96 protein-coding genes and 1 pseudogene are annotated in these 107002 nt (G+C 49.9%); 23 read left to right on the top strand and 74 right to left on the bottom strand.

Annotated features, from left to right (window positions below):
- Positions 1 to 270: 270 nt before the first annotated feature.
- The 3 genes from E2980_RS13145 to E2980_RS24235 form a co-directional block, all read right to left on the bottom strand.
- Positions 271 to 1032 carry a hypothetical protein gene (locus E2980_RS13145; RefSeq protein WP_135152640.1) on the bottom strand — a complete coding sequence of 254 codons (762 nt, stop codon included), beginning with the start codon at positions 1030 to 1032 and terminating at the stop codon, positions 271 to 273.
- A gap of 137 nt (positions 1033 to 1169) precedes the next feature.
- Positions 1170 to 1535 carry a hypothetical protein gene (locus tag E2980_RS13150; protein WP_135152641.1) on the bottom strand — a complete coding sequence of 122 codons (366 nt, stop codon included), beginning with the start codon at positions 1533 to 1535 and terminating at the stop codon, positions 1170 to 1172.
- 101 nt (positions 1536 to 1636) lie between these two features.
- Complete coding sequence (locus tag E2980_RS24235) at positions 1637 to 1777, bottom strand: hypothetical protein (RefSeq protein WP_205699971.1); 141 nt, start codon at positions 1775 to 1777, stop codon at positions 1637 to 1639.
- A 143-nt stretch (positions 1778 to 1920) separates the two neighbouring features.
- Between E2980_RS24235 and E2980_RS13155 the strand changes: the two genes are divergently transcribed.
- Both E2980_RS13155 and E2980_RS13160 read left to right on the top strand, forming a co-directional pair.
- Positions 1921 to 3573: an SWIM zinc finger family protein gene (locus tag E2980_RS13155; protein WP_135152642.1), complete on the top strand. Its 1653-nt coding sequence runs from the start codon at positions 1921 to 1923 to the stop codon at positions 3571 to 3573.
- Positions 3570 to 6530: a DEAD/DEAH box helicase gene (locus E2980_RS13160; RefSeq protein WP_135152643.1), complete on the top strand. Its 2961-nt coding sequence runs from the start codon at positions 3570 to 3572 to the stop codon at positions 6528 to 6530. The genes E2980_RS13155 and E2980_RS13160 overlap by 4 nt, the downstream gene beginning before the upstream one ends.
- 159 nt (positions 6531 to 6689) lie before the next feature.
- Here E2980_RS13160 and E2980_RS13165 read toward each other — a convergent pair whose 3' ends face one another.
- Both E2980_RS13165 and E2980_RS13170 read right to left on the bottom strand, forming a co-directional pair.
- Positions 6690 to 6890: a hypothetical protein gene (locus E2980_RS13165; RefSeq protein ID WP_135152644.1), complete on the bottom strand. Its 201-nt coding sequence runs from the start codon at positions 6888 to 6890 to the stop codon at positions 6690 to 6692.
- A gap of 138 nt (positions 6891 to 7028) precedes the next feature.
- Positions 7029 to 7364, bottom strand: coding sequence for a LytTR family DNA-binding domain-containing protein (locus tag E2980_RS13170; protein WP_135152645.1), 336 nt, complete (start codon positions 7362 to 7364; stop codon positions 7029 to 7031).
- A 211-nt stretch (positions 7365 to 7575) separates the two neighbouring features.
- Between E2980_RS13170 and E2980_RS13175 the strand changes: the two genes are divergently transcribed.
- Entirely contained in the window at positions 7576 to 7935 is a 360-nt protein-coding gene (locus E2980_RS13175; RefSeq protein WP_135152646.1) for a helix-turn-helix domain-containing protein, read from the top strand.
- Between the two features lie 23 nt (positions 7936 to 7958).
- Here the strand turns inward: E2980_RS13175 and E2980_RS13180 are convergent, their stop codons facing one another.
- Positions 7959 to 8627 (bottom strand): hypothetical protein, encoded by a 669-nt coding sequence (locus E2980_RS13180; protein WP_135152647.1) that lies wholly within the window; start codon positions 8625 to 8627, stop codon positions 7959 to 7961.
- Positions 8628 to 8658: 31 nt separating this feature from the next.
- Positions 8659 to 9390 carry a ZIP family metal transporter gene (locus E2980_RS13185; protein ID WP_135152648.1) on the bottom strand — a complete coding sequence of 244 codons (732 nt, stop codon included), beginning with the start codon at positions 9388 to 9390 and terminating at the stop codon, positions 8659 to 8661.
- 251 nt (positions 9391 to 9641) lie between these two features.
- On the opposite strand from E2980_RS13185, the gene E2980_RS13190 reads away from it, so the two are divergent.
- The gene (locus tag E2980_RS13190; RefSeq protein ID WP_135152649.1) at positions 9642 to 10289 is read left to right on the top strand and encodes a transcriptional regulator; all 648 of its coding nucleotides are present in this window, start codon (positions 9642 to 9644) and stop codon (positions 10287 to 10289) included.
- Positions 10290 to 11150: 861 nt separating this feature from the next.
- Positions 11151 to 11336 (top strand): DUF2524 domain-containing protein, encoded by a 186-nt coding sequence (locus E2980_RS13195; RefSeq protein ID WP_135152650.1) that lies wholly within the window; start codon positions 11151 to 11153, stop codon positions 11334 to 11336.
- 53 nt (positions 11337 to 11389) lie between these two features.
- On the opposite strand, the gene E2980_RS13200 is transcribed toward E2980_RS13195, so the two are convergent.
- Positions 11390 to 12733, bottom strand: a complete 1344-nt coding sequence (locus E2980_RS13200) for a cytochrome P450 (RefSeq protein ID WP_135152651.1) — start codon at positions 12731 to 12733, stop codon at positions 11390 to 11392.
- A gap of 177 nt (positions 12734 to 12910) precedes the next feature.
- On the opposite strand from E2980_RS13200, the gene E2980_RS13205 reads away from it, so the two are divergent.
- Positions 12911 to 14038 (top strand): transglutaminase domain-containing protein, encoded by a 1128-nt coding sequence (locus E2980_RS13205; RefSeq protein WP_135152652.1) that lies wholly within the window; start codon positions 12911 to 12913, stop codon positions 14036 to 14038.
- Between the two features lie 5 nt (positions 14039 to 14043).
- On the opposite strand, the gene ku is transcribed toward E2980_RS13205, so the two are convergent.
- The 6 genes from ku to E2980_RS13235 all read right to left on the bottom strand — a co-directional run bounded on the left by ku (position 14044) and on the right by E2980_RS13235 (position 20268).
- Positions 14044 to 14877, bottom strand: coding sequence for a non-homologous end joining protein Ku (gene ku / locus E2980_RS13210; protein ID WP_135152653.1), 834 nt, complete (start codon positions 14875 to 14877; stop codon positions 14044 to 14046).
- Positions 14878 to 15273: 396 nt separating this feature from the next.
- A complete protein-coding gene (locus E2980_RS13215) occupies positions 15274 to 16128 on the bottom strand; it encodes an NAD(P)H-binding protein (protein WP_135152654.1) in 855 nt (284 codons plus the stop codon).
- A gap of 27 nt (positions 16129 to 16155) precedes the next feature.
- Positions 16156 to 17628: a multicopper oxidase family protein gene (locus tag E2980_RS13220; RefSeq protein WP_135152655.1), complete on the bottom strand. Its 1473-nt coding sequence runs from the start codon at positions 17626 to 17628 to the stop codon at positions 16156 to 16158.
- A gap of 40 nt (positions 17629 to 17668) precedes the next feature.
- Positions 17669 to 19090: a DHA2 family efflux MFS transporter permease subunit gene (locus tag E2980_RS13225; RefSeq protein WP_135152656.1), complete on the bottom strand. Its 1422-nt coding sequence runs from the start codon at positions 19088 to 19090 to the stop codon at positions 17669 to 17671.
- An 80-nt stretch (positions 19091 to 19170) separates the two neighbouring features.
- Positions 19171 to 19698, bottom strand: coding sequence for a TetR/AcrR family transcriptional regulator (locus E2980_RS13230; RefSeq protein ID WP_135152657.1), 528 nt, complete (start codon positions 19696 to 19698; stop codon positions 19171 to 19173).
- A gap of 204 nt (positions 19699 to 19902) precedes the next feature.
- Positions 19903 to 20268 (bottom strand): TfoX/Sxy family protein, encoded by a 366-nt coding sequence (locus E2980_RS13235; RefSeq protein WP_135152658.1) that lies wholly within the window; start codon positions 20266 to 20268, stop codon positions 19903 to 19905.
- A 133-nt stretch (positions 20269 to 20401) separates the two neighbouring features.
- On the opposite strand from E2980_RS13235, the gene E2980_RS13240 reads away from it, so the two are divergent.
- From E2980_RS13240 to E2980_RS13255, 4 genes are read left to right on the top strand one after another with little or no spacing between them, the layout of a single operon-like run.
- Positions 20402 to 20731: an ArsR/SmtB family transcription factor gene (locus E2980_RS13240; protein WP_135152659.1), complete on the top strand. Its 330-nt coding sequence runs from the start codon at positions 20402 to 20404 to the stop codon at positions 20729 to 20731.
- Positions 20709 to 21179: an SRPBCC family protein gene (locus tag E2980_RS13245; RefSeq protein WP_135152660.1), complete on the top strand. Its 471-nt coding sequence runs from the start codon at positions 20709 to 20711 to the stop codon at positions 21177 to 21179. The genes E2980_RS13240 and E2980_RS13245 overlap by 23 nt, the downstream gene beginning before the upstream one ends.
- Before the next feature lie 39 nt (positions 21180 to 21218).
- Positions 21219 to 21398: a hypothetical protein gene (locus tag E2980_RS13250; RefSeq protein WP_135152661.1), complete on the top strand. Its 180-nt coding sequence runs from the start codon at positions 21219 to 21221 to the stop codon at positions 21396 to 21398.
- Between the two features lie 2 nt (positions 21399 to 21400).
- The gene (locus E2980_RS13255; RefSeq protein ID WP_135152662.1) at positions 21401 to 21790 is read left to right on the top strand and encodes an SRPBCC family protein; all 390 of its coding nucleotides are present in this window, start codon (positions 21401 to 21403) and stop codon (positions 21788 to 21790) included.
- 48 nt (positions 21791 to 21838) lie between these two features.
- Here E2980_RS13255 and E2980_RS13260 read toward each other — a convergent pair whose 3' ends face one another.
- Entirely contained in the window at positions 21839 to 22066 is a 228-nt protein-coding gene (locus E2980_RS13260) for a hypothetical protein (RefSeq protein WP_135152663.1), read from the bottom strand.
- 94 nt (positions 22067 to 22160) lie between these two features.
- Between E2980_RS13260 and udk the strand changes: the two genes are divergently transcribed.
- Positions 22161 to 22796, top strand: a complete 636-nt coding sequence (gene udk / locus E2980_RS13265; protein WP_135152664.1) for a uridine kinase — start codon at positions 22161 to 22163, stop codon at positions 22794 to 22796.
- Between the two features lie 65 nt (positions 22797 to 22861).
- Here the strand turns inward: udk and E2980_RS13270 are convergent, their stop codons facing one another.
- From E2980_RS13270 to iolD, 11 genes are all read right to left on the bottom strand, one after another.
- On the bottom strand, positions 22862 to 23074 hold the full coding sequence (locus tag E2980_RS13270) for a cold-shock protein (protein WP_135152720.1): 213 nt from the start codon (positions 23072 to 23074) through the stop codon (positions 22862 to 22864).
- A gap of 81 nt (positions 23075 to 23155) precedes the next feature.
- Positions 23156 to 23356, bottom strand: a complete 201-nt coding sequence (locus E2980_RS13275) for a cold-shock protein (RefSeq protein WP_135152665.1) — start codon at positions 23354 to 23356, stop codon at positions 23156 to 23158.
- Between the two features lie 203 nt (positions 23357 to 23559).
- On the bottom strand, positions 23560 to 24099 hold the full coding sequence (locus E2980_RS13280; protein ID WP_135152666.1) for an HAD family hydrolase: 540 nt from the start codon (positions 24097 to 24099) through the stop codon (positions 23560 to 23562).
- Positions 24096 to 26486 carry a glycoside hydrolase family 95 protein gene (locus E2980_RS13285; RefSeq protein ID WP_135152667.1) on the bottom strand — a complete coding sequence of 797 codons (2391 nt, stop codon included), beginning with the start codon at positions 26484 to 26486 and terminating at the stop codon, positions 24096 to 24098. The genes E2980_RS13280 and E2980_RS13285 overlap by 4 nt, the downstream gene beginning before the upstream one ends.
- 21 nt (positions 26487 to 26507) lie before the next feature.
- The gene (locus E2980_RS13290) at positions 26508 to 27518 is read right to left on the bottom strand and encodes a LacI family DNA-binding transcriptional regulator (protein WP_135152668.1); all 1011 of its coding nucleotides are present in this window, start codon (positions 27516 to 27518) and stop codon (positions 26508 to 26510) included.
- Positions 27515 to 28321, bottom strand: a complete 807-nt coding sequence (iolB, locus tag E2980_RS13295; protein WP_135152669.1) for a 5-deoxy-glucuronate isomerase — start codon at positions 28319 to 28321, stop codon at positions 27515 to 27517. Before iolB ends, E2980_RS13290 begins: the two co-directional genes overlap by 4 nt.
- 5 nt (positions 28322 to 28326) lie before the next feature.
- A complete protein-coding gene (iolG, locus tag E2980_RS13300; protein WP_135152670.1) occupies positions 28327 to 29358 on the bottom strand; it encodes an inositol 2-dehydrogenase in 1032 nt (343 codons plus the stop codon).
- A 62-nt stretch (positions 29359 to 29420) separates the two neighbouring features.
- Positions 29421 to 30866 carry a CoA-acylating methylmalonate-semialdehyde dehydrogenase gene (locus E2980_RS13305; protein WP_135152671.1) on the bottom strand — a complete coding sequence of 482 codons (1446 nt, stop codon included), beginning with the start codon at positions 30864 to 30866 and terminating at the stop codon, positions 29421 to 29423.
- A gap of 44 nt (positions 30867 to 30910) precedes the next feature.
- Positions 30911 to 31921, bottom strand: coding sequence for a 5-dehydro-2-deoxygluconokinase (gene iolC, locus E2980_RS13310; RefSeq protein ID WP_135152672.1), 1011 nt, complete (start codon positions 31919 to 31921; stop codon positions 30911 to 30913).
- Complete coding sequence (gene iolE, locus E2980_RS13315) at positions 31918 to 32835, bottom strand: myo-inosose-2 dehydratase (protein WP_135152673.1); 918 nt, start codon at positions 32833 to 32835, stop codon at positions 31918 to 31920. The genes iolC and iolE overlap by 4 nt, the downstream gene beginning before the upstream one ends.
- Before the next feature lie 12 nt (positions 32836 to 32847).
- A complete protein-coding gene (iolD, locus tag E2980_RS13320) occupies positions 32848 to 34713 on the bottom strand; it encodes a 3D-(3,5/4)-trihydroxycyclohexane-1,2-dione acylhydrolase (decyclizing) (RefSeq protein WP_135152674.1) in 1866 nt (621 codons plus the stop codon).
- Between the two features lie 153 nt (positions 34714 to 34866).
- Here iolD and E2980_RS13325 point away from each other — a divergent pair, with 153 nt between their 5' ends.
- Positions 34867 to 35538, top strand: a complete 672-nt coding sequence (locus tag E2980_RS13325) for a hypothetical protein (RefSeq protein WP_240703022.1) — start codon at positions 34867 to 34869, stop codon at positions 35536 to 35538.
- A 175-nt stretch (positions 35539 to 35713) separates the two neighbouring features.
- Here E2980_RS13325 and E2980_RS13330 read toward each other — a convergent pair whose 3' ends face one another.
- The 14 genes from E2980_RS13330 to E2980_RS13395 form a co-directional block, all read right to left on the bottom strand.
- Positions 35714 to 37426, bottom strand: a complete 1713-nt coding sequence (locus tag E2980_RS13330; RefSeq protein WP_135152675.1) for a right-handed parallel beta-helix repeat-containing protein — start codon at positions 37424 to 37426, stop codon at positions 35714 to 35716.
- A gap of 88 nt (positions 37427 to 37514) precedes the next feature.
- On the bottom strand, positions 37515 to 39185 hold the full coding sequence (locus E2980_RS13335; protein ID WP_135152676.1) for an extracellular solute-binding protein: 1671 nt from the start codon (positions 39183 to 39185) through the stop codon (positions 37515 to 37517).
- Between the two features lie 52 nt (positions 39186 to 39237).
- Complete coding sequence (locus tag E2980_RS13340) at positions 39238 to 40161, bottom strand: carbohydrate ABC transporter permease (protein WP_135152677.1); 924 nt, start codon at positions 40159 to 40161, stop codon at positions 39238 to 39240.
- Positions 40161 to 41081 carry an ABC transporter permease gene (locus E2980_RS13345; RefSeq protein ID WP_135152678.1) on the bottom strand — a complete coding sequence of 307 codons (921 nt, stop codon included), beginning with the start codon at positions 41079 to 41081 and terminating at the stop codon, positions 40161 to 40163. Before E2980_RS13345 ends, E2980_RS13340 begins: the two co-directional genes overlap by 1 nt.
- Positions 41082 to 41269: 188 nt before the next feature.
- Complete coding sequence (locus E2980_RS13350) at positions 41270 to 42685, bottom strand: response regulator transcription factor (RefSeq protein WP_135152679.1); 1416 nt, start codon at positions 42683 to 42685, stop codon at positions 41270 to 41272.
- Positions 42678 to 44465 (bottom strand): sensor histidine kinase, encoded by a 1788-nt coding sequence (locus E2980_RS13355; protein ID WP_135152680.1) that lies wholly within the window; start codon positions 44463 to 44465, stop codon positions 42678 to 42680. Before E2980_RS13355 ends, E2980_RS13350 begins: the two co-directional genes overlap by 8 nt.
- Positions 44466 to 44871: 406 nt before the next feature.
- Positions 44872 to 47649, bottom strand: coding sequence for an alpha-mannosidase (locus tag E2980_RS13360; RefSeq protein WP_135152681.1), 2778 nt, complete (start codon positions 47647 to 47649; stop codon positions 44872 to 44874).
- A 19-nt stretch (positions 47650 to 47668) separates the two neighbouring features.
- The gene (locus E2980_RS13365) at positions 47669 to 50812 is read right to left on the bottom strand and encodes an alpha-amylase family protein (RefSeq protein ID WP_135152682.1); all 3144 of its coding nucleotides are present in this window, start codon (positions 50810 to 50812) and stop codon (positions 47669 to 47671) included.
- Positions 50805 to 52130, bottom strand: a complete 1326-nt coding sequence (locus tag E2980_RS13370; RefSeq protein ID WP_135152683.1) for a glycoside hydrolase family 125 protein — start codon at positions 52128 to 52130, stop codon at positions 50805 to 50807. The genes E2980_RS13365 and E2980_RS13370 overlap by 8 nt, the downstream gene beginning before the upstream one ends.
- 19 nt (positions 52131 to 52149) lie before the next feature.
- Positions 52150 to 53064, bottom strand: a complete 915-nt coding sequence (locus E2980_RS13375; protein ID WP_135152684.1) for a carbohydrate ABC transporter permease — start codon at positions 53062 to 53064, stop codon at positions 52150 to 52152.
- Positions 53065 to 53097: 33 nt separating this feature from the next.
- Positions 53098 to 54033 (bottom strand): ABC transporter permease, encoded by a 936-nt coding sequence (locus E2980_RS13380; protein WP_135152685.1) that lies wholly within the window; start codon positions 54031 to 54033, stop codon positions 53098 to 53100.
- A gap of 79 nt (positions 54034 to 54112) precedes the next feature.
- Positions 54113 to 55603 carry an ABC transporter substrate-binding protein gene (locus E2980_RS13385; protein ID WP_135152686.1) on the bottom strand — a complete coding sequence of 497 codons (1491 nt, stop codon included), beginning with the start codon at positions 55601 to 55603 and terminating at the stop codon, positions 54113 to 54115.
- Between the two features lie 143 nt (positions 55604 to 55746).
- A complete protein-coding gene (locus E2980_RS13390; protein ID WP_135152687.1) occupies positions 55747 to 57264 on the bottom strand; it encodes a response regulator transcription factor in 1518 nt (505 codons plus the stop codon).
- On the bottom strand, positions 57257 to 59086 hold the full coding sequence (locus E2980_RS13395) for a sensor histidine kinase (RefSeq protein WP_135152722.1): 1830 nt from the start codon (positions 59084 to 59086) through the stop codon (positions 57257 to 57259). Before E2980_RS13395 ends, E2980_RS13390 begins: the two co-directional genes overlap by 8 nt.
- 180 nt (positions 59087 to 59266) lie before the next feature.
- Between E2980_RS13395 and E2980_RS13400 the strand changes: the two genes are divergently transcribed.
- The 5 genes from E2980_RS13400 to E2980_RS13420 all read left to right on the top strand — a co-directional run bounded on the left by E2980_RS13400 (position 59267) and on the right by E2980_RS13420 (position 65762).
- Positions 59267 to 61006: a sensor histidine kinase gene (locus E2980_RS13400; RefSeq protein ID WP_167747115.1), complete on the top strand. Its 1740-nt coding sequence runs from the start codon at positions 59267 to 59269 to the stop codon at positions 61004 to 61006.
- Positions 61007 to 61013: 7 nt separating this feature from the next.
- Positions 61014 to 62570, top strand: a complete 1557-nt coding sequence (locus E2980_RS13405; RefSeq protein ID WP_135152689.1) for a response regulator transcription factor — start codon at positions 61014 to 61016, stop codon at positions 62568 to 62570.
- A gap of 106 nt (positions 62571 to 62676) precedes the next feature.
- Positions 62677 to 63972: an ABC transporter substrate-binding protein gene (locus E2980_RS13410; RefSeq protein WP_135152690.1), complete on the top strand. Its 1296-nt coding sequence runs from the start codon at positions 62677 to 62679 to the stop codon at positions 63970 to 63972.
- A gap of 84 nt (positions 63973 to 64056) precedes the next feature.
- Positions 64057 to 64932, top strand: coding sequence for a carbohydrate ABC transporter permease (locus tag E2980_RS13415; protein ID WP_135152691.1), 876 nt, complete (start codon positions 64057 to 64059; stop codon positions 64930 to 64932).
- 209 nt (positions 64933 to 65141) lie between these two features.
- On the top strand, positions 65142 to 65762 hold the full coding sequence (locus tag E2980_RS13420; protein ID WP_338080677.1) for a carbohydrate ABC transporter permease: 621 nt from the start codon (positions 65142 to 65144) through the stop codon (positions 65760 to 65762).
- A gap of 263 nt (positions 65763 to 66025) precedes the next feature.
- Here E2980_RS13420 and E2980_RS13425 read toward each other — a convergent pair whose 3' ends face one another.
- The 7 genes from E2980_RS13425 to E2980_RS13455 all read right to left on the bottom strand — a co-directional run bounded on the left by E2980_RS13425 (position 66026) and on the right by E2980_RS13455 (position 72103).
- Positions 66026 to 66925 carry a response regulator gene (locus E2980_RS13425; protein WP_205699972.1) on the bottom strand — a complete coding sequence of 300 codons (900 nt, stop codon included), beginning with the start codon at positions 66923 to 66925 and terminating at the stop codon, positions 66026 to 66028.
- A gap of 2 nt (positions 66926 to 66927) precedes the next feature.
- Positions 66928 to 68247, bottom strand: coding sequence for a sensor histidine kinase (locus tag E2980_RS13430; RefSeq protein WP_240703023.1), 1320 nt, complete (start codon positions 68245 to 68247; stop codon positions 66928 to 66930).
- A 63-nt stretch (positions 68248 to 68310) separates the two neighbouring features.
- Positions 68311 to 69075, bottom strand: a complete 765-nt coding sequence (locus E2980_RS13435) for a TSUP family transporter (protein ID WP_135152692.1) — start codon at positions 69073 to 69075, stop codon at positions 68311 to 68313.
- A gap of 31 nt (positions 69076 to 69106) precedes the next feature.
- Positions 69107 to 69757, bottom strand: a complete 651-nt coding sequence (locus tag E2980_RS13440) for an amino acid ABC transporter permease (protein WP_135152693.1) — start codon at positions 69755 to 69757, stop codon at positions 69107 to 69109.
- Between the two features lie 11 nt (positions 69758 to 69768).
- Complete coding sequence (locus E2980_RS13445) at positions 69769 to 70422, bottom strand: amino acid ABC transporter permease (RefSeq protein WP_135152694.1); 654 nt, start codon at positions 70420 to 70422, stop codon at positions 69769 to 69771.
- A 70-nt stretch (positions 70423 to 70492) separates the two neighbouring features.
- On the bottom strand, positions 70493 to 71350 hold the full coding sequence (locus tag E2980_RS13450) for a transporter substrate-binding domain-containing protein (protein ID WP_135152695.1): 858 nt from the start codon (positions 71348 to 71350) through the stop codon (positions 70493 to 70495).
- Positions 71351 to 71374: 24 nt separating this feature from the next.
- Positions 71375 to 72103, bottom strand: a complete 729-nt coding sequence (locus tag E2980_RS13455; RefSeq protein ID WP_135152696.1) for an amino acid ABC transporter ATP-binding protein — start codon at positions 72101 to 72103, stop codon at positions 71375 to 71377.
- Positions 72104 to 72542: 439 nt separating this feature from the next.
- On the opposite strand from E2980_RS13455, the gene E2980_RS24240 reads away from it, so the two are divergent.
- Positions 72543 to 72713, top strand: coding sequence for a hypothetical protein (locus tag E2980_RS24240; protein ID WP_167747116.1), 171 nt, complete (start codon positions 72543 to 72545; stop codon positions 72711 to 72713).
- A 45-nt stretch (positions 72714 to 72758) separates the two neighbouring features.
- Here E2980_RS24240 and E2980_RS13460 read toward each other — a convergent pair whose 3' ends face one another.
- The 5 genes from E2980_RS13460 to E2980_RS13480 all read right to left on the bottom strand — a co-directional run bounded on the left by E2980_RS13460 (position 72759) and on the right by E2980_RS13480 (position 76571).
- Positions 72759 to 73610, bottom strand: coding sequence for a patatin-like phospholipase family protein (locus E2980_RS13460; protein WP_135152697.1), 852 nt, complete (start codon positions 73608 to 73610; stop codon positions 72759 to 72761).
- A 14-nt stretch (positions 73611 to 73624) separates the two neighbouring features.
- Positions 73625 to 74257: a TetR/AcrR family transcriptional regulator gene (locus E2980_RS13465; RefSeq protein ID WP_135152698.1), complete on the bottom strand. Its 633-nt coding sequence runs from the start codon at positions 74255 to 74257 to the stop codon at positions 73625 to 73627.
- Positions 74258 to 74413: 156 nt separating this feature from the next.
- Positions 74414 to 74989 (bottom strand): permease, encoded by a 576-nt coding sequence (locus tag E2980_RS13470; protein ID WP_135152726.1) that lies wholly within the window; start codon positions 74987 to 74989, stop codon positions 74414 to 74416.
- Between the two features lie 139 nt (positions 74990 to 75128).
- Entirely contained in the window at positions 75129 to 75902 is a 774-nt protein-coding gene (locus E2980_RS13475) for a DODA-type extradiol aromatic ring-opening family dioxygenase (protein WP_135152699.1), read from the bottom strand.
- 27 nt (positions 75903 to 75929) lie between these two features.
- Entirely contained in the window at positions 75930 to 76571 is a 642-nt protein-coding gene (locus E2980_RS13480; RefSeq protein ID WP_135152700.1) for an alpha/beta hydrolase, read from the bottom strand.
- Between the two features lie 156 nt (positions 76572 to 76727).
- Between E2980_RS13480 and E2980_RS13485 the strand changes: the two genes are divergently transcribed.
- Complete coding sequence (locus tag E2980_RS13485; RefSeq protein ID WP_135152727.1) at positions 76728 to 77285, top strand: helix-turn-helix domain-containing protein; 558 nt, start codon at positions 76728 to 76730, stop codon at positions 77283 to 77285.
- Here the strand turns inward: E2980_RS13485 and E2980_RS24245 are convergent.
- Both E2980_RS24245 and E2980_RS13490 read right to left on the bottom strand, forming a co-directional pair.
- Positions 77282 to 77425, bottom strand: a complete 144-nt coding sequence (locus tag E2980_RS24245) for a hypothetical protein (protein ID WP_167747117.1) — start codon at positions 77423 to 77425, stop codon at positions 77282 to 77284. The genes E2980_RS13485 and E2980_RS24245 overlap by 4 nt on opposite strands.
- Before the next feature lie 172 nt (positions 77426 to 77597).
- Complete coding sequence (locus E2980_RS13490; protein ID WP_135152701.1) at positions 77598 to 78512, bottom strand: hypothetical protein; 915 nt, start codon at positions 78510 to 78512, stop codon at positions 77598 to 77600.
- A gap of 272 nt (positions 78513 to 78784) precedes the next feature.
- Between E2980_RS13490 and E2980_RS13495 the strand changes: the two genes are divergently transcribed.
- Positions 78785 to 78976 carry a hypothetical protein gene (locus E2980_RS13495; RefSeq protein ID WP_135152702.1) on the top strand — a complete coding sequence of 64 codons (192 nt, stop codon included), beginning with the start codon at positions 78785 to 78787 and terminating at the stop codon, positions 78974 to 78976.
- Between the two features lie 141 nt (positions 78977 to 79117).
- On the opposite strand, the gene E2980_RS13500 is transcribed toward E2980_RS13495, so the two are convergent.
- Positions 79118 to 79471, bottom strand: coding sequence for a hypothetical protein (locus tag E2980_RS13500; protein ID WP_240703024.1), 354 nt, complete (start codon positions 79469 to 79471; stop codon positions 79118 to 79120).
- Positions 79472 to 79749: 278 nt separating this feature from the next.
- On the opposite strand from E2980_RS13500, the gene E2980_RS13505 reads away from it, so the two are divergent.
- Positions 79750 to 79950: a hypothetical protein gene (locus tag E2980_RS13505; protein ID WP_135152703.1), complete on the top strand. Its 201-nt coding sequence runs from the start codon at positions 79750 to 79752 to the stop codon at positions 79948 to 79950.
- A 123-nt stretch (positions 79951 to 80073) separates the two neighbouring features.
- Here E2980_RS13505 and E2980_RS13510 read toward each other — a convergent pair whose 3' ends face one another.
- The 10 genes and pseudogenes from E2980_RS13510 to E2980_RS13555 form a co-directional block, all read right to left on the bottom strand.
- Positions 80074 to 80916 (bottom strand): copper amine oxidase N-terminal domain-containing protein, encoded by an 843-nt coding sequence (locus tag E2980_RS13510; RefSeq protein ID WP_338080680.1) that lies wholly within the window; start codon positions 80914 to 80916, stop codon positions 80074 to 80076.
- A gap of 191 nt (positions 80917 to 81107) precedes the next feature.
- Positions 81108 to 81701, bottom strand: a complete 594-nt coding sequence (locus E2980_RS13515) for a hydrolase (protein ID WP_135152728.1) — start codon at positions 81699 to 81701, stop codon at positions 81108 to 81110.
- Positions 81702 to 82169: 468 nt separating this feature from the next.
- Complete coding sequence (locus E2980_RS13520; RefSeq protein WP_135152705.1) at positions 82170 to 85907, bottom strand: carboxypeptidase-like regulatory domain-containing protein; 3738 nt, start codon at positions 85905 to 85907, stop codon at positions 82170 to 82172.
- A gap of 331 nt (positions 85908 to 86238) precedes the next feature.
- On the bottom strand, positions 86239 to 87114 hold the full coding sequence (locus tag E2980_RS13525) for a DUF6999 family protein (protein ID WP_135152706.1): 876 nt from the start codon (positions 87112 to 87114) through the stop codon (positions 86239 to 86241).
- A complete protein-coding gene (locus E2980_RS13530) occupies positions 87111 to 88982 on the bottom strand; it encodes a 3-oxoacyl-[acyl-carrier-protein] synthase III C-terminal domain-containing protein (RefSeq protein WP_135152707.1) in 1872 nt (623 codons plus the stop codon). Before E2980_RS13530 ends, E2980_RS13525 begins: the two co-directional genes overlap by 4 nt.
- Before the next feature lie 181 nt (positions 88983 to 89163).
- Positions 89164 to 89640, bottom strand: coding sequence for a DinB family protein (locus tag E2980_RS13535; RefSeq protein ID WP_135152708.1), 477 nt, complete (start codon positions 89638 to 89640; stop codon positions 89164 to 89166).
- A 57-nt stretch (positions 89641 to 89697) separates the two neighbouring features.
- Positions 89698 to 90156, bottom strand: a complete 459-nt coding sequence (locus E2980_RS13540) for a GNAT family N-acetyltransferase (RefSeq protein WP_135152709.1) — start codon at positions 90154 to 90156, stop codon at positions 89698 to 89700.
- A 45-nt stretch (positions 90157 to 90201) separates the two neighbouring features.
- Entirely contained in the window at positions 90202 to 90780 is a 579-nt protein-coding gene (locus tag E2980_RS13545) for a hypothetical protein (protein ID WP_135152710.1), read from the bottom strand.
- Between the two features lie 94 nt (positions 90781 to 90874).
- The gene (gene mutT / locus E2980_RS13550) at positions 90875 to 91261 is read right to left on the bottom strand and encodes an 8-oxo-dGTP diphosphatase MutT (protein WP_135152729.1); all 387 of its coding nucleotides are present in this window, start codon (positions 91259 to 91261) and stop codon (positions 90875 to 90877) included.
- A gap of 18 nt (positions 91262 to 91279) precedes the next feature.
- Positions 91280 to 91756, bottom strand: a pseudogene (locus E2980_RS13555) (DUF3427 domain-containing protein); the annotation flags it as partial.
- A 373-nt stretch (positions 91757 to 92129) separates the two neighbouring features.
- Here E2980_RS13555 and E2980_RS13560 point away from each other — a divergent pair.
- Complete coding sequence (locus E2980_RS13560) at positions 92130 to 92555, top strand: very short patch repair endonuclease (protein WP_135152711.1); 426 nt, start codon at positions 92130 to 92132, stop codon at positions 92553 to 92555.
- Positions 92556 to 92951: 396 nt separating this feature from the next.
- Here E2980_RS13560 and E2980_RS13565 read toward each other — a convergent pair whose 3' ends face one another.
- The 9 genes from E2980_RS13565 to E2980_RS13595 form a co-directional block, all read right to left on the bottom strand.
- Positions 92952 to 93902, bottom strand: coding sequence for a HaeIII family restriction endonuclease (locus tag E2980_RS13565; RefSeq protein WP_205699973.1), 951 nt, complete (start codon positions 93900 to 93902; stop codon positions 92952 to 92954).
- Between the two features lies 1 nt (position 93903).
- Entirely contained in the window at positions 93904 to 94881 is a 978-nt protein-coding gene (locus E2980_RS13570) for a DNA cytosine methyltransferase (protein WP_135152713.1), read from the bottom strand.
- Between the two features lie 275 nt (positions 94882 to 95156).
- A complete protein-coding gene (locus E2980_RS24250) occupies positions 95157 to 95306 on the bottom strand; it encodes a hypothetical protein (RefSeq protein ID WP_167747118.1) in 150 nt (49 codons plus the stop codon).
- A gap of 98 nt (positions 95307 to 95404) precedes the next feature.
- Positions 95405 to 96655: a phospholipase D-like domain-containing protein gene (locus tag E2980_RS13575; protein WP_135152714.1), complete on the bottom strand. Its 1251-nt coding sequence runs from the start codon at positions 96653 to 96655 to the stop codon at positions 95405 to 95407.
- Between the two features lie 11 nt (positions 96656 to 96666).
- Complete coding sequence (locus E2980_RS13580) at positions 96667 to 98367, bottom strand: UvrD-helicase domain-containing protein (RefSeq protein WP_135152715.1); 1701 nt, start codon at positions 98365 to 98367, stop codon at positions 96667 to 96669.
- 2 nt (positions 98368 to 98369) lie between these two features.
- Entirely contained in the window at positions 98370 to 99782 is a 1413-nt protein-coding gene (locus E2980_RS13585) for a 3'-5' exonuclease (protein ID WP_167747119.1), read from the bottom strand.
- 13 nt (positions 99783 to 99795) lie between these two features.
- Positions 99796 to 100008, bottom strand: a complete 213-nt coding sequence (locus E2980_RS24255; RefSeq protein ID WP_167747120.1) for a hypothetical protein — start codon at positions 100006 to 100008, stop codon at positions 99796 to 99798.
- Entirely contained in the window at positions 100005 to 102560 is a 2556-nt protein-coding gene (locus tag E2980_RS13590) for a hypothetical protein (RefSeq protein ID WP_135152717.1), read from the bottom strand. The genes E2980_RS24255 and E2980_RS13590 overlap by 4 nt, the downstream gene beginning before the upstream one ends.
- Entirely contained in the window at positions 102553 to 104958 is a 2406-nt protein-coding gene (locus E2980_RS13595) for a UvrD-helicase domain-containing protein (protein ID WP_167747121.1), read from the bottom strand. Before E2980_RS13595 ends, E2980_RS13590 begins: the two co-directional genes overlap by 8 nt.
- A 227-nt stretch (positions 104959 to 105185) precedes the next feature.
- On the opposite strand from E2980_RS13595, the gene E2980_RS13600 reads away from it, so the two are divergent.
- Positions 105186 to 106907 (top strand): hypothetical protein, encoded by a 1722-nt coding sequence (locus tag E2980_RS13600; protein WP_135152719.1) that lies wholly within the window; start codon positions 105186 to 105188, stop codon positions 106905 to 106907.
- The last annotated feature ends 95 nt before the right edge of the window (positions 106908 to 107002 follow it).

Here is a 107002-nt window from a genome sequence, read left to right on the forward strand (position 1 = left end):
AGACACCCTGCCAGTCCTACTCCTGTTGGAGTTAGGACCTCTGCTTCGGCTACGGCACTTTAAAGGGTAAAGTTACCGAGTGGATTTGAACCACTTAGATTGTGCGACTGTGAGGCGCACAAAGAAAGAGCGCTCCCGGGGGCGCTCTTTCTTTGGTTCATTTGATTTTCGGCACGCCAAGATGCGTATAATCAAGAGCTTGAAGAGTATGTTGGATGAACAAATGCGCCAATTGTATACCTAGACTCAACTTCATCAACTCCACTCTGTTTATAGATTCATGTCCTTTAACGCTGCATAATTGATCTCGTACACGGGGTCCCGCCATTCGGCAATTTCTATTATCCTCTCCACGAACTCGCGGAAATCCGGCGATTCGGAGTCCAGATCCTCCCGGATAAAACCAATAACCTTCCAATCCTCCAACGTGAGCCAGTTGTTCTCCCAGAGATAATCATTATATTGTTTCCGGGTACAGCTTCTCTCCACGATCTCATCCCCGATCACCTGAAAAACGATCTGCTTTTCGTAATTAGAAGGATATACATACAAGCAGCATCGGCTGTCGCGACGTTTCCTAACGGGATATCCCACCTTCAAGTCGCTATAATCATAATTGACGTGCAGCCCCCAGATCTCTTGCAAGAAGATTAGCATTTCTTCTCGATATCGTCGCGCCACCTTGCTCTTCAGGTTTCGATCTACCCATTGGATGGCGTTCGGATGTATAAACCTTTCCTCGATAGGCTTCCTTATAACAGGCTCGGGAAACAGCTCCTTATAATCGAAATTCAAAGCACCCTCATTCAACGAAACCAAAGCTCCCTCCTGATCGAAAACGATATAAGACTTATTGACCCTGTGCTTGTAATGAAACTTCCCTTCCTCGTTTCCCATGAATGTCAAACAGACCATGATTTTGTCCTTATCCTCGGGACAGAATTTCTCCAAGTAATCGATAAGCGGGGCAAATGCCCGATCCGACCACTCCTTCGTTATTTTTCCTTTTGGATAATTTACCTTTGCATACATCCGAATTGCCTCCTTGGACAACAAAAAACACCGTGCAAGCAGAAATAAGGCTTCTGCAAGCACGGTGCTTCCGTGTCTTGTTAATATTGAGACTAATATAGCATGAAGCTCTTAAAGTGACAATGGAATTATGCCTTTCACCTCCGCAGAAGAGTCATGTGCCAGCTGTCGGAACGGCTTAAGGAGCGCGTGTTTCTTGCCCGGTTGATCGCGCTGACAAGGAAGAAGATTCGTACTCCGTCTCCTGTATTATTACGGAAAAGAACCCTGTTAGGCGTCAGCTCGCCGCTTCCTCCACCGGCGATGAATATGCCCGGAGACGGCGGGGCTTCTATTTTGATCGCGAAAGCATCGTTGTCAAACTCGAAGTTAAGGTCTTTAAGAATGAGACTCTGCCTGTTTTGCACATCGATAACGATTTGCTGAAGAAGGATCGTTCTGCGGGGAGCGACAGCGATCGCGCACTTGCCTCCGACGATTCCGTTCAATTGAAACGATGACATCATTTCACCTCCTGAGCTATGACTTGTACCACAGCTTATTCAGGAGACTTCCATATGGATTGAGTGTTTGCACCCCGCGCTAACGCGTGGATTTTATTGATTTAGGCTTTGGCTAAACGGACGGTTGAGTCTTTCGCGAACCATTGATTGGCGACCGTTACGCCGAGCACGTTAGCCATCATGCCCGTACCGAGTCCCGTAACGAAGCCCCACAAGAGTTCAAACTGCCACAAGGATGTCATAAGCGGACAACTAAATTAAAGCATTCTTTATTTTGTGTCAACCCGGCAGCTGATTTCATCGCTATGAAGAAATGCTATACTTAAATGGGATAGAACCCGAAAACGAAATCGTAATCATGTAAAATCCATAGGAGATATTGCTTATGATACCTACTTACGACTTGGACGAAGATCAGTGGAATTTACTTGTCCAGGATGTTGCGGATAATTTTGACGACGTTACCTTGAGCAGAGGGTTTCAATACTATAAGCAAGGCCGGGTCGTAAAGCTCACGTTACCGTCACAACGATATGTGAAAGCCCAAGTGGAAGGAACCGAGCGCTACTTCGTAGAAATCAACCTCGATTTCTTCACCGCAAGCTACTGCGACTGTCCGGTTAACGGCTTCTGCAAGCATATGTTCGCCGTGATATTGAAATACGCGGACATGCATAATCGATCGGTCCATACGCTCGTGAACGCCAAGATGACTGCGATGTCGAGACCGGATCCTAAACCCTCCCATGCCAAATCCTACAACCAAGCAAAACAGCTGGCGGAAAAGAAAGCGGCGGAGAACGAAAGACTGCTGAAGGAGCAAGCCCAACGCATACCCGAGATGAGCATCGCCCAATGGCATGAGCTATTCGAGCTCCGAAACGAATCGCTGACGCAGGGCTCGAGGAATACGCAGTTCGTGCACGATTCGCTGAAATCTCTTCTCCGAATGAAGCCTTCGCTCCCGGATAATCTTGAGCAGCTGTATGCGTTGCACGCGCAGTTGTTCGTCCTGTCGAAGCTTACGAAACAACCGCAGGACCAGTCGGGATACGTGTATTCTTATTTGGCTTTTCACACGCATCACGCGGCTTCCGATTTACAGGAGTCTATCGGGCAATCCATCGCGAACGCGGCAACCATGGCTGCAAAGCAGTCCAACGAACAGCTGGTCGAACAGACTTTAACCTATTTGCGCAACGAAATGCTGGCGGAAACGAACAATAACCACTATTTCCTGTCGCATTACCAAGCCATCTGGAGCCAATGGATACATCCCGCGACCCAAGATGCGTTTCCTATTTATTCCGAGGAACTGCTCCAATTGGAACGCGCCTCCGGCGATGCTGGGCAGTCTTTGTCTCCCTTAGCGCGAAGAGTGGCGCAAGCCGCCATGTATCAATATCAAACCAACGATCAAGAAGCTCTCAGGCTGCTTACCGAAGCCAACGAGATCTCCAATATTCCATCCGACTCGTTAACGCCTTTCTTAGCCCATCTCTCGCAATCCGGGCAGTGGAAGCGTCTAACGCAGTGGCTCGTAGAGATCACTCCGCTGCTCAACCTTCGGCGTAATGCGAGCATTCGTCCTTATACGGACTTCTGGGAGCTGGCCGTTCATCATCTGCCCGAAGTTGAATCTCTAATGTGGGACACCTTCGTCTCCTTGCTGCCGCATACGCGTGCACTGTATGAAGAGAAATTGCTTGCTAACGGCAAATGGGAGCGTTGGATGGATTATCACCTCAGCATAAACAGCGACCCCATGGATTTCCGGGTGACCGATCTGCATCCCCTGGAGAAGAATGCGCCGGAGATTCTGCTCCCCTTCTACCATCAGGCAGTGGAACGATATGTGCTGATTAAAAACAGGGATGGCTACAAAGCGGCGGTCAAGCTCATGAAGCGTCTGGCCAAGCTATACAAGAAGTTAAAGCAGGAGCCGCGTTGGGAGCACTTCCTTGCTTCTTTCATCAGCCGTAACAGCCGGCTTCGCGCGCTGCAGGAGGAACTTCGGAAAGGGAAATTGGTGCCATGACAACGAGAAAACATACGGAAACGATCAGCATACAAGTCCTTTTCGACCGGCAAGGGAATGCGCTTATCCACGGCTCTTTCAATGAACACACTCACGCTTCCGGCGTTTTGCTAAAACAGAGCTTGTTCGCTTGGCATGAAGAATCCTTCTACGGAACCGAGCTGGAGGTCCGCCATATCCAAGGACTAGAGCTTGTCCTCCTTCCTGCGGAGATGGTCATCTCCTTCTTCGCGGAAGCTAAACGGCTCCAACATATCGAATGGACATGGGACAATTTTGCCGCTCGGCTTCTCGTGAAGCTTGCACCCAAGCTGGCCGAATTTCTTAGAGAGAAGCAATATCTCCCAAGCTATTCTGCCTTCCAAACAGGCAAACTGCTATGGACTTGGGATGAGGAAGCTTTGGAAACGGATGAACAGGCCGCGTTAGACGTAGACGAGGAAGACGCCGATGCTGTCGATGGGTTGAGGGCCGCGTTCTCTGCGTCGGTCTTCCACGCACATTACGGTTCGGAAGCAACGGCTTCGGATTTACGAAGGGAATTTCCGTTATTATTCGCTCGGAACAACACGACGGATACGGGTCTTGACGAGAAGGAATGGTTGATCGTAATAGGCTGGAAAGCAGACAATGCTCCCTTTCGGCCCGCTCTGCAGCTACTGGAGCCGAGCGACGGGGAAGAGGCATGGCGGCTTCAGCTTGTCCTGCAGGATAAGCGGGACGCGGCGGCGATATTCCCCGCGCGGCTTGCGGAGGATGGCGATGTTTTCGGCTCTTGGCCGAGTTCCTGGACGGCGCATGTCAGACTGCGTTCGAACAGCTGGTTGGAGAGATTGCGGGCGAGTTTGCCTCCCGATAGGCTAAGCCATGATCGCGATAATATCCTCTCCAACCTTCTGGATGATGAAGCCGCATGGAGATTCTTGACCGCGGACAGCCAACGGCTGCTTGAAGCAGGCTGGCAAGTGCTTCTGCCCGCTTGGTGGGAAACCGCCAGCCGCAAGAAGCCGCGGCTTCGGGCCAAGGTTAGCTCCGGCGAAGGATCGCGGACAGGCGGCTCGTTGTTCGGTCTTGATTCGATTATCGATTTCAACTGGCGAATCGCGATCGGCGAAGTCGACCTATCCGAAGCGGAGTTCGCCGAGCTCGTCGCGCGCAACGCGAGGTTGGTTCGTTTTCGCGGGGAATGGATTCAGCTTGATCCTGCTTTGCTCGCTCAAATTCGCAAAGCGATGGCATCCGTGGACAAGCGGCAAGGCCTTTCCTTCCAGGACGTACTCCAGCTCCACCTGCTCGGAGGAGAAGGAACATTCGCGGAGACGGAGGGCAATTCGGCGGAACAGGAAGCCGAGCTTGCGGAACGTATCAAGCTAGAGGTGGAGCTGAACGAGCATCTGATCAAGCTCATCGGGCAGCTCAACCAGCAGACAGAGCATCCGAAGCTGCCCGTCCCTTACGGACTTCGGGCAGAGCTGCGGGCCTATCAGCAAGAAGGCTATGCCTGGCTTGCTTTCCTGCGCCGATTTGGTCTAGGAGCCTGCTTGGCGGATGACATGGGTCTGGGCAAAACCGTTCAACTAATCGCGTATCTGCTGCATATCAAGGAGAATACTCCGGAGTCGGATCCGAACAGGCTCCCTTCCCTGATCGTTTGCCCGACTTCCGTTCTAGGCAATTGGCAGAAAGAAATCGAACGTTTCGCTCCTTCGCTGAAAGTCATGCTGCATTACGGAAACCGACGGCTAAGCGGGGAAGCATTCCTCGAAGAGGCTAAGCAAGCGGACGTCGTGCTGACATCCTATGCCACCTGTTCTCTCGATCAAGAGACGTTGCAAGGCTTGACTTGGACCTCTATCAGTCTCGACGAGGCGCAGAATATCAAGAATGCACAGACGAAGCAGTCGACGGTCGTTCGAAGCCTTCCCGCGAAACACCGGATCACGCTTACTGGAACGCCGATCGAGAACCGATTGGCGGAGCTTTGGTCGTTGTATGATTTCATCAATCCCGGTTACTTGGGCAGCTCCCGTGAATTCACCAACCGTTTCGCCGCCGCGATCGAGAAGGACCGGGACGAGCAGCTCACTTCCGACCTTCAGAAGCTGATCAAGCCGTTCATGCTTCGCCGCAAGAAGAAGGATCCTGCGATTCAGCTCGACTTACCGGATAAGAACGAAATGAAAACTTATGTTCACCTTACGACGGAACAAGGCGCCTTATACGAACAAACCGTCAATGAGCTGATGGAGAAAATGCAGAAGCTAGAGGGCATCGAACGCAAGGGTGCCATTCTCGCCGCGCTCACGCAGCTTAAGCAGCTTTGCGACCATCCTATGCTCCTTACCAAGGATGAGATACCAGCTATCATTGACGATTCCGAACCGCTAGTCAGCCGGTCCTCTAAGCTCGAACGCTTGCTCGCCATGGTCAAGGAGCTGCGGGAGGAAGGCGACCGCTGCCTCATATTCACGCAGTACATCGGCATGGGGCAGATGCTGAAGCTTGTGCTGGAGCAGGAGCTTGGAGAACCCGTTCTCTACTTGAACGGCAGCACGTCCAAAACCGCCCGCGATCGTATGATCGACCTTTTTCAATCAAAGGAAGAGCCCGCTTCGGCGGACCAGCCAAACGTATTCATTCTCTCGCTTAAGGCAGGCGGCGTTGGCCTAAATCTTACCGCGGCGAATCACGTATTCCACTTCGACCGCTGGTGGAATCCGGCCGTCGAGAACCAAGCGACGGATCGCGCCTACCGCATGGGACAGACCCGCGACGTACAAGTGCATAAATTTATCTCGCTCGGCACGCTCGAGGAGCGCATCGACGAGATGCTGGATAGCAAGCAGCAGCTAAGCGATAACGTCATCTCCTCTTCCGAGGGCTGGATCACAGAGCTTTCGACGGACGAGCTGAAGGATCTCTTCACTTTGCGACGGGATGTCATTGGACAAGCATAAACGGCTTTCGCCGTCCTTAGGACGGGGATATACGTTTGTGTCGAGCGGTCTGATGAGTGTAAAGACATATAAAATTATACTTTCTGATCGTATGATAATAGAAAAGACAATGACCTTACACGGCCAGTGTCTTTTTTCATTACGTATCATATATGCGAGTTAGGAAGGACGTTGGATTTTAGTTTTCTTGATCAGTTTGCGAATAGCCATATTTCCTGAGATTACGATAAGTGCTCCTGCAAGGATACCTATCGAAACGGCATTTGCCTCAGATGCACCTGCGCTGAAAGCGACAGTTCCGACCGCGGTGCCCAGAGGGACCCCGATTACCACGACGACAATTCCTAAAGCTTTACCCATGCCGGACATCCTACTGGTAACGACTGTAGCCGCGCATGCGATGGATGTCATTAATCCGGCTATTCCCAATAAGAGCATTCCCTTCACCTATTCTAGTAGAATCGTTCATTCTACTAGACTTGCCATATGAAGCGGATTCTAAACTCCGCCATCGCCGCGAAGCTCTATTTTTCCAAGCATTTTCCCCGAAACGGATAGTAAGACAACGCTATCGATCGTCCGAATCCTCGCAACGTTGAGCAAGGGGTCGAAGGAATCTATGCTGCTTGAGTTGACAATCGTCCCCCTGTCCACTCGTATGAACCCCGCTGCTTCCAGAAGCAACGATATATCCTTGATGGTGGATATCGTCCTATATTTCTCGTCGTAAGTGTAAAATTCAATTTCCCCCGCCCCGTCCGTCTGTATGAACTTGATTTCCCGCGCTTCTACCAAACGATGTTCCCCTTTAGAATTCAGCAGTGGCAGCAGCATGCTTATCCCCTCACTCACGGAGCTTTGTATATGTCGGGTAGAACCGGTAATAATACCAATGAATCTAGATTGAAACTCGAATTGTTACTATACATCTCAATTGTAACTCAAAATAATATTTATTAGTACTGTTTTTATCATTTTCTGTATTCAACGGCGCGTGTAAACCTGCTCGGGATTTATCTACACTGGAGTCAAAGAGGTGTGGACGATGGATATCGATATTCTTAAGCTAGTCGGACAGCGCATACGGAGCTTGCGGAAGGAACGAGGAATGTCTCAGGAGCTGCTCGGGGAAAAAGGGGGCTTTCATTATTCCTATATCGGCCAGATCGAGAGGGGAGAGAAAAATATTTCCCTTCTGAATCTCGCTAAGATCGCCGCCGCGCTTGAAGTAAGCCTGTCTCAATTGTTCACCTACGTGGACGAAGAGGAGCAGCGCACGGAATCCGAGACCGATCTGCAGGAAATATTGTCGACGCTTAGGTACCAGCGCCCTGACCAGGTCAGAATGGTTCGGAACGTCGTCCGCGAAATACTGGGCGAGCACGACAAATACACGACCGATTGACCGAGATAGCGATAAAGCCGACCTTATAGGGTCGGCTTTTCCGTTGAATCAGGGAATGAGGCATATCGTAGAATTGCAGCGGCTGCCCGTTCGCGCCTTTCCGCATCTTCGCTTCGCATCGCTTTCTTTAAGATTTCGAGCGCTTCAACAATCGTATCCTTGTCTATTTGAACCTGAGGGCGATTGTCTGCCGCGAAAGCGTGCGTCGTCGTGACCTGAGTTTTTGCCGATAACCAACGATCTAATTGTGCACGGGGAATTGGATAATCATACTCCTTCACCGTCGAAGAATGGTTAAGAAATTCCTGTACACTGGCGTTGAGCTCGCTCCGTGGAATGCGTGTTAACCAAGTAACTCCTCTACGGTGGCACATTCCGTTCAAAACGGAATCGGACGATTCGACGTAATAGTAATCTCCGAGATCCCCCAGATAAACTGTATCCTCATGACCGATCAGAACATAATCCCCATCCTGCATCGTATTCACGAAAGCATTGAGCTCCTCGATTGGGCCATCCACCTCTAGCCCCTGTTCCCCATAGGCCCGGGTTAAGCTCTCTCTAATATCGTCGATGCCTGAGTTCTCTAGATTTCCGAGCCCCGACCATCCGATACTCACGTAATTGTCCGCGAGGAATCGCTCCATAAGGTCGATTCCCTGCGGATTTGATTTGATCTGGAACAATTTCATCCGTTATTCCTCCACAGCCAGCGGTCGACATTCATCCGAACCAATGGCTAATATAGACCATCATCAACATCCCGAAAATAAATGAATAGGTCGAGGGTCGTTCATAACCGTGCCCATGGCTCTCGGGAATCAATTCCTTGTATGCGATGAACAACATGGCGCCCGCGGCGAAGGCCAGACCGAAGCCGATCAGGTTCTGGATTCCGCTTGCCGTCGCGTAACCAATGATCGCCGAAACGGCCTCCATTAAGCCTGTCAGGAATACGATGGCGAAGGATTTCCATTTGCTTACCTTCGAATTGATCAAGAAGACGGCCAGGATGAGGCCCTCAGGAATGTTCTGGGCACCGATAGAGATGGCCACCATCGGACCTAAGCCTGCATTCTGGCTGGCATAGCTGAACCCGGTACTCAAGCCCTCCGGAATATTATGTATGAAGAGGGCGATGATCACCAGCAGGGACTTCGAATCGAAAGAGCTGACGCGACTATCGTTCTCTACGTCGATGTGAGGAATGTTCTTCTCGATTAAATCCAGTATCACGATCCCCAGTAATATGCCCACGGTTAAGCCGATAATGTCGGATTCCTTGATGGCCTGAGGCATCAAACCGAACGTTGAAGCAGACACCATGATTCCCGCCGTAAAGGCGATGAGAATATCCTTCGATTTCTCCGATAGTTCTTTAATGAAGAAAATAGGAGCCGCCCCTAGCACGGTGGCCATGGCCGAGATGATGCTCCCGATTAATGCAGTTTCCACTATTCCTACTCCCTTCAAGTCAAAGCAAGCTAATGTTCCTGAATTGATTCTAGTTATTATTCCCTTTCTTGGCAATGCTCCTTCGAAAGCTCACCGTTGCTGGAGCGAATGGCTTGCGATATACTGGCTGTATAGGTCGTGAAGAACACGCCGCTTCTATTCAACCACCCTAATGAGTATTTTGGGGTGCGTTGTTCGGAAGCGGCGTTTATTCATTCCTAGAGATAATTTAGCGAGTAGGAGGATTTCAATTGTCCCTTTTCGAGCAAAAGTATGAACAATGGCTGCAGTCCAATATTGTAGAGGACCCGAATCATAGAAGGAGAGAATGGCTTCTGAAAGGACTTGGCCATGGAACGGTCGAGTTCCTTCGTTCCGTATGGTTTCCCATAATCGGTCATTTCGAGCACTTGAAGCCGGAATGGGAGGTGCGTGATTTCAATAATGGATATCGTTACTTGGATCTAGCCTATATGCCCGGAGGCGCAAAAGGAGGGATCGAGATTCAGGGTTACGGATCCCATGCCAGAGATCTTGATGTGAAGCGCTTTAAAGATCTTTGCAACCGCCACTGTTTGTTATCGCTTGATGGGTGGACGTTTCTTCCGGTCGCTTACCCTTCCATTACCGATGAACCCAAGCAGTGCCAGCAACTCGTTCTCTCCTTTATAGGTAAATTTATCGCCTCCGATGTTCCCGCTTCATTATCATGGTTGGAGGCCGAAACAATTCGTCTTGCTCGACGATTGTTGCGTCCATTTACGCCGCTGGAGCTTGCATCGCATCTTAGGGTGAGCGATCGACATGCCCGGCGCGTCTTACATAGGATGGTCGAATTAGAGTTGCTTGATATAGCCAGCGGTCATGAGCGAGTTAGGACGTACAAGCTCAAGCTGTAGGTCATGCAAGGGTATGGGGTTGAGGGGATGCCAATGTTTCTGAGCGGACAGGAGATCCGTTATCATGTCGAAAACAACGTATTTGGCGCCACTTCCGGACTGTAGTTCCGTTATTCCGAGGAATAGCAGGTTGCTTGGCACCAATTTGGACGAATAACGGAACCTGGGTCCGATGCACGAGCATTCAGCACAAATCTTAGTGGATAACGGAACTACGGTCCGCCGGCGGCGGCGGACATACATTTGGTAGCTTGCAATGGTAGAGGGTTGAGGGGATGCCAATGTTTCTGAGCGGACAGGAGATCCGTTATCTTGTCGAAAACAACGTATTTGGCGCCACTTCCGGACTGTAGTTCCGTTATTCCGAGGAATAGCAGGTTTCTGGGAACCAATTTAGACGAATAACGGAACCTGGGTCCGATGCACGAGCATTCAGCGCAAATCTTAGTGGATAACGGAACTACGGTCCGCCATCGCGAGAGGGGCATGAGTGATTTCTCCGATATGCCCGCCGTCTTACCGGATAACGAATGCGTCCCCTTCTTTAACCAAGGCGCCGAACTCTTCCGCGGAATCCCCGTTTTTCCGCATGGATAATGTTCGCTTCGTTCATGGCTTCCTGCCTCACTCTTCGCTACTCGCACATCCGACTTCATGAACTGTACGGATTTACGGATGCCGCTCCTCAACGAATAACCGGAACTTTTTCCACAAACAATATCCCGTATCTCTTCAATGAAGGAGGAATTGAAATTGTCTAAACAACAAGGACACGCAAACAAGAACACGACAACCCGAACCTCTGATAAGAAAGGCAACAAATCCGGGAACAAATAAACGGCGGAGAGGATGGCGTCCAGCTTGCTGAATCAGTTAGAAAGCAACTACGACTGCTCGAACGCTGGCGATGACCTGCATCAATTAAAGCAGGAGCTAGAGCAGCTCATCGGGAACGGCGGCGACGGACTGTCGGAGGAGACGAACGAGATTAAGAATCGGTTGGAGAATCAGATTCATTTCATACAGAACAAATGCGACATCCATTGATCTGAGGTTATTGCAGCATCAAGAAACCCGACCTCGCGAGGTCGGGTCTACGTCTATCTGCTCCTCGGAACCATCCAACGGCCGTTCTTCACTCGCAAGGAAACGAGCGGTTCCGGCTTTTCTTCGCCTTGCCCGGGAAGCGAAGCGAACTCAAACCTTCCGGCCAACGTTCCCATTATTAAGCCCCCCTCCAGCAACGCGAACTGCGAACCGATGCAGCCCCTGGAGCCTCCCCCGAACGGAAAATAAGCAAATCTCGCCCATTGGGACGTTCCTCCGTCGAAACGCTCCGGGCGAAACGCGGAGGCATCCCCGAACACGCCGTCGTTGCGATGAATCGCGTAAGGACTAATAAGAAAGCTGCTGTTTGCAGGGAACCGGTCACCGAGCATAATAAGCTCCCGCTCCGACTCGCGAAGAATCGCCCATGCCGGAGGGAAGAGCCTTAACGTCTCTTGCACGACCTGCTTCGTATAATCCATCTCCCGATATCGCTCGTAAGCCGGCAACGGTTTGCCTGAGTCCTCTTCACTCGCCCGAATTCGGTCGAGTTCCCCATGCAGTCGATGCACAGTATCGGGAGATCGCTCCAAGCAACACCAAGCCCATACCAATGCATTGGCCGTCGTCTCGTGTCCGGCGAGCAGCATCGTCATCATCTGATCGCGGATTTCTTGATCGGACAGAGCCTGTCCGGATTCGTCCTTCGTATCCAGCAGCAAGCCAAGCATGCTATCGGAATATTCTTCTGGATTCCGTCTCGCCTTGGAGATGGCCTCGTAGATCATCGCTTCCAGCGTCCGGATCGCCTTTTTATGTTTGACGTTTCCGGGTGTCGGAATGGCAAAAGGCACAATGATCGGCGAGAATATCGTACTTGCCGTATGGCGAATCGTGACGTCAACCGCGTCCGCAAGCTCTGCCTTATCCTCATCAAGCTCGGTCTGGAACAAGCTGCGCGCGATTATTCCCAATGTCAGCTGCATCATAAGCTCATGCATGGCGACGGGAACCCCATCCTTCAGGGAATCGGCAAGCCTTTCCGTTTCCTCCTGCACAATCTGGGCGTAGGCTTGAATTCGTTCCTTATAGAATACCGGCATTAAGTAACGTTTCTGCTGCCGATGAACCGCGTGTTCCGAAGTGAGCAGTCCGTCTCCTATCGTCCTGCGCAGAACGTCCGAGCTTCTTCCCTTGCGGAAGTGCTGCTCTTGATGAACGAGGATTTCCTGGACGAAGTCCGGGGAATTTACGACATAAGTAGGCCGGAACGAGCTCGTACGCAGCGAAACAACGTCTCCCATCGGCAATGCGTCTACGAGGAACCCGAGCGGATCCCTTTGAAATCGAATGAAATTGGCCATACGCGAGGTTGGAATACCAGCGACTCTCGTCATCGCGTTCCCCCCTTCCTATAGGGGGATTTTATCATTTTAGCTAGGGTATTTGCCAATAGCCTTCCAGTACTCGATTTATCCATTTGCGTATGATATAGTCGGAATACACGATAATCGGCAAGACTCTGGGATCAGAGTCTTTTTTACTTTTAACAGCTGAGAGGGGATGGGAAGGTTATGAGAGCAGGAGTGAAAATAGCGCTCGCTTTAGCGGTTCTATTGGGGTCTCTTTCCGTCGCGCCACAGTTAGGTCCTTCTGAGTCCGTGTCTGCAGCAGTAAATACGACCTCGATAGACCATCTCCGGAAGGAAATCGTTCGCGCGATAAGCCAGCGCCTCGGTACCCTTGAGGTTACATATACAGGCAAAGAAGCTTCATTGAAGAAAGACATCAGAGACACTTTGGATGCTGCCGTTTACTCGGACGATTACTTGCACTATATCGTAAAGACGTACGGCTATCGATCTACGATGAGCGGGAACAAAGCAAAGATAGATTTCAGCTTCACGTACTGGGAAACGCTGCCCCAGACGAATGAGGTAAAGAAGCGCGTTGCCCAAGTGCTTGGCAAAATATTGACCAAAGGCATGAACGATCATCAGAAAGTGAAGGCGATCCATGACTGGATTGTAACGAACATCGCCTATGATACGCGCCTTATCTCGCATTCCGCCTATGATGGGATCTCGAAGGGAAAGACTGTGTGCCAAGGTTACGCCTTGCTTACCTACGAAATGATGAAGCAGGCCGGTATTCCGGTCAAGATTATGGAAGGAACGTCTCGGGGCATCTCCCACACGTGGAATCTCGTCCAGATCGGCGGCAAATGGTACCATCTGGACACGACATGGGATGATCCCGTTCCGGACGTCGCAGGACGAACCGTATACAACTACTACAACCTGACCGATGCACAGATTCGACCGGACCATAAGTGGACCCCGTCAACTCACATTCCAAGGGCGGTTACCCCTTATGATCAGTCGCTCGCATCGCTCTCCGTATCCGATTCGTCCAAATCATCGTTCTATGACAAGCTTTACGAGCAACTTGGTTACCTCTATCTCGCGGATGCTTACACGGCGACGAGTTTACAAGACCTTACAAGTAATATTCAAGACGCCGTTGCGAATCGTAAAAAGGAACTGGTCATCCGTTACACGCGAGGCACGACGATTAAATCCGACATGAAGAAAGCTTTCGCGGCTCAGAAGGGGCTCTCCGGCTTTAGCTATTCGTACGAGGACTACTCCCGGACGACGATTAACGACAAACTGCTCCGGATCGTATTTAAGTATTCGTGAGGCAATTAATGGGTTTGGTTAAAATCGGACTGTGTAAACGCGTCGTTCTCGTTCTTGACGTAATCCAGACTTGTGGTCAGCGACGATAACAAATCTTCTAGATTCGCGTTCCGCTGCAGCAGCGGCTGTTCCGCGACTTTTTCTCTCGGCGCCAGTTTCGTGATTTTATTCTCGATCAGGGATCTGAGCGCTTCGTCGTATTTATTTCCGTAGTTGGATCCCACGAACTTGGCGGACATCGCTTGAATCAATTGGTTGAAAACGAACATATGGGCCTCGGACACCTCGGATCTAGACGGATGAACCGGCGCGTTTATTCGTTCCATCGGCCGGATTTCATCCTCGTAGAGCATAGTCGACAGAACTAATCCTTCTTCTGACGGCCACACCGCCGCCAGGCTTTGAACGGAACGGAGCGTAAGGTATCCGATCCCGATCTTCTTCGATTGGAGAAGACTGGCATGAAATAAACGAAAAGCCTCCTCCCCCACCTCGTCGGTCCCCATATAATAATGTTTCTTCAACCGCATCCGGGTAATCTCCGTCTCATCGGCGAACTGTTCGATGATCATCGTCTTGGAGGCTTGCGGAGATATTCCTTTAAGCTCTTCATCGGAGATTTCCACGAAGTTGCCGCCGCCTAGATCATAGACTTTTCGGATTTCGTCCATCTCTACTTTCGAATCGCAAGCTTGGCAGAATTTCAGATGAGAAATCGAACCTCCGCAAGCCGTGTGGGTTGTCTTAAGCGATATTTCCTTATCCTCCGTGGCGGCATACAGCTTGATAGGGATCTGAAATTTGGCTATCTGAATAGTCCCTTTCCACATCGCATGCATACTATCATTCCTCTCTTAAATAAGCTATTACTTCTTTTATTGCCTAAGAGAGAGTAATGGATACTTCAACCGAAAATAACCCGTCCCCAAGGTTCGTACCTCGTAAACGGGTTGTTTGCTTTCTCACTCGGGATTAAAAATTAATTATCTGATAATTCTGATAATATAGTAGATTTTCTTCCCGGTCTGTGCTACTATGGCTTTACAGGAAAGGAGGTGCGTCAACATTAGTAATCAGATGTTGAACGTATCCCTTACCCGATCCGGTAGCCTGTAATATACAAGCTGCCGGAGGCGCGGGATACGGTTCTGGTTTGGAATAGCGCCTCTCGGGTAGAAAAGACCGTCTTCGGACGGTCCTTTTTCTTTTAAATTCCGCGGATTTTCTACCTATTTTTATTTCGCTAACATCCCCCGTATCGTTTCCGCGATTCCGATCTCATAGGGAGTGACCGGAGCGTATCCGTCATATGCCAGACTGTTATCCGGTATCTGCTGGTCGATGCCTTCATAACGGTTCAACAATTGGCTTGCGCGTCTGTCGAACCTATAAAGTAAACGTAACTTCCATCCACCGATTGGCTTGAGATGAGGCTGTATTCCAACTGCCTCGCCGGCAATCGCGGCCAGCCGCTCCACGGAAATCGTAGCCCCGCTGTTTAGTTTCCAGCTCCCGCCGAACGCTGAATCCCGGGATGCCAGATCGATAATCCGGCTCGCGGCATCCGGGATATAGAGGTACTCTCTTTGCGCGGATGGGCGGCCCGGCAGATTTACGGGTTTGGCTTGGGCGATTTTCTTTAACGTGTAATGGACGAACGTATTTTTAGCGAAGGCTCCGTATAGCTCCGGACTTTGGATTCGCAACATATTCGGCCCGTCCATATGGCTGCTATCCTCGATCGGACAATAGTTCCCTTCAATCCTGACTACCTTGGCGCCGGTTCGAGCCGCAACATCTACGACAGCACGCGTAATCCGGTTTACGGCCTCGGGTTTATCATCATAGGTCAAGTAGACGCCATAGAAGATCACGTCGACGCCTTCCGCTGCAAGTGCAAGGTCATCGGCGTTCCGAGCTTTTCCGGATACCGTATGAAAGCCGGGAACCTGCGCGTACGTCTCCTTCATTCTGCCCAGCTTACGATCCGATCCGGAGAATGCCACCGTTTCCGTTCCTTGTGCCACCAGCTTTTCGATCAATGCGCGGCCTATCGCGCTCCCCGCTCTTACTACCAACGCTTTTCGCATATCGTATCTCTCCTCTTTTTATGAAAATTATAGATCCGGCAGATTGCCCGACTTCGTTCCTACCCGATAATCCGTCGTGATTCCTTCGTAATTGAGCATCATGCTCATTCCCATCGATGCATGCATGAGATTATGGCAATGCGCCATCCACAAGCCGGGATTATCGGTAACCAGATACAGCTCGTATGTCTCGTCTTTCTTCGTCAGTATCGTATCGAGGTAGATCGGACTCCCCTTTACCGGTTCGCCGTTCTTGCTTAATAACCGAAACGTATGGCCATGGAGATGAAAAGGGTGATCGCCTCCGCCTTCGTTGGATACCGTAATTCGGACATGTTCATCTTCCTTTACGTTCATGGGAGGAATTTCATGAAAGGATTTCCCGTTGATCGATTTGGCAAAAACATTCTGTCCCAGCTTCAGCTCGAACGACTTGTCGATAGTAAGCGAATCGACTTTATCGCCGGGTACAGGCGAGCCGTAGTCGAGGAAAGAAAATAAGTCGCCGCTTGCCGTAGTCACGGGCTCTGCCCCGATGCCCAACGTCACCTTGAGGCTATCCTCGGACGTGCTGCCTACTACGACTTTACCTTGCACTGGGAGTTGAATCAGTAAATCATATCGCTGGCCCGCACCGATATTGAAGCTCTTGCCCTCAAGCAATCCAGGCTTATGAATGTCGTTGCCATCCATGGCTACGATCCGATACGGCGCTCCTGCGACACCCATCTCCAACGTATCGTTCGCCCCGTTGGTCAATCTCAGCCGCACGGTATCCCCGGCTTTGCCCGGCACGATCAACCCTTGCGTCATGCCATTGAATACGTATTGAGAACCCAGCTTCTGCAAGAGACCAGCCATATCGCGATCCACGGCGTACGGATCGGTTTTAGGCTCAATGATGAACTGTCCGATCAGCCCCTTCTCCGCCTGAATCGAGCTCATCTGATGGGAATGGTACCAATACGTGCCCGGAACCGTAGCGATAAAATCGTACGTGAACCGTTCGTCCGGCATTACCGCATCTTGAGTCACACCGGCTACGCCATCCTGCGAACAGGGAACGACGACGCCGTGCCAATGAATCGTTACGCCATCCTCGATATCCTTGTTATACAGCGTAACCTTTACCCGATCGCCTTCCTTGACGCGAAGCTCCGGTCCCGGAGATATGCCGTTGAACGTCCAGGCATCCACCGTCTTCCCGTTATCTAATCGGATCGTGGCGCTAGCGGCTGTCAGATCAAAATCGCGAACGGGAGCATCGCTATCTGTTGCCGTTAGGGATTCGCAGGATGTGCCAGTTGATGTAGTCGTATGATGGCCGGCATGCGAAGACGGGCTCGCATGATGCATATGGTCCGCCATGTTGATTTCCGCAGGCTTCTGCAGGCGCATTTGCCAGAAATAGAATGCGACCGTTGCGCCGATCAGGATCGTTAAGGCTAGAAGCACGCCTAAGCCGATCTTTGCTTTCCTGCTCTTTATCTTTATCCGCATAATGATAGATTCACCGTTCCTTCTGTGTGTAATTGATCAATCACTTACTTCGGTGCACGAAGATGACGATCAGCGCACCGGCAAGCGACAGCGCGGCGGCTCCAAGGAAAACCCAAGCGAATCCGCCGGTTAACGCTTCCGCGTTGCTATTTCCCAAGGACAAAAGCCCGTTCGTTCTGGACGCCGCGAGGGTAGCCAAGACCGCCAGTCCTATTGCGCCTCCGATTTGTTGACTCGTATTGACTAAGCCGCTGGCGAGTCCCGCTTCGCTTCCGTTCACTCCATGAACGGCAAGCTCGGTGCCTGCGACAAAGGCGCCTCCAAGCCCAACTCCGACAATCATTGTTGGACCAAGCAAATGCGCAGCGAACGTTGCGTCGCTGGGCGCGAAGGACAGCCAGACCAAGCCGATCGCGAATAACATGAGAGAGGCGGCAAGCGTCCACTTAGTGCCAAGCTTCTTAATGATTGCCGGAACTGCTCCGGCAAAGACGACCAGCGCGCCGGCAAGCGGAAGCTGCGTAAGTCCGGCGGTAAGAGCGTCGTATTGCAGCATTTGCTGCATATATACGGAGAGCGCGAAGAACAGGGCCGTCGTCGCGCCGCCAATAAGCAGCATCGCGAGATTTCCTCCTAATACCGCGGAATTACGGAAGATACCGAACGGTACGAGAGGAGCCGAAGCGCGTTTCTCGATTATGATAAATGCAGCAAGCAGGATAACGGCAATCACCCCTAGAATGAGAGTTATCGGACTGGTCCACCCCATTCCTTCCGCTTGGGATAACGCGGCGACAAGCGCGACGATTCCGCCCGTTACGGTTACGGCGCCGGGCAAGTCGACGCTCACCGGCTTACCGAGAGTATCCTTAGCCACTAGAACCGGGATCGCCGCGATGACAAGAATGCCAACAGGAACATTGACGAAGAATACGGAGGACCAACCGAAAGCCGAGGTGAGCACGCCCCCTAGAAGAACACCCGCGGCGCTGCCTATGCCGGCTACGGCGCCCCATATCCCAAGCGCTTTGGCCCGATCTTGCGGCTCGGAGAAAAGCTTTGTTACTAATGCGAGCGCGGCTGGTGCCAGGAATGCCGCTGAAGCACCTTGGATCGCACGCGCGGCCAGCAGCCACGCTCCGGAAGTCGCGAATCCGGCTGCCGCCGACGCGATGACGAAACCTGCGACTCCGGTAAGGAATACCCGCCTATGCCCGAACCGGTCGGCCAATCGGCCGCCTAGGAGAAGCAAACCTCCGAAGGGCAATACATAAGCAGTAATGATCCAACTGAGCATATTCGTATCCAGATGTAAATCCGTACCCAGAGTGGGCAGAGCGATGTTGACGATCGAAGCGTCCAAGATGACCAAGAACTGAGCCAGGGCGAGCACGACGAGCGCCCACCAGCGGCGATTACTCATGGAATGGGCGGTCGAGATCGTTTGCGCGACATTTTTCATTAGAATAACTCATCTTGATTTAATTGTTATTAGTTAGTGATTGATCAATTACTATTGTATATATAAAGCCGGAAATCGGCTTATTCTTTCGCAAGCATTAATTCCGGTAAAGACAGCGCCATTGAAATATTGCACAGCATCCCTCTGGCAATGAAAATAAATGTTCTCTCTTCCGGATTCTCGAAGCCCGCTTGCTTGAAAGCATCCAACACCACCTTACGCACGTCCCGAAAGCCCTTCTGCATAACCTCCACGATAGCCTCTTCCTTAATCGTTTGTGCCTGCATTTGAAGCAGCGTTTCATTTTCGTAAGACTTCATAATCCGCGCGTAAGCCTCTACGAGCTCTTGTTCCAGTTGATCGGGACTTACCGTCACGATAACCGCGCTAAAAGCGTCGAGCATGCGAGTCCATGATACTTCAAGAGCTTCTTTCAACAAAGCTTCTTTCGTTGCGAAAAACCGAAAAACATAGGGCTGGGATATTTGCGCCCGTTCTGCGACTTTGGCTGTCGTGGCCCGATAATAGCCGATTTCCGCGAATACTTCGATGGCGGCGGATACAATATCGGCTCGACGGTTAACTGAAGTTGTAGGACTTGGGGTCATGGTTCCATCCTCCTTTATCGGATAATTTCACTCTTGTTAGTGATTGATCAATTACTAACTAAATCTAAACTAACACATCTCCTATTCTTTTGCAACATCAACTTAGGTTTTCCATAATGTAGGAACCTATGCAGAGGAACAACAAAAAGCCGATCCCGAAGGTCGGCTTTTGGGGCATTTTATGCGGAAGCATGTTAGTTATCCTTACTTTTTACTTGATTTCTTAGCAGGCAACTTCTCGGGCAAAGTCTCCGCCCATGTTAGCGACTGATCGATCAGTTCCCTTATCTTATCCGGATCTTGCCGCCACTCTTCGGGTACCGCGACGTATTCCTTCATCGGTCTTCCCGGCATCGGCGAAAACTCTGTCGCGCCTGCTTGAAGCAACAGTTGCCGCTGGTCTTCCGGTAAACGGACAAATATGTCTTGTCCATATAAGCCGGTAAACATATTACCATTAATGAAGCCTGCCAGAGATCCGAACATCGGCTTTATTTTAACTCGAGGGTCTAAGGGTGCAACGGCTGCGAACAAAGCCTTAGACTCCTCATCGGGGCGTGCTTTGGACATCGAAAAAGCTCCTTTCTATATCGCTTTTGTTGCGTATCGATAATATAGCTCCAGGTCAGAATATAACAGGCTTAGACATTTGGCAAGCTTTATTTAAGTTGACACTTAATTAAGTGTGTGCTAAATTAACTTCATGATCAATCAAGCCATTCATGCCATAACGGAACCAAGGCGCCGGGATATTCTATATCTCGTCCGTGACGGGGAACTCACCTCTAGCGCCATCGCATCGCATTTCGATATTTCCGCGCCGGCTATTTCGCAGCATCTTAAAGTTCTTGAGGAGGCAGGACTCGTCGTCGTTAGAAGGGCAGGCACCAAACGATTTTATGGTCTAAGGAGGGAAGGGTTCGCAGAATTGAAACAATATATCGAGAGCTTCTGGGATGATAGCTTGATTCGTCTGAAAGAAGCCGCCGAAGAGGAAGAAAGGAGAAATCATGAATCCAAACCACAGCAGTGACACGAACACGAACACGATCACGAAAGAAATCTTTATCGAATGCCGTACGGAGACGTTATTCTCGTTCTTTACCGACCCTGACAAATTGGTTCGTTGGATGGGGCGCCATGTTCTGCTCGAGCCGAGCATCGGCGGCAAATACCGCATCGATGTCAATGGCAGCGACATTGCGATGGGAGAATATAAGGAGATTATCCCCAACGAGAAAATCGTGATGACATGGGGCTGGGAGAAATCGAAAATCGTACCTCCCGGTTCCAGCACAGTCGAATTTAGGATGACGCCCAAAGGTAACGGCACCCTCCTGCAATTGACTCATTACGATCTGCCGGAATCGGAAATCGCTTCCCATCAACAAGGATGGACGCATTATATGGCTCGTATTCAATCTTTCGCTCAAGGCCAAGATCCCGGCATCGATCCTTGGTCGGAACAGGCTATGCATTAATTAATATAAAATATTATTACTAAAGGAGACTTACTTCATATGACTACACTTACTTGCAACTGCGGATTCGCCGCATCGGACGAAAACAAATACAAAGTAGAAGCCGCAATGTGGTTTCATGCCATTCAGGATCACTCGGATATGCTTAAGAGCATGACCGTCGAGATGCTGGAGCAATGGTTAATGAACAAGGACGAGCAATTGAAGGCGGGTGCGTAAAAATGACCGCAGCAATTCATCAGGAAATTACATTCAAAGCAAGCCCTGCTAGCGTGTATGGTGTTCTCATTAGCAGCGAACAATTCAGTAAGGCTACCGGCGGCGCTCCGGCCGACATCAACCCGGAAGCAGGCGGCACGTTCTCTTGTTTCGGAGGCATGATCGTTGGACGCAATATCGAACTGGTACCGAACGAGCGTATCGTACAAGCCTGGCGTGCAGCGAACTGGGAGGAAGGCGTATATTCGATCGCTAGATTCGAGTTAACGCAGCAAGGCTCCGATACCTTGCTCCGGTTCGATCACATCGGGTTCCCCGAAGGGCAAGGCGAACATCTCGCATCCGGTTGGCATGCCAACTACTGGGGACCTATCGAGAAACTGCTAGCATAACGCGCAAAGGAGCTGTTTCCAAAAGCGAATCGCTTATGGGACAGCTCCTTATTTCGATTTGCGGAACATCAGCTCCTGCAATCGGACATAACCGAGGAAGAGGGATCCGAGGATAATCATCCCCAGGAACGGCAGTGCTTGATAAGCGTGAGTAATAATCAGCATGAAGCCCACGACCATTCCGACAGCCCCCGCTTCCAGACAAATGCCTCCGCGATCTCCCGCCAAAAAGCCGACCCAATGGTCGACTTTTTCATTTAACCAGCTTCGTCGCATCGTTGTTGCGCGGTCGAGGTGAATAAATGCAACGACTGTGCTACAATACTGGAATTGCAATGGGAATCATCTCAAGGAGGTTTATGGAATCAGCATGATCATTATTGGTATCGCCGGGGGCACCGGCTCCGGTAAAACAACGGTTGCGCGCTCCGTCATTGACCGTCTTGGACCGGACAAAGTGACGTTCATATCCCAAGATAGCTACTATAAAGACCATAAGCATCTTAGCATGTCCGAACGCGAAGCGATCAATTATGATCATCCGCTCGTCTTTGACAACGAGCTGTTAATTGAGCATCTTCATCTTCTTAAAAGCGGTCAACCCGCTTACGCTCCGGTTTATGACTACACGGTCCATGCCCGTTCGACCGTCGAGACTTTAGAGCTCAAGCCGAACAATATCATCATTCTCGAAGGGCTCCATGTTCTGTCCGACGAAAATATCCGGAAGATGTTATATATCAAGGTGTTCGTAGATACCGACCCGGATGTCCGCATCCTCCGTAGGGTGCTTCGGGATATCGAGGAACGAGGCCGTTCGATCCAGTCGATCCATCACCAATATTTGAATTCGGTCAAACCGATGCATGAGGCGTTTATCGAGCCGTCCAAGAAATATGCCGACCTGATCATCCCTGAAGGCGGACATAATGAGGTCGGCATTCAACTTCTGTCCATATTAACCGAGAAGTACTTGACGGGCGAACGGACTTTGGATGGCGTTTAAAAGTTAAAATCCACGCAAAAAGCCAGCCTCTTGCGGCTGGCTTTAATGATGGCGGATTAGAGTTTTCATTGTTTGAACTGGTTGGGGCTTGTATTCACTACCGCGGCTAGCATTCTCTCGTTTTTGAACATCGCGGAATGACATTGGAAGCATACGGGAGCTTTGGAGAAAGCGAAATTATCCCTCATCCAACCCTTGCAGTTCTTATCGGAACATGACCAAATTGCGGTTAATTCTTCCGGTAAATCTTCCAGCAGTTTTTTCCGAGAATAATACACGTGCATCCCTCTTCCCATTCTGGATTCGAAATAGCGATTAAAAATGCCCCAAACGAGATGTTCGGGGCACGATGCTCTTATTTACAGTTTTACGACATTCTCGGCTTGAGCTCCGCGATTGCCCTGTACGACATTAAATTCAACGCGTTGGCCTTCGTCCAATGATTTGTAGCCGTCGCCAACGATCGCGCTGAAATGTACGAATACGTCGTTTCCGCCTTCAACTTCGATAAAGCCAAAGCCCTTGTCCGCGTTAAACCATTTCACTGTACCTGTTTCCATTCTAATTACCACCTTAATTATATTTACATGACCTTCTTATTTTATTAGAAATAAAAAATTCACATATCGTACAAGGTTATTAAGCCCAAAACAATAACCCTCTACGCTATGTGAATTAGGTCATAATTTCAATATCCTTATCATACCACATCCAACCTCAAGTAGCAAATTTCCAATCGTTCACTCCGTTACATCCGGCCAAGTTACGAAACCTCAAGCAAGCTATCGTTTAACTGTTCTACCAAGTCCAACAAGTCGAGCGGTTCGCGTATCGTATGAACGGGACGCTCGCTTTCGTCAGCAGGAATGTGGGGATACCTTGACGTCCAACTAAGAAATACGCTCGTGATGCCGAGCGCGTTCGCGCCTTTGATATCGCGGCTTAGATTGTTGCCGACCATCACGATTCGGGAGTAATCTTCCTCGTTCAGCTCAAGAGCCCCCGCCGCCGCCTTAAACATGCGCGGACTTGGTTTGGAGGCTTTAATATTTTCCGAATAGATCATGGCGGAGAAATAATCGTAAAGACCATGCTGGGTGAATACGTTCTTGAACGACTGCGCATCGCCATCCGCGACCAGCACAAGCTTGTATCCCCTCTCGAAGAGGGTTCTCACCATGACATCCGAACCCGGAATGAGGCTAGCGCTGATTACGATTCCCTCATCGTCCCTGATTTCCGTTTCTTCATTGACGATCGTGTCGCCGCTGTCCAGGAATAGGATTAGTTTCTTCTCGCTCATAGCCCTGACTCCCTCGAAACTCTGAACTTCTGTCCTGCCGCTGTCTTAAATCGAATTACGCCGTCCGCGTTTATGTCCCTATCGATCGAAACCGGCTGTCCGTCTTCCGTTACGACCAACGAATCGACGCCGTATACCGCGCAGACCCCTCCGTGAATCGAACGGATTTCCGCATCCGTTAGCTTGCCTTTTTCCCAGCTCATATCCACCTCGAATCCGCCGCGTGCCCGCAACCCCTTAACTCGCCCCTCTTGCCATGCATCGGGAAGAGATGGAAGCAACTGAAGGTAATCTTGATGCGACTGCAGCAACATCTCTGCGATGCCGGATGTCGCGGCGAAATTGCCGTCGATTTGAAACGGCGGATGAGCATCGAACAAGTTGGCGTATACGCCTCCGTGCTGGTAGTTCAGGTCCTCGTTTTCTTTAACGAGATTAAGCAGATTGGAGATAAGCTGCCATGACCGGTTACCGTCTCCGAATCTGGCCCATAACCCGATTTTCCATCCAAGGCTCCAACCGGTTCCGTCGTCTCCCCGTCTTTCGAGCGATTGCCTCGCTGCCACGAACAGCTCGGGCGTCGTCCGCTCCGTTAACTGTCTTCCCGGATAAACGCCGAAAAGATGGCTTACGTGGCGATGGTGCCGATCCTCGTCCTCGAAGTCCTTATACCATTCCTGCAGCTGCCCGAATCTGCCGATTTGCATCGGAAAGAGACGATCTCTCGCTTGAGCCAATTCCTCTCCGAACCCTTTGTCGGCATCGAGGAATTGCGTTGCTTCCATGCAATTCGTGAACAGATCCCAGATGAGCGACATATCCATCGTTGTCGCAACGCTTAAACCGAATACGCCTTCCGACGTCCTGAATTTATGTTCCGGGGATGTGGAAGGAGAGGTAATTAAGCGGCCTTCACTGTCTTCGATCAGCCAATCCAGGCAGAATAACGCGGCTTCTTTCATCACAGGGTAAGCATGTTCCCGTAAATAGGTCTCGTCCCTGCCGAAGACGAAATGCTCCCACAAATGCTGGGCTAGCCATACCCCGCCCATCGGCCAAAAGACCCATATCGCGTCTCCATCTCCGTAATCGCCAACGGGAGCGGTCTGAGCCCATATATCCGCGTTATGGTGGGCCGTCCAGCCGCGGGTACCGTAGTTCGTCTCGGCCGTTTTTTTACCGTTCTCGGACAAATTGCGAGTATACACCAACAGCGGAGTATGACATTCTGCCAAATTGGCCGTCTCTGCCGGCCAGTAGTTCATCTGCGCATTGATATTAAGCGTCCAATTGCTGCTCCATGGCGCCCGGGTAGACTCGTTCCATATGCCCTGAAGATTCGCGGGTTGCGTCCCGGGCCTGGAGCTTGCGATCATCAAATACCGGCCATATTGAAATAGCAGCTCCACGAGCCCAGGGTCATTCGCGCCATAAGAGGATATCCGGCTGACCGTGGATAATTCCTCAGGTGCTGAATGCTTGCCTAGGCGAAGCTCGACCCGGTCAAAGAGAGAACGATAATCAGAGACGTGACTTTCCCTTAAATTCTCGTATGGCTTTAGAATTGCTTGGTCCAACGATGCCGCCGCCAGCAATCCGGCATTCTTCCCCTCGCTGCCCGGGAACCGATCAAACCCGTTAAAGCTAGTAGCCGCACTAAAATAGAGGGTTACCCGGGTGCACCCCTGCGCATGAATGCCATCCGCGTCAACGGTTACTTTGCCATCTTCGGAATCGGCATAGAGACATCCCTCGAATCGCATCGCTTCCGTATTCAACGGATCTCCATAGACAATCGGCTTATTCGTGTTGTAGTAACTGGGATCCACTTGCTCGGGAGCAATTCCCCGCATGATGAACCGCTGACCGGACACCGAAGTCGCATAACGAAGCGGACTGTCCAATCGGGCATGAAAGTCTAACGCGCCGGACTCGCTTGCTTCCAGTCGAACAACGATGACTTGATCCGGATGGGAGGCGAATATTTCCCGCGTGTATTTCACGTCGCCGATCCAATATTCCGCGCCGGACAATGCGTTCTCCAAATCGAGCGTCCGCCGATAGGAATGGAAAACGCAGCCGTGGTCGAAACGAAGCTGCAAATCGCCGAACGGCAGATAGGATTGCGTATACGGACCCATCATCTCTTTGCACAGACGATCCGCTTCCTCATACTTGCCTTCTTGCAACAATTGCCGTACGCGAGGCAAAACCTTTCTAGCCCCGGAATTATTCCAATCTCTCGGAAACCCTGACCATAAGGTGTCCTCGTTAAGAGCGATGCGTTCCTTCTCTACTCCTCCGAATATCATGGCGCCGAGACGGCCGTTTCCGATAGGGAGCGCTTCCGTCCAAGCGACGGCTGGTTTATCATATTGAAGTTTCACCGTTTCACCTCATCTATGCGTTCATAATTTAGGCTTTGAAGTGGACTCCCGAACGATCAATTCAGGCTGCATTACGATTCGTTGCTTGATGGTATCTTCCTGCTCCGAATGACTAATCAATAAATCGAATGCCAGCTTCACCATCTGCTCCATCGGTTGTGCGATCGTCGTAAGCATGGGATTGGTAACGGTGGAAAGGATCGTATTATCGAACCCGATGACCGAGAGCTCCTCCGGAACGCGTACCCCCGCTTCCTTCGCCGCTTGAAGCGCTCCGATTGCCAGCATGTCGTTGACGCAAAACAGCGCGGTCGGGCTATTGCCGCGACGAATAAGTTCGGCGGCCGCCCTTTTGCCGTCTTTGATCGTGGATTCGCAAGAGAGAATATCATCCGCCTCAATGGCCAGGCCCGCTTCGAATAACGCGAACTTAAAGCCTTTTACCCTCTCGACACTGCTGCTGACCTTGAAGTTTTCCGACAAAACCGCCATCCGGCTGTGGCCGAGCTTAAGCAGGTGTTGAGCCGCAAGTGAACCGCCCTTGAAATCATCCGTCAGCACGCTGTGAACCGACATGGCGGAAACTTCCCTGGCGATCATGATGATCGGAACGGACTTCTCTGCCAGCTGCAGTAAAATTTCCGTATTTTCGACGCCCGTACCGATAATGATGCCGTCTACGCTCTTCTGCTCCAACAAACGGATATACTTCTCGACGCGTTCGTCTTTGTTATCCGTACTGCAAACAATTACGCTATAACCCGCATGATGGGCCAGATCCTCTACGGACCGCGCGATTTCAGAGAAAAAGGGGTTGGAGACGTCAGGGATAAGCAGCCCCAACGTAAACGTCTTCTTGCCCATTAAGGCGGAAGCGATCACGCTCGGCTGATACTGCAGACGCTCCATGACCTTGAATATCTCTTCGCGTTTCTTCTTGCTTATATTCCCCTTGCCGTTAATCGCGTTGGAGACGGAGGCGATCGAAACTCCCGCTTCCTTGGCGACATCGTATATCGTCGTAGTTTTCATTTTCCCGTTATCCATTCATGCTCCGGATCGTTATGAAACTTCCACTTGCGGGTCGGCCCCGCCATTACGTTCAAATAATAAACGTCGTATCCCGGCGGCGCGGAAACGGGATGATACCCTTTCGGTACGAGCACCGCCTGCCCGTCCTTCACGGCGAACGCCTCATCTAGAGACCTGTCGTCGGTGTACACTCGCTGAATTGCGAACCCTTGGTCGGGCTGCACGCGAAAATAGTACGTTTCCTCCAGCAACGACTCGTGCGGAAGCGCGTCGCGATCATGCTTGTGGGGAGGGTAGCTGGACCAATGGCCTTCCGGAGTGAACACTTCCACGACAAGCAAGCTGTCCGCGGGCTCTTGCTCCGGTAATATATTATGAATAAACCTTTGCGTATTCCCATTGCCGCGAACCTCGACGCCAACCGCACCTGGCGCGATCAGACGCGAGACGTGGTTTCCGCGCCCCGGCGCCTTGCAGACCGCCAGCTCCAGCACCGTCGTCGCTTCCACCTCGAAGCGGTTTTCGTTCGGCACGTAAACCGAATAAGGCGGCGTCTGCTCAAAGACGCTCATCCGGCTCCCGATATTCGTCCACGAGTTATCCGCGGTCGTTACATGGGCTTTGCCGCTTAATAGAACCAAGCAAACCTCTTGGTCGCCGGTCGCCTGTCTCAGCTTCTGGCCGACTTCCAACCGGTATATCTCAAATCCGACATAGCTCCAGCCCGCGGTTTCGGGCGTGATAGACAGCAGCAGCCCGTTTTGCAACGGCTTGTCTTGAGGACTTACAGTCAATTGAGGCATCCGCTTCAAACCCCTTTCCTTAATTCCTCGATCTCCGTAAGCTTAACCGGACGCCGAAGCTGATGGGACAGCTTCGCCGCCAATGCGATTCTTTCCGCTTGCCTGCCATCTTGCCCATCAACCGGGACGGGTTTGCCATTCGACAAACAATCGATGAACAATTCGGTTTCTTCGATATAGGCTTGGTTATAACGCTCTAAGAAGAAATGCAGCGGCTTGTCGCTCCATACTCCGTTCTCCGTGCTAAGAACCGCCGTACTCGGAAAGTCGTTGGCAGCCGACACGGCTCCCTTGGAACCGAATACCTCGGCGCGTTGATCGTATCCGTATACCGCCTTGCGGCTGCAATCGATAACGCCGATGGCTCCGTTCTCGAAGCGAAGCGAAACGATAGCCGTATCCACGTCGCCATGCTCGGCAAATACCGGATCCACCAATACGCTGCCTTGCGCGTAAACCTCTTCGACCTCGCTGCCTGACAGAAAACGCGCCATGTCGAAATCATGGATCATCATATCGATGAAAATACCGCCCGACACCTTGATATACTCCTCGGGTGGCGGCGAGGGATCGCGCGACGTGATCTTGACGACTTGAGGCTCGCCTATCGCACCCGCCCGAACATGCTCGCGAACCCGTTTGAAATTATGGTCGAACCTTCGGTTAAACCCGACTTGCAGCTGTACGCCCGCTTTGCGTACTTCTTCAAGCGCTTCCTCCGTTAGCCGGACGTCCATGCTGATCGGTTTCTCGCAAAAGATATGTTTGCCCTGTTGCGCGGCACGTTTAATAAGCGGCACGTGCGTATCCGTGGAAGAACATATAATGACCGCGTCTATGTCCGGATCCGACAAAATCGCTTCGCTGTCCCGGGTGACCGTAGCAATCCCCCTGGCTTCAGCCCACTCTTGCAACTCATCGCCGGCATAGAGATCGCTGATCGCGACAATCTCGACCTTGGATGCTCTTAGCATATTGTCGGCATGGATTTTTCCGATCCGTCCCGCGCCGATGATTCCGATTTTAATTTTGCTCATAGTCCCTCGCTTCCGCTCTATCCGAGCTGCCGATTATGCGTTTTTTCGCCGAGCGGCTGTTTTTACCAGCGTGCGGTCACCATTTTTTTGCGGGTGTAGAACTCCACGCCGTCCGTTCCGTTCGCATGCAGATCGCCGTAGAAAGACTTCTTCCATCCCGAGAACGGGAAAAAGGCCATCGGTGCCGGAACGCCTAGATTAATGCCCAACATGCCTGCGTCGATCGTCTCCCGGAATTGGCGAACGCTGCTGCCGTTACTCGTGAACAAGCAAGCCCCGTTCGCGAATTCCGAGCGGTTCGCCAGCTCTATCGCTTCTTCAAGCGTATCGACTCTCATCACCGAGAGGACTGGCGCGAAGATTTCGTCCTTCCAGATTTTCATCTCGCTGCTCACTCGGTCGAAAATGGTAGGACCTACGAAATAGCCGTCCGAAGCGACCGCCGGATCCTTGCGTCCGTCCCTAACCATTACTCCGCCTTCCGTTTCGCCGGACTCGATATAACCAAGGGTCCGTTCCTTATGCGATGCCCGGATAACCGGACCGAGGAAAATTCCTTGCTCCAAGCCGTTGCCGATCGTGATCTTGTCGGCGGCATCGGACAATCTGCTCACCAGCTCGTCGCCGACCTCGCCCACGGCGATGACGACGGCGCAAGCCATGCAGCGCTCGCCCGCCGATCCGAAAGCCGCGTTCACGATTTCTTTGACCGCGAGCTCGAGATCCGCGTCTGGAAGGACGATGGAATGGTTTTTAGCGCCCGCGAGCGCCTGAACCCTCTTGCCGTTCGCGGTTGCGGTTTTATATACGTACTCGGCGACAGGCTGCGAGCCTACGAAAGACACTGCCTGAACTTTAGGATGCGTCAGGATTCCGTTCACCACGTCGCGGGCGCCATGCACGAGATTAAGCACGCCGGCGGGCAATCCCGCTTCATGGAACAGCTCTGCAAGCCGATTCGCTAGAAGAGGCGTGCGCTCCGACGGCTTCAAGACGAACGTGTTCCCGCAAGCGATGGCCAGAGGAAACATCCAGCAAGGCACCATCATCGGAAAGTTAAAAGGCGTAATTCCCCCTACGACTCCGATAGGGTAGCGATACATGCCCGATTCGATGTTCGTGGCAATGTCGGGAAGCTGCTTGCCCATCATAAGCGATGGCGCGCCTGCGGCGAATTCGACGCATTCGATGCCCCGCAGCACTTCGCCGTGCGCCTCGCCGAAGCTTTTTCCGTTCTCGAGCGTAACGAGCCGCGCAAGCTCATCCCAATGCTCTACGAGAAGCTGCTGGTATTTGAACAGGATTCGCGCCCGGCGCGGAACCGGCGTCCGGCTCCAGCTCTCGAATGCTTCCCTTGCGGTTGCAACCGCAAGATCGACGTCCGCTTGCGTAGATAGCGGAACCGACGCCAATATTTCCTCCGTCGCGGGATTGTAGACATTCTCGAATTGTTCGGCAGCCGCGTCGACCCATTGTCCGCCGATCCAGTTTTTCAGTATCGTTGTCATCTTGTTCCCTCTTTTCCGATTTTTATTAGACCATTCGCCGTCCATTATCCTGCCGTAATTTCTCCGCGATCGCAGCGTTTAATATAGTCTTCCACTTGTTCCGCGGTAGGCATCGCGTCGGAGCAGCTATGGCTCGAGATGACGATGCAGGCAGCCGCGCTGCCGAATTCCATGCTTCTCTCGATCGTCCATCCGGACGAAACGCCGTACAGGAAACCCGCCGCATAGGAATCTCCCGCGCCGAAAGTCTTGACGACCTTAGCCGGATAAGACTTGGCCCTGTGCTCCAACCCGTCCTTCGTGTATGCAATCGAGCCTTCTTTGCCGTGTTTGATAATGACGATGCTAGCGGAATGATTAAGCCACTTATCGGCCGTATACCGGTCGATTCGCCGCGGATTGCGCTCGAACCTTTCCATGCTGTCGAACTCTTCGCGCGTGCCCACGATAATGTCGCTCTTCTCCGCGGCCAGATTGTAGTAGATTGCCGTTTCCTCCGGAGACCCCCAAGTATACGGACGGTAATCGACGTCGAACACGACGACCGTTCCATGCTTGCGGGCATAATCGAGCGCCAAAAATACCGCTTCGCGGGAAGGGCTGGCGGCAAGCGCCGTACCCGAAATCAGCAGCATTTTGCTCCCCGCGATCAACTCTTCGCTTACCTCGTTGGGGCTTAGCTTCAGATCCGCGACGTTATCCCGGTACATGAGGATACTGCAATCTGTAGGACTCTTGATTTCCGTAAAAGCGAGTCCAGTCACCGCTCCCGTCTTATCCGTGACGACGTTTCCCGTATCGATTCCGTTATCGCGCAGATAGCCGCTAATGAACCGTCCCATTTGATCGTCCGCGATCTTCCCTATGAATGCCGTCTTGAGGCCTAATCTGCTCATGCCGATCGCGATGTTTGCCGGAGACCCGCCGACATACTTCGTAAAGGTCATCGTTTGCTCCATCGGCCGGTTGATTTCGTTCGCGTTCAAATCGATGCACAATCTCCCGATCGCCGTGAAATCGAAGCTTCTGTCCGCAGGGAAAGAAACATAGGTCACCCTCTGTCACCCGCCTTTTCTAGGAGCAAGGACTCTAAGTACCGTATTGCCCGGCTCGCATACTCGCGCGCGGGATGCTCTGCCGGATCCTGTTCTCCTTCGAGCAAAGCCCATCCTCTGTAATCCCTTTCGATGAGCTCTCCGATGATCGGACGAAAATCTATGCAGCCGTCCCCGGGCACGGTAAACACCCCGTTACGAATGCAGGTGACGAAATCGGAATGGTCGGCTCTCGCCCGTTCAAGCTTCTCGCGCCGAACGTCCTTAAGATGAATGTATGCGATGCGGTCGTAATGCTTTCGCAACACGTCTAGAGGATTCGCCCCGCCATAATGCGCATGGCCGGAATCGAAAAGCAGGAATACGTATTCAGGGTCCGTCAATTCCATCAGCTTATCGATTTCTTCGGGCCGTTCGACGACGGTGCCCCCGTGGTGGTGGTACGTCAGCTTCAACCCGTATTCCCGCGCAATTCGTCCCGCGGCGTTCAACCCTTCGGCCAAGCTGCTCCAACCCGCTTCGTCCAGCCTTAACACTTCACTTTCATGAGGCGTTCGCCTTGGGTCGAAGTGCAAAGAACCGCCAACCTCGCAGGTACTGATGACCGTGCTGCCCATTTCCTTCAGAAACTTTACATGCTCTAAATAGGCGGCAAGCTCGCTCTCCCGATAGGCGGGATCGGAAAACAAAACGGATTTCCACTGGGAAACGAGCTGAATATCGCGCTTGGACAGCTCCTCCTTGAGCGCTTCGATGTCCGTAGGAAACTTGCGCCCCATCTCCGTACCCGTTAACCCTAATGCTTGTATATCGTCCAAAATCCGCTCATAGGTCGTATCGTCCCCGTGCTCTTTGACGTCCTCGCCGACCCAATTTATCGGATGCGCGCCCAATTGGAAAGGAAATTTCAGCATCTGGATATCCTCCTAATAAGCTTTCGCCTTGTTAAGTTGTTTTTGCATCTCCGCATGCGCTTGGGTAACCTTGTCGCTTGAGGATACTGCGGGAACGCCAACGTTCCACCAGGATTCGTAGCCGTCCGTATTCGTCCCAGGGACAACCGCGATTTCGATTAAGGTTGTTCGGATTTCTTCCTTTGCCTTCACCAGCGCTTGACGAAGGTCCTCCGCAGTACTTACCTTATACGCGGCTGCTCCCAGGCTGCGGGCATGCGCCGCGAAGTCGATCGGCATGGGCTCGCCGGTATAACGTCCCGTATCCGGCTCGCGATAGCGGAACTCGTTGCCGAACCCGTCGCTGCCGTTTCCTCTTTGCAAATTATGAATGCATTGATAGCCGTGATTATCGAAGAGCAATACCGTGAATTTCTTTCTTTCCTGCAAGCTCGTGACCAATTCGGAGTGAAGCATTAAATAGCTGCCGTCTCCGACGAGAGCGTAAACCTCGCGTTCCGGCTCGGCCAATGCCGCGCCGAATGCCCCGCTTACCTCATAGCCCATGCAGGAAAACCCGTACTCTAGATGATAACCTTTCGGTTCGGCGACCCTCCACAGGCGCTGAAGATCGCCAGGCAGACTTCCTGCGGCGCAGACGACGACCGATCGCTCATCGATTGTTTCGTTAATGACGCCCAGAGCCCGGGTTTGGGCTAGCCCGCCATCCCACTCGAGCGCGTACAGCCGATCCACTTCGCTGTCCCATTCCGCTTTTAACCCCGCTACCTCGCCGTCTGTAAAGGCAACGTTGTAAGACTCCTTCGACAAGGCATCTATCAGCGCCCGAAGCGCTTCCTTCGCATCCGAGGTTAATGCCGTACCCTCTAGCTTCGAGGAGTCCATTCTATTCACGTTAATATTCAAGAATTGCGCTTCCGGGTGTACGAACGCCGACTTGGAAGCCGTCGTGAAATCGGAATATCGCGTACCGACGCCGATAATCAAGTCCGCTTCCTTAGCCAGCTTGTTGGCCGCAAGCCCTCCGGTCACTCCGATCCCTCCGACGTTCAGAGGATGCTTCCAGGATAATGCGCCCTTGCCCGCTTGCGTCTCGGCAACCGGGATCCCGAACCGTTCCACGAATTCCTTCAGCTCCTCCGTGGCATCGGCATAGTGAACGCCGCCGCCCGCGATGAGCAAAGGCCTTTTCTTGGACTTGATCAACTCCACCGCTCGGCGGACGTGATCCGAAGCGGGGGAACGACGTTCGATATCATGAACGCGCTTCGCGAAAAAAGCTTCCGGATAATCGTAAGCTTCCGCTTGAACGTCTTGCGGAAGAGCCAGAGTAACCGTTCCCGTCTCGGCCGGATCCGTTAATACCCTCATCGCGTTCAGAGCCGCGCTCATTAATTGCTCGGGCCGAACGATCCTGTCCCAATATTTGCTGACCGGCTTGAAGCAATCGGTAGCCGAGACCGTGTAATCGCCGCTTACTTCGAGTTGCTGCAATACCGGATCCGGCTGCCTGGACGCAAAGTTGTCTCCCGGAAGCAGCAGCAGCGGAATCCGGTTAACGGTTGCCGTCCCGGCCGCCGTAACCATATTCAAAGCACCCGGCCCAATGGATGACGTGCAGGCATAAATCTGTTTGCGATTCGTCTGCTTGGAATAAGCGGTGGCGGCATGCGCCATTCCTTGCTCGTTCTTCCCTTGAACGTAAACCAAGCTCCCCGGGCTTCGTTCCAGCGCTTCTCCTATGCCCGTCACGTTGCCGTGGCCGAATATCCCCATGACTCCCGCGATGAATTTCGTTTCGGTACCGTCGATCGAGATGTACTGATTATCCAAAAATCTTACTAACGCCTGTGCCATCGTTAACCGGATTGTACTCATCATATCCTCCTCAACGCTAGGGTTAAGCGCTTATTCATTTTAATTGTATTCAATCGACTACTGTTTATATATAATAATTAGTAAAGCGCTTAATTAAGCATACAATGAAGCTCTTATCAAATCAATCCTAAAATTCAAGGAGGATTATCCTTCATGACAATGTCCGATTCAAACCCGCTTTGGGAAACCGTGCTACGCGTTGCTCCGTTGCTGTACATGGATCGTCTTGAGCCATTTAAACCTATTCGCGTCGGAATTACCGTATTCGAGTCTTCCGCTCCTTCCCCCTCGTTCAACAGAAACATTCAAGTCGAACGCGATAAGATTCGAATGGTTATCGAATACGCAATCTATTGGGATTACGACATCCAGCATATTTACGATTTGGAGCATGTCTGGGTTTACGTCGATCACGAAGGAGAGATCGCGTCCTGCGAAGTCAGCTTTCACGGGCGATACCTCCTCGGCCTCCTGCGCGACCGCAGCAATATCTCGGCAGACGGGCGCGTCCGGCTGTTCGTCCAACCCGGCAAGCATGCCATGTCACCGTTGGAAGAGGTGTTCCGACTGCTTCCCAACGTCGAGTCCTGCTGCCAGGCGGAAATAGGCATTGAAGGAGTTCTGGAGCCTTCCATGTTCAAGGGGCAATTCAAGTCGGGAGCCGATATCGACAGGCTTGCGGAAGAGCATATGCGCTCCTTCAGCTTCCAGCCCTCCTTCGACTACGTGCCCCACAAATGGGCTCCGGACGCTTTCGTCTCCTGGGATGAGCTTCGAGCCGAAATTCCCGTTCGCATGAGAGCTCTACTTGGAGCTTTAGCTTAAAAGAGGCTTTCTCAAAAGTAGATCAACTTTTGAGAAAGCCTCTTTTACTCCATAAAACCCACTCACTGCACGCAAATATATCGACTAAAGCTACCTACAACCCTCCACCGACTCCCAGCACACAATTAATTCGACCTACGCAAATATGGACGAATTCTTTATGGTAGTACAAGCATCATTCCACAGGAATAAACCGATTGGCCTCAATGTCAACCTCGCTGCAGGCGGTCAGTCGGATCGCCTCTCGCACGTTCGCAAACCCGTCCGCACCGGGGGACGTGAAAACCTCATTGCCTCTGAAAGTCAGGGAACGGGTACTCTTTGCGTCCAGCACAAGTGCTCCCGACGTCGTGAATGAATTGTTTTCGATTCGGATATTTCGATGAACCGGATGTTCCGAATCGATCTCCTCGTTCTCCGGCACGATCGCGATAACGGGCAGTTCGCGGCTGCCGCAATCGATGAATCGGTTCCCATGAACCGTTAAGTCTTCCACCCGGCCGGACTCGTACCAAGAAGCCGCATCGTTGGCAGCCAATATCGCGCTCATTTGCATCCGTTCAAACACATTCCGTGCGATGACGGCTCGTCGCCGAGTCGTGACCAGTACTCCTCGCGTCGGAATTCTGGCAAAGTAATTGTCCGTGATCTCGACCTCGGGCGTCCATGTCACGTTTTCGATGACATCGTCTTCCTCTATCACGTCCGGATTTCTCTCTTCCAGCGTCAACAGCATTTCCCTCGGCCCTATCAACATCGCTTCCGTCACTCTATTACGGGAATAAGGGGTAAGCGATCGTGCCCTTATCATTTCGATTTCATCGCCCGGGAAGAAGGCTTCGAATCCGTAGGTTTGCGGATGCATGAATCGGATGACAAGCTGATTGGGAGTCGGGGAGCCGACGATCTTCAAATGCGTGCCATGGACATTGATAACATCGTCATGCGCTCCGACGAACCGGCCGCCCGTAATCGAAACTTTGCCCCTGCAGCCCGACAAATGAACAAAATCAGCGAATGCGGCTACCGTTCGGCCCGTTTCCGGACGCGGGGAAAGATCTAGCCGGTTGAATGCCAAATCCTCGCTGAACTGGCCGACAATTCCGAGACCGTGCATGAAATGAATCCCGACTTGATCCATGCGCACGTCGCGGCTTCTGTTCACGAACGCACCCACTTGATCGCGGATGCCGTCGCGCGCCTGAAGGACATAACCTTCGGCAACGTCCGGCAAATCATCGAAAAACAATCTCAGCCGTCCGAACGGCAGTTCCTCGACCTTAATCGCCCTTTCAATCAGATTATCGATCCGCCACGTCGTATTGCGAACCGGGTCGCACGCTTGCATTGGTCCTCCATGGAATCTCCAGCCTTCGCCAGTCCAGTGCAACTTGCCATCTTCCAACTGATAGCGGGAGTCCGGATGAACCTTCACGTCCAGCCATCCGCTCCCTAGCAGCTCCACTGTCATCTCTACCACAGTCGGCTCCGCATAGTCTGTATGCAGATCGCGGACAGCGATTCGCTCGCACTCGTCAATCACGAAAAGCGTGTGTTTACCGTGAAATACGAACAGAGCCCCTCCTCCGTCAAGCGTGAAATCGCTCATGCCTTTTAAATAAATACCGATTGTTTTCGTCGGATCCGCGTTTTCCGTCTCGCTTGTCGTATTGGTAATGTAATAGGGCGCCTTTGCTGCGGATTGAGAATAAAAATCATAACGCCCCTTATCGCATACCAGATGTACTGGACCTGCAATCCGTGATGCCGCTTCAATCGCCCGCCGCATCGCTCCAGCAGCGTCAGTTCCCGTATCAGGCTCGGCTCCGTAATCCGAAAGCCGAAGCACGACAGGCTCCATTCCCTTCGTCTCTGACGTTGCATTCATAGTATCCGTTCCCCTTCTCCCGAAGAAAGCAAGGAAATGCTCCGCCGTTATCCGGCGGAGCTTCCATCGCTGCCCATTTGATAATGAATTATTTGTTGAACTTGGCCATTTCCGCGGTGACTTCGTCAATAGCTTCTTGCAGGCCTTTGCTCTTGTATCCTTCCAGCACGCTTTGCCACATTTTAACCGGGTCTTCCTTACTTAGAATAACACGAGTAAAGTCGTCATCGTAAGTTATTGCGGACAGTTTGTCTTTGGCTGGCGTACTCATCGTAAAGATTTCGAAAGCGGTTGGAATCGGTTTCGTGTTTTCTTTCGTCCAATTCAGTTCATCTTGAACGAATTGTACCGATTGATCTCCGAATGCCGCTCTATTTGCTTCATTGTCTTCGATCGTGGCCGCATTTCTCCAAGCCGCAAGCTGAGAAATGATATCCATCGAAGGATATCCCTTCTTCAGATCGATAAATTGCTCTCCGTCTTTCGGACGGGTAATCGTAATTTTGCCGTCGGCGGCTTTCGTGTAATCCTTTCCTTCGATACCGTAGTCGAACAGTTCTTTGCCTGCAGGAGAGAGCAGCCAGTCGTAGATGCGAAGAATTCGGTCGAGCTTCCGGTCGTCCGCTTCGGCGTTGATCATGCTTTCGGACCACCATGGCGTGTTGACGTTGCTATATTTAATTCCGTTTGCATCTGCCCAAGGGTGAAGAATTTTCACGTGGTCGAAGAAGTTCAGATCCGGGTTGTTTTTCTCCCATTCCGCTTTGATGCCGTTAGCGCCATAAATGCTGGTCGTAGTGAAAGAGAATGCGCCCGCTTTGTTCTGATAGAACTTCTGGTTAGCCTCGCCGGCTTTCGCTACGGCAAAGTCAGGGTCAAGCGCTTTCTCCGTATACAGGGAACGCACTTGACGGAGAACTTCGTCCATTTTGGAGGAAGCGTAGAAAGGAATCCATTTGCCGTCTTCCTTTAACCAGCCTTTGTTACCGAACTCGGGGAACGTCGGGGTGAAAACATTCTTGAAGTATCCGAAAGTATTCATCACGATGCCGGTTGTATCGTCCTTGTTGTTGCCGTCCGGATCCTGCTCGACAAACGCTTTCAACATCGCTTTGAATTCATCGAAGTTTTGCGGATCCTTAATGCCGAGCTTTTCCATCCAGTCTTTGCGAACGAATACCGCCCCATCGACAGCCCATACGGACGTCACTTGTTCAACCGGGAAAGTGCCGCGCGGAATGGCGTACAGCTTTCCATCGCGTTTGATTCCGTCAATGCCGTCGATTGATAGCGCCGTCTTTAGATTCGGATAAGCGCTTAGATCGTCCGGCAGCGCATGGATCAATTGTTGGTCGACCCATTCATTGTAGATCGCCGGGGTGTCGCTTGTGATGCTGTGAGTAATAATATCAGGCAGTTGTCCGGCCGCGGCCCATACCTGGGACTTCTCTTTGTAGTTGTCCCAACCGATATCTACCGGCTTCAGCGTAACATTAAAATCTTTTTCGATTTTTTGAAGTACTTCGTCGTGCGGCTCGAAGCCTACGCCGATACCCCACCACGAAACGGAGATATCCATATGCTCCGTAAAAGGATTTTCGTCCGTCGTGGCCGAAGCCGAAGCAGAAGATGAAGATGAAGATGAAGGCGCGGACGAGGATTGGCCCTCGTTCGATTTGTTGCCGCTGCAGCCCGCGAGGACCGACAGAAAGAGAACGACTATTACACTGTTTAATGCGACGAGCTTCGCTCTTTTCATTTTTTCATTTCCCCCTAATTAATTGTTTATAATAAAAGCATTAATGCTCTTACTATCCTTTGATCGAGCCAATCAAAACGCCCTTCGCGAAATATTTTTGCATGAAGGGATACAGACAGATGATCGGCAGCGTACTGACAACGAGTACCGCCATCTTGATCATTTTCGGGTGCAAGCCCGTGTTCTGCACGACTACGCTGGTTGTAATGCTTGACAGCACCTGCTGATAGTTCGTCAGCAGCTCGCGCAGCAGCGCTTGCAGCGGCAACAGATTGATATCCGTCATGAACAGCACCCCGAACCACCATTCGTTCCACCGATCCACCGCGTAGAACAAGGCGATGGTTGCCACCATCGGCATGGAGATGGGCAGTACGATTTTATATAACACCTGAATATCGTTCGCGCCGTCGATTTTAGCCGATTCCTCCAAACCGACTGGCAGCGTGCGGAAGAAAGCGATACAAATGATGAGATAGAAAGTGTTAACCGCAACCGGCAATATCATAACGAATAGATTGTTGATCAAATGGAAGTCTTTCATCATCAGATAGAACGGAATAAGTCCGCCGTTGAAGAACATCGTGAATAGGATGCCCGACATAATGATTTTCCTGCCGGGAAACCCGGTCTTGGACAATACATACGAGCCTGTTAGCGTCACGGTCAAGTTCACCAATGTGCCTACGACCGTGACGAACAAGGTTACGAGAAAGGCTTTCAGGAACCGGGGCTCGTGAAAGATATAGCTATATGCCGATAAATCGAAGGTCGTCGGAATCAAATATACGACCTGCTTGGATATCGCCACCGTATCGCTGAAAGACATCAGAATGACATTGTAGAAAGGAAATAGCGTACAAATCGTAAGAAAGATCAAAATCGCATGGATGATGATGTCCGCAACGCCTAGCCTTTTCCGCTTTTGGAAGGGAGACGATTGAAGGGCGGGTTGTTGGTTCACCGGCGTCTCCATTATACTAACCCCTCCTCGCCAAGTCGTTTAACCATGAAGTTCGCGGCGTACAGCAAAGCGAAGTTGAGAACGGCCTTGAACAGACCGATTGCCGTTGAAACCCCGAAGCTCGTTCCGTCTTTGAATGCCGAGCGGTATACGTAAGTGTCGATAATGTCTCCCGTGTTATATACGCCGGGATTGTACAGGTTGAAAACTTGCTCGAAGCCGCCATTCATAGAATTTCCCACCGCAAGGATAAGTAGGATAGCAGCCGTTCCGCGGATCGACGGCCAAGTGATGGCCTTAAGTTGCTGATATCGGTTTGCGCCGTCCACGCGAGCCGCTTCATACAGCTCGGGATTGATGCCGGCGATTGCTGCCAAGTAGATGATCGCGCTCCAGCCAACCTCTTTCCAAATATTCGACAGAAAGATAATAGGCCGGAACAGTCCCGGATCCGTCAGAAATGTCTGTTTGTCATACCCAAGGAAAGAGATCATTTGATTCAGGATACCTTCGCTGCTTAGAAAATTAAACATGATTCCGCTTACGATAACCCACGATATAAAATGCGGAAACGTGTACACCGTTTGATAGAATCTCTTCAGCTTCTGCTTGGCCACTTCGTTGATCAGAAGCGCCAATAGAATGGCTGCCGGAAATTCAAGAACGATCCGTCCGACGCTAATGATAAGCGTATTTCGGAATGCTCTCCAGAAATCGTGCTGTTTGACCAGTTCTTCGAAGTTGTGCCAGCCGTTCCATGGACTTCCCAGAATCCCTTCCCTGATGTGGTACTCCTTAAAAGCCAGAAGAATCCCGTACATGGGGAAGTACTGAAACAGCACATAAAAGAGCACGGTCGGAAGGAGCAAAATGTACAAATATCTACTTTTATAGAGTTCCTTCGCTAATGGTTTGTTTGCGATTTTGTTCATCCCGAGCCTCCTTGTAAACGTTGCCATCTGTGTATAATTATTATCCCTGCGAGCGCTTTCAGGGTCTATGCACGCGTTTTATAGAATTCGCCGAAATTCTTTCAGTCGCAAAAAAAAAGAAAACCTCCCGCAAAGGTTTTCTAAAAATAATCCATATCCTTTCTAAAATAAATGCATAGGAAAGCGATTTATTTTTGCTCGCCGCGATATTGGGTCGGCGTTTTGCCCGTTATTTTCTTGAAGATGCGCGTAAAGTAAAAATAGTCGTGATATCCGATTTTTTCCGCGATCTCGTGGACGGAGTAGTTGTCCGAACTCAACAATTCGCAGGCGTAGGCGATGCGAAGCCGGGAGATGTACGTCGTAAACGTCTCTCCCGCTTCCTTCTTGAACAACTGGCTAATATAGCTTGGATTCATGAAAAATTGATCCGATAAATTCTGCAGCGAGATATCCTCGTTGAAATGGCTCGTCACGAATTGCAGGATGGCATTGAATGTTTGGTTTTTCGTTTCGACCGATGGCGAGTCGGAGCTTCTCATATACCGCGCGGTAAGTTTTTGGAGCTCATCCAGCATCGCGAACGCTTGGGGATAGGATTGAACCAATTGCTCGTAGCTGTATAATATGTTCTCCGCTTGCCCGAGACCGAACAGAAACGAAACCGTCATGTTGTACACCTGGAAGGCGTGCCGGATAGATAACGAGCGCGATCTGAACAAGCCTTCGATCCGTTCGAATACCAGATTCGCCTCTTTCTGGTCCTTGTCGCGAATCGCATCGTTCATTTCCATCATTTGCTTGTTCAGTTCGTCATTCTTGTATGACTGAGCGTCGAACACCCCGGCCTCGGCATTAACGAAAAACTGGTGCGCGAACAAGTCGGCCAGTGCGATTGCTTCCTTGATGACGCTGAGATCGGTCATTTTCTCGCTGATCCCGATGCCCTTTGTTCCCGGAGGAAAATGTTCGATCCATTTCCTTTTCCTTGTTTCGGCCTCGCGCGCGCCGAACAAATACGCGGTTTTGGAAGTTCCGATTTTCAGCTTGAGCACCGGCTCGTAGAAGTCCGGAAGCTCTCTTGGTCCCACGGCAACGACGGCCACGAATCCTCCCGTGCTCCAATCCGGAATGCGGTACTTCTTGAATTCCTCTTGCAGCTTCAACTGATTTTCCGAGCTAGGGTCATCTAGCAGTTGGATAAGCGAATAGTCGGGGTCAGACTTGGCTCCGTCCAGCGTTTTATTGATTTTCAAGAGCACGCCCGAGATTTCCATCTCGTCGAACGGCTTCAAACAATAGGCGACGGCTCCATAAGTCAACGCTTTCTGAGCGTAGGCAAACTCGGCGTAACCGCTGACGACGACGAATTGGATCCGAGAGGATAATCTCCTTCCCCGTTGAATAAGCTCGAGACCGTTCATCTCCGGCATCCGGATATCCGTAAATACGACATCCGGCTTGAGGCTCCCGATCGCTACCAGCGCTTCGGCTCCATTATAGGCTTGACCGACAACCTCGAAGCCATAGTGCTTCCAATCCACCAAATCCTTCAGGCTTTCCACGACCCAGCTTTCATCGTCCACGATCAGTACTTTACGCATTCGATTCCCTTCTTTCCGCGATCGCCAGACGAATGCAGGTTCCTTCGCCGAGAACGCTCTCCAAGCTTATTCCGCACTCGTTTCCGAACATCAATTTGATCCGGTTATTCACGTTGACCAGCCCGATGCTGCCACCGTCCTCCGCACCCGGCTCACCGGAGGAAGAAACCGACAGTTTGTTCCGAAGCTCCTCCAGCTTGCTTGGTTCTATTCCCGTTCCGTTGTCCTCCACGGTTACGATTAGCGTTCTCTGCTCGTCGACGAAGCCTTTTATCCATAATTCCCCGGCCTTTAACGTGGGTTCGAACCCATGATAGACCGCGTTCTCCACGAGCGGTTGCAAAATCATCTTCGGAATCGCGAAAGCAAGGGCCTCGTCCGTCATTTCATAATGAACGGAGAAACGGTCGGCGAACCGAATTTGCTGAATTTGGACATACGATTCGATCATTTTGACTTCGTCGCTAAGGGGAACGACATCTCCCCCCTTAATGCTGTAACGGAAGATGCTGGACAATGACCTCGTCATCGTTTTGATTTTGTTTTGCCCTTCCACGACGGCGATTCCCGTAATCGCTTCCAACGTGTTGTATAAGAAATGGGGGTTGATTTGGCTCCGCAGGAAAGCTAGCTCCGACTTCTTCTTCTCCAGTTCTATGCCGTACAAACGGCTGTTCGTCTCCAGCAAACGCTGCGTGAGATGGTCGATTTCATCGAGCATGCTATTAAGCTCGGAGGCCATGATGCTGATTTCCATATAGCCCTGCAAAGAGATTCTTTTTTTGAATTTGAGCAAGTCTCCTCTTTTTACGGTAGTCATGAAGAAGATGAGTTTTTTCAACGGACGCAATATATTGTTCACGATGAACATGAACGGGATTACCAAAACCAATAAGCATATTCCTAATATGGTTAACTCCAACCTGCGAATATCGAGCAAGTCGGCCAGCAATTCATCTTTGGGAGCCATGCTCAGTATGCTTCCTTCGATATCCGGCAAATTCACCGTCTGCATCACGTAGTTTTTGTCTTTCCATTCGATCATCGTGTCTTCCTCGCTCTGTCCCCCGGCGGGAATGTCTTGCAATCGGCTGCCGACCGGTTCTTGCGAATTGCTCGTAATCACTTTATGATCCCTGTCCAGCAAATAAATGTGCGAGCTATGTTGCTTCGAGGCATACTCTTGTTCCCCGGCAAGCGCTTTCGGATTCATGATGAAGAAAAGAGTGCCGACAAGACGGTTGAACATTTCGCCTTGCTCCTTATAATAGATCGGGGTCGCGAATATCAAGCCTTCTCCCGAGCCGTAGAGGTTGCCGAACTTCTGCATCCCGACGTAATGAGCATTTACTTTGGGGGGAACCGCGCTTTGCAACGACGATACGTACTTATTGCCGCCATAGAGATCTATCCACGCCCCGTTGACTCCGGAAATGACAATGTCCAGGATACCTTCCTTCAGCTCTTTCTGATTCGTTATCAACTCGCTTAAATCCTTGAATTGCTCGTATTTGAGCAAGTCGTTTTCCTCTACCAGGAAGCGTTGAACTTCCCCGTTATAGGATATATTTTGCATTAGCCTGTTAATAACGTCCTTGTTGGACGTCACGTTTTTCCTGATCTCGGAGACGGTCTGCTCGACGTACTCCTCGTGGTTCCGCGTAACCATCCCGGACATCATGGAGTAGCTATGAAAAATAACGATCAGGATTACGATAATGGTCGATGCTGCTAGAATGACAAGCTGCGATCGGATGGATAGTTTTCTTAGGAAGGCCACGTGCTCATCCCCTCTTTCTAGGGTGACTGCTATGGCTTATTATTGCTTCTGCCGATCGCCAACGTCAACATTCGATAGTCTTTTCTGTCGGCGACGAGTTACCTGTTAGCGGCAATTCGGTCATCAGGACCAGAACTGGAGTAATAGCGGAACCTCGTTCCGTTATTTCTGCCGTAAGCAGGGCTGGCGGAATTATAGCGGAACCTCGTTCCGTTATTTATACCGTGAGTGGGGCTGGCGGCGTTATAGCGGAACCTCGTTCCGTTATTTCTGCCGTGAGCGGGGCTGGCGGCGTTATAGCGGAACCTCGTTCCGTTATGGCGTCCAGCCACATGCAAAAAAGAGGCTATCTCGAAAGGTCATATAGACCTTGTGAGACAGCCTCTGTGCGATACGTATCGCTGAATTATTTGCTTGCAACGACGCCTACGGTGTAGATCTCGCATGGACCAAGCCTTGCCGCAAACGAAGCTTCCTTGCTGCCTGCCGGCTTCAAGCTGTCGCCAACGCTCTCCAGCACGTCGCTCTTGTAAACCGCAGCGTTCGCGCCATCGTTCGGTTGCACCTTCAGCTCCGCTTCTTCGGGACGCATGTTGAACCAGCGCAGCATCAGATCGCCCGTATCCTCCCCGATTTTCGCGGAGGAGAACGCGATGCCCTCGCCCTGCCACGCCAAGAAAGCGTGGACCGGGGCAAGCGCTCCCCCATGGATGCCGGTCTGAACGGTCGTCCATGGCGTTTGGAACTGGTAGGCGGCAGAGAACGCACCGGATGCAGCCCCGTCGCCTTGATGGGGAACGATCATGAGCTCAACCGTATGCTCGCCTAGGCATTGCGCTTCCGGAGTCGGGAAGACGCCCCAGTCTCCGAGCTCCGCGACGGCGCGAAGCAAGGTCACGGCGATCGTATTCCGGCCGTCTCTTAACACTTCGTATTCGTTCAGCCCTTTGTTGGCTATCGTCAAGCCCCGATTCTCATCGCTAACGTCGGCGAAGGCTTGCTGGTGCTGCGCGTTGCTCGGGTTCTCCCACTCGGCTGCCGGTTCGTTGTCGCGAACCGCCACCTCGAAGATCGCGTCCGCCCGATGAACGGCCGTAGCCAGATCCGTCGGAAACAGCGCGCGCACGCGATGATCCTTGGCTTGGTTGTCGAAGGTCGCGCGAGCGCTGACGCCGCGGCCCGAGCGCTCCAGGCTGACGACTGTCCGGATCGTCAACGGCACGGTTTCCTTCACCCGCTGAGCCTTGCGCAAAGGATAGTCAAGCGCTTCCTGCTTCTCCTTCTCGAAGGTATCGTCCGCCGATGCCGGTACGGCCCAGCGGTGAACGATCTCGACGGAAGCGCGATACGCGGTATCCTCAATGACCTTGATTTCCGCCGCTAAACCCTTGGTCGTTAGCGATTGTTCCCCTTCCGGCTGCTTATACATATACTCGTTGCCGATATCGCCCGTATCCTCGTACACGAGCAAGTCGCGGTAGGTACGTCCGCTTGCCTTGTCCGTAACGGTCAAGGATCCATCCTCCGCGATCTCGATGCTCAGGAATTCGTTCGCAAGCGACCGAGCGCCGGACACAAGGGATTCTTCCGAGGACGGTTGCTTAACGGCAGGTGCTTGATCGCCGGCTTGCGCTTCAAGAACCCAGCCATAGGCCTTCAGTCCGAGCGCAGGGACTTGAGCCGCTTCGAAGACCAGCTTCACGCGGCGCGCCCAATAAGGCTGACGGAACTTATCGTCCGGCAGATCGTAACCGAACTGCAGTCCGAGATCTTCCATCGTATAAGGAACCTGCTTGCCTTCCGAATCCACTAACGAACGGCTGGTTACATCGACGTCCCTCATCCGACGAATCATTTCTTCCCGACTCAGTCCATCCCGATAATAAAGCCGCGCGACATCCAGCTCGACCTCTACCGTTCCGCTGCGCGACCAACCCGTCGTATTGAAGACGACGAACGGCAGCGCGTCTTTCCCCAATCGGGAGAATACGTCCGTATTCACCGCTTCTGCTATCGCGCGCTTGCTATCGTCGACGATCGTCTCCGCGACATGCCGGCTCTTATCGAACCGGGTGACCATTTCGCGGTGCACTTCGTCCACGCTGCACCCGCAGATGCTGTCATGCGGATGGTTCTGCATGAGCGTTTTCCAAGCGTACTTCAGCAGATGATGCGGATACGCCGCTTTGGTTATTCCGTGCGCAAAGGCAGCCAAAGGCTCGGCCACCTTCTCGAGCAGAGTTTGGCCTCGTTGGTTCATCTGCTTTAGATAAACCCTTGCGGAAGCCGTATTCACAAGCGTCCACCAGCCATCGGTCCTTTGGCTGCGAAGCTCGCCTTTAACGCTCGAAAGCTCACGATCCAAGGCGCGTTCCACCGAAGCGATGTAATCCGGGAAATTGGAATGAATGAACTCGATATCCGGATACAGCTTTCGGGCGGTGCGAATCGCCTCCGGCAAATCCAACTGAACAGGCTGGTGGTCAACCCCGTTCATGAACAGCAACTCGCTGGTGGATGCGTATTTCTCTGCATCGGCCAGCTTGCGGGTCCAATATTCCTTCGCTTCTTGTTCATCTACCGGCACCTCATTGCCATTGGAATACCAATTGGCAAACAGAATGCCCAACACCTTGGAGCCGTCCGGACTTTCCCAAATCAGCTCCGAGAACGAAGACTCGTAGCCGCCGTCCGAAACCATGTTATTAAAGCCGGTCGGCTTCACTCCGCGGCCGAAAAAGACATTGTTGATGCCGGACTGCCGCATCAATTGCGGGGTTTGTCCGGCAAGGCCGAACGTATCGGGGAAATAGCCGATTTTCGCCGGCGTACCGAAGCGTTTTGCGTCATCGTGCCCAACCTGCATGTTGCGCACGTTCGCTTCGCTGCTGGTTAGAAACGCATCCTGTAAAATGTACCAGGGGCCGATAATGATGCGGCCGTCGCGGATATGTTTTTCCAGACGATCCTTTTGATCGGGGCGAACCTGGAGATAATCCTCCAAAATGATCGTTTGACCGTCCATGTAAAAGCTTTTGAACTCCGTGCCCTCATCCAGCTTATCCAGCAAAGAGTCCACTAGATTGATCAGGCGCACATGGTGTTTCTCGTATGGCAAATACCATTCGCGGTCCCAGTGGGTATGGGAGATGATATGCGCGGTTTTTCTGTTCGTTGAGTCCATCTAAATGAATATCTCCTTTCTATTCCGCCCGAGCGTCGAATTGCGCTCGCACTTCCACCTCGTCAGGTCGATACACCGAGGTTACGCGACCTTGGAGATCCGTAGCAAATAATACAACGCGCTCCCGTTCCAACGCAAAAGAATAAGTCGCCCCTGTACCGGCAGACTTAACCTCTATTAGAGTATCGTAAGCATATTCGGAAACGAAGACATAAAGCGCTCCGTCTTTATATTGAAGACATCTGCCATAGACGCCCGGCAGATTGCCGCCCTTGATCCATTCCATTTTTCCCCGATAACCCGACGCTTGAAGCACGTGCTCGTACAACCGGGCGATCGGCTCGGACCGTTCGTTCAGCTCTAACGGCAATGGGGACCAGATTAGGCGCCCCCGTCCGTAGGCCGCTTCGACAACCGCGTCAGCCTCAACCTTCGCCGTAACGCTTCCGTTCAAGACGACTTCCTTGAATACTTCGGCGATTCTGCGGTTTGCGTAAGACACCGGGTAAGCCCGGCCGCCGATCACGATCTGCTCTTCACGAACCACGTTGCTTAGCTTCCGCTCGCCGAGAGCTTCCGCAAGGCGCTTCGATTTTCGCCAATAAGCATCTAGTCCGAGAGGGCCGGTAAAGAGCATGGTCGCTCCCGTCCGGTCTACGATATCGAGCAGCTTGGCGAACGCGGCGTCGTCGAAATTGTGGGCGGACGGAACGATAATCAGCTTGGCGGGCGCCGATTCCAGCGCCTCCAGGTGATATTCCGACACCCCGCGGAAAGGCACCTTCAGTTCGTATCCCAATACTCTCGTTAACCGCGTCGTGGCATCGAACGCCAGCTTGCGATTCGAGAAATCGTTGGAGTAAGGGAACACGACGGCGACATCCTCAAGCTCTCGATCGCGGAACAAGTCCCGGATTCCCTCCATGAAGCTTCCGAAGCGATAGGACACGTCCGCTTCCGGTTTCTCCGTCCCGTCGGCCCTTAAAGCGCCGATATGGGATTCGTTGGCGTTATCCATATAGAAGTTGGTGTTCCAGATCCACTGCACGGCTCCGGCTCCGCCCGCCGCGAACGCATAGGCATACTTGCGTTCCAGCATGGCGCGGAGCTCTTCCTCGGACCGCTTCGCGAAGCCGTCCGGCGTCTCCACGTACATGATGCCCGTCTCCTGAACGACGTTCGGCTTATTCGCCGTCTTGGCGAAGATCCCGTCCCATAGCAGTTGGTCGTTCAGCCACCACGAGTGAACGGTCGTGTAGTCCGTCGCCTCCTCGTAGAAGAACGGCGACGGTCGTTGCGCGCCCAGCGCTTCGTCTTGGCCGACCGTAACCAGTTGCTTCGGGCATTCTTCCTTGATAACGTCGTACAGCTGCTTCGCCCATCGGTTATGCATGTCCATGGAGAATAGCACATAGTCCAGCCAGCGGGTGCCCTTCTTGCCTTGGTGCATGTCCTGCACGTCGAAGTTAATGTCTTCCGGCTCCGGAACGGTAGCCGAAGCGAAGTCCGGCAACTCTCCCGGCGTCATGCCCCACCGCTCGCGCAGCTTCTCGATCGAGCCGTGACGCAAGGCTAACCATTCCGAATAAGCCGCTTTCTCGAACGGATCCCGGCTAGACCGAGGGCCGTTAGAGAAGATCCGCTGAGGATCGAACATCGACGGCTCGTTAATCAGATCCCAATCGATATTGGTCGTGTCGCGGTGACGGCTGACGATCGAACGGACGAACCGCTTCTGCGCTTCCACGCTACGGGGATCCAGATAAGGGTTCGCGCCCTCCCAAGTTTCAGGCGTAAACGAGAAGAAAGTGAACGTTACCTGAAGGTCGTTCTTCTTCGCGGTCATGATAAACGCGTCGATCGAGCGAAGCACCTCCTCGGAGGCGTGACCGTCCACCTGCATCACGTTGCGGTAAGCCGTCCATATTCCCGTGCGTATCCAGTTGATACCGGCTTTGCGCATCTGGGCCATATCGCGATCCCATACAGAAGCGTTGGGAAGAAAAAGAAACTTCCGCGCGACGTCCGACGTCATATACGTCATTCCCACCACGGGCAGCGGACGTCCGTCCTTTTCGAAGTAGTCTCTTCCGCTCGAAAGCAAACCGCCCGACTGCAGCAGCTTGGCGTCCGCGCCCCAGAAACCCTGACGCAGCATACGCGTCTCGCCGTCCGAGGACTCGGCGAGGCATTTCACGCTATAAAATCCGCCGCGGACATCGATACGAAGCGGAATCCGCTTAATCGCAAGTCCCTGTCCCACGGCGGCGTTAAATTGAAATTGGAATTCAGCCCACTCATCGTCCTGATAGCTCACCTGAATCGTAAACGTCCACTCGGTTTCCTTACCCTCGTCATCCGCTTGCCCGCGTCCCAGCTTCTGCGCCTGGAACGTCAACATCGGCCGTTCGTGCAGCTCGTACGAAGCATAGCTAGGCTTCAGCCACAGCTCCGTGACGCCGGACGCGCAAAAGCGAGCCCACTCGCGAAGAGCCTTCAAACCGCCTCGCTCGGCGAATTTCGCACCAAGAGGTTGATTGATGAACAGCCAGCGCCCGCCGGCGAAATCGCCCTTCGTGTTCTCCCAAAGCACGGCAGGCGCCGCGACTTCGCGATCCTCGGACGAGATGCCTTTCAGAACCGGATAGATATGCGCGTCCATTGGACCGGCCGATCCCATCTGATGAGGCAGGTCGCTCGACTTGGTCACGTGCGGCACCAAGTTCCACGTATCCGCCACATCCAATAGCAATTCCCGGTCCTGAAATAATGGGATATCGCCATTCGCCGCCAGCTTAACAACGGGACGGGACAGAACGGACAGCATCTCGTGGATGCGGAGCTGCCGATGATAAGCCGTCTGTTCCGGCTCGACGAACCATTCCCCATCCGCCTTCCTGACAGGCACACGGAACGGAGCTCCCCCCGCGCTGATCAAGCCTCCGCCGCGCTTCAGGAAAGCAAGCAGTTCCTCCCATATCGCGATCGGAAAATAAGGCGCGTGCATCGAAACGAAACATCCGCCTTCTGCCTCTCTAAGCAGAGCCGTAACTCCCTCGACATCGGACACTTCTCCGATTGCCCGCAGCTGTTCTAAATCTTTTTCCCCGAACCCGACAGCACCCGGAAAAGAAGAATCGTAGAAAATAATCGGTTTAGGCATCGAGCAACCCTGCTTTCATCGCCTTATAGACGAGTTGCGAAAATAAGCTATTGGACCACGCGAACCATTTTCGAGTAAACTCGTTCGGATCGTCCGCATGAAAACCTTCATGCATAAAGCCGGTGTCGGCATCCGTGGCTTCCAACAGCGAGATCATCTCCAGCTGCTCCTCAGCGGATACAGCCGTCAGTCCCTGCATGGACAACGCCATATGCCAAATGTAATCCGGCGGCGTATGCGGGCTTCCGATTCCTTTAGCCACTTTGCCTTCGTAATAGAACGGATTATGCTTGCTGAGCGCGAAACGACGCGTATTCTCGTAAATGGGGTCGTCCGCGCTCGCATAACCGAGATAAGGAATCGAGATCAGGCCCGGCGTTCCCGCGTCGTCCATCAGGCAATAATTGCCGAAGCCGTCGGTCTCGTACGCATAGATCGGTCCGAATTCAGGGTGACGGTAGATGCCGTACAGCTGGATGCCATGGTTGATTTCCCGTTCCAGCTTGGCCATTTCTTTCTCGAACGACAGGTCGCGGAACACGAATTCGGCCATTTCCCGCATCTGCCGCAGGGTAACGACGGCGAACATGTTATTCGGGATATTGTAGTGGAAATCGCAAGCGTCGTCGCTTGGACGGAAGCCGGACCAGACCATCCCGGTATAATTGACGGGCATTCCCAAGCCGTCGTTCATGAGCGAGTCGGTCATAATGCCGTTATCCCGTTCGAAGCGGTAAGGCGAATGCTCGAAATGCAGCTGTTCCCGTCTCCACAAATCCACCGTCGTCCGCATCGCTTTCTTGAAATCCGAATCGAAGATGTCCGCGCGTCCCGTCTCTTTCCAGTAGGCGTAAGCCAGACGCATCGAGAAGCAGATGGAGTCCAGTTCGAACTTGCGTTCCCAAACCCATGGCGACATTTCCGTTACGTCGTCCGTGTTCCAGTGCCAGTCGTTCGCCATTTCGTTAAACGCGTTCGCGTAAGGATCGATCTGAATATATCGCATATGAAGCTTGATAAGACCGCCGATAATCCGTTGCAGATCGGCGTCATCCTTGGCGAAAGGCACGTATTGGATGACCTGCTCGACGGAATCCCGCAGCCACATCGCGGGAATATCCCCCGTAATGACGAAGGTCGTCCCGTCCTCCAATAGCTTGGTCGTCGTCTCGAGCGTGTTCGGGAAGCAGTTCTTGAACAGCTGAAGAAGCTTCGGCCGGTGCGCCAGCTTCGTCTCCGCTTCGGCCAGCACGTCTTGCACCGATTGCGGAAGCTTGAGCTCCGGCATGGCGATCTTAGGCAATCTGAATTGTTCCATGGATAAGGTTCCCTCTTTCTTATTCTTTAACGGCGCCTACAGTCAGGCCTTGAACGAAATAACGTTGGAAGAAAGGATAAGCGAGCACGATCGGACCGGTCGCAAGCACGACCATCGCCATTCTCGACGTATCCTGCGGCATGGACTGCAGCACTCCCATTCCGAGCGAAGGGTTATTCGAGTTCTGCAGAATGAATTGCATGCTGTTCTCGATCCTGATCAGCATCGACTGCAGCGGAACCAAGTTCGGATCCTCGATGTACAGCAGCGCGTTAAACCAGTCGTTCCAATAACCGAGCGTGCTGAACAAAGCGATCGTCGCGAGTCCGGGAAGCGCGAGCGGAATGACTAAACGGAAGAAAATGCCAAACTCCCCCGCTCCGTCTATTTTACCAGATTCTATGATCGCATCGGGAATCATTGTGGAGAAAAACGTGCGCATGATCATGATATAGAATGCGTTAACGGTAAGGGGAAGAATCAAAGCCCATATCGAATTTTGCAAACCAAGCAGCTTCGTCGTCACGATGTAAGTAGGCACAAGCCCGCCATTGAACAGCATCGTGAAGAACGCGAAGAAAGAGAAGAAATTACGGTATTTGAATCCTCTCCGGGAGATCGCGTAAGCGAACAAGGAGATGAAGACCATACTGAGCGCCGTACCTACGACGGTAACGAAGATCGTTACCCCATAGGATCGCAGCAATTGGTCGCCTGCCTTGAATATATAGTCGTAAGCGTCGATGCTCCATTTTTTCGGAAACAGGGAGTACCCGTCGCGCGCCAGCGTCTTCTCGTCCGTGAACGAGATGATCGTGACGAACAGGAAAGGAAAGACGCAAGCCAGCGCGAATAGACCGGCAATCATATTGAAAATGACGTTCCATACGGGCGACAGCTTGTGGAAGTCCCTTGGTTTGGTCAAGGATGCCATGGAGGATTCTCCTTTCTGGGTTCATTTGGCGTTTTAGAACAAAGCATTGTCCTTATTGACTTTGCGGACGACGTAGTTGGACGTGATTACCAGCACGAAGCCGACGAACGATTGGTATAATCCCGCCGCCGTGCTCATTCCGATCTCGCCGGTCGTCTTCAAGCCCCGATAGACGTACGTATCGATAACGTTCGTTACGTTATACAACGTGCCCGAATCGCGGGTAACCTGATAGAACAAGCCGAAGTCCGCGTAGAAAATACGTCCGATCGCGAGCAACGTCAGTATCGTCATGAGCGGAGTCAGCATTGGCAAGGTGATGTTGCGAATCTGCTGCCATTTATTGGCCCCGTCGATCATGGCCGCCTCGTACAAGGATTTGTCGATCCCCATGATGGCCGCCAGATAGACGACGCTATTATAGCCGAGCGATTTCCACAGGAATACAATGACGATAATGAACGGCCAATATTTAGGCTCGGAATAAAACTGAACCGGATCGATGCCGAAGGCGAGGGCGATCTTGTTCACCATGCCCCTGTCGAAGCTGAGAAAGCTATATGCGAAATAACCGACGATGACCCAGGACAGGAAGTAAGGCATGAACATCCCGGTCTGGTACCATTTCGCCAGCTTCTTGTTTGCGATTTCGGAAAGGACAATGGCCATTGCCACGGCCAGAACGAGACCAATGAAAATAAAAACGATATTGTAGAGCAACGTATTGCGGGTAATGATGAACGCGTCGTCGGTGCTGAATAGGAACTTGAAGTTATCGAAGCCGACCCATCGGCTGTTGATAATGCTGGACAGGAAACCGCCGCTGACGCGATATTCCTTGAAGGAAATAATCGTGCCGAGCATCGGCAAATACGCGAAGAAGATAAACCATAGGGTGGCGGGAAGCACCATCAGTAGCAGCGCTTTATTGCGATCGAGATCTTTGGCGAAGCGCCCTAAGGTTTTCATGGGAATCACCCTTTCTGTAAGGTCCGTAATAAAAAAACGGGCGAATGCCGAACATTCGCCCCGGTACTATGATTTGTTCTTACTTATTGTTGGCTGTTTTCCAAGCGTCCATCTGGCTTTGCGCTTCGGCTAGGATTTTGCCCAGGCCTGCGTCGTTAAGCTTCTTGATCGCTTGAGGCGCATATTTCTCCGGATCGACCGTACCCGTCATCAACGGCGCCCAGAAAGCTTCCTTCGCATTCTGTACGGCCGCGATCTCGTTGGATACCTTCGTAGGATCGAAGTTGAAGCCAAGAAGGATCGCAGGTTTGCCTGCATCGTTATAGGATTTGAACTGTTCCCATTTGTCGGCAGGATCGCCCGGGTTCAGGTGTGTCAGCATCACGTTGCCGAGCGAGAAGGTCGGCATGTCGTAGTTTTTGGATTCCGGCAGGTTCTCCATGTAGTTGGCGTCCGTTTTCTTGTAGTGCGTGCCTTCGATACCGGAGTCTACCAGGTTGCGCAAGACGGGATCCGTATTCAACAGGTTCAGGAATTCCATCGCTTTTTCTTTGTTCTTGGAGTTGGCGGAGATCGCTTGCATCGAGCCCATGACGGACAGGTTGTAGATCAGCGCGTCGCTTTGCGGCGTCGACACGATCGGGTAACCGTAGCTAGTGGACCATACGTTGTCCGCGAAAGGCTGAGTCGTCGCTTTGTCCGTGAACCATTTGCCCGTCGCTTGGACGTCCGAGGACGATTCAAGCGTTGCAGCTTCGGTTGGAACGTAGCCGGCCGTGTAGTACTTGTGCATGGTCGCAAGAGCTTGCTTCATCTCCGGCGTTTCGAATATGTTTACGATTTTGTAGCCGGTGTCGTCAAGCTTGACGGCAAGCGGGAACTTCTCGATCAGGTAGTCATAAGGCGTATAAGGCATGAAGTTCTTGTCCACTTGAAGAGGGACGACATCCGGGTTGTTCTGCTTAACGGTCTTAAGCAATGGCTCAAGGCTTTCAAGCGTGCGAACGTCCGCGATGCTCAGCTTGTTCTCGTCGAGAAGGTTCTTGTTGAAGCGCCATACCTCTTGGGCGGGAAGCTCTTTGTTGGCGGGAACGCCGTAGTTCTTGCCGTCAACCTTGGAGCCTTCCAGGAAAGCCGGGTCCAATACTTCCGTAATGCCTTTGCCTTGCGCCTTCAGAAGATCGTCGATCGGGGCAAAAGCGCCTTTCCGTGCATTCTGCACGTAGTCGAAAGCCCACGAAGCGGTGAACATGATGTCCATGTCGGCTCCGGAAGCCGTCAATACCTGCATCTTCTGGTTGTAGTCGCCCCAGTCGATCATGGTCATTTTAACGGTAACGCCGATTTTGTCTTTCGTGTATTTGCTAACCTCTCCCATGATCTTGTCGACGTCTTTCTGCGGGGTGCCGATCGTGTACCAGCTAAGCTCGACCGGTTCCTCCGAGTTGCCGGCATTGCCGGTTGGAGATGCGTTGTTCGAAGAGCCGTTGTTTCCGCAGGCGCTCAAGAAGAGCATGACTGCCAGAATGGACGCGAGTCCGATCGATAATTTTTTGCGGGTGCTACCCATGGTATTGCCTCCCTTTGTCTGTGTGACGCGTATGTTCTTGCAACTTCTATTTGTATCTTATCGAATGAAAACATTTTCAAAAATATTAGAAAACAAAGATTAAGTGTACAAACTAAAGAAAGGAACCGCTTAACGCTTTCGCGTTACTGCAGCCCCTTGTATTCGCTCGGCACGATGCCGACATGCTTCTTGAATTGCTTGTAGAAATAGCCGATTTCCCAGTAACCGACTTGCTTGGCGATTTCATTCACCTTCAAACGGCTATCAATTAGCAGCGCTTTGGCCTTGTCGATGCGGAATTTGTTTATGTAATCCGCGAATGTATCGCCCGTCTGCTTGTGGAAAAGCTGGCCGAGATAATTGGGATGGATGTGGTATTGCTGTCCGAGCGTTTTCAAAGTCAGGGCTTCCGCGTAATGCTCTTGGATATACCGCAGCACCTGCTTGATAACCGGACTCATGTCCTCGCCGGAGAACGAATCGATGGCATAGAGCGACACTTCCTTGACGGCATCCTCGACGCCTTCCAAGGTAGCCGCGGCCATCGCTTTATCGAGCGCGTCCTTGTAAGCCTCCGTAGAGTCGGCCCGATTGAGCTTATCGGCTTCCATCTTCATCCGGATGATCAACTCGACCGCCGCGCTCTTCGTTCTCGCGGGGTTCATGCCCTCCGCAGCCCTTATGGCCGCGAAATCGCTGCCGATCCGTCCCAGTAATTCAGCCTTATCCTTGGCCATGATCGACTTAGCATAGGTTTCCCAGTCCAATAGGTCCTTTGGAAAAGAGGGCGATGCCGATGGCAGCTGCCCATAATCGACGAAATGCAGATCCGGCATCACCAGGAAGTATTGCTGCGCTTTGCGCGCTTGTTCATAGCTCTTGCCGGTCTCGGCCATGGGCTGCACGCTGCCGAGCGCGATGCGAATTCGGGAATTTCGGCTCTCCCAGGCTTTAGCCAAATTGCCAAGAGCCTTCACCGCTATACCTTTCCCATGCTCCGCATCGTCCATGCAGAAGACAATGACCATACTGCCGTCGGCGTCATGGAACCGTAGGAACTCACCGGCTCTTTCGAGCAGCCTTTCCGCGGCTTCGTAAGCTTCTCCCGAATCGTCGGATAACCGAATAATCGCGATAGCCGCATAAGGCTTCGTCAGATCGATGCCGAGAAGCGCCGTCCTCTCCGCCAGCTCCGGAGGAGCGATGCGTCCAGAGATCCAGCGGGTCATGACGTTATCTCTCAGAATGCCGATCTCGTCTTTCCCGAAGACCCTCTCCGGTTTGCCCGCATTCAGCTTATCTACCGTGCCGACCAACGTAGCTTCCAATTCTTCGAAGCGAATCGGCTTGAGCAGGTAATTCTCGATGCCAAGCCGCATGCCTTCCTTCAAATAGCCGAATTCGTTAAAGCCGCTCAGAATAATGACCTTCAGATGCGGCAGGAACGAGCGGGCTTGGCGGATGAGTTCCAGACCGTCCATGACCGGCATCGAAATGTCCGTAATCAGAATATCCGCCGGCACCTGCCGCAGCCGCTCCAGCGCTTCCTCCCCGTCCTCCGCGCTGCCGACGATCTCAAGCCCGAAGGCGGACCAGTCCACCGCGTCGCTCAAGCCTTCGCTAATGAACGGTTCGTCGTCTACGAGCAATACTTTATACATTCTTGGCTTCCTCTCTTTCCTCCGGCGCGGGCCAGCTCACGGTAACCGTAGTCCCGTTCCCCGGTTCGCTCTCGATGTTTACCCCGTAAGAGGGTCCGTAAACTAACCTTAGCCGTTCATGCACGCTGCGCAGCCCGAAGGATTGTCCTTGCTCGGCCTCCGGCAAATTCAGCGCCTGCATCATTTGCTTAAGCTTCCCGGGCTCGACCCCTTTGCCATTGTCGCGGATTCGAACGACGACCAGCCCGTCCTCCTTGGCGGCATCGATCGTCAACCGGTTATCCTTGCGCCGCGACTCCATGCCGTGCACGATATAGTTCTCGACGATAGGCTGCAGCAGCATCTTGAACACGGGTATATTCAAGATTTCGGGCTCGCACTCGATCGAATACGCAAACTTGTTCTTGTATCGGATCCGGAAGAGCTCCAGGTACAATCTGCACATCTCCAGCTCCTCGCCCAGCGTGTTCTCGGGACTTAGGCTAACCGAATTACGGAATAAAGCGGCCAAGCTGTATATCATTTCCCCCACATCTTCCGCGCCCTGGGACATCGCCCGCATCCGGATCACTTCCAGCGTATTGTAGAGGAAGTGCGGATTCACCCTTGCTTGCAGCGCGGCGAGCTCCGTCTGCTTCATGCGGATTTCGGCCTTGTATTCCCGGTCGATATGCCTGCCCAGCTCGTCGAGCATATCGTTAAAGCTATGCGAGATTTGACCGAGCTCGTCCTCCCTGGAATCCTGGAGGCGGGCGTTCAGATCGCCGCCCTCGACCTTTTTCATGAAATAGACGATTCTGTTCGTTCGCCTCGCTATGTTAAAGATCACGAGGGAAGGAATAATGACGGCGACCGCTATGCAGATGGAGCTGATTAGAATGATCGTCCTCTTCAGTCCCGCGTATGCTTCCGCCACCACGCTTTTCGGAGAGATGCCTACGACGATATAGCCGGCTTTGTTCTGAGTCAAGGTGGAGATATAAGAGGGCTCGTCCAGCGTTTCGACATCCCTAAGGGAGCCGATCTGCTCCATATACGGGAAAACCCGACCGTAATAACGATTCGAGGAGTCGGATAAGACTTGTCCGTCCGGCGTCAGAACAAGAATCGTCCCCTTTAGCGGGGTGCGGCTTTGCTCAAGGGCTTTGTTCACCATTCCGGCGTCGAAATAAACGAGCATCTGCCCGATATTTTTCAGCGTATTCTTATCGTTCACTTGGCTGCGCATGGAATACAGCTGCGGGTTCCATTGCCCGATCAGCTTTCGGATCCACGTGTTCGGCGTCGCCGCGATGGGCCCTTCCGCAGCCATGACCTCGGGAATGTAGGAACGCGTCGGGTTCGTGGAGTATAGCTTGCGTGGACCGTTCGAATTAAAGACGTACATCTGCTGCATCTCGGTGCTATAGAGGAGGACGTTCTGAATGTCGGGATCCGATTCCATCCGGTTCGCGAGAAAGCTCAGAATATCCACCGCGCTCTCGTTGCCGCCCGCGTAGTTCTGATCCAGCATGTATTGCACGTAGTCGTTATACGGATGCCTGAGAAAATAAGACGCGTTGCTCGCGAGCAGGTCGTTCCGGTAAATATCCTGAACCGTGTTCTGGACCCAATCGTATTTCTGCTCGAGGTAACGGTTGACCCGGTCCATCGCCTGCTTCTGGTTGTTTAGTTCGCTATTCACGATGGATGCGGACATGAGGTTATATAGCAAATAGGAAAGCGTGATGATCGTCAAGTTGACGATGATCGCGAAGACGAATATGACTTTGATGAACAGGTTATTGCGAATGTAGTTGCGGTAAATCTTCCCGAGTCGCACCTTGAAGCCTTCTCTCGCTCGAATGATGTTGTTGCCGCCATTATAACACGAGCGCATCTTCAGTTCATTCAATGTTCTATGATTTGCCGCAGGATATGGTAGATTCATGGTGAGAAAACAGCTATCATTGAAGCAGTTGCTGCCTCAGGCTTGCCCCTATACATGAGGAGAGAACCACCCATGAGATGGCTCAAGAAAAGTTTATTCGCTAAGCTGCTTGTCGTAATGCTAATATCTGCAACCGTTCCCTTCACGCTATCGAATATGATTTCCTATAAAACGACATCTACTTCGGTGGAACGGCAGATCATCGAATTAAATCTGAATACGATGGATGTCGGTTTGGAACATGTACAACGTTATTTGCATGACTTGAATCGGATCTCCGTTTCTTTGTATTATCGGGAAACGCTAATGAATGATTTGCGGCAAAGCGTGTTTCTTCCTAATCAAATCCTTTCTATAGGCAACCAGATCAATCTAATGTATAATCAGCGTTCGGAATTCCGCGGCGTAACCTATACCAGCGCTATAAACGGCCAGACTTTTACCCGATTCAAAGAAGGGCTTCCCGCAAACACATCACATCCGTTCAACTCTTCCATCGGGCAGACTGAAAATAGGCTTTATACGGTATCCCATGTGGGTAATGAAAGGGTATTGGCCGTCCATAAAAAGCTGATCGACTATCCGGACCCTCAAGTATTAGGGTATTTATCCATATACAGCGGGCTAGAGGAAATAGGCAATCTAATTCGTTCCGCGGCAAGCCCCTCCAAGGATCAAGTGTTTCTATATCTTCACGAGAACATGGAGCTTCTTTATGCAACCGAGGAGTCCGCGCCCCACCATGAGTGGACTATTAGCAAGGTATCTGATCTGACGGGTAAACGGGGAGTGTTCAACGGAAATTTAAACGGTGAGAACGGTATCTTTATCTATGTGAAAAAGAATTATTTGGAATTGCCGCTAACCGTATTCAAGTTCGTAAGCAATACAGCCATCAATGAATCGGCAAATCAAACGTTGAACAGATCACTCCTTATTCAATCTATCGCCATTTTGTTCGTGATTATATTGGCTTCGACTTTGAGCTACCTGACGCTTGCTCCGATCAAGCGGCTTCTGCGTACGATTGCACGCGTTCAAACCGGTAACTTTGATGTGAAACCGGAAGGAGAACGTTTGGACGAGCTGGGGATCCTTGAAAAGAGGTTTCAAACTATGATCCGGAATCTCGACGATTTGATGAACCGGGAATACCGAAATCGGTTGGAATTGTCGACGGCGCAAATAAAGATGCTTCAAGCTCAAATCAATCCTCATTTTCTCTATAATGCCCTGCAATCCATTGGGACACTGGCGCTTCGTCACGGTTCGGAGGAAATTAACAAAAAAATTGCCGAATTAGGCTCAATTCTTCGTTACAGCATGGATTTTAAGGTAGAAGAGGTTACCATGCAGACGGAGATTCAGCATATTGAGCATTACTTATCTTTGCAAACAGGCAGATTTAGAAACAGGTTATTGTACACACTAAGCTGTTCCGAGGAAGCCATGCAGGTTCGTATACCTAAGATGATCCTGCAGCCTTTGATTGAAAACAGTATTATTCATGGCTTGGAAAGAGGCAAGGGATCGGGGACGCTGCATATCTCCATCGAGATGGACGATGAGCTTTGGATTCGCATCATCGATAACGGCAAGGGGATACCGCCTGAAACGATAGAACGAATCCGCAAGGATTACGCGAAACAAGAGCTTCATTCCGGTGAAGAAAGCGGAATCGGACTTATCAATGTATTAAACCGGATGAGACTGTACTTTGGCCAGGAGTTCAGCTGGGAAATAAATAGTATTCCTTATGAAGTGACAACCATCTCACTACAGATTGCAGGCAATGGGCTGAGAAAGGAGTGACGATATCATGAAGGTTCTTATTGCCGATGACGAGGAGCATGTGAGAGAAGGGATCGAACTGGCCATTGATTGGGCTAGGTTCGGAGTAGAGGAAAGGCTTTTTGCAGCTGACGGCAACCAGGCGATCCAGCTCATTCGTCGGTATCAGCCACCTGTCTTGTTCTGTGATATGAGTATGCCTGGAATGGATGGCCTGGAATTGCTCCGGCACGTACGCGAAGAGGGATTAGACATCCAGATCATTGTTGTGAGCGGTTACGATGACTTTATCTATACACGTGCAGCGATAAAGGCTAATGGCGTGGATTATATCCTGAAACCATTCTGGAAACAGGATTTGGAAGAGGCGTTGGGCAAAGCCATAGCCGCATGGAGACAATCCGAATCGAGCCAGCGCGATTATCAGCAAACGCAATACCGTCTAAAGCAAGCCGACGCTATGCTAGACGAGCAGAAGCTCGCTTCGTATTTTAACGGGGAGACCGGTTATCACGAAGGCCTGCGAGGATTGCTAGTTAAAACCGGGCTTCCGCTCGAGCTCATTAGAGTTGCCCTGATTTTGCCTCAAAATAGGAAGGACCTTGTCGATCGCCGCTTCTACGGGGATGAAGAATTGTTCATCTTTGCCGTTAACAATATTCTGCATGAGATTCTAAAACCATATGGGGTGCACTATCTGTGTAAATTGGATGAATATCAATGGCTGTTATTATCCAGCGCAAAGGAAGGATTCAGCACTTCTAAGGAATGTCAGCGCTATCTAGCGAAAACTACAGAAGCATGGGATTCGACATTAGGACTGAAAGTGCTGACGGGATTAGCCGATCAGGAGGCTGATCTCCATTCGCTTCCAGAAGCCGTAAGGGCTGCACGGGCCATTCTGCTTCAGAGCAAATTGCAGCACACGGATACTCCAAGTAAGTTGCTTCAAGAAGTACCTCCCCGCTTTCTGGATCAGCAGGTACTATTGCGGGCCGCATTGAAAAATAAAGATAAATTGTACGCAGCGGAGATCATTCACTCTTTTGTACAGAAGCTTAAAGAACACGAGCTTCAGTTAAAGAAGCTTCAGGTTTCTACGATTGAAGCCAATCTCATGCTGGAGCACGCGAGTCAAATGATTTCCTCCTCAGGTGAAACGGGGGTAAAGTTCATTCCGCTTTGGATTAGCGATTTGAATGAATGGGAGAGCTTACAAATTCAGCAATGGTGGGCGTTAATGGAGAGCGAAGGAAGCGAAAGCTTAGGTTCAAGAGGCATTCAGGCAGTTCATGATTATATCCGCATGCATTTTCAAAATGAGCTGTCACTTTCCGCATTATCAGAAAGGTTTCATTTTAGCCCGCAGTATATTTCTAAAAAATTCAAAGAAATATACAATACAACGGTCATGACATACATAATCGAATTAAGGATGGAAAAGGCTAAATCCTTGCTTACTCACACCGAGATGCAAGTTTCGGAAATCGCTAATTCTCTAGGATATACGGACGAGAACTATTTCGGTAAAGTGTTCAGAAAGGTTAACGGTGTATCCCCGCTTCAATATCGGAAGCAACAATGAGATTCAGATGTTCCTCTTTTGAGCGAGAATATTCCCTGCCTTATTCGGACTGTCGCCCGTAAAATGAGGGAGTACGAAAGAACAACCATAGGGGGCACTGAAACTAATGAAAAAGATGTTATCGATGTTGATGGTCTGTGTACTGGTTTTGCTGTCTCTCTCCGCCTGTGCTGGCAAAAAAGAGCCCGCGCAAAATACAGCCGCTCCAGACAGCAATAATGAAGCTGTTAAAGAAGGAACACCGGAAAAGGTTAAGCTTAATCTGCTTCAATTCAAAATCGAAATTACAGATAAAGTCAAGGCAATGGCTGCCGACTACATGGTACAAAACCCGCACGTTACTTTCGATGCACAAGTATCCAGTGATTATGACACTCTTCTAAAGACACGTTTTGCTTCTGGAGACGAGCCGGATATTTTCTTCACCAAAGCTTTCACGGATATTACGGATTGGTCCGATAAACTAGCCGATTTATCAAATGAGCCTTGGATGTCGAAGGTTTCCCCTTCCGCAGTGCAAGGGATGACGGTAGATGGCAAAAAGCTCGGCTTTCCGGTCGCATTCGAAGGCTATGGATTTATTTATAACAAAGATTTATTTGCCAAAGCCGGTATTGATAAGGTTCCTGCTACATTAACGGAGCTCAAGGCAGCGAACGAGAAGCTGAAGGCTGCAGGAATTAATTCCTTCTCCGAAGGTTATAAAGAATGGTGGATATTGGGCCAGCACTTGTTCAACCTGCCGTTCGCATACGAGAAGGATCCGGTTGCAACAACTGACAAGATCAACAAAGGCGAAGCAAAAGTAAACGATGTTGCAAACATGAATGGCTTCTTCGATGTGTTGGATATGACTCTTGATTACGGTAAGGGCAGCCAATCTGTTGGGGTTAGCTACGACAACCAGGTTTCCGACTTCTCAACTGGTAAAACAGCTATGATGCAGCAAGGGGTTTGGACCATTGACTCCATCCTCAAGATTAGTAAGGATATCAACATGGGTATGTTCGCGATTCCATTGAACGATAATCCAGAGGATACTAAGCTGCCTGTAGGCGTTCCTGCATACTACGTACTCAACAAGAACAGCAAAAACTTGGAGGAAGCCAAGAAGTTTCTGAACTGGCTTCATGAGAACGGACAGAAATATTTGGTTGATTCCTTCAAGCTGATTCCGGCTTTCACTGACCTGACTACATCACCCGATCTTGGGCCTCTGGCATCTGATCTTAGCTCATATGTTGAGAAAAACCAGACCATTCCTTGGGCATTTACATTATGGCCAACCGGTGCAAACCGCGAGTTTGCCGGACAGCTTCAAGCTTATGTCGGCAAGCAGATGACTAAGGAAGAGACATTGGGTGAAATACAGAAGATTTGGCAGGACGGAGTCAAAAAGTAAGAATAAGTAATCGGGACAAGGTGTATAACCGCCTCAAGCGGTTATACACCTTCTTACATCAAACTGGTAAAAGGGGGAAGCTTAATGACGGCGAGGACCCGAAGACTTATTACTTATGCCGCCTTTATAACACCTGCGCTCTGCTTTTTCACTCTTATTATCTTCATTCCTTTTTTGCGGGCGATTCTGTTCTCCTTCCAGGATTGGAACGGCATCAGCAGCGAAATCGGTTGGGCCGGATGGTCAAATTATTCAGAGCTTTTCAGCGACAAGGGATTTATTAGATCCTTTACCTTCACCGTAAAATTTGTCGTTGCTACAACGGTTCTACTTAATGTAATCTCTCTTGCTTTAGCATTGGCTATGAATCTTTCATTAAAAACCCGGAACTTTCTACGTACGGCATTCTTTCTTCCGTATGTAATCGGAGGGGTTATTATTGGTTTTATCTGGCAGTTTATCATAACCCAGCTGTTTGCTGAAGTTGGAATATCTACAGGCTGGTCATTATTTCAGAAAAACTGGCTGAGTCTCCCTGATTATGCCTTCTGGTCGCTGGTTATTGTAACCGTGTGGCATTCAGTGGGTTACTTCATGATCATCTATCTGGCTGCCCTCCAGGGTGTTCCGAAAGATATGATGGAAGCCGCAGAAATCGATGGCGCAGGGCCGCTTAAACGGTTTTGGAACGTAACAGTGCCATTGATTCGCCCGGCGATGACCATTAATCTATTTTTGGCCATTTCAAGCGGTTTTAAAGGCTTTGATCTAAATTTTGCCCTGACTAAGGGTGGACCGTTCGGAACTACGGAATCCCTTGCGCTGCATATCTATTTGGATGCTTTCACAAAAAATTTGTTTACGTATGCTTCAGCTAAAGCTGTCGTGTTCTTTCTAGTATTGGCCGTAATTACTCTAGTTCAGGTAGCTGTTATGAAACGCAGGGAGGTGGAGATGTGAATCAAGGGCGATATAACGTAGGCAAGCTTGCACTTGAGTTGGTTATGCTTGCATTCGGTTTACTTTTCTTCTTTCCCCTGTATTTAACGATAATCAATGGATTTAAGACATATAATGAAGTTGTGACCTCAACTACTAGACTCCCTGAAGTGTTTCAATTCCAAAACTTTACAGCGGTTTGGAATCAAATCAACTTCCCTGGAGTATTTATGAATTCCATCATTATCACTGTCGTTTCGGTGGCAGGTATATTACTGATTAGCTCCATGGCAGCCTATCAGTTAGTTCGTCATCCTGGACGCACAAGCCAGATTATTTTTCTGGTGATTTTGTCCTCCCTGATTATTCCATTCCAAACCATGATGATTCCGCTCGTGAAAGTGGCCAAGGATTTGAATATTATTAACACGATTCACGGAATTATCATTATGTACTGGGGATTTGGTATTCCGTTAGCCCTGTTCCTCTATCATGGTTTCATTAAAGCCGTTCCGAAGGAGCTCGAGGAAGCCGCCAGTATTGATGGCAGCGGCCCGGCAGGCATCTTTTTCCGTATCTTGCTGCCATTGCTTAAACCCATTACTTCGACAATTGCGATTCTGCACTCGCTTTGGATATGGAATGACTTCCTATTACCGTTAATTACGCTAAGCTCAGTGGAGAACAAAACGATCCCGCTCGCCGCATCCGTATATTTCGGCCAGTATACGAACGAGTGGCATCTGGCCATGGCAGCGTTGACTTTGGCTATTCTGCCGATTATGCTGTTTTTCCTGTTTATGCAGCGATACATCATCCAGGGAATAACTGCTGGAGCAGTCAAAGGGTAAGATTACGCCGGAACCATCGCATTCCTTATATCAGGGAAGCGTTTGAGGCTATCATCGAGAAGGATGCGGCGTTGCCAACGTTGTACGATGAAGAAGACCCAAACTCTCCAATCGAGCCTTTATGGCAATAGAGAATGGAGCGTCTTTAATCGGCGCTCCATTTTTTATTGCCTAGGAGCAGTGCCGGAGTAACGGCTGTCGCCGTCGAGCGGCACTGTCCATGGCATGCCTTCTTGCGAGGATTTATAGACCTGGGCCAGCAGTTAAACGTTCATTTTATTCAAAGTCTCCATATAGAGCACCTGCAAGAACTTCTTAACGTTCACCTTGCCTTTGCCGGGATAGATATCCTCCTCGATTTCCTTCATTTTCAGCCGGATATCCTGAAAGTCAAAGTAAAGCGGGGCGTAATACTCGAATTTGGGGTTGCAGTAATCGGTCAAGCCGATGGAAGCCAGATTCGTTAATGCGGCGGTGACGGATCTGCGAATCCGTTGCTCCATCGCTTTGCTGTCCCTCTCGATGTCGCCCCTGTCCTGTTTAGAGCTTTGAGTCACGGCTTCGTATAATTCTTTCAGCGGCGGGAAGTCGTGCCTCTTGTTCTGTACAACGAGCCATTCCATCATCGACACGATATCTTTGCTTCCGATTTCGCCGACGATTCCAAGGTCCATTAAAATCTGTTGAACGACGAAGCGAACGGTCGTTTCTTTGCGCGGCGCCGCCGAATCGGGCTGGAACGTTTCCAATTTCGCCAGCGATTGTTTGATATCGGAAATGTATCGATCGAGCCGCCATCGTTCGCTTACCTTTTGCATGACGGCTTCCACTTCCACCCAATTGATCGGTTTCTGGATAAAAAATTCAATCCCCGTCCGATAAGCTTGCCCGACCATTTCTTTATTTTCCACCTGCGAGATCATGACGAATTTTCCTTGATACCCTTCGCCTTTCAATTGCGCAATCGTTTCGATTCCGTCCTGATCGGGCATCAGCAAATCGATCAACACGATATCCGGATTCGCTCCCAGGATCACCCGGGTTCCCTCCAGGCCTCCCCCCGCAACGCTCACGACCTTGCCGAAGCCGCTTTCCTCAATGATATTCTGAAGCATTCGTCTGCTGACGGCATCGTCATCCACAATACAGAAAGTCAGTTCCATCGCTACTCCCCTTTTCGCAAAGTCGATGTAGGAAGAGATACAACGAATCGGGCACCCTTGCCGTGCTCGGGCGTCGTCACTTTAATCGTGCCGCCGTAGGACCGAACGATTTCGCGCACGTGAGAAAGGCCGATGCCCGTTGCTGCGACCCCTACTTCGTTAAACTTGGTCGTAAATCCGGGTTCGAAAATGATTTCCTTGTCCTGTTCGGGTATGCCCTTGCCTGAATCGATAACCGAAAATACCGTAAACTCTTCCTGCTCGAACACATGGATCCGGATGATCCCGTATTGGTTCAATGCCTCAACGGCATTGGCCACCAGATTATTGAGCAAGGTCAACATAAGAATATAGTGGGAGGTCGGGTAGTCGACCTGAAGATCTCCCTCGATCGCGATTTCTTTTCCCAGCATTTCGCTGTACTTTTGATTCGCTTTGACGACAAAACGGAAGATCTCCGCAAGATTCATTTCGGCAGCGATTTCCCGGTCGTATAACTTAGTCAAGCCCGCCAAAATCCGCTGGGAATCCTTCTTCACTTCATGGATTTGCTGGGAAATTCCGAGCGCTTGCCGGCTGTATTCGGTCTGATGATCCTTCTTTAATTTGCTGTACAGATCAAAGCTGCTCGCCGTAATACGCTCGATCGTATCCATCGATTTGCGCAAATAGAACGATTCTCCGTACAAACCCGCCCCGATGTTCAGCATTTGTTCGATTCTTTTTTCCTGTTCGGCTTGGATCAGCCGCATTTGGCGGATAGAGATGCTGCTGTATAATCCGATGATAAAATAACTGCGGAGAACCGCGATAACCGCCAGCAGCAGCCATCCGTTGTCATGAAAAGGGGCGGCTCCCTGAATCAGTCTGCGGGTGATGAGCTCGCATTCGTTGGAAACAAAATCGATGACGGAAATCACGCCGCCCAGAACAAGAGGTTGAAATCGGTGCAATACGGGTTGAATCACGCTCATTCCGGCAGCAAACGCGAAATAGAATATCCCGCTGGCAAGATGATCGAGTATGCTCGTTGCGACAGCGAACGAATCCGGCGCGCCGACCCAATCTTCTCCCATCCGGAAGATCACGACGATAATTCCCGTAACGGCTCCGGTTTTGAGGTAGGACAGATGGTGCATCAGCATTAAAAATAACAGCATCGTGCTGGCTCCAAGGCCAAGACGAAAAACATCCCCGATGAAGGGGTTGATCTTGAATTCACTGGCAAAAGCCGTCGCGAGGGCGACAATGATCATTTGCAATTTTTCATTTCTGAACCATGTCTGCATCTTCATGCTAACGGTCGATGGAGAGTCCGGCATCCTGGTTCACCCCGTATTGTGACGACCGAGCGTGCCTGATGGCACTGGCTAGCGGTCGCACGGTCAATAAAGCAAATCCCACAGCTGCTTTCCGACCAGTAAACTGCATATCGCCATGAACAACGGACGGACATAAGACGAGCCTCTACGGATCGCGAATCCGGAACCGATCAGGGAGCCGGCAATCATCGCCGCGCCCATCGGAAGCCCGTACCGATAGTTTACCAATCCGAAAGAAACGAACGCCGCCAAGCTTGCGATGTTGCTCACGAAATTCAACACCTTGGCGTTGCCCGCGGCCATGACGAAATCAAATCCGAGCGCCAGGAAAGCAAAAATGAGAAAGGATCCGGTTCCCGGACCGAAAAATCCGTCGTAAAAACCGAGACCGAACGCCGCAATCCCCATCAATACCCCCGATTTGGCCTTCAGTCCGGAGAAGGTGGATTGGGCGCCCCAGCTTTTTTTGAAAAACGTATACAACGTCACCGCCAGGAGCATGACCACGACCAAAGGCCGCAAAAAATCCGAAGGAATATGGCGCACCGCGAAAGTGCCGCCGACGGCTCCCGTCAGCGTAAGCGGGAACAAATACAAGACGAGCCTCAGATTCACTTTACCCGAGCGGATAAATGAAAGCGTGCTCGTAAGCGATGACATCGTGCCGGCCAGCTTGTTCGTTCCGAGCGCTACCGTCGGAGGCATTCCGGTTGCCAGCAGCAGCGGCAATGCGACAAGTCCGCCTCCCCCGACGACGGAATCCACGAACGCGGCGAGAAATCCTCCGGCCATAAGCAAAGGCAGCCAAGCTATGTCGAAATGTTCCATCAAAGCCTCCTCATCCCGGCCGGTCGACAAATCAAGCCATGCGGTTTTCCAATCTTCTCGACACCAAAGACAAAATATAATTGACAACGAAGTACATGACCGCAACGACCATCAGAATCGGAATGGCTGAGTTATAATTGTGACCGACGACGATATTCGCGTTATGCATAAGTTCGGGCAACGCGATTCCGACGGCCAGCGAAGTATCTTTCAACAACGAAATGAATTGGCTCACGAGCGGCGGAACCATTCTGCGGAGCCCCTGGGGAAGCACGATGTGCCAGAGAGTTCGCGCACCGTTCAATCCGGAAGATCGGGCCGCTTCGATCTGGCCTTTGTCGACGGAGTTCAAGCCGCTGCGGACGACTTCCGATATCATAGCCGCCTCGAACACGGCCAATGCGACAATGCTGGAATATAACGTCCCGAGATTGATTCCTACTTCGGGCAACGCGAATCTCGTGAAAAATATGATCAGCAGAAGCGGGAGATTCCGGATCAGCTCCACTTCAAAAGCGAGGGCTTGCGACAACACCGGAACCTTCGCGTATCGGAGCGTACCGGTCACGCAACCGATGACGAAGCTGATCGCAATGGCGATGAATGCCACTTCAAGCGTAACATAAAAACCTTCCAACAAAAACTTCAGATTTGCGGTTGTGTAAGCCCCTTTGAAGTCCATTTTCGTCCCCCCTAATCATTTCTGGCCAGCCGGCGTTCAATCCGTACGACCGCGAAGCTGAGCGGAATGGTCAACAGGAGGTAGAACATCGCTACAAAAATGTAGGTGCTGAATGTATCAAACGTATCGGTGTTGATGATATCGCCGTAGTACATCAAGTCAAATCCTGCAAAAACGGTCAAGATGGAAGAATTTTTGATGAGATTGATGAATTGGTTGCCTAGAGGCGGAATGACGATTTTGATGGCTTGCGGAAGAATGATGTGGCGCATCGTCTTTAGGTACGTAAGTCCCGACGCCAGCGCCGCTTCCGTCTGTCCTTTCGGCACGGACATGATGCCCGCCCGAATCGCTTCGGCGATGAACGAAGAGGTATACACGGCAAGACCGATCGTCCCGCATACGAAGCCGTCCAATGTAATGCCGAGGGAGGGCAGTCCGAGATAAAAGAAGAATACGACGAGGAGGAGCGGTATGTTCCGGATAAATTCAACGTAAGCCGTGCCGAACCAGTTCAACGGTTTAACGGGCGCGATGCGGAACACCGCGATCACGGTTCCCAGCACGAAGCTCCCGATCAATGCCAGAACGCTGGACTGAATCGTATTATAGAATCCAGCCAGATAGGAATCGATGTATCGCTCAAGGATGGAAAAATTCAACATGTCGTTTGATCCCCCCTGCTTCCTGAAATGCATGGGATGGGAGGAGTCCTCCCATCCACATGTCGGATGCTTATTTCAGCGGAGTCTCGCCGATCCATTTCTCGTAGATCTTGTCGTACTCGCCGCTTGATTTCAGAGAAGCCAAATATTCGTTGACGGCGTTGACCAGATCGGCGTTGCCTTTCTTCGCCGCGATGCCATATGGCTCCTCGGTGAAGGTTCCGCCGACGACTTCGTAATTCGAATCCTGGCTCGCCATGCCGTACAGAATCGCGTTGTCCGTCGTCAGCGCGTCTCCTTGACCTGCACGAAGCGCGCTGAATGCGTCTTGATAGTTGTCGAACTCAAGCACGGTCGCATCCGGTGCCTTTTCTTTGATGTTTTTGACCGAAGTAGCCCCTTTGACAGCCATTACTTTCGTTCCTTTTTTCACGTCGGCCACCGATTGGATCGGACTGCCTTTTTTCACGAGCAAGGATTGTCCCGCGTTGAAGTAGACCTCGGAGAAATCGACCTGCTTTCTCCGTTCTTCATTGATGGTCATAGTGGCGATGATTAAATCGATCTCGCCGTTGTCCAGCATTGGGATCCGCGTCTTGGAAGTAACTTCCCTCAATTCGATTTTGGTTTCGTCGCCGAGCAGCTGCTTGGCCAACCCCTTGGCGATATCGATGTCGAATCCTTCGACATTGCCGGAAGCGGGGTCTTTTAGACCGAACAGGCGAGTGTCGAACTTGACGCCCACGACGAGTTTGCCCTTGCTCTTGATCGCGTCGATCGTCGGGGTACCGCCGGTTGCAGCCGAAGCTGACGTTGTCGGAGACGAAGATCCGCTGTCCGAATTTTCCTTTGTGCCGCAGGCGGCAAGCACGAATACCGCCGTCAAAGTGATTAAGAGACCAAGCGCTTTCCATTTTCTTCTGACCATGGTTTCTTTCTCCTCTCTCAACCTTTAATGAGCTATCAAGCGGCTAAGAAATGCACGGGCCCGCTCTTCACGCGGACTCGCGAAAAACTCGGCCGGTGTTGCCTCTTCCACGATTTGCCCCTGGTCCATAAACACGACCCGATCGGCCACTTCCCGGGCAAAGCCCATTTCATGGGTCACGACGACCATCGTCATTCCTTCGCGAGCCAGCGTCTTCATGACGTCCAGCACTTCTCCGACCATTTCCGGATCGAGCGCGGATGTCGGTTCGTCGAAGAGCATGATTTTCGGCTTCATCGCGAGTCCCCGGGCAATCGCCACCCGCTGCTGTTGACCGCCCGACAATTTGGAAGGATAAGCGTACGCTTTGTCCTGGATGCCGACTTTCTCCAAATAGTACATGGCCGTTTCCTCGGCTTCCTTCTTGGACAAGCCGAGAACTTTCATAGGAGCCAGCGTGATGTTGTCGATTACCTTTTTGTGAGGATATAGATTGAATTGCTGGAACACCATGCCGATATCGCGCCGAAGTTTGTTGATGTCCGCTTTCCTGTCATTCACCTTGACGTCGTGGACAACCAATTCCCCGCTCGTTATCGTTTCCAGACGGTTGATGCACCGCAGCAGCGTGCTTTTGCCGGAACCCGACGGTCCGACGACGACGACCACTTCGCCCTGCCCGACCTGAAGGTTAATTCCTTTAAGCACTTGAAAATCTCCGTAATGTTTATCTACTTCGCGAAAGAAGATCAATTCCAACCCTCCTCTCTCAGATCCCCCTCATCTTAAACGACGACCTACAACAAATAACTCAATCCGACAGATTTTCTTTCATGAAATTAGAAGATTTTTAGAATTTACAGTAAAGTTGATAGTAATTACGAGTTTTGCGTCAGGTTATATAACATATACCGTACATTACTTGCTTAATAAACGGCTTCGCCGGTGTTGGTCGGCCAAGCCCAACCCTTCATTTCTAGTTGTAAAATATACACTAAGAAACTCTATACTCACTCGTTGGAAGAAACTAGTTGCAGAAAATACACTTACATCCTTCAAAATTCTGATGTTCGGACTCCATTCATTTAATTAACTGCATTTTTTGCAACTAGATTCGGATATGTTGCCTTTTCCTTCAAACTAACTGACTTTTTTACACTTAGCGTTTGCCGATGATGGCGGGGTTGCGGAGATGCGGGTGCTGCTAGTAGACGTTGGCGGTTGGCAGTTGGCGGTTGGCGGTTGGCGGTTGGCGGTTGGCGGTTGGCGGTTGGCGGTTGGCGGTTGGCGGTTGGCGGTTGGCGGTTGGCGGTTGGCGGTTGGCGGTTGGCGGTTGGCGGTTGGCGGTTGGCGGTTGGTTTAAAAAAACCGCGAACTCTACTCGCGTAGAATTCACGGCCTTATAGTTTCATCGTTCCGCCCAAGCCGTCATTGACGGCATTAACCGTTTCGCATCCTCGTAACCTTGCACGTACAGCGCGTGCAGCTTTTCCGGATCGCGTTCCATACGCCCAACCGTCAACGGCTGCTGGGGCCGGATGACGAAAGCCGCCCCGCTGCGTTCCTGCTCGAGAATGTACGCCATGGTATCGTTGTATATTTCGTGCCGGCGCATCATCGTCTTTACGAATTCGGGATATTTGCCGTAAGCGCGCCGGACGAGCCAGGAGAACCGATTCCTGGACTTCCGATACTCTTCGTTCCTCGTTAAGATCAGAACGTTGCGCCGGTAACCGTCTCGTTCCGCTTTGCGGAGCGGAATCGGATCCGAGATTCCCCCGTCCAGCAGCCGTTTGCCCCCGTACTCCACGATCGGCGCGATAAAAGGCAGAGAACTGGACGCCCGAAGCACCTTCAACAGATCGAATTCCGACTCGCTTTTGTTGTAATAGACCGTTTCGCCGGTAGCGCAATCCGTTGTCCCGATGACGAACTCCTCTTGGCTTTCAAGGAAAGCTTGATGATCGAAGGGGACCAGGGAATTCGGAATTTCATCGAATATGAAATCCATTCCGAACAGTTGGCCGTTCTTCAAGAGATTCCTCCAAGAAATATAGCGCGGATCTTTCACCCAATCGATATTAACGACCTTATTGCGGCCCTTCTGCTTGGAAAGGTAGCTAGCCGCCATGCATGCCCCCGCCGAGACGCCGATCGTATAAGGAAAGTAAATATTTTGTTCCGAGAAGAACTCCAGCACGCCGGCCGTGTATACCCCGCGCATGCCTCCTCCTTCCAATACTAAGCCGATGGATTCCATAGATTTTACCCCCTTTACTCCGCGGATCCTTCCGCCTTCTGTTTGAGCCCGACAAGCAGCACTTCGAACGCCTGTTGGAAGGTAGGCATAAGCCTGCCCATCAGTTGCTCGACCGTTTCTTCGGAATTCATATAGGTGGCGACGATGCCATGCAAGGTAAAAAAGTAAATCCGCGTATACTGCAGCAGCCGTTCATCCCGCGCCTCTAGACGCAAGCATCCCTGAACCGTTCCGGTAAGCTTCGCGAACAACCGATTCCGGACTTGATTAATCTCCATCTCCGGTGCTTCTTCATCCACCCTAACGGACTTAACGTTGAAGAAAAGATTGTACATATTGCGGTGGGTCAAACAAAATTCGATGAATTCCAAGCTGATGGCCTTCAATTGTTCGTCCGGAAGCGTCTCCTGATCGAGCAACGTTTCAAATCGCTCCTGGAGGGATAGAAGCGGCGGCATGGAAAGCTGGTGGAGCAGCGCTTCCTTATCTTTGAAATAGATATAGATAGTCGTATGCGAGCATCCCGCTTCTTTGGCGATTTCGCGCATCGTTACGGCATCGAAACCTCTGACCGCGAATAAGTTGCCCGCCGCGGCAAGGATGCTCCTCTTGGTTTCCTCCGACCTGAGTTCCTGCTTGGACGCCACCGTCAGATCACCTCGTTTTCTTAACTACAGCCATTGTAACCATCGGTTACAGAGCTAGTCAATTTCCTTAGGCTATTTGGAAACTCTGGCGTCCAGCCAACCGCATGCGACAGCGAAAAGTAACATGAATATGATAAAACTCATGGAACCGCCTCCTTAGAATAGACTGGCCACGTCCGTAAGGAGCGCTAACCCGAGCATCATTCCCAGTACCGCCGACGAGAGAATCGCCGCCTTCTTCCTCGTTCCGCCGGCTTTCTTAAGGGCAGAACGGAAATACATCGTGAAGCCGACAACAAGAAGTAGAAGCTCCAAGCCGATCGCTAGGCCTTCGTATTTCCAAGCGCCTAACCCCAGCAAAGGCAGGTCGCCCCAATTCCCCGGCAAGAGCGGCATATCCGAGCGATGGACCACCAGATCCAGAATCCAGTGACTGAACGCAACTCCCGCAAGAATATAACTCGCCCGCTTGCCCCACAGCCATCTTGCCGCAAGTCCGGCTAACACCGAGAGAACCAACGCTCCAAGCAAGGAGTGCGAATAGTCCGCATGAATGATCAACTCTCCATAACCATCGCCATGCTGAGTGTCATCCATCGTTTCCACGCCAGTCAGCAATAAAGGAACGAAGGCTACATCCAATAATTGAGTTGCTACCATTAGCGCCCACAGAGGTACCTCCGGTGATTTCGCCCTTACTCCCGCAGCCAATCCGAAATGTCCAGCAAACATCATCTTCACGCTCCTAAATCATAATTATAACCAATGGTTACTAACCGTTGGTTATATCATAATCGGAGGTTACTTTTTTGTCAATAATAAAAAGCAGATCGCGGAAAATCTCCACGATCTGCTTTATGGGTTGCTTGCTTCAGTTGAACTCCCAGCAGCTTAGGCTTAACGAGCCCAGCTGATAGCTGCGGTGCAGCAATTTCGCTTGCCGGTTACCGTCTCCGGTCCCCATCACAAGAAGCAAAGGAATGAAATGCTCGCTCGTCGGAACAGCTTCCTTGGCGTAAGGTGCTAATTGCTCATAATTGAACAAAGCCTCTAAGTCCCAATTCTCCAGCTTTTCTTGAATCCAACCGTCAAATTCGACGGCCCACTCCTCGGGCGTATTTCCTCCCCGCCAATTCAACATCCGCAGATTGTGGACGACGCCGCCGCTTCCAATGATCAGTATGTCCTGCTCGCGCAGCGACGATAATGTTTTCCCGATCTGATACTGCTGCTCGTTCGTTAGAAATCGGTTAACGGACAGAGCGATAACCGGGATATCCGCGGCGGGATACATCAGCTTAAGAACGGCCCACGCCCCATGATCCAGCCCTCTCTCCGAATCCATGACGCTAGGGATCCCATTCTTCACGAGAAGCTGCGCGATCGCCTCGCTGATAGACGAGTCTCCTTGGGCCGGATAAGTCATCTGGTATAGTTCATCTTGGAAACCGGAAAAATCATAGATGGTGGAGTAAGTATCCGCGGTACTGACCGCTTGCGTCCTGCTCTCCCAATGCGCGGAGAAAATCACGATCGCTTTCGGTTTTGGTGCGGCAGCTGTAAACTTTTTCAAGAAATCCGTATAGGCATGCTGTTCGAGTACAAGAGATGGCGCTCCGTGCGCGACGAAATAAGATGGCATCATCGTATTCATTCACTCCTTAAGTGTGGGTCATAACGCATCCTGCCGAAGCCAGGCAACGAAATCCATTTGATTATTTTCGGATACTTCGTGATCGGTCGGGTAGATCTTGAAGGTGCAATGAGGCGTCAGCTTCTGAAAATAGTCCGCGTTGTCTTGCCCGATCCGCACCGGGAACACGGAATCGAACTGACCATGCGAGATGAATGCCGACAGCTTATCCAATCTTTGGATCAGATACTCGTTCTTCACGAAATCCGGAACATATCCGTTCAAAGCCACGATTCCTTTCAATCCCTTTCCCATCGTAAGCGCGAGAGTCATGGACAAGATGGCGCCTTGGCTGAAGCCGAGAAGGTATCGCTTCGTTGAATCGATCGGATACTTCTCCGTTGCGTATAAGATGAATGCCTCTACCTGCCGAACGGCCCGGTCGAAGCTCTCTCGAATCGGATTACCCAATCCCTTCAGTTCATAATATTGATAACCCGCTCCTAATCGAATATCTCCCCTAATGTTGACGAGAATAAAATCGCCTGACAACGGAGCGACTAAACCTTGCATGTTCTGCTCGTTCGAGCCTTTGCCATGAAGAGTGAAGATTGCCGGATATTTCTTGTTTGGATCACTATGGGCAGGCAGATGGATTTCGTATTCAAAAGCCGGTGTCATCCTAATCCTCCTCCTGATGCTGAATAACTATATAACAGATAGAGAACTATTTTTCATACCGCTAATATAACTCCGTTGCATCTAGCAAGTCAATCAATTTATTGTTAATATAGAATTATGTTTTGTATTACTAATATTTTGTAAAGGGTGATCCCGATGGACATCGGCTCCGCGATCCGCGCCATACGTAAACGCAAAAACATCACGATAGCCCAGATATGCGAAGAAACCGGCTTGTCGCAAGGCTTCATGAGCCAAGTCGAGACGAATAAAACCTCTCCTTCGATTTCAACGCTGGATAACATCGCTAACGCGCTGAACGTACCTTTGACTTATTTGCTGATAAAAAAAGACGAACGCATGGCGATCGTCCGCAAAGCTGACCGAAAGGTAACGACCAGCGGAAGCGAGAAGCTGAAGGTCGAGCACTTAAGCTCCACGAAAGGCATGAGAATGATGCTGGTCGAGCTTCCGCCCGGCTCTTCAACGGGCGAAGTCCCTCATGCGCACAAGGGTGAAGAGACCCATCTGGTCATCCAAGGGAAAATCGTGGCAGAGCAAGGGGAAGATTCCGCGATCTTGGAAGAAGGGGACTCCTTCAGTTGGAACGCCAGCACCCCCCACAGAGTAATCAATGTAAGCGAGGGAATAAGCATCGTTCTGATCTCCGTCTATACGGAGTCGGATGATGAGCAGGAATCGCCCATGTATTAGCTCCTCACGACGAATGCGCTAAGCTCCCGTCTATGGGTATAGCCGAGCAATAGGAAGTTCAAGAGCCAGAACCAGAGAATAGCATTCGGAAAATCCCGGGTGTACAAATAGACGGAAACAAGCAGCATGCCGCAAACCACTTGGAAGCCATCCACCGCCAGCGCGACGTAAATGTTTAATATAATGAATATTTTGCTACTTTACGTTTTAATCCTTCTTTTGCCTCTATCCCTAACGATCAGAAGGGAATAAAAAACATTGCCAACCGGCTCTTAATGAGCCAGCGCAATGTCGCCAGACTGTTAAAACGCGTTATTGGTTTGCCATAGAACTCATCGACTCGTACGCAAGCGGTCCGAAGCCTTCGGAAGGCTCGTCCTTCGGCATGTTGACCTTGAAGAGGTATCCGACGCCGTCCACTTCTTTGACAATGACTACCCGAGTGAGCTTATCATTGCTGCTGACCAGGAATAAGGAAGCGCCGCCGCCCAGAAGAGGGTTTATTTCCACGCTTTTCATGCTTCTTACGTCCCCGACCTTCGCAAGCTCCTTCTCGGAATCTACTTTAATATCGTCCAGTTTATAGCCGACAGGAAGCTTCTGAATATCGACGTAATAATTTTTGTCTACGTTCATGGTCAGCCTGTTCGATTTGGCATCAAAGCTGAACTGCTCGAAGACGTAAAGGGCATAACCGTCCCCTTGGGCCAGCTTGGCGGTTCGCACTTCCTCGTTGCCTTCCAGGTTAAAGGTGAATTCTTTCTTTGCCGGCAGATCAACCGCCGGCAGCTTAGCGACGTTACCCTGTCCGCCTATGTTGCCGGCGATGATGTCTTTCTGAATCTTGGTCAGAATCAACTGGGTGACGGCATTGTCGCCTTCGAGTGTTTTTTCCGTATATTCAAACGAAACCGCATCGCCGGGGTTAAGCCCCGATACGGCGTCTTCGGTACCTTCGCCAAGCTGATAACTGACACTTTCGCTCCCTGTCTTGATCTCTAGCGTATGAGAATCAGCTAGACCCACATACTCCCCTTTACCTTGCTTCGTTTCGTCAGAGCTTTCCGGCGAAGCGGATGGGCTGCTTGTTTCGGTTGGCGAAGCCGCCGCCTGGCTGGCGGAAGAGGAAGAGGTGCTATTCTCGTTTTTGCCGCAAGCCGACAATAGTCCCGTTACCATAATGGCGACACATAGAAGAATGGTCCATTTTTTCGTCTTGATTTTCATGTCAAACACCTCCGACTTTTAAAACGAAACGCACTCGGAAATGTTACAATGGGGAATCTAAACTTTTATTAAATAATAACAACATTCCCAATTAGGAGGAAGTTAGATTGTTGTTCGCGTTGGTGAATTTCCGCATTAAAAAGCTCCTAAAAATCAATTTTTCGTTTTCGATCATTGCATGTAACCTCTCTTGTTTAGTTATGGAACCGGTTTATATGTTAGACTCAACTTATTGACTCTTGTCATGGTGATCTTAATGGAGGTCTTATTTAATGCGTAGATTTAATTTTACTCGGCCTTTGCTGATCATTGCAGTCGCCATTCTGGTTAGATCCTTGACAACAACTGTATGTCTTTTACTAGGGGCTTCGCAAGAGACTGCTGGCAACATTGCTTTTGCTGCGATGGTGGTTGCCGCTATCATTACTTTCACGAAGCTGAACAAATCAAGAAATAAACGATGAGCTACATACCGAAAAAAGAAAACTAACACGAATTCATGAGTTTCATCATCTGGGACCTTGTTGCTATTATGAATCCGTTTATTAACAAGTTAACTTATTTTCACAAAAAAACACCAGTGATGTTCTTAACAACTCAGACCGTCATGCCGTACCGAAGGAAACGCCGAGTTCCTTAAGCCACTTCCGGTACGCGATGCTCAAACGGTCCGCCTTGAGATGAAGCTCAGCCTGCAAATCGAGCGGAAGCTCTTCCGGTTTCTGACTTTCGACGATCGCTTTGTCCTGGTTCACGATCAGCTCCTGAAACTCCTGGAAATGCGAATCGGGCAGTTCGAACGCATAATTGCGCGACACGAGAATGTAAACGTCGGTCCTGCGTTCGTCAACCGGTAGCGCAGCGAAGAGCATGCTGAACGTATCGCCCGTCTCATGGTCGATTTTTTTCAGCCTCGCCACCGTTGGCCTGAGAATGGCCAGCACGTTGTAGGTGATCACGCTTTTACCTCTGCCGTCGGCTGGCTGAAAGACGCCAAAAACTCCGTGGTAAATACGGTTTTGATATCCAGTTCCTCCATCAATCCGATTTCGACCAGCTTACCCATCAGTGACTCCCATCTTTCTTCGGACATGTATCCCGTTCATCACAAATAGTGTTTACTGTTCATACCTCGATTTGTTAACTATTACGGATTTGTTGTAACATCGGTCTGAATGATAACTTTTTCATCTGGAGATGATAAAACAAGCGATTAGGAAATAAAGGGGTGTTCCAATTGAACATTGTGGATGGAATGGATGCAGCGAGGTTTAACTCAGTAAATCCTCATGAGAATTCAATGGATGAAGAAGCGAAAAAAGAAAACACAAAAATGCCAATGGTATTACGAAATCTAAATAATAAATCCAATCTGGACTCCACTTCTCCACAACAGGCACAAGCTCAAATGGCGCAACAACCTCCGTTAAACGAATAAATTGACGGTTAAATAACATTGCTCCAGCATGCAAAAAAGCAGCCTATGCTAATGGCTGCTTTTTTGTATAAATGAGGCGATATTTTATTCACATATAATTCTGCAAAATTGATGATTCTAGGATTATTCCTCGTAAATAACTACTGATTGGGTTTCGGCTTCGAATTTAACAGTGGCCTTTAAGGCTTCACTGACAAAACGAACCGGAATAACCGTGTTACCCTTGACGGCTGTAGCTGGAACCTGAAGTGTCACTTGCTCGCCGTTGACGTATGCGGTCTTACTATCGATAAAGAGTTTAACGGTTATGCCATCGCGGGTAACGGTAATTGAATGCTCGTCTTTGTTCCAGACCACGGTCGCTTTTAAGGCTTCCGCAATAGCCCGGAATGGAACTAACGTAGTGCCGTCGCGAAAGAATGGCGCAATTTGGAATTCAGGCTCTTCACCGTTTACGTACAGTTTCGCACCCTTTTTCCCTATTTTCTCATACAGCTTGCCGAGTTTTTTGTAAGAATCAAGATTTTTGACGTTAGCCCGAACGGCATCCTGCTGTACGTAAACCGCGTCGGATACGCTTCCGCTCTCCACCAAGATATCGGCAACCGCCGACAAAGCCACATCCTTCTCTACGATGACCTCAAGTTCAGCCTTCATTTCAGCCGTAAGATGAGTATCGTATTTGGTTAAAAGAAGATCGGCAATGACTGCTCCAGCAGGCTTGTCCTTCACATTCTCGATCGCGTTAAGCAGTCCCTTGTATCCATTATGACCATGGTTGCCATATGTAGCGGATGTAACGCTCGCTTCAGCATCGGCTTCCACGGTAATATCAACTTTTTTTCCGCCGGCCGCTTCCTCTTTCTTGCCTGCACCATTGCCATTTTTCGATGCCGCGAATGCCGATCCAGTCATAAGACTTGTTGCCAGTACACAAGATACGATGATCATCCAACTTTTTCTCATTATCATATGCCTCCTTGGAATGTCTGTTCACTCTACTATATATATTCGGTTGTCTTTCTGATTTTGAGAGGGTCAAAACTCCGTTTTGGAAAATAATTCTTTTAAAGGCGACATTTGAATGTCAAAAGGCAATCGCCGAGGATAGCGATTGCCTTTTGGCCGATATTGGAGTGCCGTTCGATCGGCCAGCCTTACTTGCCTTCTTTTCCCCCAAATATTTGAGCAGCGTATATTGCACCGAGACCATAAGCGCCGCCATGATCCTTAGCGATAGTAAGAACGTCATTATACGTTTTTTGGTTTGCCCAGTCCCGCTGCATTTCAAGCAAATATTGCAACCAAGTCATTGGAATGGCACCGTGTTGAATCATTCTTTGAACAGCCATGTCATGAGCCTCGGTGCTAACGCCTCCGGATGCATCGGATATGAAGTAAACTTGGTACCCAGCATCAATTGCAGACAGAACGGGATCGACCAGACAAACTTCCGTCCAAAGTCCAGCCATTACGATTTTCTTCTTGTTGAAACTATTTGCTTTATCAACGACGCGTTGATCTTCCCATGGATTCATTGTTGTGCGATCGATTGGTTTCTGATCAGGGAAAACGGCTTGAATTTCCGGAAAGATGTCACCGCTAAATGATTTTGCAGATACAGTCGTTAGAATCGTAGGAACCCCGAATATTTTGGCGGATTTCGCTAAACCTTCAACGTTATTGCGCAACTCGCTTATACTGTGTGATTTCGTTGCGAATGCCATTTGAGGTTGATGGTCAATTAACATTAGGGAATGGTCCGTTGGCGTTAATAGCTGAGGCGAAGCATTTTTCTGAGTTGCTTTAGTTTCAGCATTTTCTGATACGTTTTCGGCAAGCTGACGCAATGATGCATCCGAACCGGATTTTGTAACGGGTTGATTTCTTTCCGGCGTATTTGGCTGTACGTTCTGGGTCGCGGAAAAGCGGCCGTCAACTGGATCCGGATTCATCTGGTTTTGTGATCGCTGTAAGGATTTCTCACCGATATTGCCATTAGTGCAGGCAGTTAATGCGGTTATTATCAAAATCACTACAGCACTTTCATATAGCCTTCTTTTCATTTTCATTCATTGGCACCTCTTTTGTTGTAGTAATTATGGTGTAGTTTGATGCTAATGACATTTCAATATACGGCAAACTAAAGTAAAAAGCCCAAGAGTCTGCAATGATGCAGCTCTTGGACCTTTCTTGTGTGCGCCTTTACAAAATCGTTGTTAATCCGGTTTCGAATGGTTGCCCGTAAGGGAAATCCAGGTCGTACCTTCTCCTGTACCGGTCGTAGCCGTCACCCTATGTTGGCCAAGCGCTAGGGTTGGCTGTAAAGTCAGAAACACGGTAAAGACACCCTTATCCGTGGTTTTACCCTTTGCGGAAACGTTGCCTATCGTAACCGTCACCGTCTTGCCCGAAACGGCCTTTCCGGCAGCGTTCGTTACTTTTCCGCTCAACGTCACCTTTTGTCCCCCGCGTACGCCGTTCATTGGCATATTGATGGAGATCCGGTCGCGCGCAGCCGCTTCTACGGGCGTTCCCACGAACAAGGTTCCGCTGACGCTGTCCCTGACCACTTGAGTTTGCGTACCATCCAATGTTGAAATGACGACGCTGGACTCTACGGGATACAGGATAATTGCATCAATATTAGCCTTGTGCGTATCGCTAGGATTGTTCAAGTGAAGCTCATGCTTCCCTGCCGTTAAGGTAACTTTTGCGATTCGTTTCAAGCTGACATCGCCTGCAGGAGCGTTTGGCAGCGGAACGTTGTTCCCGGCTTGATCATCAAATCCGATGAACACATTAGGCGCAGCTCCGTCTCCCCCTGCCGCAACCGAGCTTAACATGACATCGTACACGCCGGCTTTCGGCACTTTAATCTCGAACGATTTTTGTTGGCTTGTCGGCATCTCGACATAAGCGCCGCCGGAAGAATCCGGACTCGCATACCGCACTTCCGGTACCGACATCTTATAAATCTTCGCGTCCGCAATCGAAGCATATCCTTCATACGGTTTCGGATTGTCCGCGTCCGTGATAAACCTTACTACCAACTCCACCGTGCCTGCCGGGATCGCAGCCCTTGGCGTCGTACTTACCGCGCCGTCGCCCGAATACCACGTACGGGGATGATAACTCATATCGTTGGCATCGGCGACAAGCAACTCTTCTCCTGCGGCGTTAACCGCGACCACTTCCGCCCGAAGCCTGGTATCGAACTCTACCCGTCCGTTAAATTGCAGCCTGACGTAATCGCCGGCTTGAAAACTGCCTTGTTTTCCATCGATAGGAATTGAGGTTTGGATCGATCCGTCATCGAACAGCCGGATATTGTTATGGCCGCTCGCGGCGACGAAAATCGTTTTCTGCCCCTTCCAGTTGGGGTAGATTAGCGTATTATCGCCTACCAGCATAGCATCATCATACACTTTCGCCTCGTCGGATCCGGAATCTGCATCTTGTTTGGTTACCGCTTTTTCCGGTACGTTTAACGCCCCTTCCGGAAGCGTCATCTCGATATCGGCCGGCGCGGAGCTCTTGTACAGGTTTTCGATTTCAATGGTTTGCGCATTGTGCTCGCTTGTCGTTACGCCGAGCAAATACGATTGCGCGATCGAATTATTACGAATCCGCAGCAATGCGCGAAGAGCTTCGTCTAGCGACTCTCCTCCGCTGTTGATGTTAACCCGCGTATCGTAAAGCCCGTCGTAGGCATACCCGTTCTTCTGATCGAACATCGGAAAGCTCCGCACGTTGTTACCGGTCCACCATGTGCCTGCTAATCCGGCCATCACGGCATATTTCTTCTTGCCCGTTACTTCGTACAGCGCCAGATAATTATCCACGTAACTGGCCGTTCCGTAATTGATAAGAGGATACGGCTTTTTGTTGGGATGAAGATTCTCCGCCCTGCCGGAAATGAGCAAATCGCTCAAGAAAGCATCCGCCGCCTGCTCGGCTGCTTCGATCCATTGGGTCTGGCCGGCAATCTTGCCCGCGAAGGCGAGCGCGCGTACTTGAATGCTTCCCCATTCATCCCAGCGGTCGGGAGTCGTCATATCGCCGTTGTGCTGCATGATGCCGCCGTAAGGAAAGTCTCGGAATGACGTTCCTCTCCTTGCCATATAGATGCCTTCTCCGAGCTTGCGCACTGATTCTCGGATGGATTTTTTAACAGACGCATCGTTCGTTGCATTATAATGCTCTCTTAATGCATTAACCGCAATCGATGATACCCATACATCCCCCATCAGCAGCCACTTCGCCACTTTGACGCCTTCCAGGGTAACGTATTGTCCGTAATTGGGATCCGTCTTCTCCTTCAGGCGTTTCAAGTTCAGATTCAGTCTCGCCGTTACGCGAGCTCCTAGCTCTTTATCCGCTTTTTTCAACTGAGGCAGAGATCTTCCCATCGCTTCGTATGCCCGTACAGCCCACCAGCTGAAGCTTTTTTGCGAGGAATGGCTGTCCTTCTTATAAATGGTGCCATCCGCGTCCTTAACGACAAAATTGTCAAAGTCGCCGTCGTCGTGCTGCATCCACATCAGAAATTCCAGTCCGCGCTTGATCATGTCATAGCTGAACGCGTCGCCATATGTTTTGTAATGTTCGACATAGGCGATAACCGCCCGAGCCACATCGTCAACGGCCGCAAAGCCTTCCTGCGGGTCTCCTACCCATTCGTACCCTTTGGACAAATCGTTGCGGTCGACCGGTTCGGAGTACAAGTGCGTAATGAACATCGGGATGCCGTCGATCGTTACTTTCTCGTTCATGAAATTGAAATGCTTCAGATTGAGATAGACTTCATCGGCTCGTTTCAGCCCGTATTTGCGGAAAAAGGACAGATCCTTCGCTGTAAGCTGCCCATCCGTATCGTAATCGTATTTCAAATCGGGCTTTCCGCTTTTTAACATGACGGTCAGCGCTTTTTCGTCCTTCGCATCAATGGCTTTGTCACCGTTGACATCATATTTGGACATCGATTCTTCACGCTCGGCCGATATCCCGATATTTCGGATCCTTACGGGTTTGTCCGTTTCGTTGTGCAGTTCTACCCAAATTTCCACGGCGTCGTCATGAAGTATGCCGCCGTTCGTCATGACGGCATCCTGCACCGTGAACCAGGTTCCGCGAGGCGTATCGGCAATATTCTTAAGATCGACCTGCGTTCCCTTGGTATCATGGACTCGAACAAATACGCCGTCCGTCCGGTTAACTCCTTCGTCGACGAACAGGTCGGTTTTCACTTTTATTTTATCGCCTGCTTGCGGCTTGTCGTTGCCTTCTCCATAAGGAATGTTACGCCATGCCGCCGCACCGGGCAGCATGAGAAGCGAGCCCGTAAGATAAGATTTATCCGCGCCGTTGTTGTCCCAGCCGGCCATGCCTGCGGAGAAATCGTAAGTCGCATAGTTTTTGACAACGCCATTCGCTTCGCCCCAGACTACGAGTTTAGAAATCTCGATCGTTCCGGGAGTATCGTTATGGATTTCGATCCACAAGTCGTTCTGGCCGGTCGGAATGACACCGTTATTGTTGATAAACTTCGTTGTCACATCGATTTCTTTCCCGCGCTCCAGCCCGCTCAAATCGTTGATTTCCGCCAGAGCGCTTCCGGCGTTCATCCGGATCAACACATTATCGTTTTTCGTAACGTCGCCGTTCAATATGACCGTCGCTTTGGCATGGACGGAATCCCCTGCCGCAGGAGCGTTAGCCATACCCGTAATCGGAATTGCTCGCCATAATGCAGCGCCCGGTTTCAAAGTCAGATGCTTCCGGGCGGTGAATTTAGACGCGTCGCCTGTTTCCCAGTTCGTTAATCCGTTACTCAGATCACCGTTGTTAATCGCGTACTGGACGATGGTCGTTTCCGCCGCATTACTCGAGGGAACAACGCCGATTGTAACAACAAGGCATAGGATCAATAAAGATATCAATTGCTTTTTGATCATCTTCTTAGCCTCCCAAATGTCTTTCAAATAGTGAAATCGCTTTCATTTACTAGGAAAGAAACCCGTACTTTTGTTCGGCTTGCCGGATAATGAAGGATTTCCTTCCGTCCGCTATATCGTTTCCATTTCCTCCCTCCTGCATTACACGTTGATTGAATCTTACAGCGGCTGCTGACCCTTGTATATTTTGACAATCGGCATTGCTTTCAGAAATTGGGAATCCGACTTTCAAAATGAAGCACTCCTATTGAAAAAGTGATTAAGCAGCGGAATTCCGCGCATTGAATGTCAAAAGGCAGTCGCTGAGATAGCGATTGCCTTTTAAGAAATATTATCGCGATTGCTTATGCTTCAACTCTACGAGAAGCGCATGAAGCTGCTCCGTGGCTAGCCCGTGCAGGACAAGGCGGAAGCCGGCCTTCAACGTCGTGAGCGGTACCATCGGGTGCTTGTTGTTGATAAGCGCGAGCCTATCGTTGCTGCCGATAATCTTGGAAGCCAGAATGCCGATCGTCTCGTCCAATTGCAGGGAATTGGTCGCTCGCCAGAAGTCGTTATCGGTCAGGAACATTTGATAAACGGGCGTGAAGCATTCGATAGCCGTCGTCAGATCCAAGAAATTGGTCCATCTCCGAGGCATGGGCTCTATCGGAAGCGGGGTCGAGGTAATTGCGTCGAAATTGAGCCTATCCTGCTTCGTCACCTCTATATTTTTATCGCGCAGCTCTCGATTGAGATTGATGACGAAATTATATAAATTAAGATCATGGATGAGGAACAGGTCGTCCTTCACGGGCTCAAGGCTCGTCGGCTTCAACGGATTCATCGAAATTTGCACACCGGGCACGTTGTCGCGGATAAATTGCAATACCTCGGAGCCTAAATAGAAATGTCTTAAAATCATATAGTTGGCATTCGGGCTGACGAACGTCTTCATCCCCCAGTACAACACGCGATGCAACAGTTTAGACGAAGTAAAAGCTTTGGGTACGATGATTTTGTAAACTTGCAGCAAAATAATCATCAACCGCGCAAAGGGTCTTAACAAGGGAAGCAGAAATTGCCGCGACTTGCTCGAGCAATCCCTGAGGTAAGCTGCTTTCGCCTCCTCGTTGAACGGAATGCTCTGATCAAGGTAGATGGCCAGAAACGGATTAGGATCGCTTTTGTTGTGGGGCATATTTTTGAAAAAATCGGCTTCCGTCATACGTTCCCCAACTCCTCTAATTGTAAAAGGTACAATCGCGCCGTTGTCTTCGCCGTCTTAACGATCCTTGCGGCTATATCCGCCGTAAGCATCGGATGCTGAACGACGGTTTCCAATCGCTCGAAATGCTTCTCGTCCGAGTCGCTGTGGTATAACAGGAACGATACCTGCTCGTCGCTTAACCCCAACTGATCGCGAATCATCTCTCCCCAATAACGCGCCATCCTGCAGCCCAGCCCTTCGATGATCCACATCGCGCCGATTAAATCGTACGGATTATCGCGACTTGCCCGTTGGAATAGATAGGCGGACAGCGCCTCGCTGCCGATATTCTTCTCCCCTGCCTGAATAGTTGCCAGATCGCCGCCGACGGAGACATAGTTACGCTCGAGGATCTGGAAGTCCCGGTGCTCATCTCGCGCATGGGCGATAAACGTCGAACGAAGCTCGATATGCTCGATCGCGATATAGGATGCAGCGCGGGCAATCCATTGCGAGCCGTCAATCACCTGCTGTCGGATATTTTCCATAAGCGCCTTATAATCATTGAGCGTGAATTTATCGTGATATAGCTTGCGGATAATCGGGACTTGCGCTAGTTTCTGTTCGAAATCGATCCAAGTTTGGACGAGTTGCCTCACGAGCTGTTCCTGTACGGAATCGGCTGAATCATATTCCAAGTGGGGTGCTTCCGGTCGACGTTCTTTGAAGGTGCGAATTGCCCCTTGCCCCTTGGCCTGTGAACCGACGACGGTCAGCAGCATATAAGAGGTCTGGAATCTTCCGCTTTCCGGAACCATGCATAGCACCTGCTCTCCCGGCGAGAGACGATCCGAATTAAGCAACTCCTCCAGCATAATATAGATGGAAGCCGCGCCCGTATTGCCTTTCGTGTATAAATTCGTAAACCATTTCTCTTCCGGGATCGTCAGCCCGCCTAGCTGCAGCAGCCGGAAGATCTCTTCGCGGAAAAAATGGGACGAATAATGGCACACCATCCAATCGATCGCCGATGGATGAATTCGACCTTCCTCCACGAGTTCAAAGAAACGGTTCACCCCCACCTTCGGCATTTCGTTAACGAGCCGGATATCCTGCTTCAGGTTAACCGCCCCATCATCCGCGGCATCATGAATGGATCGGTAATCCAGCCAGGAATTCAGTTGCTCGTTGTCCTTATTCGTTCCCGCATACATGCAGACGTCGTATTTGTTCGCATAGGATTGGTTGTCAATCCATTCGATGCGCAAGGACAATCCGGATGCCGAAGGTTTATGCTGTAACACGGCTGCACCTGCTCCATCGGAGAGCATGAATCGGAGAAAATCGGTGTCGAAAGGTACCGGACGATCCATGTGCGCCGTTTGCGCTTCGAAGCGGGTATGCTTGAAGGCACGGCTTGGAAACTCGCTGGCGCAGGAGACAGCGGTTGCGTGATCCCCGGATAATACGTGCAGATAGGCATTCTTGAGCGCGTGCATGCCGCTGGCACAGACTCCGTGATGGGTTGCGATTTCCATAGCGGGCAAACGGCTCTCGGCATGAACCATACTGGCGAAGCCCGGGACAAGGAGATCTCCCTGCGTCGTGGCCGCGGCCAGAAAACCGATACGGTCCTCGAGCGACTCGACATTGCGATCAAGCGCGTCCCGGATGGCTAGGGATGCCATCTCCGCATTCGTATATTGGCTCTTCTGTTCCTTGTCGATGGCGTAATGCCGATAACGAATTTGATTTTGTTCGAGGATGCGACGTTTCGATTTCGAGCCTTTGCCTCCTACTCGTCCGAGGTAATCTTCTATCTCATCGTTGCCAATCGGCGGGCCGGGAAGAAATTTCCCAATGCTTGTAATATAAACCGGGATCATTGCAAGTCTCCTCAAAGTAAGTTGGTGCGTTCGTTGATTTAATCATCGACGATGACATCATTCGTGTCTAGTACTATCATTTTGTAGTACCGTGAGCGGCAGACGGAAAACAAGAACGCAAAAAGACCGTAAGCCCATTCGCTTACGATCTTTCCGCAAAGTGAAAACCGTCACTTATGGATCAGCTGCCGGTCAGCTTCTTATAGGATTTAATAGTGCCGATGTGCATGCCTTCGTGATACAAGTTAAAGCTCAGGAATTCTCCGATAGTCGCCAGCTTCATGCCTGCCGAAGTCGTGTAAGGCGGGACGACGTCTACGTTCAACCTGGTGCCGAGCGATTCCTGCACTCTATCCAACTGTTCGATTAGCAGCCTTTCAAGCTCAGGCAAAGTCGGCGCAGGTGTCGAGACGTCTGCCGTTAAGGGAGACGAGCCCGTCTCGAAACGCTCCTTGATTCCCTTAGGCAGATGAAGCGGTAAGCCCACGTAATGAAAAGCAAACCGCTCTAGTACAACATAGATGTGCCCGAGATTCCACCGGATCGAATTGCGAAAGCCGTCAGGAATGACATCAGCCTGCTCTTCCGTTACGCCAGCCATCAGCTTAAGCGTTTGCCCCCGTACGAAACGGAGTTGGTCAAATAGCGATTGATCCATATTATACCTCCCGCGAATCGAATTTCAGCTATTATAGCATAAATGTGCCAGCGCTAATCATTTTAGTATAAGCTCCATCGGATCATTACAAAGCGTATATCCATTTCTTACATAGAAGTTCCTGCTCTCGTCGTTAGGCCACACCATAATGAATTCATACTTGTTCTCCGTTGCCCATTTCTCGATCTCCCGTAGGACTTGACTTCCAATCCCTTGCGACCGACAACTAGGAAGGGTATACACATTGGTCATGTAAGCGAATGGATAAGTAATGCGCCCCGGTCTTGGCACCTTGTCTATCAGCTGAATGTATACGTGTGAAACAATATCCGCATCCACTTCCGCAACCCAAATATGCCAACGTTCCCCACGGATCGCTTCTACCAGGAATTCTCTGCATTCCTGCGCAAATAACTCATAATCCCCGTTCACTTCCGGCTGATGCTCTAACGTGAAATCCCATCTCATGCGAATCAGCGCTTCCATGTCCTCTTCTCCTGCTTTTCGGATATTCATGGTCCATCTCCCGTATGTCTGAGTAAAACCGTATTTCGCTTACTTTTATCCATCACAGCGCCTTTTCCACTCCTGCTTTGCCCACTTCCAATAGGAATCTACCTCTTTGGCAGTTCTGACTCTTTGCCTATCAATCCAAAGAACAGGTTTTCCACTTGAACTATCAATTGATAACACTGCAACGCTTGCTAGTGTATGAGATGTAAGTTTTATATCTAATCCCTTGCCCCAACTTTTCAGATTACTAACCTTATTAATAACATGATAATTGAAGTACGAAACAGTATCTTTATTCTCGGTGAAAGTAAAATAATCTCCACATTGACAGTTAATTTCTATTGCATGTATTGTTTTAGAAAGATCATGATAACAATGCCGGAATTTATACTTTTTGAGACAACTGGGACAAAACCACGCATCATTACACGCCATATGCGCCAACTTTATGAATTCCAGAATCATTTCCTTTTGATCATCTGGTTCGTATTGGGATAAGCTTTTAATTTCTTGAACAAAGAACTGAAAAATCTTTAGAAACTTCCCGCTTCCATAAGAGTTCCTTAGTATTTTCGACATGTTATTAATAATCTTAACTTCATTATCCAGTACAGAAATATTCGACATATATAGCCCTCCAATATCATGATGATATTGAAGTTACCCTAAATTGGCACGTTTAGAACACTAGTGTCAATAAAGTATAATTGGTCAACTTAGTTCAACTCTGTGCATACAGTCGCTCCACAAAAGGAACATCCGCCGGAGCCCACTCATATTCCAGCAACTCGTCCCGTTCCGCCCAACGATACTCGTCGTGATCCGTCAGGCGATTTTCACCAGTTGAGTATTTCGCTAAGTAAGCTATAAGCTTAATACGAACCGTCCCATAGTCATGCTCGTTAACTCCAAACCAAACATAAGGCTTGATTTCGATGCCCATCTCTTCCCGCAGTTCCCGAATCAAGCATGTTTCCGGAGATTCACCCGGTTCGAGCTTCCCTCCGGGAAACTCCCACATTCCAGCTTGGGACTTCCCTTTTTTCCGCCTCGCGATCAATATCTGCCCCTGCTCGTTCTTAATAATAGCCGCAGCCACTTTGATCATCCGTTTCACTTCGCCTTCCTACACGATGACTTTATTAGCAGCCGGTACCATCGCCGGAGGCATATCGACCTTAAGCCGCCATACGAAGCTCATAGGTTTATTCCCCTCATGCTTCACGTACTCGGCCTCACCAAGAAAAACAAACGGAGAAGTATAGTTGTGCTCCTCCTTGTACTCCCGGACGAATAAGGCAATCCGTGTCCCCAGCTGCTTATGATGAATGTATCTTTGCGCCGTTTTAGAGTCCTCGGATGTCCGACTTTGTGTTTGCCAGTGAAACAACCGCTCGTTAATCGCATAATCCTCGTACAGCGTGGACGGCAAGAAATCTTTATCCGACTTATTGAGCGTAATGAAGAAGATATCCGTCGTCTTCTCCTCGAAATATTTCACGCCCTCCCGGAAGCTCGGAGCCTTCTCCTCGTTCCAATAGCCGAATGCAGCCAAGATATGATCCATCGAGTAACTGCAATGGATGTCCAACGGGCAAGCGTATTTTACTTCAACTACACTCAGAATTTTTGTAAACCTATTTCAAGAAAAAGATATATTTATTTTTCTGGTCTTGAAATTCGACAAAGCAGTCCGATCGGCTATCTGTTACATGGCCTGAGAGTTTGGAAAATGTTAATTGTGTAGATACTTTAATTTGATGTGGGTCAAAAACTAAATGAGATAGAAATCGCTTGGAAAAGGACCTTAAAAGAGCCTCGTCGCGAAAAATATCTGAGAATATTTCTCTTAAAAAATCCTCCTGTAACTCTCGGTATCCCTGATTTAACAAGCGATAAATACGAGTGAACAATGTTGACAGCTCTGATATCCCATCATTGTACATGTCCACTTTGTTCTATAAAGGGGAAAAGAGATGGATAAAGTTACTCCGGAAACTCGAAGTAAGATTATGAAATCAATAAAGTCGAAATCCAAACTTGAAGATATCGTTTGCAAGGAGCTCTGGAATCGTGGATTTCGATTTCGAAGAAATGTCCGAACATTGATGGGGCAACCAGACATTTCCATAAGCAAGTACAAGATAGTTATCTTCCTAGACTCCTGTTTCTGGCATTACTGCCCAACCCATGGACATACTCCGTTATCCAACGTCGACTACTGGCAGAAGAAAATATATAAGAACATCAAAAGAGACATACTTGTTAACAGTTATTATGAAGAAAAGGGGTGGAGTATTTTACGGATATGGGAACATCAAATCCGAAACAATTTGGCCTATACAATCAAACAGATCATGGATTTCATTGCTGAAGCAAAACAAAAAACTATGAAAATATAACGAAACACCTTATCCTGTAAGGCTTCTCGGGATTCCATTTCTTGTTAATCGTTTTAGCCTTGTTTATCCAAAATTAGCTTGAATTAATGCTTTTGTCTACACGCAGTCTAGCTACTCATATCTGAACATAAGCCAAATAAGCTCATGAACCGAATGAGAGTTATTCGGTTTATGAGTGACGATTATTAATGTTTAAAACTTGGGTTTTGCCTATTTTCTCTTGATTCCAATAATTTTATGGGCAACGATACTCCGCCTGTTTCGCACTCGACATAACTCCAAGGTTACGAAAATGAGCAAGCAAAGCATAATCTATATTTTGGCAATCAGCAAAAACAAACTACCTGCACTTATATAAGTTCAGGTTGTCTTTAACTTTATACAGAATAAGTACGTTCACCATGCCTCATGATGTGTAAAAATACTAGGTGGATTCCCTCTTAACCTGATGTCAAATTTTAAACTAGGTTCTACCTTTGAACTTGCGTTATGTATTCTTGCAGAAACTTCCCAACCTTCATCGCATGCGATTATTATTGTATTATCAGACTCAGGTTTAAAATAAATTCTATATATATCATTAGGTAATCGGAGTCTGGGCATTCTCATCATTGGTACAGTTGTACCTGCCGCTCTATTAAGAGTTCCCAATATTGAGAATCCCTGAACTATCGTCATATTGTTAGAGCTGTCAGCTATTATTTTATAAAAATCATTTCTCCCTAATAAATAACTCATCAATCGCGAAGGGACGATTCCTGGGTTTGCTGCGTTTAATCTCTGTAATTCATTAATAAATGCAGAAAGGATAGGTATATAAAAGCGTTGTGCTTTATCATCAATTTCCGACCAAAGAGCTCTTGCACGTCTTAACTCAACTAACTCGTTAAAAAAAGGTCTAATTTCATCAAAGTATTCTGTAGAAGCAGGAATCCCCAGCCATTCACTTCCGAAATCAATGCTTTGAGATAATCTTGAATGTTTCACTGCATTATGATTATGCTTTACAGAAAATCCTATTTCCCAATCATTTTGCCTTCTAATTGCAAGTACATCCCTAACATCACCACGTCTGCCCGCAGCATCGGATTGGATTGATAAATATAATGGTACATTGGTTAACGGTGTTGACAATTGTGGTTCAAGCCTTACTAAAACCCTTGTAGCTGCATCTGCTGCTTGCCGAAGTTTATTTTGTAAATTTATCTCTGCATCATCAAAAGCATCCCTAGCCGTAATGAGGGCTGGGGATGCTTCAATGTTTACCGGTTGTGTTCTCACTAAAAGATTATGAAATGATTTCAAGCATGCGTACTCGAAAGCCTTTCCATTTAATGTCTGACTCACTTCATACACCAACCTCAACAAGATTTTTGTTTTTGTTTTTAATTTTAAAAGCTTCATCCAGGCTAGACTTTAATGCAACTGCTATTACTTTAGCAAGCTCAACGGGAACGGCATTCCCAATTTGCTTGTATTTCGAAATTAAATCTCCCTGAAAAATTAGATTCGGAGGAAATGTTTGAATTGCTGCTGCCTCCTGCCACGATAATCTTCTTGTAATACCTTCCCCAAACTTCCACAAATCTTTATGGATTTTCTCCATTGCTGGTGATGAAGGATGAAGTGCGACTTGTTTTGCCATTGCAGGAATTGTAAATGACACTTCATTCCAATCCCTTTTTCTGTTTCTACTCATATATCTAGAAGAATAAGGCGCATTGCAAATGTCTTCTTCATTTGGAGTTGGTATGTTCCGTAGTGCATCCTCGAGAGTCAGCGTGTATTCAAAAGCATCAGGCATCTTGAAAGTATATTCAAGCTCCTTATTGATTCCAACTAGAATAACACGCTTTCTGTCTTGTGGAACTCCATAATGAGCAGCATTTACCTCGAATGGGAGTACATTGTAACCTTTATCGCTAAAATCTTCAATTATTGCTTCAAGTATTTTACCATCACCACCAAGAGTCAAAATCCCTTTTACATTTTCAGCAACAAACGCATGAGGTTTTTTAACTCCGACCAACCCAGCAAAAAATCTATATAATGAATTTCTGTTGTCATCAATTTTTCGCGGACCTGCTAAACTAAACCCTTGGCAAGGAAATCCACCTAGAATAACATCTGTATTTGGAACTTCATTAAAATTAATATCTTTAATGTCTTTATCAACAACTTTTGCTTTCGACCATGTACGATGTGTCTCACATGCATCTGTATTAATGTCATTTGCCCAAACGGTCTTAAAGCTACCACTCTTTTCAAAACCCATATCTAACCCGCCTGCTCCACAGAACAGGGAAACAACAGAAAATTTACTCATAGTGTTGCCCCTCCTCATAGTCGTGATACTATTATTCGACAAAACTAGCCACTATCCCTCCGGAACATTTGTTCTCACTTCATTATATTTTAAACGCACAACATTTACAATTAACAATAATTATCGTGTGTTCCTTAGATAATATTTCACTACCACTAAATTAAGCAACAGCTCTGTAAGAACGAAAATCTCCTGCGCTAGTCAACTCCTTTCATAACTCCTTCATAATAGACCGGTAATAGCCCCCAAACTTGACATTCTCGAAGCGCCAAAAGTTAAACCAACTTATGCTGATACCACTTTTTCCCGCGAATCGCTCCCTTTAGCGCTGCCTCTCGCTCCGTGCCGACATCGCCGCCCTTGTGGTTCACTTTGTAATCGAGATTGAATTGTTTGATGCCCTTTACGATGTCGGGCGTCAGCATCTCCTTCGCATCATATACGAGACGTCAATTTACAATTTCATACTAATTATAACACAAAAACAAGAACATATGTTCTTGTTTTTGTGTTATAACCATTCTTAATTTTGCCTAACTATCACCTTGGTAGCCCGTTCCCATAACTGACTGAAGTGCTGCTCATATTGCCTAGTGATGGCTGCATCCTTTACCACCTGAAACGCATTCACTTCCGAAAAACATTGATGCAGAACAGAAAACTCAACACCATCTACTTCGTATTGCATCTCCCGATCATCATCCCAAGCATATTGAGTAGACGTCATGTTCGCCGTCATCACCATCATAGCATCATCTGCGATAATGAATTTATCATGGATGATGGGAGATAAGTACCTTTGCTCGATTTTGGAGTTGCCGATTAAAGCTTCCTCTGACCGAATGGTACGGCCCTTCTCTTCTTGATGGGCACTCGTGGTTTGCGTTAATAAACGAATGTCGATGTTTTTTTGCCCAGCCGCCTCCAGCAAGATATCGACAATGCTCCGCGCTCCATCTATGCTTCCAAAAGGACGAAAATCATTGAAATGTTGAGCGCATAAATAAATACGATTCTGTGCATTCGAAATCAAATCCAAAATTCGCTTCCTTGCATATTGGTTACTTCCTATCGAATCGCATCGAATCCAGGGACCCGTAAACCAAGTTTGATTATGGTCCAAATTCGGCCAATCCACTTGATGAGCGATGGAATAATGGGCGTCAAGGTTGTTGTTATCCTCGAGAAAACGTTGATAGGACGGTATATCGAGTGTATTGGCGTAAAGCGATTCGAAAAAAGCGGTAAATCGAGCAGTAGTATCCGGATCTCCCGCAGTCACCAACATATTCTCGCTATGCGATGGATCGCCGCACGCCATGTTGCTTGACGTGAGCACACATTTTGAAAAGCCCTCCGTAAACTTTGCAAGCATACATTTGACATGTAAACTGTAAACGTCAGAGCCTCGCTTGACCTGCTTCCGCTTCCAAACGTATGTGTGCGGAAAAATACGGAGATCGATTGCCCCCGGATCTTCATAAATCTGTTGTGCGAATTCCCGTTTGGAACGCTTAGCCCGATACCCATCCACTTCATATGGTTGGTCGCTGTATCCGCTAAGAGGAATCGAGATGACGACGACCTTCGTTCCGGCGGCAGCTTTTTTCTTTAAAAACTCATGCAAGTAAGGATTATTATACAAAAACATAGAAATCCAGATCTCTTGGGCTCCTTCGAGTTCGTTCATGAGGTTCCTTAGCAGCTTAGGGGAGCTCCCATGTTTTCCTCTTTTCCGAAAATCCACCGGTATCTCAAAGAACGCTTTATACAAGAACCTCCCTCCTATCTGGAAAACATGGTTTTATTAAATCCGAAATTCTCGTAATCACGACTCTGGAAATCTCGAATAAAAGGCGACAGATACGTCGGCTTCTCCCCTACGCAAAGCATGATGGTCTTCTGTCTGGCACGGGATAGCGCGACATAAAGAACCTTTTTCTCTTCATTCAAAATACTGTCCAAGTCTTGGTCAAATGCGTTGGAGCCCGTTTCCCCATTATGCCGTTTTTCAATCACTTTGATTTTATTCTGAAGCGGGTAATGTTCCCGGTCAAAATGGAGAATAAAAACGTAATCGAATTCGAGCCCTTTAATCGAGTAGGCATCCGTAAAGAAAATAGGCGGATTCAGCTTGTCGTAATCAAACTTTCTTCCATAGCTTTCCACACCAATAATGCTGAATTCACGCGCCAATCGAATGCGAGCCGAGGAATTGTTAATTTTCCATTGGTTTCCCTCGTATCTATGGATAATCGCGACACTCGCTTTCGGGTCTTCCCTGCGGATCTTATGGACTTCTTGAACAAGGTAATTCACCATCCGGGAAACTTCGGTATATAACCGTATTTCGGGCTTCGGCCCCTCACGGACGAAGATCAAATCGTCTTCCCGATCATTCTCTGTATCCAAAAACCGAATGGAACGCGCCAGCTTCATATTTTGCTTCGTCGAACGGAAATTCCGTCTGAGCTTCTTGCTTCGGCGACCTTCCACCTCTATGCCGAGTGCCTTCAAGGAGAAGGGAGAACGGCGATAAATCCGCTGTTTATCGTCACCGGTCATCGTAATACTCTTTTTGAACAGCGTGCTGAGCGCCAAGATCTGCATCGGTTGGAGATCCTGCATTTCATCGATATAGATATGGTCGTACTTGAGCGCCTCGGGGATTTTTCCGATTCGTTGCAGCAATAACAACGCATAATCCTCAGGGTCGTAATCTCCAGGCCACCGCTCATTGCGGAATCGTTCATAGCCTTGGAAAATTTCAAAGATCGTTTTTCGCTGTTCTACAGTTAACCGAGGATTGGTGCCCCGCCCTACCCGATCGCATTCCAAGTATTTTTTCTCATCGATAAACCCATTTCCCTTCATCCAAAGAATCTCATCCCGAACGAACCCATCCATGTGGGTCGTATACAATTGCCGGGATCGGGGCAGCGATTTATATTCCTTGGATTTCATATAATTCGTCAAATACGCTTCGGTCCGGCGGTACACATTGTCCTCCTCCCGGCTTGTGCTTACCGTCGTCGTCCGGATCGACTCGAGCCGCATTAAGCCGACAGCTTTCATAAGTTCACTTACCATCTGGTGGAAGGTCATCAGATGGATGGTGTGATTTTGCTGCAAATCCCGGTAAACCGGTGACTGTCTGCAGCGCTTTCGTGCATCCTCAATTAAGGTTGTACTGTACGTTACATACAAAAGACGCTGGGACCGGGACTCCTCAGCCATCGATTTAAACATTCGCCCAAGTAACGTCACGCTTTTGCCGCTGCCTGCCGAACCGTTAACCAATAAATATTTGTCCCGTTGCTGCACGACCGCTAACTGTTCGCGGCTGAGCGTGATCGTATCGAATAAGTTCCCTGCTTTGAGAAAACTGTTCCAATAATGGCGGTTTTGAACGGCAGCATCTTTGCGATACTCACGGTCAGTCCAAGCGTCGGATAACTGGTTCCAGAAGTAATTTTCAATCGCCATTTTTACCTTCCCACACCTTCATAGCGGTAAAGTGCCGGGTCCAGTTCGTCAATAAACCGGGAACGGCGACCGTAATATGTCATAACCAAAACTGATTTGGCCCGAGTAATGGCGACATATAATAACCGGCGCTCCGTTGACAGGGTATCTTCATCCAAATCCTCGGCCTGATCATATATCGGAATGACTTTTTCACGCAGACGATAAAGAAAGACTGCATCAAACTCCAGCCCTTTGGCCGAATGAAAAGATAAGAGCTTCACACCCGGGCGAAAAGCACTCCCGCTCATTTTTTTGACGTACTCGGCAGGAACGCCGAGCGGTGGCAGCCGCTTTTGAAACTTCGAGAGAGAAGCGTTTTTCCGGCACAGAATGCCGATCTTCCAGTTGGGATTTAACCGATACAGCTCTTGGACGGATCGAAGAACATACTCCTCCTCTTCGTCGTACCCGCCGCATTGAATCAGCCTGGGTACCGGGCCTTCTCTTTGAGGGACGACGGGATGAACGAACTCTTCATCTCTGTCTTTATAGATGGGATCGTGTTTTTGCAAGCTGTACGCCAACTCAATGATTTGCTTCGTCGAACGAAACGAATCGTGAAGGACCTTCGTTCGTCCACCGGTGATATTGATGCCGATATCCCGCCAAGTGAACGAGGTATTGTAAATTTTCTGACCCTTGTCGGCTGCAATAATCATTCTCTTATTGGCACATTTGCGAAGCAGTTTCAACTGAATTTCCTGCAAATCCTGTGCTTCATCAATGAGGACATTATCCAAATCTTTGAGTGGACCCAGCTGTGCGAAAGACCGATCCAAAATAGCGGCCAGATCGTCAAAGTCAGCTTGACCCAAGCGTTTGAGATCACCTTGATATTGCTGAAACACCGCGAATATGACTTCACGGCCTTTTTGGTCAACGTTTACCTTCGTTCCCCTGCCTGTTCGTTCGGCTTGTAGATAGGATTCGAGCGTAAATAAACTCTTCCCCTTAATCCAGCTAATTTCTTCTGCCAAGAAGTCAAAGTACTTTTCTTCTGCCACAAGCCGATGAGGCGCGGTCTGACAAACACTCATAACGGAGTTTCGAAGGAGTTCTTCTTGCTCATCCCCCTTAACCATTTGCATGCGAATATTCAGCTTCGCCAACATGCGCGACGCCCAGGAGTGGAATGTGTAAACATGAAGGCGATCCGAGCCAATCATTGCCGCCAATTCTTTGGCATAAGCAGCCAGCGTCCCATTGTACGTGAACAGGTACACATTCTCCCGCTCTTGAGCCGCCAGAATCTTATTCGCTTTATTGAGCAGAACCAATGTTTTTCCGCTTCCCGCGATCCCTTTGATTAACATTTCCTTGCCGTCATAGTCTACGGCTTCCTGCTGTTTGAGCGTTAATGTGATCTCGATCATTCGCTTCTGCTCCTTATAAGAATCCGTCGTCGTCATCATCCGTGGGGTCGAATATGGCTTCAAATTCGCTCGGAAGGGTCTCATCCGTACGCAGATTGGCCACCTCCGCTGCCAGTGCCGCCGCATGAGAGGAAGCAGATTTTGCCATCCATTCTAGCATCTCTGTGTTACTGCTCCTGGACCAGCGCATCGCGATCGACTCGAACAATCGGTTGTCGAAGCTCATTGGATGCTCCTTAGCTGATCGTCAATCGCATAATGCCCGTCACGGCACTGGGATAAGTGCGGACAGAACCGACAGAGCTTGGACGGCTTTGCCTCCAGTTGAAGCTCATCTTGCCCACGAACGTGCTCCAGCAAGGTTCTTCCCGATTGGCCGTAACGCATCGCATCCCTGGCAGGTTCCATTAAATCAATGCCACCGTTATCATGATCCTTATAGTAGTTCACCAAGAACTGGAACCGTTCCCGGCCACGGACATAATCGCGATCACCAATACTTGAATATTTCATATCGAAAAGATCCTTATATTGGATAGCCTGCTCCGCAATCATACGTTTTCTGACTTTTGACCAGTGAGGAAACAGCTCCGACATCTGTTGGGTAACATCTTCGTCAGAACTATCCGATAGCTTGTATCCGGCTTCCAACAACGCCTGATATAAAAATTGTTGGTGGAAGTCCGAAGAGTAAACCGCATACGGTTTCGACAAGATGCTATAATAAAACCGGCGCGGACAAAGTGCCGCCTCCGCCGCTGCATCCACGGGATAATCCATAAGGAGCGGCTGTACCGCATCGGCATCCTCTTTGAAGATTGTTGGGGCAGTACCGGCTTGGAACAAAGCACCGTAATCGGTTCCTGCCGGTTCCACACCCAACAAGCTGATGTAGGCGGATTCATCGTAAGTCAAATTATCGAAATTGCGAATCCAGGAGATGGTGACATTCTCCGCAAAAGCAAGCACGCTGTAGTACAAATACCGCGCGATCTGCGGCGCAAACTCTTCCCTCATAAACAAGAGTGAAATCTCTTCTTGGCATGTGGAGATCGAACGCAAGGTATCCCGAGTCATGGGCCAAGGAAGCGGCGAACTAGTGTAAGGCAAACTTTCTTCGTCAATCCCGCAAAGATGAACATCGGAACCAAGGAGTGCCGCGCCGTCGGCGTCTTCAAATTGCCGGATTGGCTTCATCTCTGGCTGATTCTCGTCTTGAAGGAATTCGCCGCCGAGGTAGAGCGAAATGGCGTACGACAAATCTTCTACATAAAACGCCTCATCCGAGGAGAAATCTCTGCGAAACCGCTCTAATAGCTCATGGAAAAGCTTCTTTTCCGTCTCGTTGAACTCTGCCGATTGGATTCCCGCATCCATAAACTGCTCCAGCTTTTCAAAGTGCTCACGAATTGTCACTTGCCTCGAGCCCGAGAACAACAGTTCAGCTTGCACAAATAACGCCTCAATCAAATTCGTCACGACGCGTACGTCTTTAGCCGGAACGTTAAAATAACTGAAACGAATCATCGGATTCTCGGCGATCCGATGGAATCTATTTTCGGACTGCGCGAAAGCTTCCACCGGACCTTCTTGGATCTGTAACAGCAATTTGGCCCGTTTTCGCCAGTCCGCCAGAATGACGCACCCTTGGAAATAGGGCAATAGCTCTTGCAACTGTTTCAGATAAGCCCTGCCGTTCTGGTCGTCATGAAGCAGCCAACCGGAAGAGAAGCACTCAAATAGGCCCTTTTCCGTCAGTTCCAGCCTCGATTTCCGCTCATTCCACATCAGATGCAGATGATACAAATACTGACCGATGGGATAGGAAAGGAAATGCCTTTGCTCAAAGGAGTCAGGCACATACTCTTTGAGTCTGCCGTTTAAACTTCCCTCTTTGGGCGAGATGTAGAGCGACTCGTTTACTTTATAATGGTCGAGAAACTCCGAGAAATCGAGGAACTTATAAACTTCGGGAGGCCAAATATCCTGGCTCGGCTTTACGAGCGTCCCTTCAAAAGCCGAACTGAACTGATCGCCATAATTTAAGCCTTCGGTAGGTTGCACACTGTATTTCCACGCTGCCCTGTTTACCCAAGACCCCAGATAAGCTTCCACGGATGCAAATGTATTCGGATATCTCTCATCGTAGAGATTTAAGAAAATCAAGCCGATTCCGTTCGCTTCTAGTAGTGTAAGTATGCGATGTTGCAAAGGTGTAATGAAGTAGAAGCCATGCAGAACGACAAACTCCGGCCACTGCTTCCTGTTCTCGGACAGCATCCACTTAAACTGGGCTTTAAACAACTCCGGAGTTTGCAATAATGCCCGAGTTCGCCCAAACGAGGAGATTTCGTTTTCCATCCGCCTCCAACAGCGTTGAAACAACTCCTCTTCCTTGGTGCTTGGCGAGAAATCGATCGGTTTCATGCCCATTTCCGTCAACACCCGCATGGAGAGCAGAACATTCTGTTGATTGTGGCGGAATGCATAAGTTAAACGTTCCGGAAAATGAGGATCGGCTCCTTCTTCCCGGATGATGTTCGTGAGCCGCGCGAATTGCGTGAGTTTCGTTGTCGGCCGGGTCCACGTACCCAAGATCCCATTGATAAAAGGACCGGCATTTTCTAACCATTCGAATTCTTCATACCTTGACTTAATGCCCTCAAATAAGCTGACAGTTGCACAGATATGAAGGACATTCTTCCCTCTGTAGGGCTTTAATTCCGCGCACTCTTCCAGCTTAAGAAGATGGTTATAGGCAATCATTTGACTAGGCATTTGCGTAGGACCCCCGTTTGGAAAGGAGCGTATACCAGTTCTTGAAGGTTCGTGCCCGGTTGGCAACAACCCAAAGGCGGCTCTCTGCTCGGGTTATTGCGACATAAAGAAGGCGCGTTTCTTCCTTAGCTGCTTCGTCTTCCTCCATATTTTGAAGACCTTGATGAACGGAGCTCCCGTATTGTTGGTCTCCCTTGCGGATAAACCATCCGGCATGCCATTCGTGACCCCGTTTTTCCAATAATAGTTCACTCTGTGCGTAACGGAAGACACGATCCGTAAACGGTACGATCACGGTATGGAACTCCAGCCCTTTGGATTTATGGACGGTCATGATCTGAACCCGATCTGCTTGTTCCTCTTCTTCCAGTTGCGGCTCATCCTCATCGCGATTGACAGCCATTTGCAATTGCAACCACTGATGCAGTGAATAAAGGGTCATAAATTCCGAGGAAAACTGTCGATGGATTAACTCGAACAGGTGGTTGAGATTTAACTGATACTGCAAGGCGCGAGCCCTGGATTCCGCTTCGTTATCCTGATCGGGATACTTCCGATTTAATTGCTCCAGCTCCAAACTGTAATGGTTACCAACCGGATCCGCCTCTTCGACGATGCGCCGAAGCACAGCAAGAACAGGTGAAATCCGCAGATCCTCCAGATAGCCTTGCCATGTTCGATATGCATCCAAATTCGTAATAAACTCGAGCAAGCGCGATTCGTCCCCCTCCAAACGAGGCAGAACCGTCCAATCGATTCGAATCGAAGAGTAGGGCGAATTCAGCATATTCAGGAGGGAGGACGGCTGATTCGAAAAGAGGAGCCCTCTGACCAGCGCGTAGAAATCTTTGGCCGCCTGGCTAAGATAGAACGTCCCGCCGATATTGAGCTGTACATGGATCCCCGCGCGTTCGCACCATGTCCGCAGATACATCGCCTGATTATTTGTCCGGACCAGAACCGCGATCTTATGTTGAGCCGGGTCGGTCAGGCTTGACTTCGCCTCACGAATAAAACGAATCGTATATTCCTCTTGGAGTTGGCTGAAACGTTCGAACGACGGCCGTTCTATTCGATAGTGATCGGGGTTATGGCTCGGTTTCACCCCTTGGAGCCGATCTTTATTTCCATACGGAAGAAGCCCCTCTTCCCCCCATGCGCCAAAGTGCGGATGCATCTTCTCCAAAAGCTCCACAGAGGACCGATAGTTGGTGGTAAGCGAGTAATTTTTTAAACTTTGGTCCAAAGCACCGAGTTGACCGCGCAGAATATCGAAAGCGGTATACTTGGCACCCCGGAACCGGTAAATGCTTTGCTTAATATCACCAACGACAAAAAGCCTGAGTTTGTAGGCATCCACGAGCCTGGCGGCGAGTTTGATTTGAATATCGTCGGTATCCTGGAACTCGTCCACAAATAAGTACGAAATGGGATTCGCATTTTGGAATAAGGATTTTTGGTTATTCGTGATCGAATCCAGCTGCCGCGTCAGGTCGTTGAGCGAGATCGCGTTCATATCATACTTTAACTGTTGAAGATCGGCTTCGCAGGCTGGAAAAATAGAAGAGAAAAGCTTGTGCAGCGATTCGCTGTCTCCGCCGGCGTTTCCCCATTCCAAATGGCGGATCTCGTGCTCAGTTAACCCTTTCTTCTCCATTTCCTCCCAGTAACTGTTCGCCGTATTCACGATTTTATAAAGCATCATGCCGTTAAACCGCTCGAGAATGTTGTCCGGATCCCCTTCAGATTCCATCCAAAGGTTAATGTGCTTTTCAATGATCTGTTGCCGCTCCATCTTGAAGCTCTTAATGCGAACATTGGATCCGTAACCTACGATGGCCCCTAAATTCTTGACGAGCTTACGGGCAAAAGAGTGAATCGTGCTGATTTGCATTTTGGGGAGCTCTTCGATGTATCGTAAGTATTTGACTGCTGTCGTCGCTTGGTACCTTTTGTAGAACTCTTCCCGAAGCTTTTGAAACATTCGATGGGACGCTTCCCGGGTGAACGTAATCATCGCCATTTCTTGCAGAGGAACATTCGTCGTATGTAGAATAAAGAGGATTCGCTGAATCATAACGGTGGTTTTTCCGGTTCCTGCACCAGCTTTCACGTTTAAATGCATCTGAGCAGGGGCATGTTCAACCAAATACTGCTCCAAGTTAAACTTGCACAGCGTTGTAATGCGCTTAAGCTGCCTGCGCTGGGCGAACGATCCTATCCGCCCGTCAATAATGAATAAAGTCGCATATAATGAGACATTGCTGGGCGATAAAACGAACACAAAGAGCATATTGGCTTTCCTATAAGACTCTAGCGATTCAAGCCCCTGCTCCGAATCGCTAAACAGAATAACTTTAATGCCCCTCGCTAAATAAAGCTCTAAATCAAGTGGCATGTCATCCCTAAATGCAACAAGTAAAACTGAATGCTTGGGTGTTTCCATCTAAACCATACTCCCTACTAGCCTCTTTTTTGTAGAATGAAAGATGAATGGACATAGAGCGTAAATTTCCATACTAGTAATCTTGGACTATAATGGAATTATAACAGCATTACCAAAGAACCAACATTAATTATTAACTAAATTAAATTTCATGTATATATTGAATTCGGGGTGTTCTTATGGCAAAACCAAGATTCATAGGTGATCAGCATGTAAGAGAAGTATACAAGGCTCTCGTGCACAGAAAAGAGTCCAGGGCTTGGTCTAGTGAGTCTACAGAGGTTGCCAGAGAGACGGCACGCTTCATCTGGACCAGATTTCCGAACCCGGAGCAAATTGTATGCAAATTCGATCATTCAAATCCGGATTTACATCCCGATCTCACTATCTTAACTGCAAACAGTGTTTATCCAATCAATTTATTTTCAATCACTGGTAGCCAAAAAGTTCAGCAGAAAAATCTTGGTGCCAAGAGCTTCTTGTCGAAATATTTCTTGTCAGATGATCTCCAAGCCCAATTTAATCATTATTTCAATTATGTATACACAATCTTCTTGGAAGAGCTGTTGGAAGCAAAGTCGATCGCTATGCCTTCTAATATTGAAGACTTAAAAACCGTGGTTCGTGGTCACTTCCCACATTTTGACGAACTAAGCAGCCCATGCAGAAGTCGTTTTTTACTTTCCATTCGTGATCATAGTTTCATGCTGTTGCAAAACCACTACAACACCAACCCCGATGGTTTTATGTACGCATTTGATGAGTTATTATTAGCGAACCAAATGAACGTCGTCACTCGAATTTATAAAGATAGGGTAACTGTTGAAGAACTTAAACCTGTGGCTGGCGAATATAAAGACATTGTCGTTTACAAGAAAAACCGAGACACCATTGGAATTCAATACGGCTCTGTTGCTCTAACACTTCGATTTAAATTTGAGAGTTCTCCACTTTCAGCGATCAAGCTAGCCGCGAGTTACGAGGAGCATTCCAGTACGGCTGAATTTTTAAATCAAACGAAATTGGTCAACCAGCGTTCTATTGCACAGATGGAGGCAATCTGGACTCAAACTCTTTTTTCTAAAAGTTCAAACATTAGCAATGCGGTTGGCAAATGCCATGAGGCATTCTCTTATTACTGGTTATTGGTCAAAAATCCAGGCATCATACAAAACGACGAACAGGAGTGCAGCTCCTATTTTCATTCGTATTTGTCAAAGATTGATCAAACGACAGCTACTGCCATTCGGCAAAGTTCAGAGCAAACTGCAGAATTGATCATGAAGTATATTCATGAAAAAAGAAATTCTGCTACCTTGGAAGGAATCCAGCTGGTCGCAGATATTTATACCAGTGATCGCTTAAATACAGGTGATGTGAAAGTATCTATACGACACCGTAACGGGCAAGTTGATGAAATATATATTTCGCTAAAAGCCATTCGTAACATGGTGAAAAAAATCACAACAAAAAATCCTGGAATGGGCACGCTTTTGGGCGCAACTTACTTTGATCTTCAAGAGGATCTTCGCGATAAAGTAGCGACCGTCCAGGCTGAATTCGAGCAGGGGCAACTTAGCCACCAAGATTGCTTAGAAGCATTGTCGCAAGAAGTTGGAATGGCACTTTCGAGAGCCTCACAAGGGAACTTGGTTCAAGGCATTCAAAACCTACTAGGTCATGCGCTAACGGTCATTACTGCCTATCAACAGAACAGAACAATTTATGTGGAGCATTCTAATATCACAAGCCGAGTAATCGTCCATCGGAATACACCCACTCGGATTCAGACTACTTTACGATGGAACGAAAACGAAGAAGAGTTATCACTTCGGATTAAATTTAGTGGCGGTCATTCCCACGGATGGAGAGTCTGTAAAATAGATTGTGTAAACTCCTAAACCCATTAAAATGGAAGTATACGAGAGGTTGGGGAGAACACATGGGATTATGGACAAAGCAGCAACTCCGAGCGTTTATTAAGGAGAACAAATTG

Source organism: Cohnella luojiensis, assembly GCF_004564235.1.
Lineage (GTDB): Bacteria > Bacillota > Bacilli > Paenibacillales > Paenibacillaceae > Cohnella > Cohnella luojiensis.

Excerpts from the sequence above, each read along its gene's own strand:
- E2980_RS13585 (WP_167747119.1), bottom strand. The coding sequence starts at position 99,782 with ATGATCGAGATCACATTAACGCTCAAACAGCAGGAAGCCGTAGACTAT.
- E2980_RS13560 (WP_135152711.1), top strand. The coding sequence starts at position 92,130 with ATGGATAAAGTTACTCCGGAAACTCGAAGTAAGATTATGAAATCAATA.
- E2980_RS13450 (WP_135152695.1), bottom strand. The coding sequence starts at position 71,350 with ATGGTCAGAAGAAAATGGAAAGCGCTTGGTCTCTTAATCACTTTGACG.
- E2980_RS13205 (WP_135152652.1), top strand. The coding sequence starts at position 12,911 with ATGAGAGCAGGAGTGAAAATAGCGCTCGCTTTAGCGGTTCTATTGGGG.
- E2980_RS13400 (WP_167747115.1), top strand. The coding sequence starts at position 59,267 with ATGAGATGGCTCAAGAAAAGTTTATTCGCTAAGCTGCTTGTCGTAATG.
- E2980_RS13255 (WP_135152662.1), top strand. The coding sequence starts at position 21,401 with ATGACCGCAGCAATTCATCAGGAAATTACATTCAAAGCAAGCCCTGCT.
- E2980_RS13580 (WP_135152715.1), bottom strand. The coding sequence starts at position 98,367 with ATGGCGATTGAAAATTACTTCTGGAACCAGTTATCCGACGCTTGGACT.
- E2980_RS13475 (WP_135152699.1), bottom strand. The coding sequence starts at position 75,902 with ATGATGCCATCTTATTTCGTCGCGCACGGAGCGCCATCTCTTGTACTC.
- udk (WP_135152664.1), top strand. The coding sequence starts at position 22,161 with ATGATCATTATTGGTATCGCCGGGGGCACCGGCTCCGGTAAAACAACG.
- E2980_RS13200 (WP_135152651.1), bottom strand. The coding sequence starts at position 12,733 with ATGACGAGAGTCGCTGGTATTCCAACCTCGCGTATGGCCAATTTCATT.
- E2980_RS13155 (WP_135152642.1), top strand. The coding sequence starts at position 1,921 with ATGATACCTACTTACGACTTGGACGAAGATCAGTGGAATTTACTTGTC.
- E2980_RS13275 (WP_135152665.1), bottom strand. The coding sequence starts at position 23,356 with ATGGAAACAGGTACAGTGAAATGGTTTAACGCGGACAAGGGCTTTGGC.
- E2980_RS13435 (WP_135152692.1), bottom strand. The coding sequence starts at position 69,075 with ATGGAACATTTCGACATAGCTTGGCTGCCTTTGCTTATGGCCGGAGGA.
- E2980_RS13245 (WP_135152660.1), top strand. The coding sequence starts at position 20,709 with ATGAATCCAAACCACAGCAGTGACACGAACACGAACACGATCACGAAA.
- E2980_RS13235 (WP_135152658.1), bottom strand. The coding sequence starts at position 20,268 with ATGTCCAAAGCACGCCCCGATGAGGAGTCTAAGGCTTTGTTCGCAGCC.
- E2980_RS13260 (WP_135152663.1), bottom strand. The coding sequence starts at position 22,066 with ATGCGACGAAGCTGGTTAAATGAAAAAGTCGACCATTGGGTCGGCTTT.
- iolB (WP_135152669.1), bottom strand. The coding sequence starts at position 28,321 with ATGCCTCAATTGACTGTAAGTCCTCAAGACAAGCCGTTGCAAAACGGG.
- E2980_RS24255 (WP_167747120.1), bottom strand. The coding sequence starts at position 100,008 with ATGAGCTTCGACAACCGATTGTTCGAGTCGATCGCGATGCGCTGGTCC.
- E2980_RS13430 (WP_240703023.1), bottom strand. The coding sequence starts at position 68,247 with ATGCCGGACTCTCCATCGACCGTTAGCATGAAGATGCAGACATGGTTC.
- E2980_RS13345 (WP_135152678.1), bottom strand. The coding sequence starts at position 41,081 with ATGAACAAAATCGCAAACAAACCATTAGCGAAGGAACTCTATAAAAGT.
- E2980_RS13220 (WP_135152655.1), bottom strand. The coding sequence starts at position 17,628 with ATGCGGATAAAGATAAAGAGCAGGAAAGCAAAGATCGGCTTAGGCGTG.
- iolE (WP_135152673.1), bottom strand. The coding sequence starts at position 32,835 with ATGCTGAAATTTCCTTTCCAATTGGGCGCGCATCCGATAAATTGGGTC.
- E2980_RS13540 (WP_135152709.1), bottom strand. The coding sequence starts at position 90,156 with ATGAATATCCGAAAAGCAGGAGAAGAGGACATGGAAGCGCTGATTCGC.
- E2980_RS13340 (WP_135152677.1), bottom strand. The coding sequence starts at position 40,161 with ATGGAGACGCCGGTGAACCAACAACCCGCCCTTCAATCGTCTCCCTTC.
- E2980_RS13290 (WP_135152668.1), bottom strand. The coding sequence starts at position 27,518 with ATGAAAACTACGACGATATACGATGTCGCCAAGGAAGCGGGAGTTTCG.
- E2980_RS13335 (WP_135152676.1), bottom strand. The coding sequence starts at position 39,185 with ATGAAAAGAGCGAAGCTCGTCGCATTAAACAGTGTAATAGTCGTTCTC.
- E2980_RS13590 (WP_135152717.1), bottom strand. The coding sequence starts at position 102,560 with ATGCCTAGTCAAATGATTGCCTATAACCATCTTCTTAAGCTGGAAGAG.
- E2980_RS13460 (WP_135152697.1), bottom strand. The coding sequence starts at position 73,610 with ATGGAATCCATCGGCTTAGTATTGGAAGGAGGAGGCATGCGCGGGGTA.
- iolG (WP_135152670.1), bottom strand. The coding sequence starts at position 29,358 with ATGAGCAAAATTAAAATCGGAATCATCGGCGCGGGACGGATCGGAAAA.
- E2980_RS13150 (WP_135152641.1), bottom strand. The coding sequence starts at position 1,535 with ATGTCATCGTTTCAATTGAACGGAATCGTCGGAGGCAAGTGCGCGATC.
- E2980_RS13480 (WP_135152700.1), bottom strand. The coding sequence starts at position 76,571 with ATGACACCGGCTTTTGAATACGAAATCCATCTGCCTGCCCATAGTGAT.
- mutT (WP_135152729.1), bottom strand. The coding sequence starts at position 91,261 with ATGATCAAAGTGGCTGCGGCTATTATTAAGAACGAGCAGGGGCAGATA.
- E2980_RS13510 (WP_338080680.1), bottom strand. The coding sequence starts at position 80,916 with ATGAGAAAAAGTTGGATGATCATCGTATCTTGTGTACTGGCAACAAGT.
- E2980_RS13250 (WP_135152661.1), top strand. The coding sequence starts at position 21,219 with ATGACTACACTTACTTGCAACTGCGGATTCGCCGCATCGGACGAAAAC.
- E2980_RS13570 (WP_135152713.1), bottom strand. The coding sequence starts at position 94,881 with ATGAGTAAATTTTCTGTTGTTTCCCTGTTCTGTGGAGCAGGCGGGTTA.
- E2980_RS13495 (WP_135152702.1), top strand. The coding sequence starts at position 78,785 with ATGCGTAGATTTAATTTTACTCGGCCTTTGCTGATCATTGCAGTCGCC.
- E2980_RS13375 (WP_135152684.1), bottom strand. The coding sequence starts at position 53,064 with ATGGCATCCTTGACCAAACCAAGGGACTTCCACAAGCTGTCGCCCGTA.
- E2980_RS13445 (WP_135152694.1), bottom strand. The coding sequence starts at position 70,422 with ATGTTGAATTTTTCCATCCTTGAGCGATACATCGATTCCTATCTGGCT.
- E2980_RS13470 (WP_135152726.1), bottom strand. The coding sequence starts at position 74,989 with ATGTTTGCTGGACATTTCGGATTGGCTGCGGGAGTAAGGGCGAAATCA.
- E2980_RS13385 (WP_135152686.1), bottom strand. The coding sequence starts at position 55,603 with ATGGGTAGCACCCGCAAAAAATTATCGATCGGACTCGCGTCCATTCTG.
- E2980_RS13415 (WP_135152691.1), top strand. The coding sequence starts at position 64,057 with ATGACGGCGAGGACCCGAAGACTTATTACTTATGCCGCCTTTATAACA.
- E2980_RS13280 (WP_135152666.1), bottom strand. The coding sequence starts at position 24,099 with ATGAGCGAGAAGAAACTAATCCTATTCCTGGACAGCGGCGACACGATC.
- E2980_RS13175 (WP_135152646.1), top strand. The coding sequence starts at position 7,576 with ATGGATATCGATATTCTTAAGCTAGTCGGACAGCGCATACGGAGCTTG.
- E2980_RS13215 (WP_135152654.1), bottom strand. The coding sequence starts at position 16,128 with ATGCGAAAAGCGTTGGTAGTAAGAGCGGGGAGCGCGATAGGCCGCGCA.
- E2980_RS13350 (WP_135152679.1), bottom strand. The coding sequence starts at position 42,685 with ATGCGTAAAGTACTGATCGTGGACGATGAAAGCTGGGTCGTGGAAAGC.
- E2980_RS13370 (WP_135152683.1), bottom strand. The coding sequence starts at position 52,130 with ATGGAACAATTCAGATTGCCTAAGATCGCCATGCCGGAGCTCAAGCTT.
- E2980_RS13390 (WP_135152687.1), bottom strand. The coding sequence starts at position 57,264 with ATGTATAAAGTATTGCTCGTAGACGACGAACCGTTCATTAGCGAAGGC.
- E2980_RS13380 (WP_135152685.1), bottom strand. The coding sequence starts at position 54,033 with ATGAAAACCTTAGGGCGCTTCGCCAAAGATCTCGATCGCAATAAAGCG.
- E2980_RS13165 (WP_135152644.1), bottom strand. The coding sequence starts at position 6,890 with ATGGGTAAAGCTTTAGGAATTGTCGTCGTGGTAATCGGGGTCCCTCTG.
- E2980_RS13530 (WP_135152707.1), bottom strand. The coding sequence starts at position 88,982 with ATGATCCCGGTTTATATTACAAGCATTGGGAAATTTCTTCCCGGCCCG.
- E2980_RS13485 (WP_135152727.1), top strand. The coding sequence starts at position 76,728 with ATGGACATCGGCTCCGCGATCCGCGCCATACGTAAACGCAAAAACATC.
- E2980_RS13360 (WP_135152681.1), bottom strand. The coding sequence starts at position 47,649 with ATGGACTCAACGAACAGAAAAACCGCGCATATCATCTCCCATACCCAC.
- E2980_RS13515 (WP_135152728.1), bottom strand. The coding sequence starts at position 81,701 with ATGTTAATTGACCATCAACCTCAAATGGCATTCGCAACGAAATCACAC.
- E2980_RS13595 (WP_167747121.1), bottom strand. The coding sequence starts at position 104,958 with ATGCCACTTGATTTAGAGCTTTATTTAGCGAGGGGCATTAAAGTTATT.
- E2980_RS13405 (WP_135152689.1), top strand. The coding sequence starts at position 61,014 with ATGAAGGTTCTTATTGCCGATGACGAGGAGCATGTGAGAGAAGGGATC.
- E2980_RS13525 (WP_135152706.1), bottom strand. The coding sequence starts at position 87,114 with ATGACGGAAGCCGATTTTTTCAAAAATATGCCCCACAACAAAAGCGAT.
- ku (WP_135152653.1), bottom strand. The coding sequence starts at position 14,877 with ATGCATGCGATGTGGAAAGGGACTATTCAGATAGCCAAATTTCAGATC.
- E2980_RS13425 (WP_205699972.1), bottom strand. The coding sequence starts at position 66,925 with ATGGAACTGACTTTCTGTATTGTGGATGACGATGCCGTCAGCAGACGA.
- E2980_RS24250 (WP_167747118.1), bottom strand. The coding sequence starts at position 95,306 with ATGCTGACGCCCGACATCGTAAAGGGCATCAAACAATTCAATCTCGAT.
- E2980_RS13535 (WP_135152708.1), bottom strand. The coding sequence starts at position 89,640 with ATGGATCAATCGCTATTTGACCAACTCCGTTTCGTACGGGGGCAAACG.
- E2980_RS13440 (WP_135152693.1), bottom strand. The coding sequence starts at position 69,757 with ATGGACTTCAAAGGGGCTTACACAACCGCAAATCTGAAGTTTTTGTTG.
- E2980_RS13330 (WP_135152675.1), bottom strand. The coding sequence starts at position 37,426 with ATGAATGCAACGTCAGAGACGAAGGGAATGGAGCCTGTCGTGCTTCGG.
- E2980_RS13240 (WP_135152659.1), top strand. The coding sequence starts at position 20,402 with ATGATCAATCAAGCCATTCATGCCATAACGGAACCAAGGCGCCGGGAT.
- E2980_RS13160 (WP_135152643.1), top strand. The coding sequence starts at position 3,570 with ATGACAACGAGAAAACATACGGAAACGATCAGCATACAAGTCCTTTTC.
- E2980_RS13545 (WP_135152710.1), bottom strand. The coding sequence starts at position 90,780 with ATGTCGAATATTTCTGTACTGGATAATGAAGTTAAGATTATTAATAAC.
- E2980_RS13520 (WP_135152705.1), bottom strand. The coding sequence starts at position 85,907 with ATGATCAAAAAGCAATTGATATCTTTATTGATCCTATGCCTTGTTGTT.
- E2980_RS24235 (WP_205699971.1), bottom strand. The coding sequence starts at position 1,777 with ATGACATCCTTGTGGCAGTTTGAACTCTTGTGGGGCTTCGTTACGGGA.
- E2980_RS13600 (WP_135152719.1), top strand. The coding sequence starts at position 105,186 with ATGGCAAAACCAAGATTCATAGGTGATCAGCATGTAAGAGAAGTATAC.
- iolD (WP_135152674.1), bottom strand. The coding sequence starts at position 34,713 with ATGAGTACAATCCGGTTAACGATGGCACAGGCGTTAGTAAGATTTTTG.
- E2980_RS13490 (WP_135152701.1), bottom strand. The coding sequence starts at position 78,512 with ATGAAAATCAAGACGAAAAAATGGACCATTCTTCTATGTGTCGCCATT.
- E2980_RS13225 (WP_135152656.1), bottom strand. The coding sequence starts at position 19,090 with ATGAAAAATGTCGCGCAAACGATCTCGACCGCCCATTCCATGAGTAAT.
- E2980_RS13365 (WP_135152682.1), bottom strand. The coding sequence starts at position 50,812 with ATGCCTAAACCGATTATTTTCTACGATTCTTCTTTTCCGGGTGCTGTC.
- E2980_RS13230 (WP_135152657.1), bottom strand. The coding sequence starts at position 19,698 with ATGACCCCAAGTCCTACAACTTCAGTTAACCGTCGAGCCGATATTGTA.
- E2980_RS13410 (WP_135152690.1), top strand. The coding sequence starts at position 62,677 with ATGAAAAAGATGTTATCGATGTTGATGGTCTGTGTACTGGTTTTGCTG.
- E2980_RS13180 (WP_135152647.1), bottom strand. The coding sequence starts at position 8,627 with ATGAAATTGTTCCAGATCAAATCAAATCCGCAGGGAATCGACCTTATG.
- E2980_RS24240 (WP_167747116.1), top strand. The coding sequence starts at position 72,543 with ATGCGGGTGCTGCTAGTAGACGTTGGCGGTTGGCAGTTGGCGGTTGGC.
- E2980_RS13325 (WP_240703022.1), top strand. The coding sequence starts at position 34,867 with ATGACAATGTCCGATTCAAACCCGCTTTGGGAAACCGTGCTACGCGTT.
- E2980_RS13420 (WP_338080677.1), top strand. The coding sequence starts at position 65,142 with ATGAATTCCATCATTATCACTGTCGTTTCGGTGGCAGGTATATTACTG.
- E2980_RS13145 (WP_135152640.1), bottom strand. The coding sequence starts at position 1,032 with ATGTATGCAAAGGTAAATTATCCAAAAGGAAAAATAACGAAGGAGTGG.
- E2980_RS13305 (WP_135152671.1), bottom strand. The coding sequence starts at position 30,866 with ATGACAACGATACTGAAAAACTGGATCGGCGGACAATGGGTCGACGCG.
- E2980_RS13170 (WP_135152645.1), bottom strand. The coding sequence starts at position 7,364 with ATGCTGCTGCCACTGCTGAATTCTAAAGGGGAACATCGTTTGGTAGAA.